We start from the raw sequence: 113,603 nt of genomic DNA on the forward strand, positions 1-113,603 counted from the left end.
GGCTGGCTGGAAGACGTGGACTTTTCCAATCGCGTCGGGCGCCAGGGCCGGGTCGTGCGGACCAATGCTTTCATGGGCGTGCACCAGGGCGTGAAGCTAGGGCGGGGACCGGGGCGGCAGTTCGGCTATTCGCAGATCGCCAATCCTTTGCACCTGCGCGCCAAGCGATCGATCCGTGCGGATCACGCCTATTGGCTCATGACGCGGAACATCCTCATGAACCACGCGCGACTGCTGTGGCCGGAACCGTGGATCGATCGCAAAGGACGGGCCTATGGCAACTGGCTGGCGCTGTGGCATGGTCTGCGCGGCCGCCTCGCGCCGGAACGGGTGCTGGACCTCTGATCCTGCCGGGCGCGGCTGCGCTACATAGAATGGTTTGAACGGGGACTGCATGGACATCCAAGGCTCGATGGGCGCGCGCATGGCGTCGGGAACGATCATGCTCATCGTTTCTCGCCTGTCCGCGCGCTGCTTCGACCTGGCGATGCTGATTCTCTTCGCCCGGCTGCTGCTGCCGCGCGATTTCGGCACCGTGGCGATCGCACTGACGATCGTGCAGATCGTGGAGGCCGTGCTCGATCTGCCGGTCGCGCAGGTTATCGTCCGCAGCAGCGATCCGAGCCGCGACCTGATCGACACGGCGTTCACGATTAGCCTTTTGCGCGGTCTTGCGCTGATGTTCGTGTTGGCCGCGCTCGCCTGGCCGATCGCGCTGCTCTATGGCGAACCCTCGCTGGTGCCGATCGTGTGCGCGCTGGGCCTTGCACCGGCGATGCGGGGGATGATGAGCCCGGGGCTGGCGCTCTACGCCCGGTCCATCGATTTCCGGCGCGACATGCTGGTGGAAATGGTGGGCAAAGTCGCCAGCCTCATCGCCGGATCGATTGCGGCGTTTCTGCTGCGCGACTATCGGGCGATCGTGGTCAGCACCGTGATGACTCCGCTCGCGATGATGGTGACGTCCTTTCTCGTCGCGCCGCATCGGGTGCGGTTGACGCTGCGGCACGGCAAGCAATTCTACGGCTTTCTCGGCTGGTTCACTGCCTCGCAAGTGGTATCGGCGCTGAACTGGCGATCAAGCCGTCTGGTGCTCGGCATGTTCGTGCCGAGCAACGTGCTGGGATCGTTCACGCTGGCCGGCGATCTGGCGGCGGTGCCCGAGCAGGCCCTGATCCAGACGATGGTTCGGCCGCTGGTAGCGGCGTTTTCGCGCGTGCAGGACGACGCCAAGCGCCTCCGCGCGCTGTATTGCAACAGCGTGGCGACGACGCTGGCCGTCAGCCTGCCGGTAATGTTGGCCGTCGCCGTTTTCGCCGATCCGCTCGTCCTGCTGCTGCTGGGCTCGAAATGGCATGCCACGCCGCCGATCGTCAGTTGGCTGGCACTGGCCGCGTGCCTCGCCGCGACGACCGCGACCTATATTCCGCTTTGCGTGGCCTTGGGACGCGCGAATCAGCTTTTCCGGCTGAACCTGATCCAGATGCTGGTGCTGCTGCCAGCCTTGCTGCTGGCGACGCCGCCCTGGGGCGTCGCTGGCGCGATCGCTGCCCAGTTCCTTACCTTCGGCGTGGGAGCGGTGGTGGTCGTGTTTCGGGTGCGCGCGGTGATCGGTGCCAGCATCGTTCAACAGGCGCGCGGAACCGTGCGCGTGGTGGCCGGCGCAATCGTCTATGCGCTGTTCCTGCTGCTGGCCAAGCGCGCTCTGCACGGCGTGTCGCCCGCGATGCTGCTGGCAGTCCTGCCGGCCGTGGGAGCGGCAGCGCTCGGCCTGTTCTGGGCAACGACCTTCGCGGTGTGGGCCGTAATGGGCCGGCCGGATGGGCTGGAACGCTTCGTGCTGCGCCAGACGACGCTGATTCTGGAGCGCCTGCGCGGCCGATGGGTCCGCGCGCGCGCCTGAAGCGTATCAAGGTCAGCTGGCCGGAAGGCGGCCGCGCCGCTCGCTGCCGCCCGCGGGCGCAACTCGCGGCCGCTGGGGTACTGCCGCCGCCGCGCCGCGCCGGGCCCAGAGCTGTAGCGGCAGCGCGGTAAGCATCGCGAAGGTCAGGGCAAGTGCCGGGCCGAAATCGGGCGTGGTGCCTGCGAGGATGATCGGCACGGCGAGCGTGATCATCGCCCGCTTGGCCCCGCGGGCCATCAGCCATTCGGGCGAGCCGTCCACGGGGAACGTCGCCAGCAGCCGCGAAAGAATGAAGCCGAGCAGCAGCAATCCGCCAATGATGCCGGTGCTGGAGACGACCGATACCGCCCAGTTGGACGCGCGCGTTCCGCCGAGGCCGACGCCGAAGCCGTAGCTATGGGCGAGCGCTTCGAGGCTGGTCGCGCTCCAGCTGGAGCGCTCTTCGAAGGAGCCGCTCTGCGTCTTCTTGAGTACCATCTCGTCAAAGATCGCGAACACCTCGTCGGTCAGCGGCGCGCCGGCGATGAACACCAGCGCGAGGAGGGAGGCTGCGCCGGCGGCGATCCAGGCTTCGAACAGCAATCCCCCCCGCCGCCTTGCAAAGCCCGTGCTGGTGAGACGGCCGACATAATCCGCCGCGGCAATGCCCAGGGCGGCGATTAGCCCGACGATCGCCGAGGAGGAGGTGGAGAGGCACGCGAAGACGAACAGACCCGCGAGGATGCCGGTCTGCACGGGGGCGGTCCAGGCCGGCAGCAGGGTTGCAGGACGGACGAAATAGATCAGGCCGAGAAAGCTGACCGTCGTAGCGCCGAACACCGACGCTTCGGCACCGAAGCCGACAACGCGGCGGGTGCCCGCGGCCACGGAGTCGGCCAGATAGGTATAGTCTGCCGTCCGCACCACCTCGAGCGCTGAAGTATTCGCCAGCGCCATGTCGATCATGCCGGAAAATACCGCCATCGCCCCGCCGATCAGCAGCCCTTCCGCCACATGGCGCCGCCCGGCCTCGGTGAGCAGGATGCAGTGGAAAGCAAGCACGAGCATGAAGGATGCGAGCAGATAGATGGATTGCGACAGGTGCGCCGATTCATAGGCAAGCGGCACGACGACGGGCTGGTTCATGCCCAGCACCGGAATGCCCGGGAAAAGGCTGGGCGCCAGCGCGGTGACCACCAGGGCGACAACCATGAACGTCGTCAGCAGCGCCATCTGATTGGGGTTGAACAGCGCATCCCACAACATGCTCGATCGCGGCACGGCCAAAATCGCTTTCACAACGATCAGCGGGATGATCATCGACGTGCAGAGAAGCGACAGCGAGGCCGTCAGCTCTGCCGGGACGACGGCGAAGGAGGAAAAGGACAGGGAAATGAAGAAGAACCAGATGCAGTAGCGCATCGGGAGGAAGGCGATGACGGCGTAAATTGCCCAGAAAACCGCAATGGCGATCATGTAAAACCGTTCCCCCGACGCGATGTCGGCCCGTTCCCGCCCAGGGCCCACACCATCCCGATACGTTAAACGCAAGTAACGACACGCGCCCATAAGGTGCCTGTCTTGCGTACGAAGATCAGCTGCCGGCGGCAAGGGCCGGCAGCGATCCTTCGGCAATCGTCAGGGTCCGGCCGCCGATCCACGCCTGGCCGGTATCCGCCTCGAATTCGACCCGAACGCGCCCGTCGCGGCCGATCGCCGTCCCCTGAGCAGCGACATAGCCGTGGGTGACGCGGCCGGTTTCGAACAGCCATTGCGCCACCGCGGCGTTGAAGCTGCCGGTAATGGGGTCTTCCACGATCCCGCCGAACGCATCGCTGAACAGCGTACGGATTTCCCAATCCACGGCGCCGCCCTGCGGATGCGGGCCGACCAGCCCGATCTCGATGCGCTCGGCATGGTATCGCACCGGGTCCACCGCGAGCACAGCTTCGGCAGAATCGAGCAGCACCGCGATCCAGCCCGGGCCGTTATCCGCCCAGACGCAATCGACGATCGCCGCTGGATCCAGCCGCAACAGCGCCGCGACCTCGGCCCGCGTCTCGGCCGCCACGGGCCCGGTGCGCAGCCGCGGCGGCGCCGCGAAGGCAAGCAACTCGCCCGTGCGACGGATCGGCACTTCGCCTAGGCCGCATTGCTGGACGATGGTGTCGCCACCGGCAGGAACGCCGCCCGCCGCCAACCAGGCGTGGCAGGCGCCAAGCGTGGGGTGGCCGGCAAAGGGCAGTTCGCGATCCAGCGTGAAGATGCGCACGCGATAATCGGCGCCCGGCACGGTCGGTGGCAACAGGAACGCCGTTTCGCTGAGGTTGAACCAGCGGGTGATCGCCTGCATCGCCATTGTATCGAGCGCCTCGCCCCCAAACACGACGGCCAAGGGATTGCCGGTGAACGGCCCATTGTGAAAGACGTCGACCATCGCAAACCCGTGATCCATGCGGAATCTCCCCTGCCGCCAATGCGGCCGCGGAGCGGTCTTAGCGATTCTGTCGCGCGCTGAAAACGACGGGCACCATTGTCGAAATAAGCGCCGACGACATATTTTGATTAACCTGTATCATGTTAATTTCCAACGTATTTTACAGGTTATCCGTGGAACGCGCTGCTTGGTGCGTGGGTTGTCTAAGGCGGCATTAACAGGGAAGCTGTCCTTGACCACTCATGCATCCGTCCACCATCGCAGCAGTTTTTCACTGATCTGCTTTTCGCACCTCCGCTGGAACTTCGTTTTTCAGCGCCCCCAGCATCTGATGACGCGTCTCGCACGCAACATGGACGTGTTGTTCTGGGAAGAGCCCGTTGAGGACGAGGGGCCTACGCCGTGGCTGGAACTGCGCGATGACGCGTCCGGCGTGACGGTGGCGGTACCGCATCTTCCAATGACGATGCATGCCGAGGATCGGGTCGCTGCGCTGCGGGTACTGCTCGACGATCACGTCGCCGGCCAGGAAGGCCGGTTGCTGCGCTGGTACTATACGCCGATGATGCTGCCCTTTTCGCGGCATCTGGATAAGGCCTGCACCGTCTATGACTGCATGGACGAGTTGAAGAACTTCCGCTTCGCCCCGCCCGAACTGATGCCGCTGGAGCAGGAGCTGTTCGGGCTGGCTGACCTTGTCTTCACCGGCGGGTACAGCCTCTACGAAGCGAAGCGGGAAAGCCACGCATCGGTGCACGCGTTCCCGTCGAGCGTAGACACGGCGCATTTCGCGCAGGGTCGGGCGTTGATGCAGGATGCGCCCGATCAGGCCGGGCTGCCACGCCCCCGGCTGGGCTTCTATGGCGTGATCGACGAGCGGATGGATCTGGAGTTGATCGCCGCGATCGCCGATGCGCGGCCGGACTGGACGATCGTCATGGTCGGCCCGGTGGTGAAGATCGACTTGGCCGAACTGCCGCAGCGGGCAAACGTCGCCTGGCTGGGATCGAAGAGCTATGCCGAGTTGCCGGCCTATGCGGGTGGCTGGGACATTGCGCTGATGCCGTTCGCGATCAATGAGGCGACGCGCTTCATCAGCCCGACCAAAACGCCGGAATATCTGGCGGCCGGCTTGCCCGTGGTCTCCACGCCGATCGTCGACGTCATCCGCCATTACGGCGACGTCGCCGGCGTATATGTTGCGGACGGCGCGGCGGCTTTCCTCGATGCCTGCGAGCAGGCGCTCGCCCTTCGCGGTAGCGGGGATGTCTGGCGCGTCGAGGCGGATGCGCTGCTGGCAGAGCAGAGCTGGGACCAAGTTGCGGCGCGGATGCTGAGGCTGATCCTGCAGGTCGCCGAGCCCGACCAGCCGCTCCTCAAGCCCGTTCGCAGCGAGCATTACGACTATCTGGTGGTAGGCGCCGGTTTCGCTGGATCGGTGATGGCCGAGCGGCTCGCCGCCGATGCTGGCAAGCGCGTGCTGGTGATCGACAAGCGGCCGCACATCGCTGGCAACGCCTTTGATCATCAGGATCAGGCCGGCATCCTGATCCACCAATATGGTCCGCATATCTTCCATACCAACAGCGCCGACATCTTCGACTATCTCTCGCGGTTCACCGCGTGGCGGCCTTATGAGCATCGCGTGCTGGCGGAAGTGCGCGGGCAGCTGGTGCCGATCCCGATCAACCGGACGACGTTGAACAAGCTGTTTGGCCTGTCACTCGAAACCGAGGAGGAAGCGGCGGAGTTCCTTGCCGCGCGCGCCGAGCCGGTGACCGTGATCCGCAGTTCGGAGGACGTGGTGATCTCGGCTGTTGGCCGCGAGCTCTACGAGACCTTTTTCCGCGGCTATACGCGCAAGCAATGGGGGATCGACCCGTCCGAACTCGACAAGAGCGTCACGGCGCGGGTGCCCACCCGAACGAATACCGACGATCGCTACTTCACGGATCGCTTCCAGGCGATGCCGCGCGACGGCTTCACGGCGATGTTCGCGAAGATGCTCGATCATCCGAATATCGATCTCGAACTCGGCGTGACGTTCGAGGAAGCCAAGCGTCGGTTCAACTTCGACCAGATCGTCTATACCGGGCCAATCGACGAATATTTCGACTTCCGCTTCGGCAAGCTGCCCTATCGGTCGCTGCGCTTCGAGCATGTCCATGAGGACCGCGAATGGGCGCAGCCGGTAGCGGTGGTGAATTATCCCGACGAGGCGGTGCCCTATACCCGGGTGACCGAGTATAAACACCTGACCGGACAGCAGGCGCCGAACACCAGCCTGACCTACGAATATCCGAGCGCGGAAGGGGACCCCTATTACCCCATTCCCCGCCCGGAAAATCAGGCGCTGTTCAAGCAATATGAGGCGCTGGCCGAGGCGACCAAGGGCGTGTTGTTCGTCGGCCGGCTCGCGACCTATCGCTACTACAACATGGACCAGGTCGTCGGGCAGGCGCTCGCCACTTATCGCCGCCACATTGCGGAGGAGCGTGAGGTGGAGACGGTGAACGCAGCCGCGCTGGCGGAGTAGGTGGCCCGCCACCCCCTCCCGCAACCGGGAGGGGGCGCAGGCTAGGCAGCTTTCGCTTCGCCTTCCGGCGCAGCGGGAACATCCTTGCCGGCCTCGACTTCGATCAGCGGCCAGTGCGGCGTCTTGTCGTCGAGCGCGCGGAGCAAGCGGAGGAATTCGACCTCGGTATCGTCATACGGGACGCCGCCGACGTCAAAGATGTCATGGAACCACTTGTCCTTGAGCCCTGCGAGATTCGGGTTTTCCCACGCCGCCCAAGGCAGGTGCGTCTGCGTCTTGCCGCGTACCAAGCCCCAGCAGAAGGCGCCGACATGCTTTTCGCGCGCGACCGGCAGGATCGCCTCGAATGTGCTACCCGCCGGGCGCGCCATGAATTCGGTGCACCAGATCGGCCGGTTGAACACGCTGAGCCACTCAATGCGCTGGGCGAAATCCTCGGCCGTGCCGTAATTGTGGAACGAGATCACGTCCGACAGGCCGGTCTGGGCCTGCTGCAGCGGCGTGAGCAGATCGGGCGACGACCAGTCGCCGAGCCAGATTCCGCTGGTGAGCGGCTGCACGGGACGCATGCTGCGTGCCCAGCCGAAGGCGTCGACCAGCACCGGCAGGACCAGATCCGCCTTCGCGTTCAACTCGCCCGCGTCGCAAAGCGACACTTCCGGGCCGTTGTCCGGCTCGTTCCAGATGTCCCAGGCGAGAACTCGGCGATCGGTGCGGAACCGGCCGACGACACCCTTGATGTAGGATTCGAGCCGCGGATGCTGGCTGGGATCGCGCAGCGCGGGGATGCCGGGCGACTGCACCCAGCCCGAGTTGTGCACGCCGGGCTTCGGTGCAGGCTGTGGCCCCAGCACGGGATCGGGATGCCAGCACGAGTCGAACAGCACCAGCATCACCCGAATGCCAAACGAATCCGCAACTGCCAGCATGGTATCGATGCGATCCAGAAAGCCTTCGGGATCCTCGGCCCAGAGCAGATCGTGGAGATAGACGCGCACCGCATTCATGCCGACGTCCGCCGCCAGGGCCATCTCCGTGCGAATGGCTTCGATATCGAACGTATCGGCTTGCCACATTTCGAGTTGGTTGATCGCATTCGAAGGCGTGAAGTTGCAGCCCATCACCCAGGGCTGGCGTACGAACCATGCCTTGGCTTCGATTTCCGTCCAGCGCGCCACCATCGTTCCAAACTCCGCAACCGGCTTTGCCGGGATCTGCCTGTAACCTTCGCTAACCATGTTGTTTTTATAGGCGCAGAAGTGAATTGCGGATGTACCCGCTACGCGCTTCGCCGGAGGTTTTTTGCGTCCTTTTGCGACGAGCGGAGCGGCCTTGCTGATCCAGGTTTATCTTTCGGCCGGGTTCGGGCCGGACCTCAACGTTCGTGCAGCCATTGAGGACGTCCATGCCACCACTCGAATTATGGGGCGGTGCCGAGTGCACCGTGAATCGCGTCGGCGATCGATATCGCGATCAGTCGATTGAAACCGGGCATCATGATAGGCCCGGCGATATCGATCGCATCGCGGCGCTTGGTGTGCGCGCCCTGCGCTTTCCGGTGCTGTGGGAGCGGGTGTGCCCGGAAGATCCCGCCCAATGCGACTGGACGTGGAGCGACGAGCGGCTTGCGCGGCTGCGCGAACTGGATGTGCGGCCGATCGCCGGGTTGGTGCATCACGGTAGCGGGCCGCGGCGCACGAACCTGCTCGATCCCGATTTCGGCAGGAAGCTGGGCGACTATGCCGCGCGCGTGGCCGAACGCTATCCCTGGATCGCGGACTGGACGCCCGTGAACGAGCCGCTGACCACGGCGCGGTTCGCCGCGCTATATGGCCATTGGTATCCGCATGCGCGTGATGAAGGCAGCTTTTGGCGAGCATTGGTGCATCAGGTCGAAGGCGTGCTGCACGCGATGGCCGCCGTGCGGGCGGTGCGCCCCGATGCCCGGCTGATACAGACCGACGATCTCGGCAAGACCTATGGCACGCCGAGGACTCAGGGGCAGGTCGCCTTTGACAATCACCGCCGCTGGATGGGCTGGGATCTGCTCTGCGGTCGCGTGGTGCCGGGCCACGCGATGTGGGACCGGCTTGCCGAATTCGGGCTGCAGGGGAAGCTGGAAGCGATCGCGGCGGCGCCGTGTCCGCCCGATCTGATCGGGATCAACCATTATCTGACCAGCGACCGCTTCCTGGACGAGCATGTCGCCGCCTATCCGCCTGAAATGCGCGGGGGCAATGGCAGCGTCGTCTATGTCGACACCGAGGCGGTGCGAGTGCTTAATCCCGCACCTGACGGACTAGCCACGGCACTGGCCGAAGCATGGGAACGCTTTCGCATCCCGATCGCGATCACCGAAGTGCATAATGGCTGCACGCGCGAGGAGCAGATGCGCTGGATGCGCGATGCCTGGGACGATGCCGAGGCGGCGCGGGCGGTGGGCATCGACGTGTGCGCGGTGACGGCCTGGTCGCTGTTCGGCGCTTCGGGCTGGAACACGCTGCTCACCGGTCCCGGCGTGTATGAGCCGGGCGTGTTTGACCTGCGCGGCGGCGATGGCCCTCGGCCCACCGCGATGGTGCCGCTGTTACAGGCGCTGGCAACGGGTGAGCGCGCGACGGCGCCGGCGCTGACGGGCGAGGGCTGGTGGCGGCGCGACCTGCGCGTCACCCATCGCAGCCATCCGCACCCGGTACCGGCGGAGCGGGCACGGCGCATGACGGAGGAAGCCCGCCCGCTGCTGATCGCCGGCGCCACCGGCACGCTGGGCCAGGCGCTGGCGCGGGTTTGCGCCTTGCGAGGCCTTGCCCACATCCTCACCGATCGCGCGATGCTGGACCTGCACGATGGCGAGTCCATCGCGCGGGCGCTCCAGCGCCATCGGCCCTGGGCGGTGATCAACGCCGCCGGCTGGGTGCGCGTGGATGAGGCGGAGGACGCGGAAGCTGCCTGCTTCGCCGCGAACTGCGTCGGCGCGGCCGAACTCGCCATTGCCTGCGCCGAGCGCGGCATCGCGACGGTGAGCTTCTCCAGCGACCTTGTGTTCGACGGCATGCTGGAACGCCCCTATACGGAGCGCGATCCCTGCACGCCGCTGGGCGCCTATGGCCGCAGCAAGGCGGCGATGGAGGCGGCGATCGGCGCGCTGACAGGGCAGCATCTGATCGTGCGGACGGCCGCGTTCTTCTCGCCGTGGGACCAGCACAACTTCGCCGTCCATGCGGTGGAGGCGCTGGCGGCGGGGCGGCGCTTTGCGGCGGCGTCGGATCAGATCGTCTCGCCGACATATGTGCCGCAGCTGTGCCACGCCGTGCTCGACGAACTGATCGACGGAACGGGCGGAGTGCTCCACCTGGCCAACCAGAGCGCGGTCAGCTGGGCGGATTTTGCCGCTGCGGTAGCGGAGGTCTGCGGACTACCGACCGGTCTGATCGACGCCGTACCTGGCCGCGCGCTGGGCTGGAAAGCAGCGCGACCGCGTTACGTCCCGCTCGCCAGCCCTCGCATGCCAACCTTCGCAGCCGCGCTACAAGCTTTTGCAAACGCACCCGAAGTGCGGGAACGGATCGCGCGGGCAGACCGGCAGGCGGCGGCGCTGCAATCGGCCTGAGTGTCCACCTCCGGTACAGTCCCTCTTGCGCTGGGCTGTCGGAGCGCCGATGTTGTGGCGGGCAATAAACAACCACGAGATCATCCCACATGCATCCGCTTTCCGGTCAGATGACCATCGATCCCGTTACCGGCGCACTCGTTCCCATCGTTATCGAACAGTCGAGCCGCGGCGAGCGCAGCTTCGACATTTATTCGCGCCTGCTGCGGGAGCGGATCGTGTTCGTGACCGGCCAGGTTGAAGACCATATGGCCTCGCTGATCACCGCCCAGCTGCTGTTCCTCGAATCGGAAAATCCGAAGAAGGACATCTGGATGTACATCAACTCGCCGGGCGGCGTCGTCACGGCGGGTATGGCGATCCACGACACGATGCAGTATATCCGTCCGCGCGTCGGCACGGTGTGCATCGGCCAGGCGGCGTCGATGGGGTCGTTCCTGCTGGCGTCGGGCGAGCCGGGCCTGCGCGTGGCGCTGACCAACGCCCGCATCATGCTGCACCAGCCTTCGGGGGGTGCGCAGGGCATGGCGTCGGACATCGAGATCCAGGCGAAGGAAATTCTCCGGATCCGCGCGCGTATGAACGCGCTGTATTCGAAGTATACCGGCCAGCCGATCGAGAAGATCGAAACGACGATGGATCGCGACTCGTTCTTCGAAGCCGAGGAGGCCAAGGCCTTCGGGATCGTGGACGAGGTGTACGAGAAGCGGCCGGTGCCGACCGAGGATGCGGCAGCGGGTAATTAAGACTATTAGACTATCCTCGGCCGCCTGACGGTTCCCGGTGCATGGAACGTCGGGCGGGCGGGGCGATTATGGATTGCCGGAACTTCGCCTGCGTGTAGGATGGCAGGCGAGCGTAGCGCGCCCGAGGCGCGAAGGATGGATTGAATGACCAAGCTCAGCGGCGGTGACTCGAAGAGCACGCTCTATTGCTCCTTCTGCGGCAAGAGCCAGCACGAGGTGCGCAAGCTCATCGCCGGCCCGACCGTGTTCATCTGCGATGAGTGCGTCGAGCTGTGCAACGACATCATCCGCGAGGAAACCAAGTCCTCGCTGGTGTCGAAGAAGGACGGGGGCGTCCCCACGCCGCAGGAAATCTGCGACGTGCTCGACGATTACGTCATCGGCCAGAAGAAGGCGAAGCGCGTCCTCTCGGTCGCGGTGCACAACCACTACAAGCGGCTGAACCACGGCGCCAAGGGTGCCGATGTCGAGCTCGCCAAGTCGAACATTCTGCTCGTCGGCCCCACCGGCTGCGGCAAGACGCTGCTGGCGCAGACGCTGGCGCGCATCCTCGACGTACCGTTCACCATGGCCGATGCCACCACGCTCACCGAGGCCGGCTATGTCGGCGAGGACGTGGAGAACATCATCCTCAAGCTGTTGCAGGCTTCCGACTACAATGTTGAGCGGGCGCAGCGCGGCATCGTGTACATCGACGAGATCGACAAGATCAGCCGCAAGGCCGAGAACCCGTCGATCACCCGCGACGTGTCGGGTGAAGGCGTGCAGCAGGCGCTGCTCAAGCTGATGGAAGGCACGACCGCGAGCGTTCCGCCGCAGGGCGGCCGCAAGCACCCGCAGCAGGAATTCCTGCAGGTGGACACGACCAACATCCTGTTCATCTGCGGCGGTGCCTTCTCGGGCCTCGAGAAAATCATCGGTGATCGCCTGCAGGGCAAGTCCATCGGCTTCGGCGCGCATGTCGCAGCCCCCGACGAGCGCCGCACCGGCGAACTGCTTCGCCAGACCGAGCCGGAGGATCTGCTCAAGTTCGGCCTGATCCCCGAGTTCGTCGGCCGTCTGCCGGTGATCGCGACGCTGGAAGACCTCGACGTCGAGGCGCTGATCAAGATCCTGACCGAGCCGAAGAACGCCCTGGTCAAGCAGTATCAGAAGCTGTTCGACATGGAGGCGGTCAAGCTCGGCTTCACCGACGACGCGCTCACCGCCGTCTCGAAGAAGGCGATCGAGCGCAAGACCGGCGCACGCGGCCTCCGCTCGATCCTCGAAGGCATCCTGCTCGACACGATGTTCGACCTGCCCAGCATGGACGGCGTCGACGAAGTTGTGGTCGACAAGGACGTGATCGAGGGTCGCAAGGAACCGGTGCGGATCTATGCCAAGAAGGAGAAGGCCGGCAGCGCCGCCTGAACCTGTCCGATCGACGGTAAAATCGGAGACGCGGTAGCAATTGCTGCCGCGTCTCTTTTTTGTCGATTGATCGGCGATGGCCGCCGGCAGTTCAGTTTGCGGGGGTGGCGGCGGGCGTTTCTGCCGGGGCAGGCGCATCAAGCGGTTCCGGCCATCGCAGCCCGTGCAGCAGATCGGCGAAGGCCCGGCTGAAATCGCTATCGCGCGCCCAGCTGGCGCGGGCGGCAACAAGCCAGGCATTGCCCGCCGGGCAGAACAGGTAGCTTTCCGACGTCAGCGGCTGTTCTTTACCATCGAGCTGGCCGGTAAGCGCAAAGCGTGCATGATAACCGACGTCGGCGGTGCGGCCGGAGGGTGAGGGCCAGCGGCCGCTCTGCGTGATCTGCACGTCGCCATAAGACTGGACCACGCTTTTTTCCATTTCCTGGAAACTGGCGGCGCAGCTCCGCTCGGGCGTGGCTGGGTATAGGTACAGCGTCACGAACGCTATCTGGCCGCCCTGGCGTACCGCATATCCGGCGCTGACATCGTTTCCGGCATCGTCATATTCGTGGATGCGCGTCCGCATTGCGGTACCCAAACGATCGGGGAATACCAGCCCGGTCGGGCCGTGCGTCCAGGGACCCTCGATTTGCAAATCGCGCTGGGCCGATGCAGGGCAGGCGATGCAGGCCAGTCCGGCGCCCGCTGCTGCCAACCAGAGTTGCTTCATGCCTCTGCCTCGTTCGCTTCGCCGTGCATCCTTGTGCGCAGGGTCGCAGAGCCGTGGTGCGAATGCAATGTCGAGCAGGCCCGCCGCGGTCAAAACAGCTTGGGAATGAAGCGCTTCACCCGCGCAGCATAGCGTTCATAGCCATGACCAAAGCGCTCTCGCAGCAGCCGCTCCTCGGCGCTGACGCGCAGCCAGGTGCCGTAGCAGAAGAAGGGAAAGCCGACCAGAAACCCGCGCCAATGGCCGAAAGCGATGGCAAAAGCGAGTAAGGCTGCGAATAGGCCGGCATAGATGGGATGCCGGATCGTGGCGAACGGCCCCCAGGTGACCAGATCATGGTCCCCCCGGGTGCGGGCAGCGAAGCTCCAGTTGTTCTGCAACGCGAACGCGGCGGTCGCGAACAGGCCGATGCAGAAGCCCATCAGGATCGCCACCGCTACCGCCTGGCCCAGCGACGCCGCCGAACCGGCCTGGAGCGTCGGCTTGACCGGACCCAGAGCGACCAGCACGAAACCGATGGCTTGCAACAGCATTCCGCGCCTGGATGGCACATGCGCCGAGGCAGCGGCGCGCGATCCGCCGGCCCGATGCACCCGCCATTGGACGAAGGCGACGGCACCCACAAACAGCAGGAGACCGACCAACAGCGCCGCCAGCCCTGGCGTCCCCACCGGTACCGGGCCGACGATGCCGGTTAACGCTGACTCGCCCATTGTTGATATGCCTCCACGGAATCCGAGCGCCGAAGCACATGTGCGTTGGGGTCGAGAATGATATGCGCGCCGGCCGGAACGGTGAGCGTTTCCGCACCGCCCGCCATCGTCGCGCGGCGGGGTTGGCCGTCTACCGTGAAGTCGACGGGCATCGGGAAGAGCCGGTCCTGCGGCGTCTTCCAGCGCAGCCGCAGCTGATCGCCGCTGCGTTCTACCTGCAGGTCCGGCAGGGCCGCCTGATAGAGGTATGCATCAAAGAACCAGCCCAGATCGCGTCCAGTCACCTGCTGGACGATGGTGATGAACTCCGCTGTCGTCGCGAAGCGCGGCTTGAAGTTTCCGGGTCGTGGATCGGGTCTGCCATAGACGAGCCGACGCGTGGCTTCGAAAAACTGTGCATCACCGATCAGGTAGCGCAGCGTATGCAGTACCCAAGCACCCTTGTAGTAGATATCTTGCCCTGGGCCGCCCTTGGCTTCTTCGTAGACGTCTTCCTCGGTGCGGATCTTGCCGGACACGATCGGCGCCTTATTGCGAATGGCGAGACGGAACTGGTCCATCATTACGGCATAGCGAGCATCGCCTTCGCGCCACTGGGCGTATAGGGGCTGCATGTATTGGGTAAAGCCTTCGTGAAGCCAAAAGTCATCCCAGTTGGCAACCGTCATCTGGTTGCCGAACCATTCATGGCCCAGTTCGTGCTGGAAAATCTCGTCGAAACCCGAGGGTGTCTTGCGATAGTTGTTGCCATAGGCGTTGATCGTCTGGTGTTCCATGCCGAGGTGCGGCGTCTCGACCACGCCCAGCTTTTCGTCGGTCCAGGGATAGGGGCCGATCATCTGTTCGTAGAAATCCACCGTCGGCGCGAACTCGGCGAACAGCGCCTTGGCCTTCGCTTCCCGGCTTGGCAGGTACCAGTAGATGAGCGGGAAGCTGTTGCCGAAGCGGCTGCGATAGTCCGTCCGCAGCTCCTGATAGGGCCCGATGTTGAGGGCGATGTCGTACGGGTTGGGGCTGCGGGCGCGCCAGTGCCAGGTGGTGCGGCCGTCCGCCAGCGTGTCTACACGGAGGAGCTTGCCGTTCGACGGCGCCTTCAGGCCCGCTGGCACGGTTATGTGCAGATCGACCAGATCCGGTTCGCCGCGGGGGAAATCGAGGCACGGCCAGAAAAGATCGCAGCCATAGCCCTGCGCCGTCGTCGCCACCCAGGGCTGTTTGTCGCCCGGCGTGGTCGACCAGACCAGCCCGTCGTCCCACGGCGCGCGCACGGCGACATGCGGGGTACCGCCATAAGCGATCGCGGCGGTGACGATATCCCCTGCTTTGACCGGGCGGGGAAGGGCGATGCGCAGACGACCGTCTGGGTTGCTCCAGCGATCCCGCTTCAGCACGGTGCCGTCGATGCGGATCGAACTGACCGGCAGATTGCGGTCCAGATCGATCAGCAGTTGGGTGAGCGGCGCGCTGGTCCGCAACTTGAGCGTCGCAGTGCCGAGAATGCTGTGGCTGGCCGGCTGCACCTCGATCGCAAGATCGACATGGTCGAGATGCAGCGCGGCGCGATCGGCTGCGATCGGGCCGCCCGATTCTTGCGTTATCGCGGTGATCGGCGGGTTGCCACGGGTCTGTCCCTGCGCAGGCAGCAGCGGGGCGGCAAGGCCGGCGGCCAAAAGGCTCCAGATCAACGCGTTCCGCACCTCAGGCTCCGTTCCTTGGCAAATTTTTGGAAGAATGCGACCAGGCGATGCTTACGATGACAAGATGTTGCGGCGCAACGCGAATGTTTCGCTGCCGTGCCGGGGAAGGGCGTTCGGAAGCGTGTTGCGCCCGGTTTCCGTCGCGCACGATTGATGCGGCGGCGCTTCGTCCCATATAAAGAGGAACAAGGAGCCCCGATGGGGCGGACCCGGAGTTTTCATGAAGCAGTCTTACCCCGTCCTGCCGCTTCGCGACATCGTCGTTTTCCCGCACATGATCGTGCCGCTGTTCGTCGGCCGCGATAAGTCGGTGGCGGCGCTGGAAGCGGCGATGGCCGACGACAAGGAGATCTTCCTCGTCGCGCAGCTCGATCCCGCTGAGGATGATCCCGGCCGCGAGGATCTCTATGACACCGGCGTTTCGGCCGAAGTGCTGCAACTGCTGAAACTGCCCGACGGCACGGTGCGCGTGCTGGTCGCCGGCAAGCAGCGCGGCAGCCTGTCCTCGATCGAGGAAGCCAACGGCTATCTCACCGCGCATGTCGCGCCGGTGGCCGAGGATGACACGACGTTGGAGGCGGCGAGCGCCGAGCTGAAGGCGCTGATGCGCTCGGTCGTCGAGCAGTTCGAGAATTATGCCAAGCTCAACCGCAAGCTGCCGGCCGAAACCGCAGTGCAGTTGGGCGAGCTGGACGATCCCTCGCGTCTGGCCGATGCCGTAGCCGCCAACATCGCCGTGAAGGTCGCCGACAAGCAGTCGCTGCTGGTGGAGAACGATCCCCAGAAGCGCCTGGAAATGGTGTTCGCCTTTATGGAGGGCGAGCTGGGTGTGCTGCAGGTGGAGAAGAAGATCCGCAGCCGCGTGAAGCGGCAGATGGAGAAGACCCAGCGCGAATATTACCTCAACGAACAGCTCAAGGCGATCCAGCGCGAGCTGGGTAACGAGGGCGAGGACGGCGAGGGCGATGAAGTCGCCGAGCTGACGCAGAAGATCGCCACGCTCAAGCTTTCGAAGGAGGCCCGCGCCAAGGCGCAGGGCGAACTGAAGAAGCTCAAGACGATGGCGCCGATGTCAGCTGAGGCGACCGTGGTGCGCAACTATCTCGACGTGCTGCTGGGCCTTCCCTGGGGCAAGAAGTCCAAGCTGAAAAAGGACATCGCCGAGGCGCAGGGCGTGCTCGACCAGGATCACTATGCCCTGGAGAAGGTGAAGGACCGGATTGTCGAATATCTCGCGGTCCAGGCACGCACCAACAAGCTGAAGGGGCCGATCCTGTGCCTCGTCGGCCCGCCGGGCGTGGGCAAGACCAGCCTGGGCAAGTCGATTGCCAAGGCGACCGGCCGCGAGTTCATCCGCCAGTCGCTGGGCGGCGTTCGCGACGAGGCCGAGATCCGCGGCCACCGTCGTACGTACATCGGCTCGCTGCCGGGCAAGGTTGTGTCGAACCTGAAAAAGGCCGGCACCTCGAACCCGCTGTTCCTGCTCGACGAAATCGACAAGCTGGGCCAGGATTTCCGCGGCGATCCCGCCTCGGCGCTCCTTGAGGTGCTGGATCCGGAGCAGAACAGCAAGTTCAACGACCATTATCTGGAGATCGACATCGATCTTTCGGACGTGATGTTCGTGTGCACGGCCAACTCGCTCAACCTGCCCCAGCCGCTGCTCGACCGCATGGAGATCATCCGGCTCGAGGGCTACACCGAGGACGAGAAGGTCGAGATCGCCGAGCGGCACCTGATCGCCAAGCAGATCGACGCGCACGGCCTGAAGGACGGGGAGTTCGTCCTTACCAACGCGGGCCTGCGCGACCTGATCCGCTACTACACCCGCGAGGCCGGCGTGCGCACGCTGGAGCGCGAGATCGCCAAGCTCGCCCGCAAGAGCCTGCGCAAGATCCTCGAGGGCAAGGAGACCCAGGTCACCATCACGCCCGAAAATCTCGCGGACTATGCCGGCGTTCGGAAATACCGCTTCGGCGTGGGCGAGGAGGAGCACCAGATCGGTGCGGTCACCGGCCTTGCCTGGACCGAAGTGGGCGGCGAGCTGCTGACCATCGAGAGCGTCACCGTGCCTGGCAAGGGCGCGATCAAGACGACCGGCAAGCTGGGCGACGTGATGAAGGAATCGGTGGAAGCCGCGTTCAGCTTTGTCCGCGCGCGCAGCCCGAGCTACGGCATCAAGCCGAGCCTGTTCGCGCGGAAGGACATCCACGTCCACCTGCCCGAAGGCGCGGTGCCGAAGGACGGTCCGTCGGCGGGCATCGGCCTGGTCACTTCGATCGTCTCGACGCTCACCGGTGTATCGGTGCGCAAGGACGTGGCGATGACCGGCGAAGTGACTCTGCGTGGCCGTGTGCTGCCGATCGGTGGCCTGAAGGAAAAGCTGCTCGCGGCGCTGCGCGGCGGCATCAAGATGGTGCTGATCCCGACCGAGAACGAGAAGGACCTGGCGGAGATTCCCGCGAACATTCGTGAGGGTCTGGAGATCGTGCCGGTTGCGCATGTCGACGAAGTGCTACGGTTGGCGCTGACCGAACCGCTCACCGCAATCGACTGGTCGGACGCGGACGAACTCGCTACGCAGCCGCCCGCAGGCGTACCCGCGATCGGAGACGCACTGCATCATTGACAAAACGCAACATTTCTGACGCAATTCCGTCCGAAAGGTTTTGACTCCGGCGGCTGCGCTGTGCTGACTCGCAAGCTGGCGCAGCCGCCGCGACTCATTGCATCATTCATCGTTTTCAACGCGATATTACGCACAGAATCAGGGGGTTTGCACCAGCATGAACAAGCAAGAGCTGATCGGTCAGGTCGCCGATGTTTCGGGACTGGCCAAGGGCGATGCCGTTAAAGCTGTCGAAGCGGTTTTCGATGTGATCGCCGGCGCGCTCAAGAAGGGTGACGAAGTCCGCCTTGTTGGGTTCGGCACGTTTTCGGTCAGCAAGCGCAAGGCTTCCACGGGTCGCAACCCGCGCACGGGCGAGGAAATGACGATCAAGGCGTCCAACCAGCCGAAGTTCAAGCCTGGCAAGGTTCTGAAGGATTCGGTGAACTGAACAGCCGGCGGCAAAATTCATCCTCGCCATCCGACGGGGCTGGACAGCGCCGCATCTGGGCTCTAAAGGCCCGCTTCCCGTTTCGGCCATCGGGTTTCTACCCCGGCCAATGGGCGCGTAGCTCAGTGGTAGAGCACTGTGTTCACACCGCAGGGGTCGCTGGTTCAATCCCAGCCGCGCCCACCATATAGAGAGCCCGCCGGCAGCGATGCCGGCGGGCTTTTTCCTATTGGACCGCCGTCCGCGCGCGAAGCGCGACGAGCGGAAACGATGTCATAAATCTGTTATTGGCACGTCACTCAAACGTCTTTCGAACCGCATATCAGCGTCATCCGAGCCCGCTAGGGGCTCGCTCGGGCGCAAAAGGGGCATTGAACATCACCGCCGCGCGCCCGCTCTGAAACGATTCCACGGGAGATATTGCGCGATGGCGAGCTTCAAGCGCTACGGCCTCATGTTCATGACGACAGCCGCCACTGCGGCCCTCTCCGCCTGCAACGGCGCGGACAACGTAGCGTCGCCGGGCGCGGGCAGTGTCGTCATCGTCACCCCGACCCCCACGCCGACGCCGACGCCCACCCCGACGCCGACTGCCAACATCACGGCAGCCCAGTTCGCGGCGCAGACCACCGTCAACGGCATCACCATCACGTCGGATGAGCAGCTCACGCTGGTGAACGGCGGCAGCAACAATAATGTCAATGGCACCAGCGCCAACATCAGCGGCCTGTTCCCGGCGACGGCGACTTCGCTGACCACGGCGACCGATCCCTCGTCGCTGGGCAGCTTCTTCACCAGCACCAACTATGTCGGTGCGCTGAATGGCCCGACCGACACCGCGTTCCAGCAGTGGACCTGCAACTCGACCAGCGGGAACTTCGGTGGCACCGGCGCAGCCTGCACCGCCGTTCCCGCCATCGGCACCGGCGGTTCGACCGCAGCCTGCCCGGCCGGCACGACCGATGACGGCCTGGTCGCCACGTTCCGCGCGTGCCGCCTGCCGACCACGATCACGACCGATCTGTCGCTGCCGAAGATTGCCGGCGTCTTCTATCGCCTGCGCGGCCAGACGGAAGTCGGCACGGATCTGGGTGCAACGGGCGCGGCGGGCGTGACGCTCACCATCGCCGCCGGCGTGGTGATCGCCGCGGATTCGAGCGAGGCGACCAACGACCTGCTGCTCGTCAACCGCGGTTCGAAGATCCAGGCAGTGGGTACGCGCGACGCGCCGATCGTCTTCACCTCGCAGCAGAACCTGACCAGCAACGGCGTGAGCGATGCCACCCAGGGCCAGTGGGGCGGCATCATCCTGCTCGGCCGTGCGCGCACCGCAGTTTGCGCCACCGGCACCGGCGGCAGCAACCCCACGCCGTGCCAGCAGGCGATCGAAGGCGTGACCGGGCGCTTCTATGGCGGCACGAACGATGCCGACAATAGTGGCCAGATGTCCTATGTGCAGATCCGCTTTTCCGGCATCGCCATCTCCGACGGCAACGAACTGCAGGGCCTGACGCTGGGCGGCGTGGGTTCGGCCACCGTGCTCGATCATATCCAGAGCCACAACTCGGCCGACGATGGCATCGAGATCTTCGGCGGCGCATCGAACATCAAGTATATCGCGGTGACCGGCGCGGACGATGACGGCTTCGACGTCGACAATGGCTGGCGCGGGTTCATGCAGTTCATGATCGCTTCGCAGAAGGTTTCGGGCGCGACGGCGGACTCGTTCTCGACCGAGATCGACTCCAACAACGCCGAAGATCTGCTGCCGCGCACCTGGGGCCGCTACGCCAACTTCACCTTCCTCCAGACGGCGAATGCGCCGGCGGCGATCCGCCTGCGCGGTGGTGCGGACATGACCTTCATCAACGGCATCGTGAAGACGGTGTCGGGCGTCGCCTGCGTCAACCATGTCGCCGGCGAGACGAGCGCGACCGATCGTTCGACCATCCGTGCGAAGAACGACGCGCTGCAGGATCAGGGTCCGCCGGTGTTCACCTCGGTCTTCTTCGCCTGCAACGGCCGCTAAGGCCGCAGATCGAAGCGAACCCTTGCCGGGGTGGTGGCAGCCACCACCCCGGCATGCACTTACTTCTGACTGGATGACACGGCCATGCAGCGACGCCACGCCTATGCCACGCTTCTTCTTCTGACGTCCCAGCTCGTGCCCGCGGCCGCGCTTGCCCAGAGCACCGGCACGCCGGCGCCCGCACCGAGCACCGTCAGCCCTGCAACCACGGATGCGCCCCAGGCGCAGGACGCGCAGCAGGAGGTGGAGGTTTCCGCACCTGGGTTCGACTCCTCGGTCCCGCAGGATATCGTCGTTACCGGCCGTTTCATCCCCAACGTTGTCCGCTCGACGCCGCAGATCGTGTCGGTGCTGTCGACCGAAGATATCGCGCGTACCGGCGAAGGCGATATCGCCGGCGCGCTGAGCCGCGTGACCGGCCTCAGCGTCGTGGGCGGCGGCTTCGTCTATGTCCGCGGCCTGGGCGATCGTTATTCCTCGTCGCTGCTGAACGGTTCGCCGCTGCCCAGCCCGGAGCCGCTGCGCCGTTCGGTGCCGCTCGACATCTTCCCCACCACGATCGTCGGTTCGGCGCTGGTCCAGAAGACCTATTCGGTCAATTATCCGGGCGAGTTCGGCGGCGGTGTCATCAATCTCACCACCACGGCGATCCCGAAAAAGGATTTCCTGCATTTCGGCGGATCGCTTGCGGCCGACGACATGACCACCAGCGAACTGGGCTACACCTATTTCGGCGGCAAGACCGACTGGCTGGGCTTCGACGACGGTACCCGCCGGGTCCCCGACTTCATCCGCAACGCGACCACCGGATCGGGTATCATCCCTGCCGAACAGGTGCTGCAGCTTTCGAATGCTTCGACCACGCTGCTGCAGAGCAATGCCCAGCTCCCGGCCAACTGGTCGGCGGAGATCAGCGGCGGTGGTGCGCTCGACATCGGTTCCGATCAGATCGGCTTGGTTGCCTCGGTGGGGTACAGCAACACCTGGCGCACGCGCCTCATCACCCAGCAGGACAGCGTCAACACCAACGGCGACCTGCGCAACGATTTCCGCACGCTGCTGACCGATAACCGGATCGTCGGCAACGCGCTGCTCGGCCTTGGCTATTCGTTCGGCGAGAACACCGTGCGGCTCACCAACGTCTATATCCGCGACGTGCTGAAGCAGGCCCGCGGTTCGGCGGCCGAAGTGTACAACAACGCCAGCGGCCTGCGCTTCCAGCAGAACACCAACTGGTTCCAGCGCGAGCTGTTCGAAACGCAGCTGGTCGGCGAGTTCCGCCCGTTCACCGGCGTGAAGCTCGACGTTCGCGGCGCCTATGCCAACTCCAAGCGCAACGCGCCCTATGAGCGCCAGTTCGACTATCTCTGCTCGAACCGCACCACCACCGGCCAGCCGATCACCTATGACGGCGGCAACGGTGCGACCGGCTTCCAGTGCGACGGCGCCTATCAGGTGACGCAGCGCTTCACGCCGTTCGCGTCGATCATCTTCTCCGACCTGAACGAAAACCTGTGGACCGGCCAGGCGGACCTTTCCTATGCGTTGCCCGACGCGATCCCGCTCACGCTTTCCAGCGGCTATTATTTCTCGGACACGCAGCGCTTTTCGCAGCGGCTTCAGTTCAACTATCAGACGAGCGTCGGCGGCGGCACCGCGCCGGGCTATCCGTACAACCTGCTGCGGCCGGACTATCTGCTGAGCCCGGATGTGGTGAACAACGCCTGCCCGCAGGTCGGCACGGGTGCGTGCACCATCCAGTTGCAGTTCAGCACGCCGCTGGGCGCCTATGCCTATGATGCGGGTCTGCGCATCCATGCCGGCTATCTGCAGGCCGAAACCGATGCGATCGAAGGCGTGCGTGCGGTTGCCGGCGTTCGCTACGAAACGGCGAAGGAGTTCGTCACGCCCGTCAACACGACGACCACGCGACTCGACAACGACTATTGGCTGCCGGCGCTGACGCTGACCTGGAACTTCGCCCCGGACATGCAGCTGCGCGGCAGCTACTCCAAAACCATCTCGCGCCCGCAGTTCCGCGAGCTGGCGCCGCAGCAGTTCCGCGATCCGGAATCGGATCGCCTGTTCTTCGGCAATCCGTTGCTGCAGGATTCGAAGCTCGACAATTTCGAGGCGCGTTACGAATGGTTCTTCGCGCGCGAACAGCGGTTCACGGCGGCCGGCTTCTACAAGCGGATCCTGAACCCGATCGAGCAGGTGGGCTTCTACACCGGTTCGGACGATCGCCTGCAGACCGGCTTCACCAATCTGCCCAAGGCGACGCTGTATGGCGGCGAAGTCGAAGTGCAGAAGTATATCCCGCTGCGCGGGCTGAACAGCGCCTTCTTCGCAACGCGCCGCATCACCGCGATCGCGAACTACACCTACACCCATTCGGAGATCACGGCCGACGACGGCTGCGTGCCGAACGTGCTCAATCAGACGATCGGCACGTGCGCCGCCGGGTTCGGCCCGGCTTCGCTGCAGTTCCGCGATGGCGCGCCGCTGACCGGCCAGTCCGACCACCTGGTCAATCTGCAGCTCAGCCTGGAGGACACGACGCGGCTTTCGCAGCTGACCTTCCTGTTCAACTATGCCAGCGACCGCGTGACCAACCGTGGTCCGTCGAACCTGTCGGGTACGGGCTTCCAGCCCGACGTGGTGGAGCGACCCGGCATCCAGTTCGACATCGTCGCCCGTCAGGGGTTCGAGATCGGCGGCGCGGCGTTCGAACTGAAGCTGGAGGGCCGGAACCTTACGCGGACGCGGTTCAACGAGCGTCAGACGTTCGAGAACGGCAACGTCGTCTACACCAACCGCTATATCCGCGGACGGGTGGTCAGCGTGGGCCTTAGCACCACCTTCTGATCGCGGCGCGATGCACCACGCAAAACACCCCGGAAGTGGAGACTTCCGGGGTGTTTTCGTATCTGCCGCCGATCAGCCCCAGGGGCGTTGGCGGAACCACTGGGTGATGACGTATTTGGTGCCGGCACGCACCTTCATCGCGTGGTGGATGGTCGCCGGATTCACCGTGCCGTCGGGCCGCAGATTGTTCCAGGCGAGCAGCTTGCCGGTTTCGGGCTGGACGGTCTTGTCGATCGCCTTGAACCGCGTAGCGCCGCCGGCCTCCACTTCGTTCAGATACAGCATTACCGTCCAGGTGCGCTGGCCCGCGATGCTGCAATATTGATCAAAGTCTGCGGTGTTCGGCTCGAAATAATCGGTGTGCGCCTTGAACTCCTGCCCGATTTCGTAGCGCTGACCCTGCATCGGCTCGCCATGATCCGGGTGCAGTCCGGTGAGAGCGACGATGCGCTGCTTCAGCGTGGAGACCAGCGGATCCTCCGCCGGCAGATCGCAGGTTTCGCTGGTACGGAAAGCATAGTCGCTGCCGGCATTGGCCAGCGTCGAGGGGCGACGATCGCGGTCGATCCGATCGATCAGCTGTCGGCAATGGTCAGCTTCCAGAAAGTTGCGCAGCACAAACAACGTCAATTTTGGGCTGGGAACGCGCTGAATGCCAGGGTGGCGCTGCAGGCGCTCGACGATGGGCTCGGAAGGGTGGCCGCTGCCCAGAGTAGCGGGGAGGGGGACGTCTGACTGCATGCCGCGCTTCTGCCAAATCCGACCCGGCGGTGCCAGCGTGCCGCGGAACTGTCACAAAAAAGACGCGCCACGGAAATGGCGCTTTCCTAGCGCGGTCCGGCGGCGGGGCAGGGGACGGTGCAGGTGACGATCGAGATGGACAAGGCACGCGCGGGCGGCGCGGGGCGGCCGCATACCGAGGATCAGGCTGTCGCGCGGCTGCTGGAGCAACTGCTCGACGAGGCGATGCGGCTCGATGCCTCGCATCTGCATTGCGACCCCGGCGAGGAACACGCGGAACTGGCGTTTCGTACCGGCGGGCTGCTGCATCCCTATCGCCAGCTTTCCACCGAACAGGCCCGCCTGCTGGTCGAGCGGGTGACGCAGGAGGCGGACATGGGCGCTCCAGGACAGTCGCCGACCCAGGGGGGTCTGCCCTGGCGAGGGCAGGCCTTGGAAGTGTCGCTGCTGCCGGTGCTGCATGGCCATCGCATGGTGCTGCGGCGGCCGCCGATGCAATCCGGCCATCGCGGGCTGGAGGCGCTGGGGATCGGCAGCGCGCTGGCGCAGGAGGTGCGGACCGCACTTGCCGATTCTGGCCTGATCCTGGTCGCTTCGCCTGCGAACAACGGCCGCGGTGCCACGCTCCATATGCTGGCCAGCATCGCCGCTAGCCGGACCCGGCCGCTGCTTGCCATCGCTCCCAATCCCGTGCCGCCGTCCGCCGGCGTAACCGTGATCGATTCGCGATGCGCCGCCGTCGCCGACTCGATCATCGCGGCGATTGTCCAGGACATCGATGTGCTGATGATCGATTCGATCGAGGATCGCGCCGTGGCAGCGGCGGCGATGGCGGCCGCGCAGGCGGGGCGTCTGGTGATCGCCGGCATCGAAGCGCCGAGCGCGGTGGCCGCCATCCAGCAGATGCGCAACTGGCGGATCGACGCGTTCCAGCTCGCCTCAACGATGAGCATGGTGCTGGCGCAGCGACTCGTGCAGCGGCTGTGCGGCACGTGCCGCGAGCCGGTCCAGGCCAGCGGTTCGGTATCGGCGCTGCTGGGGTTCGATCCCGGCGCGATCGTCTATGCCCCCGCGGGCTGCGGCGCTTGTAGCGGCACCGGGTTTTCGGGGCAGACGGCGGTATTCGAGGGAATTCGCGGCGACGCGACGATTCGGCGGCTGGTGAACGATGGTGGAGACGCGGCTATCCTGGCGCGCCATGCCTTCATCCAGATGCCCAATCTAGGGTCGGCTGCCCGCACCCTGGCAAGAACGGGCGTGACGACGCCGGAGGAAGCGGTTAGGATTTCGCGCGGATAAGGCGTGTAATGATCTTGCGCTCGGGCGCGGACCCGGCTAAGCGCGCACTCCTTCACGGCGACCATAGCTCAATCGGTTAGAGCGCTGGTTTGTGGTACCAGAGGTTGCGGGTTCAATTCCCGTTGGTCGCCCCATTTTCTCACAGCGCGGATCCATCCATGATCACCGACTGGGGCTTTCCCGATTTCGACGACCACGAGGGCGTTCACCTCTTCTCGGATCGGGCGTCGGGCCTTAGCGCCATCGTCGCGGTGCACTCGACGGCGCTGGGCGCGGCAGCCGGCGGCGTGCGTTTCTGGCATTATGCCGATCACCGCGCCGCGATTACCGACGCGCTGCGCCTCTCGCGCGGCATGAGCTACAAGAACGCGATGGCCGATCTGCCGATGGGTGGCGGCAAAGGCGTGATCCTTGCCGACAAGCCGGGTGCCGAAGTCACCCAGGCGCAGCTCGAGGCATTTGGCCGCGCGGTCGAATCGCTGAACGGCCGTTATGTGACCGCCGAGGATGTCGGCATGTCCGAAGCTCGCATGAAGGTCGTCGCGACGCAGACGCGCCATGTCTCGGGCCTGCCGGTGGCGGCGGGCAGCGCCGGTGGCGATCCGGGCCCAGTGACGGCGCGCGGCGTGTATCTCGGCGTCAAGGCGGCGGCGAAGCGCGGGCTGGGCGTCGATTCGATGGCTGGCGTTCGGGTTGCGATCCAGGGCGTCGGTTCGGTCGGCGGCGGGCTTGCGCGGCTGCTGGCAGCGGATGGGGCCAAGCTGACGCTGGCGGACGTGCATGCCGATCGTGCCAAGGCGCTGGCCGCCGAACTGGGCGCGGACGCGATCGACGCCGATGCGATCCTGACTCAGGATGCCGATATCCTCAGCCCCTGCGCTTTGGGTGCGATCCTGACCGAACAGTCGATCGAGGCGCTGAAGGTGCGTGTTGTCGCGGGCGGCGCGAACAATCAGCTCGCCACGCGCGAGGATGGCCACCGCCTGCACGCGCGCGGGATCGTGTATGCGCCGGATTATGTGATCAACGCCGGCGGCATCATCAACGTCGCGCTCGAATATCTGGGGCAGGGCGACCGCTCCGAGGTCGACGCGCGGGTTGAAAAGATCCCCGTGCGCCTGGACCAGGTTTGGGACGAAAGCGCCGCGACCGGTGACCCCGCCAGCGAAGTGGCCGACCGCATCGCCCAGCGCCTGATCGGGCGCTGATCCAAGGACCCTCCCCTGGCTGGGGAGGGTCTTTTGCCATTACAGCCAGCCCGCCGTCTGCGCCGCGAGCCACAGGCCGATCACGACGAATAGTGCGGCGGCAATCCGGTGCACGGTTGTCAGCGGTACGCGCTCGATTACCGCCTTGCCGAGGAACACCGCCGGCACGTTGGCAAGCATCATTCCCAGAGTCGTACCCGCCGTTACCGGCAGCACCGCGTGGAAGCGGGCGCCCAGCGCCACCGTGGCGATCTGGGTCTTGTCGCCCATTTCTACCAGGAAGAAGGCGATGGCGGTGGTAACGAACGCGCCGAAACGGGCGGGCTTCGGCGCATCGTCCTCGTCCAGTTTGTCCGGGACCAGCGTCCACAGACCCATCGCCACGAACGACGCGGCAATGGCGTAGCGGAACCAGATGCTGTCGAGCAGCCCGGCGACCTCCGCTCCGACCAGCGCCGCGAGGAAATGATTGGCGATGGTCGCCGCGAAGATGCCGCAGATGATCGGCACTGGCCGCTTGAACCGAGTCGCCAGCAGGATGGCGAGCAGCTGGGTCTTGTCGCCGATTTCCGCGAGCGCCACCACAACGGTAGAGGTGAGCAGGGCTTCCAAGAACGTCTCCAGGGCCGGGCGGAACGCGAATCCAACGACATCGAATCTCCCCGCCCGGCATGAGCGGAGATACGACGCCATTGGTCTCGCCTGAGCCGCGATCGGCTCCGCCTGCGCCATGGCCTCTCGACCAAGTATGTTGACGCGGGCGCACGGCGCTATGCGCCGGTGGCTACTCCCCAGATGACGGGGGCCGGGTAGCGAAGCCTGCGCGAGTTTGCAACCCTATGCGCGCGGTGCGTACACTGCGTGTAATCCCTGCTTGGAATCGGGTGAGAAATCCGGCTAATCCACGCGCGTGCCGATGCTTCACGCCCTCGCCAATCCGGCGCGCTTCCTCAAGATCGCCCGGCCGCTGACGCCGGCTCTGTTCTGGATCGGGCTGGCGCTGACGCTGTTCGGCGCATGGGCCGGGCTGACGCAGACACCGGCCGACTATCTGCAGAAGGACAGCGTCCGCATCCTCTACATCCATGTGCCCACCGCGTGGCTGGGCATGGGCGGTTGGAGCGGCCTGGCCCTGGCGTGCCTCAGCTATCTGATCTGGCGGCATCCGCTGGCGATCGTGGCGGCACGGGCAATGGCCCCGGTGGGCGCCGTTTTTGCCGCCTTGTGCCTGGCGACCGGATCGATCTGGGGTCGACCCACCTGGGGAACCTGGTGGGAATGGGACGGGCGGCTGACCAGCATGCTGCTGCTGTTCTTCATCTATATCGCCTGGATCGCGCTGGCACGTGCCGATGCCGAGCGGAGCGGCGACGGCCGCATTCCGGCGCTTTTCGGCGTGGCAGGTACGGTGCTGCTGCCGATCATTCGCTATTCGGTGATCTGGTGGAACACGTTGCACCAGGGGGAAAGCATCGGCCTGACCCGCAGCACCATCGATTCCTCGATGCTGTGGCCGCTCTGGTTCACGCTTTCGGGCTTCTCGCTGCTGTTCGGCGCGATGGTGCTGATGCGCATGCGGGCGCTGCTGGCGCGGCAGAAGCTGGAAGCGCGGTTGCGGAGGATGACGGCGCAATGAATCACTGGTGGTTCGTGACGGCGGCCTATGCGCTTGTCGGTTTAGGTACGGGCGGCCTCGCGCTGGCGAGTTGGCTGGCGATGCGCCGCGCCGAGGCGATGGCCGATGCAGTGGGGCGCCGCCGGTGAGGGCCAAGCATCAGCGACTGACACTGGGCCTGCTCGCCGTCGCGGCGATCGTCGGGGCGGCGCTGCTCGCGCTTTCGGCGCTCAAGGATCAAGCCGCGTTCTTCTATGCGCCCGGCGACGTGGCGGGCAAGCCGCTGCCGCTGGGCAAGGCGGTGCGGCTGGGCGGCATGGTCCAGACAGGATCGCTCGTGCGGGCGGCGGACGGCATCTCGATCCGCTTCGCCGTGACCGACGGCAAGGCGGTGGTGCCGGTGCGCTTCCGCGGCGTGACGCCGGACCTGTTCCGCGAAGGGTCGGGCGTCGTCGCCGAAGGGCGATTCCAGCCCGACGGCAGCTTTGCCGCAGACAATCTGCTCGCCAAGCACGACGAACGCTACATGCCGCCGCAGATGGCGGGAAAGATGCACAAGAGCGAGTCGCTGGAACCATGATCGCCGAAGCCGGACTCGGCGCGTTGTGGCTCGCCACCGCCTTTGCCGTTGCGCAGCTGATGCTGGGCACGGGCGCGGCGCGGGCGCGCGATGACGGGGCGATGCTTGCCGGCGTGCGCGCAATGGCGCTTGCTCAGGCGCTGTTCGCCTCCGCCGCATTTCTGATCCTGATCTGGCTGTTCGTGCGGTCCGACATGTCGGTGCTGCTGGTCGCGCAGAACAGCCATTCGCAGAAGCCGATGCTGTACAAGGTCGCCGGCGCCTGGGGGAACCACGAAGGTTCGATGCTGCTGTGGGTGACCGTGCTTGCAGTGGCCGGCGCGGGCGTGGCGCTGGCCGAGCGGCGGCTGGCGGCAGGCACGCTGGCGGCGACCTTGGCGGCGCAGGCGGGGATCGCGATCGGCTTCTATGCCTTTCTGGCCTTCGCCTCGAACCCCTTTGCGCGGCTGAGCCCGGCGCCCACGGACGGGCAGGGGCTCAACCCGCTGCTCCAGGATCCCGGCCTCGCCTTTCATCCCCCCACGCTGTACCTCGGCTATGTCGGTCTGTCGGTCGCGTTCAGCTTTGCCGTGGCAGCGCTGGTGATGCGCGACGTGGGGCCCGCGTTCGCGAAGGCGATGCGGCCCTGGGTGCTCGGCGCCTGGATCTTCCTGACGATCGGCATCACCGCAGGCAGCTACTGGGCCTATTACGAGCTCGGCTGGGGTGGCTGGTGGTTCTGGGATCCGGTGGAGAATGCCTCGCTGATGCCTTGGCTGGCGGCGACGGCGCTGCTCCATTCGGTCAACGTGCTGGCAACGCGTGACGGGTTGCGGGCCTGGACGCTGATGCTGGCGGTGGTTGCTTTCTCGATGTCCATGGTCGGCACCTTCCTGGTGCGATCGGGCATTCTGGTCAGCGTCCATGCCTTCGCCGTCGATCCCACGCGCGGGAGTTTCCTTCTGGCGCTGCTCGGCATTTACATCGGGGGTGCGCTGGCGCTGTTCGGCCTGCGGGTGGGTACCGTGACGCAAGGGGCCACCTTCCAACTGGTCAGCCGCGAGGCGGCGCTGGTGTTCAACAACCTGTTGCTCAGCGTCATCCTGGGCGTCGTGCTGATCGGTACGCTCTATCCGCTCGCCGCGCAGGCGATGGGCGTGCAGCTTTCGATCGGCGCGCCCTTCTTCGAGAAGGCGGCGGTGCCGATCGCGCTGTTGCTGATCGTCGGCACCGCGGCGGGGCCGCTGCTGCGCTGGCGACGCGATACGGCGCAGGCGCTGCTGTCACGGCTGACCGTGCCCGTGGCGGTGGCGGGCGTCGCGTTCGCCCTGTTTTTCGCGCTTGCCGGCGGCGGATCGCTGATCGCCGTGCTGGCGCTGGCGCTGGCCTTCGGGCTCGCAGCGGCCAGCATCGCGCCATTGTGGAAGCGCAAGCTACGCCGCACGCCGCTGCCGATCTGGGGCATGGTGATCGCGCATCTCGGCATTGCGATGAGCGTGGCAGGCATGGCGGCGGACACGCTGTTCAAGCAGGAGCGACTCGCCGCCGTGGCAGTGGGCGACAACCTGACCGTCGGCCCGTTTCGGGTGACGCTGGTCGAGGTGCGGCCTGCGATCGGCACCAACTGGTCGGCGATGGAGGCGCGGCTGCAGCTGCAGCGCGGCGCCGGCAAGCCGTTCGAGCTTGTGCCGCAGCAGCGTTTCTTCGCCAGCCCGCCCACCAATACGAGCGAGGCGGCGATCGCTACCTTGTGGGATGGGCAGATCTATACTGTATTGGGCGCGGCCGATGGTACCGGACGATGGCAGTTGCGGCTGTGGTGGAAGCCGTTCGTCACCTGGATCTGGGGTGGCGGCGGGCTGATTGCGTTGGGCGGGCTGATTGCTCTGATCGGACGGCTCCGCGGCAGGATGCGCGCCGCGCGCGAGGAAGCATGGGCATGAAGAAGCTGCTGATCTGGTTGCCGCTGGCGCTGTTCGCGATCGTGTTCGCGCTGGTCGTGAACGGGCTGATCGAGCCGAGCGACCATCTGGTACGATCGGCGATGGTGGGCAAGCCGGTGCCGGCGCTCCGCCTGCCGCCGATTTTGCCGAACAAGGACGGCATCGACACCGCTCGTCAGGCGGGCGGCAAGCCGCGCCTGCTCAATGTGTTCGCCAGCTGGTGCATCCCATGCGTGGCCGAGGCGCCGCAGCTGATGAAGTTGAAGCAGGCGGGCGTGCCGATCGACGCGATCGCCGTGCGCGATACGACTGCCGACGTGCAGGCCTTCCTGGCGCGCAACGGCGATCCCTATGCCCGGATCGGCGACGATCGGGCGATGCGCGCGCAGCTGTCGCTCGGCTCCTCGGGCGTACCCGAGACCTTCGTTATCGACTCGCGCGGCGTGATCGTCGATCAGCATATCGGCGACGTGCGCGCCGAGGACGTGGCAAAGCTGCTGGCGGCGCTGGAGAAGGCGAAGTGAAGCGCGCGGCGCTCGCCCTGCTGCTGATCGCAGGTGCGGCGCATGCCGATTCCAGCCTGCCGCCGTCGCAACTGGCCTACACGCAGCTGGCCGATCCGGCCCAGGAGGCAAAGGCCAAGGCGCTGATGGAGACGCTGCGCTGCCTGGTCTGTCAGGGGCAGTCGATCGCCGACAGCGATGCGGAGATGGCGGGCGAGATGCGGGCGCTGGTCCGCCAGCGCATCGCCGCGGGGGAACGGCCGACGCAGGTCCGCGCCTGGCTGATCGATCGCTACGGCGACTATGTGAGCTACGATCCGCCGCTCAGCTGGGTGACGGCGCCGCTCTGGATCGCACCGCTGGCGCTCCTCGGGATCGGCCTGTTGATCGCGCGCCGCCTGTTCCGGCGGACTGCCGCATGACCGGGTGGCTGGTTTTCGGCGGATTCGCGCTGCTCGGCGGGGCGCTATTGCTATTCATTCGCTTCCCACGGAGACTTTGGACGCTGCCGGCGATGGCGGTGATGCTGGCCGCCGCCGGATATGCGTGGCAGGGACGGCCGGGCCTTGCCGGGCAGCCGGCCCAGGGCGCGACGAACGCACGGCCGCTCGACCAAGACGTGATCGCCGTGCGCGAGGCGATGTTCGGTCGGTTCAATTTCGATTTTAGCTACTTCATGGCGGCCGACGGCATGATCCGCGCCGGTGCACCGCGTCATGCGGCAGCGGTGATGCTCGGCGCCGTGCGCAAGGCGCCGAACGATGTCGGCCTCTGGTCTTGGCTAGGGGTGGCGCTGGCCGAACAGGATGGCGATCAGCTTTCGCCGGCGGCACGCTTCGCATTCGACAAGGCGGCGAAACTCGGCCCGAGCCACCCCGGTCCGCCCTTTTTCCTGGGCATTGCCCTGGCACGAAGCGGTGACATCAGCGCCGCCCGCAACGCCTGGGGCGAAGCGCTGCAGCGCGTGCCCAAAGACGCCAGCTACCGCGACGACATGGTGAAGGCGATGCTCACGCTCGATCCCAGCCTTGCCGAGGCTGCAGCGACCGCCGCATCGGCGGAGAATGCAGGGCGCGCCCGCTAACCAACTAGTATCCGTCTATATTAAGATCGGTGCCGCCTGCGTGCGTGCGCCGCTCGTCTCCGCGGATACAGGGTCCCGACAATGCACATCGCCACTGGCAAGGCCGCCGATTTCCTAAAGAACGGCCTTAATGAAGCCGACCACGCCGCCTATGCCAAGGCTGAGGACATGTTGTGGATCATGCTGGAGGACCTTCTGAAGCCGGATGACCGGCCGGAAATCTGGTCGGCGTTCCCGCAGTTCCTGGCAGCGTTGCCGATGTTTTCCCGCGTCGTGCGCAACAGCCATGCCAAAGCGGCGAGCGGAACCGTACAAATCGCCATGCCCGTGGCGATCGCGTTGGAGACTGTGTTGGCGATGTGCGATGCGCATGAGGGCCAGCTTGATCAGGCGCTGGCCCGACTGACTCACCTGGCCACCGTGCAGAATAACTCAGTACTGGCCCAGGGCGCGCTGTTCCACGTTCACGGCATGGCCGATCCGGAGAACCCAAAGTATCAGCTGGAAGGCCGGTTCTGCACCAAGCCCTTCCTAGAACTGCACGTGCTCGAACGGAGTACCCATCAGTGCTGTGCAAGCTGGCTCGACAAGTCCGCCGGCGACCTGAGCGGCGCCGAGTGGCAAGACGTGTGGAATTCGCAGGCAGCGCAGGCGGTTCGCGCCAGCATCCATGACGGCAGCTACCGCCACTGTAACAAGATGGCTTGTCCCGCGATTCAAGCCGGCACGCTGCCGACCAAGGAAGAGGTAGCGAGCCGTTGGCCGGGCCTCGCCAGCCTGATCGCTGAGCAGGAAACCGTGATGGCGGCGGGGCCGGAAGACGTGAACCTCGCCTATGACCTGACGTGCAACCTATCGTGCCCCAGCTGCCGCACGAGCAAGATCGCCGCCGACGAGGCGACTCGGCAGCGCTATGACGCGATGCAGGAGCGGGCGATCCTGCCGATGCTGCGCGATGCCAAGACCGTGTTCATCACGGGATCTGGCGACCCCTTCGCCAGCAAGAATTTCCGCCGGCTGATGGAGCGGCTGACGCCAGACGAATATCCGGACCTGCGGTTTCGGATCATGACGAATGCCATGCTGTTCACCCCCCGCGAATGGGAGCGGTTCCCCGCGCTGCATCGCCGGGTTTTCGCGCTTCAGATCAGCATCGACGGCGCTTCGAAGGAAACGCACGAACTGCTTCGCCGCGGGGCGCGCTGGGAAGTGATGCAGCAGAACCTCCGCTTTGCCGGCGATCTCTTGGCGCAGGGCCTGATCGAACGGCTTTCGCTCAGCTTCACGGTGCAAACGGAGAACTTCCACGAAATGGGCGAGGGCGTGGCGCTCGCCGACTCGCTGAACGCCACCAGCATCTATTTCGGCAAGGTCACCAACTGGGGCACCTTCTCGCCGCAGCAATATGCGGCCAAGGCGGTGTTCCTGCCCGATCATCCCCAGCACCAGGCGTTCCTTGCCGCCATGGCCGATCCGCGGCTGCGTTCGCCGCGCGTGCAGTTGGGCAATCTTGTGGAGTATCTTCCAGACAGCCAGGCCAAGGCGGCCTGAAGCCGGAACGCCTCGCCCGCGTGAACCGGGCGAGGCGCGGAACGTCGTTAGGCCACCCAGGCTTCGAACGGCAGGTCGAGCGCTTCCGCCACGGCTTGGTGGCGGATCTTGCCCGCCGAAACATTCAGGCCGTTGGCGAGGTGTCGGTCCGCTCGCATCGCAGCTTCGGCGCCGCGATTGGCCAGCTTCAGCACGAACGGCAGCGTTGCGTTGTTGAGTGCGAAGGCCGAGGTACGCGCGACCGCGCCCGGCATGTTCGCCACGCAATAATGGATCACGCCGTCGACTTCGAAGACGGGGTCGTCATGCGTCGTCGGGCGGCTCGTCTCGAAACATCCGCCCTGATCGATCGCGATGTCCACCAGCACCGATCCGCGCATCATCGTCTTCAGCATGTCGCGGGTGACAAGCTTCGGTGCCGCCGCGCCCGGCACGAGCACCGCGCCGATCACCACCTGCGCTGTCTTCACCGCCTCGGCGATCGCCGCCTTGCTGGCATAGGCGGTCTTGATCTGGCTGCCGAAATGCATGTCCAGCTCGGCAAGGCGCTCGTTGCTGATGTCGTAGATCGTCACGTCGGCACGCTGGCCCGTCGCCATCTGCGCGGCGTTGATGCCCGAGACGCCGCCGCCAAGGATCGCGACCTTGCAGGGCGCCACGCCCGGCACGCCGCCGAGCAGTTCGCCGCGACCGCCCTGTTCCTTCTCGAGATAGTGCGAGGCGACCTGGACCGACATGCGTCCGGCGACTTCGCTCATGGGCTTCAGCAGGGGGAGGGCGCCCGAGTTCGACGTCACCGTCTCGTAGGCGATGCAGGTCGCGCCGGACTTGATGAGCCCTTCCGCCTGTGGCTTGTCGGCAGCAAGGTGGAGATAGGTGAAGAGCAGGTGGCGCGGCTCGAGCAGGGCGATTTCCTGCTGCTGCGGCTCCTTCACCTTCACGATCATGTCGGATTGCGCGAAAACGGTCGCTGCGTCGGGGGCTATTTGCGCGCCGACGGCGGTGTAGGCCGAGTCGTCGAAATCGATGCCCATACCGGCGCGGGTCTCCACCAGCACCTGATGGCCGGCGTGCACTAACTCTGCGACCGAGGCTGGCGTCAGGCCGACGCGATATTCGTGGTTCTTGATTTCCTTGGGAACGCCGATGCGCATGGGAACTCTCCTAAGTCCTGATGCCTCCATGCTAGCGCGGAAGGCCGGCACGAATCCCTGCAAAGATCGGCCTGTGATATGGGCTTTGGTGCATGGATCTTGTGTGGAGGCGGAGAAAACACGAGGTTCATGCGTGATGGACCGAATCGACACAGCAATTCTCAAGTCGCTTGCCGCCGATGCGCGTGCACCCGTCAGCCAGGTGGCAGCCGCAGTGGGGCTGTCGCAGTCTGCCTGTACTCGCAGGATCCAGGCGCTGGAGGCGAATGGCCTGATCCGAGGTTATGGCGCACGCCTCGGCCATCGCACGCTCGGCTTCCGAGTGACGGCGCTGGTGGATATCACGCTGGGAACCCAGGTGGAGGAGGATCTCGCCCAGTTCGAAGCGGCGGTGGGGCGAATCGACGGTGTGGTTGAATGCGCGCTCGTCTCCGGCGGACAGGATTACCGGCTAAAGATCCTGTGCCGGGATCTGGACGATTATGAGCGGCTGCACCGCGAAAAGCTGGGCCGCCTGCCCGGAGTCGTGACGATCAACAGCAGTTTCGTGCTCCGCGAGGTGCCGACGCGGGGCGAAGCCGATGCTTTGTTCGCCGATTCATGACGAAGTTGTGCCCGTTTTGGAACGCACATGCCGGTCGCGCGTCTCGTGGCCCTTACACCGTTGTTGATAGGGCATGTTGCACATGCTAACGGCCCGCATCCTGATGATGACGAGAACACAGGTCTCTATGGCCAGCTCGGTTCGCCTCCTTCAGCGTTTGCCACGGCGGTGACCCCCGCCGTGACTGGAGACGCTGCCGCGCTCCCCCCCGATTCGGAACCGCACGAAGGGCATGGCCACGGCCAGGACCCGACGTGGAAGCTCGCCATCGGTGCCATCGGCATCGTCTTCGGCGATATCGGTACCAGCCCGCTCTACGCGTTCCGCGAGACTTTCGCGAACGAGCATCACGAACTGCCGCTTGATACGCCCCACGTGCTGGGCGCGATCAGCCTGATGTTCTGGTCGATGATGGCGGTGGTGACGCTGAAATACGTCACCATCATCATGCGGGCCGACAACAAGGGCGAAGGCGGCAGCCTGGCGCTGCTGGCGCTGATTTCCGGGCGTGGTGGGCAACGGCGCTGGACGCAAGGCATCGTGTTGCTAGGCGTGTTCGCCACGGCGTTGTTCTACGGCGACTCCATGATCACGCCGGCGGTGTCCGTGCTGTCCGCAGTCGAAGGGCTGGCCGTGGCCGCGCCCGCCTTCCATCGGTTGGTGGTGCCGATCGCAGTCGTGATCCTGGTGCTGCTGTTCTCCATCCAGCGGACCGGAACCGCGCGGGTCGGCACGTTCTTCGGCCCGGTGATGATGCTCTATTTCCTCGTCATCGCCACGCTGGGCGTGATCAGCATGGTGCAGACGCCGTACATCCTGCAGGCATTCTCGCCGCACCATGCGGTGCAGTTCTTCACGCTCGATCCGCTGCGCGGATTCCTCGCGCTGGGTTCGATCGTGCTGGCGGTGACGGGCGCCGAGGCGCTCTACGCCGATATGGGCCATTTCGGCCGCAAGCCGATTCGCGTTTCGTGGCTGTGGTTCGTGCTGCCAGCGCTGATGATGAACTATATGGGGCAGGGGGCATTGCTGATCCGCGATGCGGAGGCGTTGCGTAGCCCCTTCTACCTGCTCGCACCCGAAGCCCTGCGGCTGCCGCTGGTGGGGCTGGCCACCGCCGCGGCGATCATCGCGTCGCAGGCGGTGATCTCCGGCGCCTTCTCGGTCACGCAGCAGGCGATCCAGCTTGGCTTCGTGCCGCGTTTGCGGATCGATCATACCAGCGCGGCCACGGCGGGGCAGATCTATATCCCGATCATCAATTGGGCGCTGATGGTGATGGTGATCCTGCTGGTTCTCACCTTCCAGACCTCGTCCAACCTGACGGCGGCCTATGGCATTGCGGTCACCGGGGCGATGCTGATCGACAACTGCCTGCTGGCGGTGGTGCTGTTCAACCTGTGGCACTGGAAGAAGCGCTACGCGGTCCCGCTGCTGCTGCTGTTCTTCACCGTCGACCTCGCCTATTTCGCGGCGAACCTCACCAAGGTGCCCGATGGCGGGTGGTTCCCGCTGATGGTGGGCTTCCTCATCTTCACGCTGCTCACCACTTGGGCGAAGGGGCGCAAGCTGATGATCGCACGGCTGCGCGAGAGCGCGATGCCGATCCAGATCTTTATCGAATCGGCTGCCAATGCCGCCACGCGCGTGCGCGGCACCGCGGTGTTCATGACCTCGACGCCCGACGGCGTGCCGCATGCGCTGCTCCACAACCTGAAGCACAACAAGGTGCTGCACGACCGCGTAATCCTGCTGACCGTGAAGATCAGCGACGTCCCCTATGTGCCGGAAGAGAAGCGCATGGTGGTGGAGGATCTCGGCAAGGGCTTCCACCGCATGATCCTCTATTACGGGTTCATGCAGGAAGCGGACGTGCCGACGGCGCTGAAATCCGCCAGCGCGTGCGGGGCCGAGTTCAAGATGATGGAAACGAGCTTCTTCCTAGCCCGTCAGACGCTGCTGCCTTCCTCGCGGCCGGGCATGATGATCTGGCGCGAAAAGCTGTTCGCCTGGATGCTGCGCAACGCCGAAAGCGCGATGGAGTTTTTCCGCCTGCCCACCAACCGCGTGGTCGAGCTGGGAAGCCAGGTCGAAATTTGAGCGGGGCGCCGGCCCCGCTGATCGTCACCGCGCTGTTCGGCAAGGCGGACCAGGCGTGGTTCGATTCGCTTCGCCGCACCCATTTCCCGCCCGAGCGGAACCAGCTCGACGCGCACCTGACGCTGTTTCATAATCTTCCGCCGTCAGTGGCGGAAGAGTTGAAGCATCGGCTGGCGCAGGAGACACGCGGGGTGCGGGCACCCCGCGCGACGGTCGGCGGGCTGATGTCGCTGGGCCGCGGCGTGGCCTACCGAATCGATTCGCCCGACCTAGTGGTGATTCGGGAAGGGCTTGTGCAGGCCTTTGCGGGCCTGTTGACGCTGCAGGATGCCGGGCGATGGCGCCCCCATGTGACCGTGCAGAACAAGGTCACGCCGGTACTCGCCAAGGCTCTGATGGCCGCGCTGTCGCGCGATTTCCAGCCGCGAAGCGTGGAAATCACGGGCCTAGCGAGCTGGTGGTATCGTGGCGGCCCGTGGGAATTGCATTCGCGTAACATGTACGCTTGACCGCTCGAAAAGCTGGACCTATGTGGCCCCCTCGCCCGAACGGGTCGCCTTGGTAGGGCGGAGTAGCTCAGTTGGTTAGAGCACGGGAATCATAATCCTGGGGTCGGGGGTTCAAGTCCCTCCTCCGCTACCATCCACACTAAAATACAAAAGCGTACCGAGGGGCATCTATGCAGGCCCGTATCGGCGCGTTAAGCATATTCCCGGAAGAGTCACCGGTTCCGAACACGTTATAAGAAGAACCGGAGAGAGGTCGTCTGAAACGGAGCGCCGTGAATGCGTGCATTGTATGAGTTGCCGCCCGAGCAGGTTGAGGGGCGTGGTGTTGATCCTGCGGCGTCGGGAAGCTTGCTGATCATGGCGGTAGGCACAATCGTGTTCTGGTCGGGTGTGGTGCTGCTGGTCCTTCGCTGACCCGCGAAGTTTCCCTTGATGGTGTAGCAGCTTTCTTGTTCCGGCACGGCGTTGCGCGACATTCCCGCGACGCCATGTTGCTTCCGACGGTACCCTTTCCCTAGAAGCGGCACCGAAAGATTCGACGGAAAGCATTCATGACCGCTACCCATTCCACTCGCATGTTGATCCTCGGCTCCGGCCCTGCCGGCCTTTCGGCGGCTATTTACGGCGCTCGCGCGGGCCTGGCCCCGATCGTGGTGCAGGGCATCCAGCCCGGCGGCCAACTGACCACGACCACCGATGTCGAGAATTATCCCGGCTTTCGCGAAGTGATCCAGGGCCCCTGGCTGATGCAGGAGATGCAGGCGCAAGCGGAGCATGTCGGCGCGCAGATGATGTGGGACACGATCGTCGAGGTCGATGTGAGCCAGCGGCCGTTCCGAATGGTGGGCGACAGCGGCACGGTCTATCTGGGCGACACGCTGGTGATCGCCACCGGCGCGCAGGCCCGGTGGCTGGGCCTAGACTCGGAAGAACTCTTGAAGGGCAAGGGCGTCAGCGCCTGCGCGACATGCGACGGCTTTTTCTTCCGCGGCAAGAAGGTGGCGGTGATCGGCGGCGGCAATACCGCGGTCGAGGAAGCGCTGTATCTGACCAACCACAGCCATGACGTGACGCTGATCCACCGCCGCGACAGCCTCCGCGCCGAAAAGATCCTGCAGGAGCGCCTGCACGCGAACGAGCGCATCAACGTGCTGTGGAACAAGCAGGTCGTGCGGTTCATCGGCGGTGGGCAGCCGGAAGGTCTCGTCGCGATCGAACTGAAGGACACGGTGACGGGCGCGCTGTCGACCATCGACGTGGACGGCGGCTTCGTTGCGATCGGGCACCATCCGGCCACCGAACTGTTCCGCGGCCACATCACGCTCGACGCTGATGGCTATATCGAAGTCGAAAAGGGGACGACCCGCACCAACGTGCCGGGCGTATTCGCCTGCGGCGACGTGATGGATAAGCATTATCGTCAGGCGATCACCGCGGCCGGCACAGGCTGCATGGCGGCGCTGGATGCCGAACGATTCCTGGCCGAAGCGGATTTCGAGACGATCGCCCAAGCCGCCGAATAGGACTATTCGGCGAGCGCTTCGAGGATACGCTCGTACAGCCAGGCTTTGTCGGCACTGCCGGCAAAGCTGTGGCTATCGGTATTAAACTGTTTGCGTCGGACGCGCGTGCTCAACGCGGCGAAGGCGGGGCGGTGCAGCAGATCGGCGAAGAGCGCGCCGACCGGATCGCGTGTCGCCAGCAGTAGAGTGATCGGTATCTTCGCGTCGGTTAGCGCTTCTGCGAGCCGAGCGACCAGCGTGGACTCGCTATCGGCCCGCCGCCCGCTGATCCTGCCGATCACTTGCCGCATCCAGCCGCGAGAATCCCCCTGATCCGCCGTCTCCGGCGCCGCTGCGTCGATCCCGCTTTTCGTGACCGGATTCGCCAGCAGCAACGAATCGATCCGGGCCTGAGCGTGGAATAGCGCCAGCGCGGTCGCTCCATCGCCGTTGCCGAAGGCGACGACGCGGGCGAGCGATGCTTCCTGCCGAAAAATCTTGGTAGCCGCGGCGATATCTTCGCCGCTGTTTTCAAAGCCCTGGTTGATGCCGCTCGAATCGCCCACGCCGCGCCGATCGAATCGAAATACCGGGAAGCCGGCCGCGGCGATGCGGTGGGCGAGCAGCGCCATGCTGCGATGTGGCCCCGCGCGCACCTCGTTCCCGCCTGAAACGATGAGCAGCCCCGCCTGACCGGAGGCAGCATCCAGCGCTCCCACCAGCATCTCTCCCAAGCAGGGAAACGCGACTAGGCTTCGCACGCTTGCACCCAGGCCGCGATATCGGCCGCCAGCAACTCCGCGAGGGTCAAATCGTTTGTTGGCTCCGGCAGCCGCCATAGCGGCCTGCCCGGCACGCTGTGATCGGACGGCCGCATGTCCGTATCCAGCCGGACCGTGCGAGCGGGCTCGAGATGGCATTCCGGCAGCTCCTCCAGGAAGCTTTCCGGCAGGCGATGGCCGCCATAGCCCGGCATACCGTCGATGCGGTGCATCCGGTGCAGTGCGCGAAGGAGTTCCGGCCCGGTCTGGGGCGCGAAATGCCAGCGGCGACGGATCATCACGGTCCCGTCGAGCAAGGCGCCGCTGCGCACCGCCAGCGAGTAAGCGCGCTTGCCGGCCGTGCGCGCCGCGGCGGCAAAACCAGCACGCAGATCGGAGATCGCGATGCGATCGGTGGGGATCAGGCTGTCGCCCGTGCCCGGCAGTTCGGGAAGGACGCCGGCGATGCCCCGATCGGCAAGTGCCCGCAAAATGGCAACCACGAACGCGCGGGTGCGGTTCGCTTCTTCAAATAGCGGCAGCGCCGCCACGACGACCGGACCGCTGCCGGGCCCGAAGCGCAGCATCGCTTCGCGGCCACCAGCCCAGTCATAGGGTTCGATCACCCCAACGCCTTTTGGGAGGCGAAGTGGGTGAGGGCGCCAAAACTTTCGAGAATTTCACCGTCAACTTCGTCGTCCTCGATCAGGATGCCCAGGCGATCCTCCATCTCGGTGAGCACTCCGGCGACGGCAAGCGAATCGAGTTCGGGCAGCGCGCCGAACAGCGGCGTCTCCGCATCGAACGCGGCGACGCGATCCTCGCTCAGACCCAACACGTCGCGCAGCACGCCGCGCACGGTATTTTCGACTTCGGGCATGCCTTCAGGCCGCAATGGGGATCCCCTGCAAGATTTTTGCGCTTCCGTAAGGCTTGGCGGCGGCGCTGCCAAGACTATGGGTGGCGGCATGATCGCGCTGGACCCTGCCCCCCATCTTATAGACGCACTGCCACTGCGCGGCGCGCCGGACGCCATTGCGCTGGCAGACAAGGCCGGCACGATGCGCTTCGACGCGCTGGAAACGGCAGTGGGAACAATCGCTCACGGCATCGCCGCGCGGGGCTGGGCGACGGGCGAGCGGGTGGCCAGCTGGCTGCCCAAAAGCCGAGCGGCCTGCCTGTTGCCGCTCGCCGTGCCGCGCGCCGGGCTGGTGCATGTGCCGATCAACCCGATGCTGAAGCGCGCGCAGGTGGCACATATCCTGGCGGACAGCGGCGCCCGGCTGCTCGTCACCCAAGCCGCGCGGCTGGCGGCGCTGGAGCCCGGAGACGTGCCCACCGGCTGCACGGTGATAACCGAGGAGGAACTGGCGGGAAGCGACGCCATGCCGCCTTCCTCCGGCGATCCGGATGCGCTGGCGGCCATCCTCTACACCTCCGGATCGACGGGCCGGCCCAAGGGCGTGATGCTGTCGCACGCCAATCTGTGGCTCGGCGCGATCAGCGTCGCGCACTATCTGAAGATCGCGCCGGACGACCGGGTGCTGGGCGTCCTGCCGCTCAGCTTCGATTACGGCCAGAACCAGCTGTTCTCCAGCTGGGCGGCTGGCGCATCGGTGGTGCCGCTCGACTATCTGACCGCGCGCGATGTCGTGAAGGCCGTGGAGCGGTTCGCCATCACCACGCTCGCCGGGGTGCCCCCGCTATGGGTGCAGCTGCTGGAAGCCGAGTGGCCCGCGGACACCGCGGCGCGGCTGCGGCGGCTGACCAATTCCGGCGGGGCGCTGACACCCGCGCTGGTGCGGGCGCTGCGGAGCAGGTTCCCGGCCGCCGAGCTGTTCGCGATGTATGGGCTGACCGAGGCGTTTCGATCGACCTATCTCGACCCCGCCCTGATCGATGCGCACCCGGATTCGATCGGTCGCGCCATTCCGTTCGCCGAAATCCTGGTCGTGGATGCCGAGGGGCGCAAGGCGCGGCAAGGCGAACTGGTCCATGCCGGACCGCTGGTGGCGAAGGGCTATTGGCAGGATCCGGAGCGCACCGAGCGCCGGTTCCGGCTGGCCCCCGAGCATTCGACCTATGGCGGCATGGCCGTCTGGTCCGGCGACACCGTGGCCGAGGATGCGGACGGGCTGCTGCGCTTCGTCGGGCGTGACGACGAGATGATCAAATCCTCGGGCAATCGCATCAGCCCCACCGAGATCGAGGAAGCCGTGCTCGCCGGCGGCGAGACGCAGGAGGCCGTTGCCTTCGGCGTCCCCGATCCGCGCCTGGGGCAGGCGATCCTGGTCGTCGCGCGGGGCGACGGCAGCACCGAGGCGGCGCTACGCCAACGTCTGCGACGCGAATTGCCGAGCTTTCAGCAACCGGCACACTATGTTTGGCGCGAGAGCCTGCCGCGCAACGCCAATGGCAAGCTGGATCGCGCGGGATTGAAGGCGGAGGTGCTATGAACGCGAAGCCGATCGGCCCGATCCCCGCGGCCTATGCGCGCCAGTCGACCCTGACGATCGCGGGTCGCGACGCCGCCGCATGGGCGGCGCCCGATACGCCGCTGTATCTGTACGACGGCGCCGCCATCGCGGCGCGGATCGCCCGTTTCCGCGCGGCGATGCCGCCGCAGCTGGCGCTCCATTATGCGATCAAGGCCAACCCCTTCCCCCCGCTGATCGCCGCGATGGCGCCGCTGGTGGACGGCATCGACGTCGCCTCGGCCGGCGAAATGGCGCGTGCACTGGCGGCAAAGCCGGCGGACACGATCAGCTTTGCCGGGCCGGGCAAGCGCGACGCCGAACTGGCGGAGGCGATCGTGGCGGGCGTGACGCTGAACCTGGAATCGGAAAGCGAAGGCGAACGCGCGCTGGCGATCGGCGACGGGCTGGGCATCGCACCCCGCCTGGCGGTGCGGGTGAACCCCGATTTCGAGCTGCGCGGATCGGGGATGAAGATGGGCGGCAGGGCCTCGCCGTTCGGCGTGGACGCGGCGCGCGTGCCGTCGCTGGTGCGGCGGATTCGCGCGGCGGGCGCGGACTGGCGGGGTTTCCACATCTATGCCGGCTCGCAGGCGCTTTCCGCCGATGCGGTGATCGAGATGCAGGCGGCAACGGTCGCGCTCGCCGCGCGGCTGGCGGACGAAGCCGGCGCGGTGCCGCCCCTGGTCAATCTCGGCGGCGGGTTCGGCATCCCCTATTTCCCGGGCGACGTTCCACTCGACGTGGAGGCAGTGGGTGCCGCGTTGGCGCCGGTATTGCAGGGGTTGGATACGCAATTCGCCATTGAACTGGGGCGCTGGCTGGTGGGCGAGGCCGGCATCTATCTGGCGCGGGTGATCGATCGCAAACAGAGCCAGGGCGAGACCTTCCTGGTCGTCGACGGTGGATTGCACCATCACCTCGCGGCCACGGGCAATTTCGGAACGGTCGTCCGCCGCAACTATCCGGTGGCAGTTGCGCATCGAATGCAGGACGCCGCGGAAGAAGTGGTCAGCATCGTCGGCCCGCTATGCACTCCGCTTGATCGGCTCGCGGATCGCGTGGCCCTGCCGCGTGCCGAGGTCGGCGATCTGATCGCGATCTTCGCGTCGGGAGCGTATGGCGCGACGGCAAGCCCGCAGGCTTTTCTGGGCCACCCGCCCGTTCGCGAAGTGCTGGCGGGCATCTGAGCGGAGGCGGGCGCGATGCAGGACGACTATTACGGGTTGCGCGCACGCCCCTTTCAGCCCGCACCCGATCCGCGCTTCTGGTTCGAGACGGTAGCCCATGGCACGGCGATGACCTGTCTGCGCCATGCGCTTGGCCGGGGGCAGGGGGACGTTGTCGTCACCGGCGCGGCCGGCGTCGGCAAGACGATCCTGCTGCGTCGCCTGGCGGGCGACATCGATGGACAAGATCATCGCCTGCTCCAGATCACCTCCAAGGATTTGCGGGCGGAGGACCTGATACGGCTGGTGGGGCAGGTGGTGGGGCAGGCGCTCGGCGTGGATCTTCAGGGCATCTCGCAGGCCGCTGCGCTGTCCGCGATCGATCATCATGCGCGAGCCGCGATGGCCGGCGGCGGCCGCATCCTGCTGCTGGTGGATGACGCCCAATTGCTGTCCGAGGATTGCTGGCATGTGCTGCGGCACCTTTCCACGCTGGAAGCCGGTGCGCTTTTCCGGCTGTTCCTGTTCGGCGAGCCGCACCTGCTACGCTTGGTGGAGGATGCGGAAAGCGCGCGGCGGCGCGATGGCGTGATTGCCACGGCACATCTCGGCGCGATCGAGATCGAGGAGGTCGCCCCCTATCTGCGCCATCGCCTGCACTGTGCCGGCGGACACGGCCGTCCGCGCTTCACCAGCGAGGCGTGCGCAGCCTTGCACCGCTGGTCCGGCGGCGTTGCGCGACGGCTGAACCTGGTGGCGGATCGGCTGCTGCTGCACGGGGCGAGCGTGCGTATCGATACCTTTGGCGCGCCCGACGTGGCGGCCGCGATCGCGGACATCGAAGTCGACGGCGCGGGCGAGGCGCTTGATTTCGTTCCCGAGGCACTGCCGCCCGCCGATACGAGCCCGACCGGCGGCGGCATGGACATGGCGCTGCTGGCGGAACGGGTGGCCGAACTGGAAGCAAGGCTTCGCGGCCAGCAGGATGCGCTGCGGCAGGTGCTGGCGGTGCTGGTGGAATGGGTGGAGCAGGACGAGGAGCGCCGCAGCATCAGCCTGCAGGCGTTGCGCGACGCCCTGCGCTGACGGCAGATTTCCGCGTCTCTCGCCGCGCCCCGGTGCCGTCGGGGCGCAGTGGCGGCGCTGTGGGGTGGCGCATCGCGGAAACGCTTGGTAGCGGCCGTCGCAATGTCGATGGGGAAGATTCAGGGTTTGCTGCGCCGGGCGTGCGTGCATCTTCGTGCGACGGGCGCGATCCTCTGATGTCCGGCATCGTGGGGATGTTCTATCCGGGCATGGCCAAACCGATCGATCCGGCGCGGATCGTGGCGATGCGCGAGGCGATCGCCCATCGTGGCCGAGACGGATCGGGCGTTTGGTGTGTCGCCGGCGTCGGGCTGGGCCACCGGCGGCTGGCGACCATCGATGTGGCCGGTGGTGTGCAGCCCATGGCGCTGCCCGATCAACGGCTGGCGGTGGTGCTGGACGGCGCGATCTACAACTTCCGGGCGGTGCGCGCCGAACTGGAAGCGCGGGGCGCATGCTTCACCAGCGAAAGCGATGTCGAGGTGCTGCTCCACGGCTGGCGCGTTTGGGGACCGGAGATGCTGCCGCGGCTGAACGGTGCGTTCGCGTTCGCGCTGTACGACGCCGATCGGCAAAGCCTGTTCCTGGCGCGCGATCGCCTGGGGGAAAAGCCGCTCCACATCGCCGAACTCGCCGATGGCGCGATCGCCTTCGCTTCCGAACTGAAGGGCCTGCTTGCCCACCCGATGCTGCGTCGCGCTGCCGATATCGGAGCGGTGGAGGCCTATATCGGGCTCGGATATGTGCCGGACGCGCACTGCCTGGTCGCAGGGGTCGAGAAGCTGGCGGCCGGGCACTTCCTGCTGGTGCAGCGCGGCCGCCCGGTGCCGCCGCCGGTGCGCTGGTGGGACATCGACTTTTCCCGCCGCGCCCCCGGCCGCACGCGCGACCTGAAGGCCGAGCTGCTCGAGCGGCTGCGCGGCGCGGTGCGGCTTCGCATGGCATCGGAGGTGCCGAGCGGTGCGCTGCTGACCGGCAGCATCGAGAGCGCCGGCCTGGTCGCGCTGATGGCCGATGCCAGCAAGGCGGCGGTGCAGAGCTGCACGATCGAGGAAGGCGTGGACGGGGAATCGCGGGCGCAAGCGATTGCGAGACGGTTCGCCACCCGTCATCGCAGCAACTCGGCCGAACTCGACCCCGCGCAGATGCTCGAGGTGCTGGCGAGCGCCTTTGACGAGCCGCTCGCGGATGCTTCGGCGCCGGCTGCCTATGCGCTGTCCGCGCTGGCCCGCGAGAGCATGACGGTTGCGCTGTCGGGCGAAGGCGCGGCGGCCGTGCTGGCGGGGCAGTGTCGCGCCCGCGACTTTGCCCGGCAGGATCGCGTGCGCGGCCTGTTGCCGGCCGATTTGCGGGCGCGGCTGTTCGGCGCCGTCGCGCAGATCTATCCCGATGGCGACGCGCCCCCCCAGCCGCTCCGGCTTCGGCCTATGCTGGAGGCATTGGCGATGGATGGCGCGGACGCCTATGCCCGGATGACGATGGTGACGCGAGCCGACCTGCGTACGCGCCTGTTCAGCGATGCGGCGCGCCAGGCGCTGGAGGGGGAGCGTGCCGAAGCGCTCTACGCTAGGGCGCTGCGGGCGGCGCCGGCGCGCAGCGCGCTCGATCGCGCGCGATATGCCGACATCAAGCTTTGGCTGCCGGGCAGCCGGCTGGCCCAGCTCGATCGCACGAGCATGGCCGCGGGCCTGGAGGCGCGGGCTCCGCTTCTCGACCACACGCTGGTGGAATTCGTCGCCACCCTGCCGGAAGCGCTGCGCAGCCGCGGCCAGGGGCGCTGGCTGCTGCGCAGGGCGCTAGACCCCTGGCTGCCGCGCGCCGTGCTACGCCGGCCGAGCAGCGCGGGGGTTGCGCCGCTCGACGCGTGGCTTCGCACGGCATTGGCGGGGGCGGCGGGAGATATCGCGCGCTCGTCCCTTCTTATGCAGACGGGCTGGTTCGACCTGCGCATGATGTCACAACTCGCCGACGATCATCGCGCGGGACGAGCGAACCACGGCGCCCTGCTGTGGCAGCTGCTGTTGCTGGAGCGCGCGATGACGCGACTGTTCGCCTGAGCTCGGCGCCAAATCCGCCACACAGATCGCCGTATTCGATCAGGGGCGAAACAAAAAATGTTGCGGCGCTGGCCCCTCCCATGCGTTAGGCGGGCGCACGACAATCCTTCCCAACCCCCAAACAGGAGGAAGACATGGCCTTCGAACTCCCCGAACTTCCCTATGCCAAGGATGCTCTCGCGCCGCACATGTCGGCCGAGACCTTCGATTTCCACCACGGCAAGCACCACAAGGCGTATGTCGACAATTGCAACAAGCTGGTTGCCGACATTCCCGAGCTGGCCGGCGCGAAGCTGACGGACGTGATCGCCTATGCCAAGGACAAGGGCAACAAGGGCCTGTTCAACAACAGCTCGCAGATCTGGAACCACAGCTTCTTCTGGCAGTGCCTGACGCCGAACTATGCGGCGCCGACCGGCAAGCTCGCGGAGATGATCACCCGCGACTTCGGCAGCCACGAGGCCCTGCTCGAGAAGCTGAAGGCGGAATCGGTCGGCCACTTCGCCAGCGGCTGGGGCTGGCTGGTGCTCGACGGCGACACGCTGAAGGTCACCTCGTTCCATGACGGCGACTCGCCCGTGGCGCACGGCGTGAAGCCGCTGTTCACGATCGACGTGTGGGAACACGCCTATTATATCGACTATCGCAACGCGCGTCCGTCGTTCGTCGACACCATCCTGACCAAGCTGGTGAACTGGGACTTCGTCGCCCAGAATCTCGACGGCGAAGGTGCGAGCCGCGCCGACCAGCAGGGCTGAGGCCTTCGCGCCAGAAAGAAGGGGCGTCGGACGGGCTGTCCGGCGCCCCTTTTTCGTGTCAGCCCTCCGGCGGGAGCGGGGCGTCCTCGGGCTTTTCGAGCTGCAGGCCGTGGCGGAGCAGCATAGGGATGTTGGCGATCGCGAAGACGAGCGTGAGCGGGATCACGACCCAGGTCTTGAACGTCACCCATTTGTCCCAGTCGAGCGTGTGGCGCATGCCTTCGTTGAGGACCGCCATCGCTACGAAGAAGATCGTCCAGTTGATCGTCAACAGGCGCCAGCCCTTGGCGCTGAGGCCGGGATAGGCGGCCTCCAGCATCGTCTGGAGCAGCGGCTTGTTGGTGACGAGGCCATAGCCCAGAATCACCGCGAACATGGCATACACGATCGTCGGCTTGATCTGGATGAAGGTCCGGTCGTGATAATAGAGCGTCAGCCCGCCGAACACGAGCACCAGCACGCCGGTGATCCACAGCATCGGCGAGACATGCCGGGTCTTCAGCCAGGAAACGGCGATTGCCACCGCCATCGCGACCATGAACGCCATCGTCGCCGTGAGAATGCGTTCGATCTGCATGCCCGGTGCGAGGCTGTTGACGAGGAAGAAGACGATCAGCGGACCATAGTCCAGCGTCATCCGCAGGCCGGCGGAGGCCTGGGGGCGGGGGGCGGATTCAACCATGGGCCAATGCCTCCACGCCGGCGATGATGCGCGCGACTTCCTGTGCGTCGAACGGGCGGAGATCGTCCACCTTCTCGCCAACGCCGATCGCGTGGATGGGCAGGCCGTATTTCTCGGCCGCGGCCACCAGCACGCCGCCGCGCGCGGTGCCGTCCAGCTTGGTCATGACCAGGCCGGTGACGCCCGCCACTTCCTTGAACACCTCGATCTGGTTGAGCGCGTTCTGGCCGGTGGTCGCGTCGAGCACCAGCACCACGTCGTGCGGGGCGGCGGGATTGAGGCGGCCGAGCACACGGCGGACCTTGGCCAGCTCGTCCATTAGTTCGCGCTTGTTCTGCAGGCGGCCGGCGGTGTCGACGATCAGCACGTCGGTGCCGATCTCGGTCGCCCGCTTCACCGCTTCGAAGACGATGCCGGCGGCATCGCCGCCCTCGGCGCCCGAGACGATCGGCACGCCGATCCGCTCGGCCCAAGTGCGCAGCTGGCCGATCGCGGCGGCGCGGAAGGTATCGCCGGCCGCCAGCATCACGCTGTAATCCTGCTCGAGCAGCTGGTTGGCGAGCTTGGCGATCGTCGTCGTCTTGCCCGACCCGTTTACCCCGATCACAAGAATCACCTGCGGGCGCGGGAACGCCTCGATCTCGAGCGGCTTGGCCACCGGCTCCAGCACCTTCGCCACCTCCTCGGCGACGATCAGCCGAATGCCGAGTTCTTCCATGTTGCGTTCGAACTGCCCTTCGGCGAGCCGCGCGCGCACCTTGGCTGCGGTGGCGGGGCCGAGGTCCGAGGCGATCAGTGCCTCCTCGATCTCGTCCAGCGTGGCCTCGTCCAGCCGGGCGAGCGACAGGCCGGCGAGGTTGCCGAGCAGCCGATCCGACGTCTTGCGAAAGCCGCCGAGCAGCTTTTCATGCCAGCTGGGCCCGCTCATGCGGCCAGCTTTCCGTCTTCGACGCGTGCAATCGTCACGTTCACCGTTTCTCCAGTCTGCCGAGGGGCGGCAAGCCGCACCTCGGCGAAATTCTCTGCATGGCCGCGGTCGCCCGGGCGCTCGACCAGCACCTGCTGGCGGCTGCCGACCAGCCCCTGCAGCCAGTGTGCCCGCTGCTCGGCCGCCGCTGCGCGCAGCCGGGCGGCACGATCGCGGATCGCGGCGGGCGCCACCTGCGGCATGCGCGCGGCCGGCGTGCCAGCGCGCGGGCTATAGGGGAAGATATGGGCATGCACCACGCCGCAATCGGCGATCAGGGCCAGCGTGTTGGCGAACATCGTCTCATCTTCGGTCGGAAAGCCGGCGATCAGATCGGCACCGATCGCAATTTCGGGGCGGGCAGCGCGCAGGCGATCCGCCAGATCCACCGATTGCGCGCGGCTGTGGCGGCGCTTCATCCGCTTGAGGATCATGTCGTCGCCGGCCTGGAGCGACAGATGGACGTGCGGCATCACGCGCGGCTCCTGGGTGAGCAGCGCGAACAGCCGGTCGTCGACTTCGATCCCGTCGAGCGAGGAGAGCCGCAGCCGCTGGAGCCCGGGCACATGGCGCAGGATGCGCTCCACCAGCGAGCCGAGCGCCGGACTGCCCGGCAGATCATGGCCATAGCTGGTGAGATCGACGCCGGTCAGCACCACCTCGCGATGCGCCTCGGCAAGCATCGCGATCCGATCGATCACCGCCCCGGCGGGCACCGAGCGGCTGTTGCCGCGCCCAAAGGGGATGGCGCAGAAGGTGCAGCGATGGTCGCAGCCATTCTGCACTTCCACAAAGGCACGGGCATGGGTGGAGAAGCTGGCGGCCAGATGCGGCGCGGTTTCGCGGACGGCCAGGATATCCTGCACCTGCACCTTCGCCTCCGAGGCCCAGGCCTCCGGCAGCAGCTTCTCGGCATTGCCGATCACCCGGTCCACCTCGGGCATCGCGGCAAAGGCGGCAGGGTCGATCTGCGCCGCGCAGCCGGTGACGACCAGCTCTGCCTCCGGCCGTTCGCGCCGCGCCCGGCGGATCGCCTGGCGCGTCTGTTTCACCGCTTCGTTGGTCACGGCGCAGCTGTTCACCACGATCGCGTCACGCCCCGTCAGCAGCGCACGGATCGACTCACCTTCGGCTAGGTTCAACCGGCAACCCATGTTAAGGATGAGAGGCGAGGAGACGGACATTGGCCAGCGATCTAAGAGCGCCGACCCGAGAAGTCCACGAGAAGGCCCGCGAGGTGCTTGCCTTCTGGTTCGATGCGCTGATGCCCGAACAATGGTTTTCCGCCTCGGCGAGCGTAGATCAGGAGATTGCCGACCTGTTCGGTGCCGATCGCGACGCCGTGCTTGCCACCGATGCCGAAGGCTGGGACGAGGCGCCCGATACGCTGCTCGCCGCAATCATCCTGCTCGACCAGTTTTCGCGGAATATCCACCGCGGCAAGGCGGAAGCATTTGCCGGCGATGCGCTTGCCAGACGGCTGGCCTGTCACGCGCTGGAACGCGGCTGGGATACCGGAATGACGGACGAGCAGCGCCAGTTCCTGTATCTGCCGTTCGAACATGCGGAGGACGCCGAGTTCCAGGCGCTGAGCCTGCGCTGTTTCGAGGCACTCGGGCTGGAGGAACCGCTGGCCTATGCGCGCGATCACGCCGACGTGTTTCGGCGCTTCGGCCGCTTCCCCGGCCGAAATGCGGCGCTCTGCCGCATTTCGACGCCCGAGGAACTCGAGTATCTCAGCCAGCCCGGCGCTGGCTGGTAGGCGGCTCGCCCGGCAGCGGCGGACCGGGCTGCTGGATCAGCCGCCGCTCCGCGAGCATCCGGCGCGCGCCAGCGATCGAAAGCGGACGGCCGAAATGCCAGCCCTGCGCCTTGGCGCAGCCCAGTGCCAGCAGCCGCGCCGCGATCGCCGGATCTTCGACACCTTCGGCAGTGATCGGCAGGTTCAGGCTTTCGCCCATGCGCACGATGGCGTTGACGATCACCGCCGAGTCGGCATCGCGATTGAGCAGCTGGACGAAGCTGCGATCGATCTTGATCCGATCGAAGGGCAGGGCACGCAGATGCGCGAGTGAGGAATAGCCCGTGCCGAAATCGTCGAGGGCGATCCGGATTCCCTGGTTCTTCAGGCTACCCAGAATGGATTGGGTGAGCGGCAGATTATCGAACAGCGCGCCTTCGGTGATCTCCACTTCCAGACGGCTGGCCGGGAAGCCGGTCTCGGTCAGCACCTTGATGATCTTCTGCGCCAGCCATGCGTCGCGCAGCTGAACGGGGGAGATGTTCACCGACAGCGACAGGCCGGGATCCCAGTCGCGTGCCGCGCGAAAAGCCTGGGCCATGATCGAGAGCGACAGATCGGCGATCAGGCCTCTTTCTTCGGCGATCCCGATGAAGACATCCGGGCCGATCATGCCCTGCACCGGGTGTTGCCAGCGGGCGAGCACTTCGAATCCCTCGAGCCGTCCGCTCGACAGATCCACCTGCTGCTCGAAATAGGGAACGACCTCTTCGCGCGCGATCGCCATCGGCAAGGCGCTCTCCAGCTGCTGGCGGAGCCAGAGCGCCTCCTGGGTCGCCCGGTCGAACCAGGCGAGCCGGTTGCCGTTCGTCTTGCTGGCGACGGCCATGGCCGCTTCCGCCGATTGCAGCAGCACTTCCATTGTCGCGCATTCGAGGTTCGAGCGGGCGCCGCCGAGCGTACAGCGAATCTGCACCTCGTGCCCATCGATCTCGAACGGCTGGGCCAGGCTGAGCATCAGCCGTTCCGCGACCCGATCGACGGCCGTGCGCGCATCGGGATCGAACAGGAAGCCACAGGCGAATCGATCGCCGGCGATCTGCGCGGTGAGCGCGAGGGGCGGCATGGTCGCGGCGATTTCCCCTGCCACGGCCCGCAGCAGCGCGTCGCCGGCGCCACGATCCCGCTCGATGGCGAGCACGAGCACCGCCATCGATTTCTCCAGCCGCTGCGCACGCAGCAGCATCGTCGCACCCTGATCGAGGAAGCTCTGCCGATCAAGGATGGCGGCCGGGCGGCGGAGGCGGGGCGCCGCACGCGCCAGCCCCTTCGCCGAGCGCCCGTCGAGGCCGAGCGACGCATCCCGCCGCCGCCGCCATCCGATCACCAGCAGCGCGATGTTCAGCAACAATGCGACGATCAACCCCGGCTCCGGAGCGGCGGCGTCATCGGCGAGATAGCGCATGACGCTGGTAGCGATCAGGCCGCCAAGCGTCAGGAACAGCAGGCTGGTGACCATGCCGATCACCGGGAAGGCGAACGTCGCCCCTTGCCGCCATCTGTGCAGCCGGTCCTTCCTCCCGCGCCTCATTTTTCGGATACCCCTTACCGGACGAACGGGCAGCTTCGCATGGCGAGCGTGTAGATCGGGTTAAACCCGTAGAGGTTGCGTTTTACCTGCGTCGCCGCTAAGGGCATCAGACCGTTCCTCCGGGAACGCAAGACATTGCCACCCCGAGGGGTGACGCCGGCCGACGAGGTTTCGTCCGCCGGCGTGTTTTGCGTTTGGTGGGACAGAGGCTGAATTTGGAGTGATCTGGGCATCATGTTCGAAAGTTTGAGCGATCGGCTGGGCGGCGTCTTCGAACGTCTGCGCGGGCGTGGCGCGCTCAGCGAGGCCGATGTCCGGACCGCGATGCGCGAAGTGCGCGTGGCGCTCCTGGAAGCGGACGTCGCGCTGCCGGTAGCCCGCGAATTCGTCGACAAGGTAACCGAAGAGGCCGTGGGCCAGCAGGTGCTGCGCTCGGTTACGCCGGGTCAGCAGGTCGTCAAGATCGTCCACGACGCCCTGGTCGACATGCTGGGCGCCGATACCGCCGAACTGGCGATCGACGTTACCCCGCCCGCCGTCATCATGCTCGTCGGTCTGCAGGGTTCGGGCAAGACCACCACCACCGCCAAATTGTCCAAGCTGCTGAAGAAGCAGGGCAAGAAGGTGATGATGGCGTCGCTGGACGTGAACCGTCCGGCCGCGCAGGAACAGTTGGCCGTGCTCGGCACGCAGACCGAGGTGGCGACGCTGCCGATCGTCGCGGGGCAGCAGCCGGTCGATATTGCCCGCCGTGCGCTCCAGTCGGCGAAGCTCCAGGGCTTCGACGTGCTGATGCTCGACACCGCTGGCCGTCTTCACGTCGACCAGGCGCTGATGGATGAGATGAAGGCGGTGGCCGACATCTCGCGCCCCCAGGAAATCCTGCTCGTCGTCGACTCGCTGACCGGTCAGGACGCGGTGAACGTCGCCAGCAACTTCTCGGCGCAGGTGCCGCTGACCGGCGTGATCCTGACCCGCATGGACGGCGATGCGCGCGGCGGTGCCGCACTGTCGATGCGCGCCGTCACCGGCCAGCCGATCAAGTTCGCCGGCATGGGCGAGAAGCTCGACGCGATCGAGCCCTTCCATCCGAAGCGCGTCGCCGGCCGCATCCTGGGCATGGGCGACGTCGTCAGCCTGGTCGAAAAGGCCGCCGCGGCGATCGATCAGGAAGATGCCGAGCGCATGGCGAACCGGCTCGCCAAGGGCCAGTTCGACATGAACGACCTGCGCGCGCAGCTGGCGCAGATGCGCAAGATGGGCGGCATCGGCGCGCTGGCGGGGATGATCCCTGGCATGAAGAAGGCGCAGGCCGCGGTCGACCAGGTCGGCGGCGATAAGGTGCTGCTGCGCATGGACGCGATCATCAGTTCGATGACGCCGAAGGAGCGCGCCAAGCCCGAACTGCTCAACGCCAAGCGCAAGATCCGCATCGCCAAGGGCAGCGGCCTGACCGTGCAGGACGTGAACAAGCTCATCAAGATGCATCAGGAAATGCAGACCGCGATGAAGCGCCTGAAGAAAATGGGCGGCATCAAGGGCATGATGGGCATGCTCGCCAAGGGCGGTCCCGGTGGCGGCATGGGCGGCATCGGCAACGCCCTTGGCGGCGCCGACATGGGCGAGATGATGGACAAGGTGGGCGCTGGCCTGCCTGGTCTCCCGGGCGGCGCCAAGTTGCCGCCGGGCTTCGAGAATTTGCTGAAGAAGAAGTAATTTAGTTCAACCGGTTTCAATCGTATCTCAAGAAGGAAGTGAAGTAGAATGGCTCTCTCCATGCGTCTGTCGCGCGGCGGCTCCAAGAAGCGCCCGTACTACCGGATCGTCGTTGCTGACGCCCGCGCGCCCCGCGACGGCAAGTTCATCGAGAAGATCGGCACCTACAACCCGCTGCTCGCCAAGGATTCGCCCGAGCGCGTGAAGCTGGACGGCGATCGCGCCAAGTACTGGCTGGGCGTCGGCGCGCAGCCGACCGATCGCGTGCTGCGCTTCCTCGATGTCGCCGGCATCAAGGAGCGTCCGGCTCGCAACAACCCGAAGAAGGCCGAGCCGGGCGAGAAGGCCAAGGAGCGCGCCGAGGAGCGTGCGGAGAAGGCCAAGGCCGCTGCGGAAGCCGCTGCCGCACCGGCCGAAGAGGCTGCCGAGGCTTGAGGCTGAACCTCCCTCCCGTCACGCACGGGAGGGATGCCTTGTGCGTCGCTGTTCCCGATCATGGCAGAATCTTCCGCTCCCTCGAACCGCGGCGATCGCCCGGTGACGCTTGCCGCCGTGATCGGCGCGCACGGCATCGCCGGCGAGGTGCGCCTGAAGGTGTTCGCCGAGGATCTGGCGGCGCATAAAAGCTTCAACGGCGGCACGCTGACGCTCAAGTCGGTGCGCGGCGGGCCGAACGGCACGATCGCCCGCTTCGCCGAAGTGGCCGACCGCAACGCCGCCGAGGCACTGCGCGGCACCGAACTGACGGTGCCGCGCGCCGCCCTCCCGCCGCTGGGCGAGGGGGAATATTATCATGTCGACCTGCTCGACCTGCCCGTGATGGACGAGGAAGGTGGCGCGATCGGCCGTGTCGTGGCGATCGACGATTATGGCGCGGGCGACGTGATCGAAATCGAGCGCCCCGACGGCAAGCGCTTCATGGTGCCGATGCGGCCCGAGGCGGTGCCGCACTGGGATGCCGACAAGCTCGTCGTGGCGAGCGCGTTCGTCGAGCAGTAAGCCGAATTTCCTGCTATAGGCGCGCCATGGTGATCGTCGCCTGGTGGTTTGTGCTATCTGTGGCTGCGGTCCTGGCCTGGATCGCAGCGGCTGGCTTGCGGTTCGCGCATACCGGCAGGCTGGTCGCTACTATCGTTTTTCCGGCGATGCTGGCGGGGGCGGGTGCCTGGCGCACCTTTTTCCCATCCGGAGCCGCTATCCATGCGCCCGGCTGGAATGTTGTGTTCGTCCTGCTGAGCTTGTCGGCGGGGCTCGCAGGCGGCGTTTCCGTACTGCCGATCTGGTTCCTGGCCGAGGAAAAGTTCGGCTGGCGCGCTCGGTAGGGCTGCAGCTACCTCCGGAACCGGCCGGGGCGCGCACAATCCGTCGCTGCAGCCTTTAGCGCCAAAGCGGCGCCTCGGCGTTGAGCATGTTGCGGATTGTCGTTGCGGCGACGCCGGCTTCGCCCATGGCGTGGCTGATCTGGTCCAGTCCCTTGGCGACGTCGCCCGCTGCGAACAGGCCAGCGAGCGAGGTGCGCTGGTGATCGTCGACTTCTAGGCAGCCGCTCGGATCGGCACGGGCGCCGGCCTGTACCGCCAGTTCCGAACGGATGTGCGAGCCTAGCGCCGGGTAGAGGCTGTCGAACGCGAAACGCCCGCCGGCGGCGGAGAGGGTCAGTTCCTCCCCCTCGATCGCCCAATCGCGTGCGGGGCCATCGATACGCTCGATCCCGGCGGCGTCGAGTTCTGCCTGCTGGGCCGGCGGCAGATCATGAGCATCGGGGGCGATCAGCGTCACGTCTCTGGTGAAGCTGCGCACGAACAGCGCCTCGCGCGCGGCGTGCTCGCCGGTACCGTAGACCGCCACGCGCTTGTCCGTGACTTCGTAGCCGTCGCAGACCGGGCAGTAGCGGATCCGCCCCTGCGCCAGGGCCGCGTCGTGCAGCCCATCGGGCATCGGCGGGCGATGATTGACGACGCCGGTGGCCAGCAGCACCGATCGCGCGCGCACCTCGCGTTCGCCGATCTGTGCCGCGAAGCCGCCGTCCACCGTGCGCAACGCGGTGACTTTCGCTGCCTCGCGCACCGTGCCGTATTTCTCCGCCTGTGCGCGCATCGCAGCGAGCAGGTCCAGGCCCGAAACACCCTCCGGATAGCCGGCATGGTTATGCGTGCAGGGGATCAGCGCGGCACGGCTCGATCCGCAGTCGAACAGGCGGATCTTCAGATGGTAGCGGCTGAGATAGATGGCGGCGGTGAGCCCCGCCGGGCCGCCGCCGATGATGATGCAATCGTCCATCGCGCGCCAGCGCGTGGGGAGGGGACAGGTTCCCGATTCGGGTGCTATCGCCGCACCAATGGCCGTTCCGACATACCTGCTCGACACCTGTGTCTGCATCCGCTTGCTGCGTGGGGGCGGCGCGCCGGTCGCCCGGCGGCTCGCCGCGGCAGCGCCGGGGGCGATCGCGATGTCGGCCATCAGCCATGCCGAACTGGTCGATGGCGCTGCGCGCGGCAGGGTGGGGGCGCTGGCTGCGCTGGACGTCCTGCTGGACCAGGTGCCGGTGATCGCCTTCGACGAGGCGGCCGCGCGCGCCTTTCCAACGGCGCGCGCGGCGCGGGGGCGGCTGGATCGGCTGATCGCCGCTCATGCACTGGCGCTCGATGCGACGCTGGTCACCCATAACGGCCGCGATTTCCGCGCGGTGCCTGGGCTGCGGATCGAAGACTGGTTCTGAGCGGATTGTGTTTCGCGGGGCGTGTATATACAGCACGTATATACGGAGGCGACGCGTGGGCGAGGAATATCGCGCCAAGATTTTCAAGTCGGGCAATTCGCTGGCGCTGCGCCTGCCCAAGGCGCTGGGCCTGAAGGAAGGCGCCGAGGTGGTGCTGCGCGAGGAACGCCGTGGCTTCTCGGTGGAACCGGTGGACGGCGAGGAGAAGATCGGCGCCGACTGGATTGGCGCGCTTCCCTGGTTGAAGCCGATACCGGATGAAGACCGGGAAATTGAGGATCGGGAACTAGACTGGGGCTTGCGCAAGCTGCGCCGCGATGGCTGATGCGCATTTTCTGCTCGACAGCAACATCTGCATCTACCTGCTCCAGGGCTCGGTGGCGCCGTTAAATGCGCGTGTCCGAACCCAGGGGCGGGGCAGTCTTGCGGTTTCGGCGATCAGCTATGCCGAAATCCGGCTCGGCATCCGCGCGCCCGAGGCGGAGCGGGCGCTCCAGGGCTTCTTGCGCGATGTGTTGCTACTGCCTTTCGACGCCGCCGCTGCCGAAGCCTATGCCGGGCTGCCGTTCCGCCGCGCACGGCTGGATCGGCTGATCGCGGCGCAGGCGCTGGCAGGCGGGCTGACGCTGATTACCAACAACGAACGGGATTTCGCCGACATCCCCGACCTCAGAATCGAGAACTGGACGCTGTGACCTTCGCTGCTACCGTCGTGACGCTATACCCGGAGATGTTCCCCGGGCCGCTGGGCATCTCGCTTGCCGGACGCGGCCTGCGCAAGGGGCTTTGGTCGCTGGAGATGGTCCAGATTCGCGACTTCGCCACCGACAAGCATCGCTCGGTCGACGATACGCCGGCCGGAGGCGGGGCGGGGATGGTGCTGCGCGCGGATGTCGTGGCTTCTGCGATCGACAGCGTCGCGCGCGAAGGCCGGCCGCTGCTCGCAATGACGCCGCGTGGGCGCCCGTTGACCCAGGATCGCGTGCGGGCGCTTGCGGCAGGCCCCGGCGCCATCGTGCTGTGCGGTCGATTCGAGGGCTTTGACGAGCGCATCTTCGACGCCCGCGACGTCGAACAGGTTTCGATCGGCGACTACATTCTCTCCGGCGGCGAGATGGCGGCGCTGACGCTGCTCGATGCTTGCATTCGGCTCGTTCCCGGCGTAATGGGCGCGACTTCCAGCGGCATGGACGAGAGCTTCGAAACGGGGCTGCTCGAATATCCGCAATATACCCGACCTGTCGAATGGGAAGGGCGCACGATCCCCGAAGTGCTGCGATCGGGGGATCATGCGAGGATCGAAGCCTGGCGTCGCGCCATGGCGGAGACCGATACACGGCTAAGGAGGCCGGACCTTTGGGAGCGTCATGAGGGCGCTCGGGTTCAGTCTCCCTCTGGCGCGCGGCGAAAACATGGGACTGACTGAGATGAACCTCATCCAGACGCTCGAAGCCGAGCAGATTGCCAAGTTCAACGAAGCCAAGAAGATTCCGGAATTCCGCCCGGGCGACACCGTCCGCATCGGTGTGAAGGTCGTCGAAGGCGATCGTACCCGCGTGCAGAATTTCGAAGGCGTGTGCATCGCGCGCGCCAACAAGGGCATGGGTTCGAACTTCACCGTCCGCAAGATCTCGTTCGGTGAAGGCGTGGAGCGCGTATTCCCGCTTTATTCGCCGAACATCGATTCGATCGAGGTCGTGCGTCGCGGTGTCGTGCGTCGTGCGAAGCTCTACTATCTGCGTGGTCGCACCGGTAAGTCGGCGCGTATCGCCGAGCGCCGCGATCCGCGCGCAGGTGCGCAGGCTGCCGAATAACGGCGGCTTGCCAGACGCTTACGAAAGGGCGTGCGGAGCGATCCGCGCGCCCTTTTTCATATGTGGAGAAGGGCAGGCAATGGGAGCGGCGCGGGCCGGCCAAAGGCAACCCGGCGTCATCAATGGTCGTTCGACTGCCAGCCCGATCAGGCGGCGACGCGGTCCGATGTCTGGAGGAGCGCGCGCCCACGCGCCGTGAGGGCAGCGTCACGCAACTCGGGCCCACGAATCCCGATCACGAGCGCTTCATAGGCAAGCAAGCCGCGATCGCAGAGCGTCTGCACCGCGCTGATGAACATATTCTGCTGATCGACAGAGGTGCCAAGGCCAAGATCGCTCGGGTGCAGCGTCGCGCTGCCGGGCCATACGTTGAGCAGGGTACGCCCGATGGCAGCCACGCACACCGAATCGACCGTTTTCAGCGCTTCGATTCCGTCCCGGCTTTTTGCCATCATGCTCTCTCCCCACCCCCAACCGCACGTAGATGCAATGATCCATGCCGAACGGGGCAGTGTTTTGCCCCATCCACCCGTCGACCACTGCTGCAGGGGACGGAGCCGTGCTTCGCAAAGCAGCAAGCGTCTCGATACTCCTGCGTCCCGCTGTCTGAGCCGGCATGTGCGACTCTTTACAACTGAACCTCGGAGCTACTTACCGGACTAGGCAAATTCTGCCTAGTCCGGTTCATATCCGTAATGAATTTATCGGTTGATAACTTAGACGACGCGTCTCGGAATGGAACAGGCTGCATCCGCACAGTCCGATGCGTCCTTCGGCCCCTGAATCCGCTGAGGCATCGCCGCTGGTGACCCTTCGTGCTGCTCCGATGGGTACAAATCCGTACTCGCCGGACCTCTCTGGTTTCGCCAGAAGTGCTTCATTGCTTCCAGGGATTAGCGTGATGTCAGGTCCGTTCGCGAATTACATGTCTGCACAGCCACGGGGCGGCGATCACCGGGATCCCCGTGCCGTTTCGGTCGGGCGTATCGCGAAGACCGCAGTTGCGTTGCTGCGCGGCGATGTGGGCATCGTCCAGTTCGGCTCGGTCGCAGCGCTGGCGGCGTCAGACGCGATCGATACGGGAGTGGCCGCACACCAGCTGGCGAACCCCGTGGTTGCGCTGGAGCAGGGTTATCTCGGGCAGGTTTCGGTGCCGCTGTGGCAGCACGGCCGCCGGATCGGCACGCTGGCCGTTCTGAGCCGCCGGCCGCGGACCTTCTCGAATGCGGAAATTGCGCTGCTGCGCGAGCTTTCCGAGGCAATTCAGGTGTCGGGCGGGCGCGCGGCCATCCTGGTGCACTGAGCGGCGGCCGAAGCCGCGACCTTAATGGGTGGCGGTCACGCGCGCGGCAAGCGCGGCACGACCGCGCGCGGTGAGCGCCGCATCGACGACGACCGGGCCGTCGGCATTGATGACGAGCGCTTCGTACGACAGGAAGCCCGCGTCGCTCAGCGACTGGACGATCGCCAGAAACTCCAGGGTTGCCCCTTGATCACCCGGTAGCCCGATGCTTTCGGGTGTCAGCACCACGAGCGCCGGCCACTTGTCTTGCAGCAGCCGAGTTGCGGACTCGACAGGCGCATCCTTGCGCGTACCCAACAGGCCGTCCGAAGACATGCGGCCAAACTCCCTATCGACCAGGTGCGCCCCGTTACGCCGATCAGGCTTTTGCCAAACCTAAATAAGGTTTGTTAACGAATGGTTAACGCGGCTATTCCTGCTTGTCTATGAGCAATAGATAGTAGCCGCGAACAAAGTTCAACGGTTTACGACTTGTAACCGTCGGCGGAATTCAAATATGAAAAACGATTGTTGTCCATGCGCATTATCCAGGATGCACGTGCAACTGTACGTAAGTGTCGAAACATGCAAATGGCTAAATTAACAGGCATTTATCCCGCCATTTAACCATGATTCGCCGCCGGCCTGCGCTCGGCCCCTTTACCTGCCCGCTGCTGGCGATAAACCCTTGCCCTTTCGGCAGTGTGGCCGGACGACGGAGTGGTGGATGATCAGGTGGGTGGTGGTAGGGTTGATGTTGGGGATGAACGTGACGGAGGGGAAGGCGCAGGAGGCGGCGTCGATTCCGCTCGCGCGAGTGTTCGCCAGCCCGGCGATCGACGGCCCGGCGCCGCGTGCCGTGAAGCTGTCCCCCGACGGCAAATACCTAACCCTGCTGCGTAACCGCGACACCGATCGCGAGCGCTTCGACCTGTGGGCGATGGACACCGCCACCGGCCAGTGGCGGATGCTCGTCGATTCCAAGTCGCTCGGCTCGGGTGCCGAATTGTCCGAGGCCGAGAAGATGCAGCGCGAGCGCGCGCGGATCGGCGGCACCAAAGGCATTATCAGCTATGACTGGTCGCCCGACGGCAAGACAATCCTCGTCCCCCTCGACGGCGAACTGTTCCGCGCCCGGCTGACCGGCGACGTGGAGAAGCTGCCTGCCGCCGCCGGCCCGAAGCTGAACCCGGGCCTCAGCCCGGCCGGCAAATACGCCAGCTACCTGCAGGATCAGAATCTGGTGGTGATGGACCTGGCCACCGGCAAGGCCGTCCGCATCACCCCGGACGGCGCCGGTACGGTCCATTGGGGCGAAGCCGAGTTCGTGGCGCAGGAGGAAATGGCGCGCAGCGACGGCTATTGGTGGTCCCCCGACGACGCCTATCTGGCCGTCGAGCGCTTCGACGAAGCGCCGGTGGGCATCGTCACTCGGGCCGCGATCGGCGCCGAAGGCACCAGCATCGTCCAGCAGCGTTATCCCAAGGCGGGCACGGCCAACGCGCTAGTCGAACTCTATGTGCTCGATCCGGCCGGCCAGAAGCGCGTGAAGGTGGACCTGGGCAGCGATCCCGACATCTATCTCGCCCGCGTCGACTGGGCACCGGACGGCAAGACGCTGTTCGTCCAGCGGGAGAATCGCGCGCAGACGCAGCTCGATCTGCTCGCCATCGACCCCAAGACCGGTGCATCGCGCGTGCTGTTCAGCGAGAAGGCAGCGCCGAAGAGCTGGGTCAACCTGTCCTATGCTTTCAAGCCGCTCGACGACGGTAGCCTGATCTGGTGGTCCGAGCGCGACGGCCATGGGCATCTGTATCGCTGGCAGGAAGGCCGCTTCACCCAGCTCACCAAGGGCCCGTGGGAAGTTGCCGCCGACGGCATCAGCGTCGATCAGAAGCGCGGCCGGATCTATTTCCAGGGCAACAAGGACGATCCGCTGGAGCGGCACCTCTATCGGGTCGACTATCGCAAGCCCGGCACCATCACGCGGCTTACCGAGCGCGGCTGGTGGAACACCGCCAGCATGGACGCGAGCGGCACCCGCGCGATCGTCAGCCGGTCCAATCCGAACCAGCCGCGCCAAGTGTACCTCGCCGACGCGGAGGGCAAGCGGATCGCCTGGGTGCAGGAAAATGCGGTGAGCGATCCCAAGCACCCCTATCATCCCTATCTGGCCGCGCATCGCACACGCAGCTTCGGAACCATCAAGGGCCCGGACGGAACCGACCTGCATTGGGAGATGATCACGCCCAAGCTGGAGCCGGGCAAACGCTATCCGGTGTTCTTCCAGCATTATGGCGGCCCGCATGCGCAGACGGTGAGCCGCGCCTGGGGCGGGACGCTGCAGCAATATCTGGTGCAGCACGGCTATATCTGGTTCCAGATCGACAATCGTGGGTCGGCCAATCGCGGCGTCGCGTTTGAAAGCGCGATCTGGCAGGCGATGGGATCGGTGGAGGTGCAGGACCAGCTGGCCGGCGCCGCCTATCTCAAGACGCTGGCATTCGTCGATCCGAAGCGGATCGCCACTTATGGCTGGTCCTATGGCGGCTATATGACGCTGAAGATGCTGCAGGCGGCGCCCGGCACCTTCGCGGCCGGTATTTCCGGCGCGCCGGTGACCAAATGGGAATTGTACGACACCCATTATACCGAGCGCTATATGGGCGATCCGCGAAAGGTGCCCCAGGCCTATGCGATGTCGGGCACGATCGCCGATGCCGCGAAGATCGCCGATCCGCTGTTGATGATCCACGGCATGTCCGACGACAATGTCGTGCTGGAAAACGGCACCGCCATGTATGCTGCGCTGCAGGCCAAGGACGTGCCGTTCGAAATGATGCTCTATCCCGGCCAGACCCATAAGGTTGGCGGACCCGGGATCAGCGAGCATCTGTGGCACACGATCCTGGGCTTTCTGGATCGGAAGATGGGTCAGCAATAACCCGCCTGCTGGCAGTCAAGCGGGCCGCATCGGTATCAGAGATGCGGCCCGTCGCTTGTTGTTCCAAGAACAATTGGTCTCGGTTACGTAATATTGCTAGGGCCAGTTCGCCGACGGTGTTTCAACCCCTCTCTATAATGCTTGGGATTGCGTGCCTTGACGTGCGCGCGTTGCAATCGGGAGTGGTTGGGCCATGCGGGTTTTCGTAGACTTGAAAATCCAGTTCAAAATCATGTTGATGCTGTCCGTTCTTGCAATCGCCACGATCGGCATGGGCTGGTACGGGTCGCGCGTTTCGAACACGATCGACACGCAGTATTCGCAACTGGTCGACGTGACGATGCCGGATACGGCGAAGCTGGTGCGGGTGAACCGCCTGGTCAACACCATGATGTATGCCTCCTACCGCACGCTGGCCTATGACGGGCGATCCGCCAAAGCAAAGCAGGCTGCGAAAGAGGAGGCTGACGCCTATAAGCAGGCGATCGACTATCTCGGCGAAGTCATGGCGACGGAAAAGGCGAGCATCTCGGAACTGACGCCGATCAAGGCCATGTTGGAAGGCATCCACGACCGCCTCCTGCCGGGGATCGAAGCGGGCCTTCAGAACGACAACGAGCGGGCCAAGGTGATACTGGCTGAAGCCGACGCGATGGGCCTCGAGTTCACGAAGAAGCTGCGCGACTATAACGATCGTCGCACCGCCGGCGCCACCAAGCTTTCGAACAGCCTGAGCGCTACGGCGGCTTCTTCCGGGTGGACGCAGATCATTATTGCGCTGATCGCGGTGGCAGTGAGCATGGGCGGCGCGATCTTCGTCGCTCGCACCCAGATCAGCGGTCCGCTGGAGCGACTGCAATCGGCGATGCGCGCGCTGGCCAGCGGCAACAACGGCGTCGACGTGCCCGGCACCGAGCGCGGCGACGAAGTGGGGGGCATGGCCAAGTCCGTCCTGGTGTTCAAGGACGCGGCGATCGCCCAGGCTGCCGCCAACGAAGCGAAGCTCGCCGGCGAGGCCGCGCAGAAGCTCGTCGTCGAAACGCTGGAAAGCCATCTCGCCAAGCTGGCCGACGGCGACCTGACCGCGACGATCGATTCGCGCTTCAGCGCGGAATATGAAGGGCTGAAGCTGAACTTCAACGCCGCCATCAACGGCCTGCGCGATCTGATCGCGGCGGTGATGGACAGCGCCGAGACGATCTCGACCGGATCGGCTGAAATCGCCCAGGCGAGCGAAGACTTGGCCCGGCGCACCGAAGGCGCCGCGGCGAGCCTGGAAGAAACCTCCGCCGCTGTCAGCCAGATGGATCAGCGGATCAAGGCGACCGCCGCCGCCTCCACCAAGACGGTGGAACGCGCGACCGGTGCGATCGGCGTGGTCGATTCGGGCCGCAGCGTCGCCGACGAGGCGATGCAGGCGATGACTCGCGTTTCCGAAAGCGCCAAAGGCATCGACAATGTGATCGAGGGCCTCGACAAGATCGCGTTCCAGACGCGGGTTCTGGCGATGAACGCCGCCGTCGAGGCGGGCCGTGCCGGCGAAGCTGGCCGCGGCTTCGCAGTGGTCGCCGATCTCGTCTCCGCCCTGGCGATGCGCGCCGAGGAAGAGGCCGGCCGCGCCCGCGACCAGCTGACCGCAACGCAGACCGACATCAACGCCGCCGTCGACATGGTGCGCCGGGTGGATAGCGCACTGGGCGCGATCGTCGGCGACGTGAACGAAGTGCATTCGCTGCTGGAAACGATGGCGACGGACAACCAAGTCCAGGCATCGGCGGTGACGCAGGTGGCGACGGCGGTGAACAGCATCGATCAGACGACGCAGCAGAATGCGGCGATGGTGGAGCAGACCTCGGCCGCCGCCCGCAACCTGAGCAGCGAAGTCGCGGCCTTGAGCGAGCAGGCGCTGAAGTTCAACACCGGCGATCGTGGCGGCCGCAAGCCCGCAAGGTCGCGCGTGCATGCCATGCCGGTCCGTTCGACACCGGCGCATTCGGCCAGCGTTTCCACCGTGCGCCAGACCGGTGCCGAAGTGGAGGAATGGGCAAGCTTCTGATCGGCGGGCGTACGCCAGGCACGCTGGAGTAACAGGGAGGGGAGGGCAGTCGTCTCGGGCGATTGCGCTCCCCTTTTCGTTTCCATCGGTTCAGTACGGCAAGGGCCGGGGCAGCGAGCCTCGGCCCTTGCCATATCGGCCCGCTTCGAGCCACGCGCTGACCTGTATCAAATTTCATAAAAGGGGCTCGCGGAGCAGCATTGTTTCTGCTACCGGCCGTCCGATGCTTCGAAAACGCGCCTTTCTTACGCGAATTACACCGCGCCCGTAACGGGCGCGATAGCTGCGCTTGGGCAGCGAAGCAGCGGAATGCGCGTGCATTCCACCTTTCTCTCACACTAATGGCACCCTGCGCCGCGTTCGTCGGCGGTTGGAAGGAAGAGGTATATTCATGGGCTACCGTGTCGTCGTCGCAGGCGCCACCGGCAATGTCGGTCGCGAAATGCTGAACATCCTGGCCGAGCGGGAATTCCCGATCGACGAACTCGCCGTGCTGGCGTCGTCGCGCTCGACCGGCGACATGGTCGATTTCGGCGAGACCGGGAAACAGTACAAGGTCCAGAATATCGAGCATTTCGATCCGACCGGCTGGGACATGGCGCTGTTCGCCATCGGATCGGAAGGTAGCGCCGTCTACGCGCCGAAGTTCGCCGCCGCGGGCTGCACGGTGATCGACAATGCCTCGTTGTACCGTATGGACCCGGACGTGCCGCTGATCGTGCCGGAAGTGAACCCGGAGGCCATCGACGGCTACAAGGCGCGCAACATCATCGCCAATCCGAACTGCTCGACCGCACAGATGGTGGTCGCGCTGAAGCCGCTGCACGACAAGGCGACGATCAAGCGCGTGGTGGTCGCGACTTATCAGTCGGTTTCCGGCGCGGGCAAGGCGGGCATGGACGAGCTGTTCAACCAGAGCCGCGCGATCTTCGTCGGCGACCAGGTGGAAGCCGCCAAGTTCACCAAGCAGATCGCGTTCAACGTGATCCCGCATATCGACAGCTTCCTGGACGACGGTTCGACCAAGGAAGAGTGGAAGATGGTCGCCGAGACCAAGAAGATCCTGGATCCGAAGATCAAGGTGACGGCCACCTGCGTGCGCGTGCCCGTGTTCGTCGGCCATTCCGAGGCGATCAACCTGGAATTCGAAGACGAGATCTCGGCCGAGGAAGCGCAGAACATCCTGCGCGAGGCGCCGGGCATCATGCTGGTCGATAAGCGTGAAAATGGCGGCTACGTCACCCCGATCGAGTGCGTGGGCGAATATGCCACCTATGTAAGCCGGGTGCGCGAGGATCCCACCGTGGACAGCGGCCTTTCGCTGTGGTGCGTCTCCGACAATCTGCGCAAGGGCGCGGCGCTGAACGCGGTGCAGATCGCCGAGCTGCTCGGCCGGCGCCATTTGAAAAAGGCCTGAATGCACAAACGGGGCGCCGCGCGGATCCGCGACGCCCCGTTGCCTGTTGCGCCGGCGGGCGCGTTCAGAAGCTGGCCCAGTCGTCCGCGCTGGCCAGCGCTTCCGCCGGGAGCGCCCGGGTACGGGCCACCGGAGCGCCCGTGGTGCGTGCGGCCGGCAGGGCCGGGCGCTTGATCGGCCCGGCGCCGGCGCCGGTGCGGAAGGTGCCGGCATGGGCATCGAGCCGGGCGACCTGATCGGTGAGCTGGCGGGCGGCGGCGGAGGTTTCTTCCACCATCGCCGCATTCTGCTGCGTCGCGCGGTCCATGTCGCCGATCGCCGAGCTGATCTCGCGGATCGCGGCGGATTGCGCCTGGTTGTCGGCCGCCATGCCGCCGAGCAGCACATGCACTTCGTCCACCGTGTCGACGATATTGGCGAGCGCCTGATCGACGCGCTCCACCGCGCCGCGGGCAACCTCCACTTCCGATTGGGTGACGGTGAGCTGATCGCGGGCCCGCTTGGCTTCCTCCTCGGCGCGCATCGCCAGGGCGGAGACGAGATCGGCGACCACGGCGAAACCGCGGCCCGCTTCGCCGGCGCGACCAGCCTCGACTGCGGCGTTCATGGCCAGGACGCGCGTCTGGAAGGCGATCTTGTCGAGGCCTTCGATCACGCTGTCGATGCCCTTGGCGCTGTCGGACACGCGGCTCATCGCCTGCACCGCCTCGTCGGCGACCGAACGGCCGGAGCCGACGACGCCGATCGCCTGGTCGGCGCGCTCGACGGTGCGGCTGGCGGCGGCCGCGGTGGCGTCGATCCGCTGGTTCATCTGGGTGATTGCGGCGGCGGTCTGCTCCAGGCTCGCGGCATTGGCCTCGGTGCGGCGGGCGAGATCCTCGGACGCGCTGGCGATTTCGTGCGAGCCGGTGCGGATCGATCCGGTGCTTTCGACGACCGATCCGATCAGCTCGCGCAGGCTTTCGACGGCCGAGCGGAAATGGGTGGCGAGCTTGGCATAATCGGTGGGGAAGTCGGAGCCGACGTCTGCGGTGAGGTCGCCGCCGGCGATGCGGGACAGCGCATCGCCCAACGCCGTCATCGCCTTGTCGCGCGCGGCTTCGGCGTCGCGGTCGCGGCCTTCGCTTTCGCGACGGGCCATTTCGATGGTGCGGAAATGCTGAAGCGCCTGACCGATGGCACCGATCTCGTCAGTGGCGGCGTGGGCCGGGATCTGCGCGTCGACCTTGCCCGAGGCGAGCGCGCGCATCGCACTCGTCATCTGCGCAAGCGGCGCGAACATGCGGCGGCCGGCCAGCCAGGCGCCGCCCGCGACCAGCAGGGTGATCAGGGCGGCCGAAAGCGCCATCGTCCAGCGCGCGCTGCCGATCTGGCCCATCACGTCGCTTTCGGGAATGCCGACATACAGGATGCCGATCGTCTTGCCCGAAGCGTCCTTGATGGGATCATAGCCGGTGAAGAAGGCCTTGCCGAGGATATTGGCCGAGCCGCGATAGGGCTGACCCTTTTCCAGCACGGTTTCGTAGGCAGCGTTGCGGTCCAGCCGGGTGCCGACGGCGCGGCTGCCATCGGGCTTGGTGACGTTGGTGGCGACGCGGACATCGCCGCGGAAGATAGTGGCGGTGCCGCCGACCAGGCGCTTCACTTCGTCGACCGGCGCGTCGGCGTCGTTGAGCTTGTGGCTGCCCACATAGAGGTCGTCGCCTTCCAGCCGGAATTCGGTGCCGTAGCGATGGAGCACGCTCCAGGCGACGCGCATGTTCACTTCCTGCCGCTCGGCCGCGGTGCGCGCGGCCTGGCCGGTCAGCGCATGATCCGCCACGAAGAAGGACGCTATCGCGAGAAAGAGCATGCCCCCGACGGCGAGAAATGTGGTCTTAGAGGCGAGTGGAAGGTTGTTGAGGCGCTGCAGCATGTTGATCCCGTCACAATGACCGCGCGGCGACTCCTGCGCCTTCAATGCGGTGATCTCCGACTTCATTATAGTGGGTCAGCCAGGGGCGGCGTGCGTTGGGACGAGGATTTCGAGAGGAGGCGGAAGGATGCGCGAGGAAGTTGCCGGCGGATGCCAATGCGGACGGGTCCGCTATCGGGTGTGGATCGACGATGACGACGCCTATCTTTGCCATTGCCGCATGTGCCAGCGCGCAACCGGCGGCGTTTCGATCGCGTTCAAGGGCGTCGCCAAGGCCGATGTCACCTGGGAAAACGAGCCCGATCGCTATCGCTCGTCGCCGATCGCCGAGCGGGGCTTCTGCCGGACATGCGGGACGCCGCTGACTTTCGAATTCCTCGGCGGCGAGACTATGGACCTGACGATCGGCAGCTTCGACGCGCCGGGACGTTTCCAGCCGCGCCACAACTACGCGGTGGAGAGCATGCACGAACAGTGGCTCGACACGACCGCGCTGCCCCGATACCGCACCGAAGACAACCCGAACGTCGTCAAACGATGGATGGACAGCATTGGCCGATTACCCGACTGAAACGCACCGCTTCACCAGCTTCGACGGCGTCGAGCTCGCCTGGACCGAGATGGGGGAGGGGCGGCCGGTGGTGCTGATCCACGGCTATTTCTCCAATGCGGAGATCAACTGGATCAAATACGGCCACGCCGCCAAGCTCGCCGCGCGCGGCCGGCGCGTCATCATGCCGGACCTGCGCGCGCATGGCGCCAGCGCCAAGCCGCACGACCCCGCTGCCTATCCGCCCGACGTGCTGATGCGCGACGGCTTTGCGCTGATCGCGCATCTGGGCCTGACCGCCTATGATCTGGGCGGCTATTCGCTTGGCGCGCGCACGGTGGTGCGGATGCTGGCCAACGGCGCGACGCCAGACAAGGTGGCGCTTTCCGGCATGGGGCTGGACGGGCTGGTCGCCACCCGCGGGCGGGGAGCGTATTTCCACCGGGTGCTTACCAATCTGGGCAGCTTCACCCGCGGCAGTTCCGAATGGCTGACCGAGGCGTTCCTGAAGACCACCAAGGGCGATCCGGTGGCGCTGCTGCGCATCCTCGACACCTTTGTCGATACGCCGCGTGACGAGATCGCCGCGATCGCGCAGCCTACCGTGGTGATCGCGGGTGCCGAGGATTACGATAACGGTTCCGCGCAGGAAGTGGCGGAACTGTTGCTGTATGGCCACTTTGTTGAGATTCCGGGCAATCACATGAGCGCGGTCACCCGACCGGAGCTGGGCGACGCGCTGGTCGAGTTCCTCGCTGGTTGACGGGAGAGGGGAAGGCGCGGCAGGGTCGCGCCTTTCTTAGACCCGGGGACTTAGCACCATGATCCGTACCGGCCTTTCGCTTGCGGCGCTCGCCGTGATGCTCGCCGCGCCCGCCCAGTCGCAGACCAGCACGACGCCCGCCGCGCCGACCTCTGCCGATGCGGCCGCGTTCCTCGAGCGTGCGCAGCAGGAATATACCGCGTTCAATCTTACGGCCTCGCGCGTCGCCTGGATCAACGCCACCTACATCACCGACGACACCGACGCGCTCGCCGCGGATTACGGCGCCAGGGGCACCGAAATGGCGGTGCGCTTTGCGCTCGACGCAGCGCGGCTGCAGAAGGCGCAGGGGCTCTCGCCCGAGCAGCAGCGCCAGCTGACCATGCTCCGCGCCGCGCTGGTGCTGCCGGCGCCGACCACGCCGGGCGCCGCGCAAGCGCTGAGCGATCTCTCCACCAAGCTCGGTTCTTTCTATGCCAAGGGCAAGGGCACGCGTGGCGGCAAGCCGATCAACGGCAGCGACATCGAAGCCGCGATGGGCGACAGCCGCGATCCCAATGAGCTCAAGGAGATGTGGGTCAGCTGGCACGACAATGTCGGCGCGCCGATGCGCGGCGACTATGCCAAGCTGATCGGCATCGCGAACCAGGGCTCGAAGGAATTGGGCTTTGCCGACACCGGCGCGCTGTGGCGCTCGGGCTATGACATGCCGCCGGCCGAATTCGCCGCGATGACCGACAAGCTGTGGAACGAAGTGAAGCCACTCTATGTCGCGCTCCACACCTATGTCCGCCGCAAGCTCAACGAAAAGTACGGGGACGCGGTGCAGGCCAAGACCGGCCCGATCCGCGCCGATCTGCTCGGCAACATGTGGGCGCAGGAGTGGGGCAACATCTACGACGTGGTCGCGCCGAAGGGCGCCGGCGACCTCGGCTATGACGTGGGCGACCTGCTCAAGGCCAAGAATTACGACTGGAAGAAGATGGTCCAGACCGGCGAGGGCTTCTATTCCTCGCTCGGCTTCGCGGCGCTGCCGGGCACCTTCTGGGAGCGCTCGCTGTTCCTCAAGCCCGCCGATCGCGAAGTGCTGTGCCACGCCTCGGCCTGGGACATCGACGAGAAGGACGATATCCGCATCAAGATGTGCATCAAGGTGAATGCGGACGATTTCGTCACGATTCACCATGAGCTGGGCCACAATTACTATCAGCGCGCTTACCAGGCGCAGCCCGCGCTCTACCGCAACGGCGCCAATGACGGCTTCCATGAGGCGATCGGCGATTTCGTCGCGCTCTCGATCACGCCCGAATATCTGGTCCAGATCGGCCTGCTCGATCGCGCCCAGGTGCCGAGCGCCGACAAGGATATCGGTCTGCTGCTCCGCCAGGCGATGGACAAGGTGGCGTTTCTGCCGTTCGGCCTGCTGGTCGACAAGTATCGCTGGCAGGTGTTCGACGGCACCATCCCCGCCAACCAGTATGAGGCAGGCTGGAACAAACTGCGCCTCCAATATCAGGGCATCGTGCCGCCGGTGGCGCGCGACGAGAGCAAGTTCGACGCGGGCGCCAAATATCACGTGGCGGGCAGCGTGCCGTACACGCGCTACTTCCTGGCGCGGCTGCTCCAGTTCCAGTTCTACAAGGCGGCGTGCGACCAGTCGGGCTGGAAGGGCCCGCTGCATCGCTGCAGCTTCTACGGCAACAAGGAAGTGGGCGCGCGGCTGAACAAGATGCTCGAGATGGGCGCCTCCAAGCCCTGGCCGGATGCGCTGCAGACCTTCACCGGCAGCCGCGAGATCTCGGGCAAGGCGATGGTCGAGTATTTCGCGCCACTCAAGAAGTGGCTGGACGAACAGAACAAGGGCCAGCCGCAGGGATGGTGATGGCGTGGGACTTTCTTCTCCGGTTCGTGCACATGTGCAGCGAAGCGGAGGAGAAGTTCATGCCCACCAGGCGATTTCTACTGGCGTTGGCGCTCGTGTCGGCGGCACCGGCTTTCGCCCGTTCCGACAGCTCTGGCCGCGCGGCAGTTCCGGGAATTGCCGGTACTGCTGGCATCGATGTGAAGCTCGGCCGTGTAACCATGACACTGCGATATCTAGGGGAAGGCAAGACCGAGGCGGAAGCGAAGAAGGCGCTCGCAACCAAGCTGGAGAAGTTGCTGCAGGTACTGAAAGAAGAGGGCATTGATCCCGCGGCGATCAGAGATCTGACGCCCCAAGAATCCGAAAGCTTGTTCGCCAATGTCATCGAGACGATCGAGGCTGAAGATGTTGAAAGCAGTGCGGCCGAGGCAAGCGAGCCGAACTTTGTGTTTTCAAGCATCAAGAAGCTTAGTGTCGCGACCGTCGATCAGGCTAACGCGGTACAGGCGAAGCTAGCGGAGCTGGACGTGAAGACTGACGAGATCACTACCGAGCCGGATGCAGCGTAGACCGACACTTTTTGAAGGCGCTCCCAGCGTCGTCTCTCCTGGAGCCAATAGGATCCGCAGTCTCGCGTGCTGATTATAGCTCCGCGTCCTCATCCGGGATCATGTTCTCGTCGGCGATCTCGGCATTCCATTCGGCCGAGCTGTCGGTGCCGTCGGGCTGATGGGCATGGCCCTGCTCGCGGTCCGGTGCTTCGCGTGTGGGTTCGGGGTTGGGCATGACACTCTCCTGTCGCGAGAGAACGCACCGCCCAGCCCCGATATCCCAGCCGATCAGCGGAACGGCGGTTCGTTGAACGCCCGCAGCTTGCGGCTATGCAGCTTGGCGCCTTCGCGGCGCAGTTCCTCGCAGGCTTCGATTCCGATCTTCAGATGCTCGGCGATGGCGCGCTCGTAGAAGCGGTTCGCCTGGCCCGGCAGCTTGAGTTCGCCGTGCAGCGGCTTGTCCGACACGCAGAGCAGCGTGCCATAGGGCACGCGGAAGCGGTAGCCCTGGGCCGCGAGCGTCGCCGATTCCATGTCGACGCCCACCGCGCGGCTGAGCGAGAAGCGTAGCGCGGTGGTGGAATAGCGCAGTTCCCAGTTGCGATCGTCGGTGGTGACGATCGTGCCCGTGCGCAGCCGCTGCTTGAGTTCGTCTTCCGACTGGCCCGACACGGTCTCCGCCGCGCGGGCGAGCGCCTGCTGCACTTCGGCGATCGCGGGAATCGGGATTTCCGGCGGCAGCACATCGTCCATGATGTGATCGTCGCGCAGATAGGCGTGGGCGAGCACATAGTCGCCGATCCGCTGGCTGGGGCGCAGGCCGCCGCAATGGCCGATCATCAGCCACGCTTCGGGCCGGATCACGGCGAGGTGATCGGTGATCGTCTTCGCGTTGGACGGGCCGACGCCGATATTGACCAGCGTGATGCCGGTACGCCCCGGGGCCATCAGGTGATAGGCGGGCATCTGATGCCGCCGCCATGCGCCGTCGCTGACCAGCCGGTCGGCGTCCGCAGCATCCTCGATCACGATCCCGCCCGCGCCCGACACGCCGGTGAATCGGCTGTCCGGTCCCAGCTGCGCGCAGGCCCAGCGGACGAATTCGTCAACATAGCGGTGATAGTTGGTGAACAGAATGTACTGCTGGAAATGCTCGACCGGCGTGCCGGTATAGTGCTTCAGCCGGGCAAGCGAGAAGTCGGTGCGCAGCGCATCGAACAGCGCGAGCGGCCGCGTTTCGTCCTGGCTGATCCACAGGCCGTCAGCGATCTCGTCGCCGATGTGCGACAGCTCGGTCGCCGGAAAATGGCGGCCGAGCTCGGTTGCCGAGACGTCGTCCAGGCTCAGGATGGTGTTCGGATCGAGCACATAGGGAAAGGGGATTTCCTGGCGCCCGGTGACGGCGTGCACCTCGACGTCATAGTCCTCGATCAGGAAGGTAAGCTGTTCGGTGAGGTAATCGGCGAACATCGCCGGCCGGGTGACGGTGATGCGATAGTCGCCCGCCTCGACCAGACGGCCGAACGAGCGGCGCGGGATCGGCCGGTTCAGGCCACCGCGATAGGTGACGCGCAGCTCGGGATAGGCGAAGCTGCCGTCGGTCCGCGTCTCGGGATCCGGCGTGGTGCCATCGGTGATGTAGCGATTGAGCGCCTGCTGCAGCCGTTCGACCGAGGCGCGATAGAGCCGATCGAGGTCGGCGACGATATCGGAGGCTTGAGTCATCTTCCATCGCTAAGCGCGGAAGATGACTCTGGCAAGTCGGGGCGGGAAACGGCACGGGATTGGCGGCATTATCCTCCATCCGGCGTCACTTGCCACCCCGCCGTCACGGGGATGACGATGGAGGGGAAGCGGCGCCCTCGCTCGCCCGGGATCAGAGCTTGCTCAGCACATACTCCGCCGAGCTGACCTCGAACGCCCCCGGCGCCTCGACGAACAGCTGCTCGACGACACCGTCATTGACGATCATCGCGAAGCGCTGACCGCGCGTGCCGAGGCCGAAGGCCGAGCCGTCCATGGTGAGGTCTAGCGCCTTGGCAAAGGCGCCGTTGCCATCGGCGAGCATCGTCACCTTGTCGGCGACGCCGTTCGCCTCGCCCCACGCCTTCATCACGAAAAAGTCATTGACCGCGGTGCAGGCGATCTCGTCGACGCCCTTGGCCTTGATCTCGTCCGCCTTGTTCACGAATCCCGGCAGGTGCTTGGCCGAGCAGGTGGGCGTGAACGCACCGGGCACCGAGAACAGCGCGACCTTGCGGCCGGCGAAATAGGCAGGGGCTTCGACCTGGTCCGGCCCTTCGGCGGTGACCTTGACGAGCGTGGCGTTCGGAATGCGATCGCCGGTCTGAATCGTCATGCTGTTCTCTCCTTGCGCGAATCTCGCGGCCGGCACCGGATGTGCGGCCGCAGCCTCCTTCGCATGGCGCGAAACAAATTCAAGCTTGGCCCGTAGAACGGGCGAACACTATGTTGGGGATCATGGATTCGGCGCCTTCACTCACCGGGCAGTTCCTGCTCGCCATGCCTGGAATCGGCGATCCGCGCTTCGAACGCGCGGTGATCGCAATGTGCGCGCATGACGGCGAAGGGGCGTTGGGCATCGGCATCGGTGCGACGATTGAGGGGCTGAGCCTGCACGATTTGCTCGAGCAGTTCGAGATCGATCCGGGTGACGCGCCCGATGTGCCCGTGCATTTCGGCGGCCCGGTGGAGCCGCGGCGTGGCTTCGTGCTCCATTCGTCCGACTGGAGTGGTCAGGATACGATCGATGTAGCCGGGCGCTGGCAGCTTTCGGGCACGATCGACGTGTTGCGCGCGATCGCCGAGGGGCGGGGACCAAGCCGCTGGCTGGTCGCGCTCGGCTATGCCGGCTGGGGCGAAGGGCAGCTCGAAGCGGAACTCACCCGGCATGGCTGGTTCAACACGCCGGCTGACACGGCGCTGCTCTACGACACCGACGTGTACGAGCGCTGGGCAGAGGGTTTCGTCGGCGCGGGAATCGATCCGCGGCTGCTCACCGGAAGCTCGGGCACCGCCTGATCGGCATATAAAGATATCTTTATATTAACGTTGCGCGGCTATCCGGAAGCGAGTAGGGCGCACCCATGCGACCGGATGGATTCCCGGTGCGCCTAGACTTTGCTTGAAGTGGAGAAGCAGCCCGTGGCTACCAACGACTATGTCATCAAGGACATCGCGCTCGCCGATTTCGGTCGCGCCGAAATCAATATCGCCGAGACGGAGATGCCCGGCCTGATGGCGCTGCGTGAGGAATTCGGCGCTGCGCAGCCGCTGAAGGGCGCGCGCATCACCGGTTCGCTGCACATGACGATCCAGACCGCGGTGCTGATCGAGACGCTGACCGCGCTCGGCGCGCAGGTCCGCTGGGCGACCTGCAACATCTTCTCGACGCAGGACCACGCCGCCGCCGCCATCGCCGCCACCGGCGTGCCGGTGTTCGCGGTGAAGGGCGAGAGCCTGGCCGAATATTGGGACTATGTCGGCGACATCTTCAACTGGGGCGCCGATGGTGACGGCACCACCGCCAACATCATCCTCGACGATGGCGGCGACGCGACGATGTTCGCGCTGTGGGGCGCCAAGATCGAGGCCGGCGCGACGCTGCCCGAGCCGGAAAACGACGAGGAAGTCGAATTCCAGCGCGCGCTCAAGGCGTTCGTCGCCAAATATCCGGGCTATCTCACCAAGACCGTCCAGAACCTGAAGGGCGTTTCGGAAGAGACCACTACCGGCGTGCACCGCCTGTACGAGATCGCCAAGAAGGGCGAACTGCCGTTCCCGGCGATCAACGTCAACGACAGCGTCACCAAGTCGAAGTTCGACAACCTCTATGGCTGCAAGGAATCGCTGGTCGACGCGATCCGTCGCGCCACCGACGTGATGCTGGCCGGCAAGGTCGCGTGCGTCGCGGGCTTCGGCGATGTGGGCAAGGGCTCGGCCCAGTCGCTCCGCAACGGCGGCGCCCGCGTGATGGTCACCGAAATCGATCCGATCTGCGCGCTGCAGGCGGCGATGGAGGGCTTTGAAGTCGTGACGATGGAAGAGGCGGTGAAGCGCGCCGACATCTTCGTTACCGCGACCGGCAACGCCGACGTGATCACCGCCGATCACATGAAGGCGATGAAGCCGATGTCGATCGTCTGCAACATCGGCCACTTCGACAGCGAGATCCAGATCGCCGCGCTGTCGAACTACAAGTGGACCGAAGTGAAGCCGGGCACCGACCTGGTGGAATTCCCGGACGGCAAGCAGATCATCGTGCTCGCCAAGGGACGCCTGGTGAACCTGGGCTGCGCCACCGGCCACCCCAGCTTCGTGATGTCGGCCAGCTTCACCAACCAGACGCTGGCGCAGATCGAGCTGTGGACCCGCGGCGACCAGTACAAGAACGAAGTCTATGTGCTGCCGAAGCACCTGGACGAGAAGGTTGCGGCGCTGCACCTGGAGAAGCTGGGCGTGCAGCTGTCCAAGCTGAGCGAGAAGCAGGCTTCGTACATCGGCGTGCCGGTCGAAGGCCCGTTCAAGCCCGAGCATTATCGCTACTGATCGATCGCTTCACAGCGGCGCAGAGAGAAGGCCGTCCCGCCCGGGGCGGCCTTTTTCTTTGTATACGAACGAGATGACAGGTGTAGCGCAACTGCAACACTCGGTGAGAAACGGGTGCAGTGTGTCCACGCGCCACCAAAACCGCGGATCCGGTGCAACGCCGGAAACATGTTAGCAACGCCGGCAATAGTCCAGACGTGCCCATAGGGTGCAGCACGGCCAGACGAAATTTACCGTACACAAAGGGGTCTTCGTATGCGTTCCCACGCTCCTGGTCGTTTCCGCGCCTTGCGCTTCACCGCTTCCGCCGCCGTTCTGGCCTTCGCCTATGTTGCCGCGCCGGCGATGGCGCAGACGACCGACGCCCAGCCGGACAGCGCTGCCGCAGCGCAGGAGCCCAGCGAGATCGTTGTAACCGGTTCGCGCATCGCGCGCCCGGAGTTTGACACGGTCCAGCCTACCCAGGTGGTGGGCGCGGCGCAGATCGAATCGCGCGGCTACACCAATGTCGGCCAGGCGCTGCGCGAACTTCCGGCGTTCGGTCCGCCGGGCAACAGTTCGGTCGGCGCGCAGTCTTCGTTCGGCCCCTCGCAAACTTTCGTCGACTTTTTCGGTCTCGGCACCCAGCGCACGCTGGTACTGGTGAACGGTCGGCGCTTCGTTTCGTCCAACACCGCCAGCATCTTTGGTCCGGTCAATCCCGGCACGCAGGTCGATCTGAACAACATCCCGACGACGCTGGTGCAGCGCATCGAGACCGTCGCGGTGGGCGGCGCGCCGATCTATGGATCGGACGCCATCGCGGGTACCGTCAACGTGATCCTGAAGAAGGATTATGAGGGCCTCGAAATCGGCGGCCAGTATGGCATCTCCGCCCGCGGCGACGCGCCCGAGGCGCGGCTGAACGTCCTCGCCGGCAAGAATTTCGCCGAAGGCCGAGGCAACATCGTGCTGTCCGGCGAATATAACCACACCAATGGCCTTGTCGCGAGCGACCGCGAGATCACGGCACGCGGCAACTTCTTCGGAACGCCGCCGGCGTCGGCGAATTCGCAGTTCGCGCGCGTGCTTTATCCGCAGCAGCGCTATTCCGCGTTCACCATCGGTGGCGTGCCCTTCTCCGACGACGATTTTTCGGTGCAGCGCGCCGGCATCCGGAATGCGGCGGGCCAGTATCTCCAGTTCGGTCAGAATGGTACGCTGGTGCCGCTCGACCTGGGCAACGCGCTGCGCCAGGGCTATATCAGCAGCGGCGGCAACGGTTTCGACCTGCCCGCGCAGAGCAACCTGCTGACCAGCTCGGAGCGCTATATCGCCTCCGCGCAGCTCAACTATGCGTTCAGCGACAGCATCCGCTTCTTCGGCGAGGGCTGGTACACGCACACCAAGGGCGTGAATCTGATCGACCAGCCGAACTACAATACCGGTCTGTTCGACGCCGCCGGCACCCCCGACGGCAACCTGATCATCTCGCTGGACAACCCGTATCTGAACGCGGCCGATCGTGCGACGATCGCCGCAAACCTGCCGGCCGGCCAGAACGAATTCTATGTCGGCCGCGCGCTGAGCGATCTCACCACCGGGCGGGCGGAGGCTCGCATCGAGACCTACCGCTTCGTCGGTGGCCTTGCGGGCGACCTGGGCTTCGGCTCGCGTACGTTCAACTGGGAAGCATCGGTCAACTATGGCCGGTCGCAGACCCGCGGCCGCAATTTCGAGCTGGACAACCAGAACTTCGCCAACGCGCTCGACGCGGTGCGCGATGCGAGCGGCAACATCACCTGCCGGCCGGGCGTGGTGAACTCCACCGCAGACACGATCAGCAAGACCTGCGCGCCGCTCAACGTGCTCGGCATCGGCCAAGCCAGCCAGGCAGCACGCGACTATATCTTCGCGATCGCCCGCCCGGTTTCGACCAACAAACAGCTGGTGTTCAACGCCAACATCACCGGCGCCGTGGCCACCCTGTTCGGCAATGACGTGAGCATTTCGGCCGGTTACGAGCATCGCCGGGAAAAGACGGCCTTCGATCCCGGCAGCTTCTATTACGGCCAGGACAATGGCGACGGCACGCGCACGCAATATGGCCGGAGCATCCCGATCGATCCGGTCAGCGGCCGCTTCCACACCAATGAAGGCTTTGGCGAGCTCGTCATTCCGTTCGTCACGTCCCGGAACGGCATCGGCTGGCTGAACACCGTCGAGTTCGACGGTGCCGCCCGCTATGTCGACAACTCGCTGTCGGGCGGCGACTGGGCGTGGACGGCCGGCGGCCGGCTCGGCTTCATCCCGGACTTCACCTTCCGCGGCAACTATACCCGTTCGATCCGTTCGCCCGCGATCACCGAGGCGTTCAACCCGACGTCGCGCGCGTTCGACAGCGGGCGCGATCCATGCGACCTCAACAACTACACCAGCGGCCCGAACCCGGCCGTGCGGGAGGCGAATTGCCGCGCAGCAGGCATCAACCCGACCACCTTTGTCTCCAACTACAGCAACTTCACCGTGCCGGTTACCATTTCGGGCAATCCGGGCCTGCGCAACGAAGTCGCGAACAGCTGGACCGTGGGTGCGATCGTGCAGCCGCGCTTCGCCAAGAGCCTGACGATCGCGGTCGACTGGATCGACATCAAGCTGCGGAACGCGATCGTTTCGCTCGGCGGCGACGATATCCTGAACGCCTGCTATGATTCGTCGAGCTATCCGAACAGCTTCTGCGGCCTCGTCACGCGGGACGCCGGCGGGCAGATCACCGCGATCGAGGAAGGCTATTACAACGCCTCTGCCTATGAGACTGCTGGTCTGACGGTAACCGCTGCCTATCGCCTGCCGCTGTCGCGGATCGGCGTTTCCAGCAGCGGCGTCGCCGGCCTGTCGGTGAATTACTTCTATCGTGACAAGCTGGAACAGCGCGTCGGTCTTGGCGACGTCAACGGACTGGCGGGCGAGATCGGCTATCCGCGCCATTCGGGCACGGCGAACCTGACGTACGAGAGCGACCGGTTCAACGCGCTGGTGCAGGCCCAGTATACCGGCAAGGGCGCGTACGACGTCGACGAGGCGCCGAATGCCCGCAACATCATGGGTGTCGGCGACTGGTGGATGATCAATGCGACGCTGGGCGTCCGCGTGAACCAGCAGTTCGGACTGAAGCTGATCGTCGACAATGTGTTCGACGTGCAGCCGCCCTATCCGGCGCCTGCCGGCAGCGCGACCGCGACGACCAGCTACTTCTCCGGCATTCTGGGCCGCTATGCCCGGATCGCGGCGAACGTTCGGTTCTGAGCGTCGTTCTTCCTCCTATCCTGCAAGGGGGCCCGGCATTGCTGTCGGGCCCCTTTTCGTTCGCCCCTTGGTTCGCCTAAAGAAAGGCGGATGGCTATCGTGCGCGACCCCCGGTGATCGTCCTTTCGCAGAACAGCGCCACCGTCGTGGGGGCGGTGCTGGCGTTGGTGCTGATCGTGGCGCTTTGGGCGCTGTATGCCGGGCTCGCGGCGCGCGCGGCGGCACGGGCCGTATATGAGCAGAACCGGCGGTTGCTGCGGTTCGCCCGCACCTCGCCGGCGGCGCCGATGGTGGTGCGGGCGGATGGGCGCATCGATTTCACCTCGCGACTGAGCGGCTGGCTGGGACTGGAAACCGCGCCGGATTCGCTGGCTCAGCTTTCTCAGGGCGATGCGGGGCTCGCGCCGGAGGACGCGACCGCGCTGGCCGAACATGTCGAGGCCGCCCAGCGTGCCGGCCAGCCGTTTCGCATCTGGCTCCCCGTGCGCGGATCGGAACGGACGCTGCTGGTGCTCGGCGAGCGCGCATCCGAGGAAGTGGAACCGGCCGGCAGCGTGCAGCTGTGGTTCGTCGACGCCACCGACAGCCAGGCCGAGGTCGCCCGCCTGGAACGCGAGGCGGATCGGCTGCGCGCGGCGTTCGACGCGCTGACCGCGCTGATCGAAGCGGCGCCGATGCCGATGTGGTATCGCGGGCCCGATCTTCGGCTGCTGATGGTCAATTCGGCCTATGTGCAGGCAGTGGAGGGGCGCGATGCCGAGGATGTCGTGTCGCGCGGGGTGGAACTGGTGGATGGTGCCGGCCTGGGTGGTCCGCTGGCCAACGCTGCCATCGCCCGCGATTCGCAGCAGCCGCAGACGGCGGCGATGCCGGCGACCATCGGCGGCGCGCGGCGCATGCTGCGGCTGCACGACGTGCCGCTGCCGACCGGCGGGATCGCCGGCTTCGCCGTGGACATCGAGGATCTGGAGCGCGCCCGCGGTGGGCTGAAGCGCTTCGCCGAGGCGCAGCGGGCGATGCTCGACCGGATGTCCGCCGGGGTGGCCCAGTTCGGATCGGACCGCAGCCTGGTCTTCTGCAACCAGCCTTTCCGGCGCATGTTCGCGATGAAGAACGAATGGTTGGCCGATCGGCCCGAATTCGATCGCGTGCTGGAACGGATGCGCGAGGCGCGCAAACTGCCCGACGTGCGGGATTTCCCCGCCTGGAAGAACGAGCGGCGCGAATGGTTCACCACGCCCGAGGCGGTGGAGGAAAGCTGGAGCGTGGGTACCACCCATCTGCGCGTGGTGGCCCAGCCGCTGCCGGAGGGCGGGCTGCTGCTGCTGTTCGAGGACCAGACCCAGCAGCTGGAGCTGCAGCGTGAGCATGGCGAGATGCAGCAGGTGCGCGCCGCGACGCTGGACAGCCTGGCCGAGGCCGTGGCGGTGTTCGGCAAGGGGCGGCTGCAACTGTGGAACCGCAAGTTCCGGCAGATCTGGAATTTCGAGGAAGGCTTCCTCGACGGGCATCCGCAGATTGCGACGCTGGTGAAGGTGGCGGGCACGAAGCTGTCCAACCCGGCACGCGGCGATATCCTGGGCGATCTGATCCGGCTTGCCGCCAAGGACCGGCAGCAGCGCGGATCGAACATCACCTTCGCCAATGGCCGTCATTACGATATCGCCGCGGTGCCGCTGCCCGACGGCAATGCGATGGTGACGATGCTCGACACCACCGATCGCCAGCGGGTGGAGCGCGCGCTGCGCGATCGCAACGAAGCGCTGGAGGCGGCGGACCGTGTGCGCACCGCCTTCGTGGCCAATATGAGCTATGAGCTGCGCACCCCGCTCACGTCGATCAAGGGCTTTGCGGAGATGCTGCACGGGGGCTTTGCCGGGAAGCTGACCGCCGGGGGGCAGGAATATGTGGAAGCGATCCTGATGTCGGTCGATCGGCTGGGCGGGCTGATCGACGACGTGCTGGACCTGACCCAGAATGAGGGCCAGCCGATCGAGCGCGAGATCGTCGACATCGAACTGGCGGCAAGCAGCGCCGCGGAGGGGATCGCCCCGCTCGCCAAGGTGAAGGGGATCGAGCTGGTGGTGGAGGATGCCGGCAGCTGCGGCATCGTCCACGGCGATGCGCGGCGCATTCGCCAGACGGTGGAGCATCTGCTGCGCCATGCCGTGGCCGGGGCGGGCGAGAATGGCCGGGTGCTGCTGCACCTGGACGGCAACCAGCGGGTCGCGCGGATCATCGTGAGCGACGATGGGCCAGGCATGGCGCCCGAAGTGGTGGCGCGCGCATTCGACCGGTTCGCGCAGGTGGGATCGGCGCGGGGCGACGACCGCGCGCTGGGGCTGGGCCTGCCGCTCGCCAAGCAGTTCGTCGAGGCGCATGGCGGCCGCATCGAACTGCTCTCCGAGCCGGGGCAGGGCACGCTGGTGACCGTGGAGTTGCCGCGCGGATGAGCGGCGAGGACACCATCCTGCTCGCGTCGTTGGACGAAGCGCTGGCGCTGGGCGCAGCGCTGGCGGCGCGTGTCGGCCCGGGCGATGTCGTGGCGCTTTCCGGTCCCCTGGGCGCCGGCAAGACGAGCATCGCCCGCGGGCTGCTCGCCGCACTGGGGCTGGAGGGCGAAGCGCCGTCGCCCAGCTTTGCGATCGTGCAGCCCTATGACCCGCCCGAAGTGCGGATGCCGGTGCTGCATGTCGACCTGTACCGCATCGAATACCCCGACGAGGCCGAGGAACTCGGCCTGGAGGATGCGCGGAGCGATTCGCTGCTGCTCGTCGAATGGCCCGAACGGCTGGGGGAGGCGGCGTGGCACGACGCGCTGTGGCTTACCCTGTCCGTGGCGCCGGACGGCGTCCGCGCCTTGACAGCGCGCGTGCCGGCGGCATGGAAGGGTCGATGGCCCCTGACATGAATCCGCCGATCGCGGCGCCCGCGTTCCTTACCGCCGCCGGATGGGACGGGGCGGAGATCCTGCCGCTTGCCGGCGATGCGTCGTTCCGCCGCTATTTCCGCGTGATCGACCATGATCGCAGCGCGATCCTGATGGACGCCCCCCCCCCGCACGAGGATCCGCGGCCGTTCATCGCGGTGGCGCGGTGGCTGGGCGCGCACGGCTTCGCTGCGCCGGCGATCCTGCACGAGGATCTCGGCCAGGGCCTGGTGCTGCTGCAGGATTTCGGAGACTCGCGCCTGCGCGAGACCGTGGATGCCGCGCCGGAGAGCGAGCTACGCCTGTACGGCGCGGCCGTCGATCTGCTGGTGCGGCTGCACGGTGAAGGGCCCGGCGTCGAGCGCCCCTATAGCCTCGCCGAATATCAGCGCGAGGCCGGGCTGTTCGTCGAATGGTATTGCCCGGCGGTGGGGCTGGAGGTCGACGTGCCCGGCTATCGCGACGCCTGGGATCGCGCGCTGGCGCCGGTGCTCGATGGTCATCGCCCCGTCACGGTGCTGCGCGATTACCATGCCGAGAACCTGATGTTGATCGAAGGCGGCGAGAGCTTGGGACTGCTGGACTTCCAGGATGCGCTTGCGGGCCATCCTGCCTACGACCTGGTGTCGCTGCTACAGGATGCGCGGCGCGACGTGGCGCCGGCGCTGGAGGCGGCGATGCTCGATCGCTATCGGCGGATCACCGGCGCGGGCGACGCGTTCGACACCGCCTATCACGTCCTGGGCGCGCAGCGGAACGCGAAGATTGTCGGCATCTTCACGCGCCTGTGGAAGCGTGACGGCAAGCCGCGCTATCCGGCGCTGTGCCCGCGCGTCTGGACTTATCTGGAGCGCGATCTCGCGCACCCGGCGCTGCAGCCGGTGGCGGACTGGTTCGCGGCGAACGTCCCGGCCGAAAAGCGCGGCGATCCGATGGTGGTGGCCGGCGCATGACCACCGCGGCCACCTATTCGCTGCGTCCGCAGCCGGCCGCCGCCGTGCCGAAGACGGCGATGGTGATGGCCGCGGGCCTGGGCAAGCGGATGCGCCCGCTCACCGTCACGCGGCCCAAGCCGCTGATCGACGTCGCCGGCAAGCCGCTGATCGACCATGTGTTCGATCGCCTGCGCAGCGCAGGCGTGGAACGCGCGGTGGTGAACGTGCACTATCTGGCCGATCAGCTGGAGGCGCATCTGCGCGCGCGGGTGACGGGGATGGAGCTGCTGATTTCCGACGAGCGGCGGCAGCTGATGGAGACCGGCGGCGGGTTGGTGCAGGCGCGTGCGATGCTGGGCGACGCGCCGTTCCTGTGCGTCAACAGCGACAATCTATGGATCGACGGCCCGAGCGACGCGATTCGCCTGCTCGCCGCGCAGTGGGACGACGCAGGGATGGACGCGCTGTTGCTGCTGGTGCCGCTGGCGCGGGCGACCTGCCATCGCGGGCAAGGCGATTTCCGCCTCGACGCGTTCGGGCGGATTACCGAGCGGCGCAAGCCGGGCCGGCTCGCGCCCTTTGTCTTCACCGGCGTGCAAATCCTCTCGCCCCGGCTGATCCGCGACTGGCCGGAAGGGCCGTTTTCCACCAACCTGTTCTGGAACCGCGCGCTCGCGGCCGGGCGGCTGTGGGGCGCGGTGCATCAGGGGCTCTGGTTCGATGTCGGCTCTCCCGGCGCGATCCGCGCGACGGAGATGGCGCTGGCCGAACTGTGAGCGTCGCTCGTCGCTTGCGCGCGGGGGCGAAGGACCGCTAGGGTTCGCGCTCCGTTCCCATTTTGCCGAGCCGGATGCCGCACCGCCTGCACCTCTACACGATCCCGCCGCATCGCGCCTTTGCCGATGCGCTGGCGATCGGCCTGATCCGCCGCTTCGGCGCGGACCCGTTGCGGCTGGCGCGCGGCGTGGTGCTGCTGCCTAACAATCGCGCCAAGCGGGCGATGCAGGACGCGTTCGTGCGCGAAAGCGGCGGCGGGCTGCTGCTGCCCCGCCTGGTGGCCATCGGCGATCCGGAACTGGACGAGGCGGTGTTCGAAGGGGTGGAGGATGCCGACCCGGTGCCGCCCGCCGTCGACGCGCTGCAGCGAAGGATGATCCTGGCCCGGTTGATCCAGGGGCAGGACGCCCGGCTCGACGCAGCTGAGGCGGTGCGGCTGGCGGGCGACCTTGCGACTACGCTGGACCAGTTGCTGGTGGAGGAAGTGGCCCCGCACCGGCTGCGCGAACTCGATCTGGGCCCTGAGCTTTCGGCGCATTGGGAGCGCTCGTTGGCGCTGTTCGAGATCGTGCTGTCGCGCTGGCCCGAGGAATTGGCACGGCTTGGCCGCGTCGATCTGGCCGAACGGCGCCGGCAGCTGCTGGATAGGGTACGCCGGCGCTGGATGGCGACGCCGCCGCTCGGTTTCGTCTGCGCCGCGGGCATCACCACCAGCGCGCCGGCGATCGCGCGGCTGCTGCGGGTGGTTGCTGAACTGCCGGGCGGCATGGTCGTACTGCCCGGGCTGGCGACCACGATGGCCGATGCCGAATGGATGTCGCTGGGGCCGCACGCGCCCGATCCCGTCACCGGTCGGCGAAAGCGCAGCCTGGAAACGCATCCGCAGTTCCACCTCAAGCTGTTGCTCGATCGCATGGGCGTGCACCGCGACGAATTCGACCCTTGGCGGGTCGCCAGCGATCTCGACGCACCGCCGGCGCGCAGCAAGGCGATTGCCTCTGCCATGCAGCCGCCCGAGCTGACGCATCATTGGAGCGCGCTTCCGGCCGGCGAGCGGCGCATGGACGGCGTGCGCGTGCTGGAACTGGCGACGCCTGCGGAGGAGGCGCAGGCGATCGCGCTGGCGCTGCGCGAGGCGCTCGAGACGCCGGCACGGACCGCCGCGCTGGTGACGCCTGATCGCGCGCTCGCCCGCCGCGTGGCCGCGCACTGCGCGCGCTGGGGCATCCATGTCGACGATTCGGCGGGCCAGCCGCTGTCGCTTACTCCGCCGGGCACCTTGCTGCTCGCGCTGGCCGATGCGGCGGCGCAGGCCTTCGCCCCGATGCCGCTGCTGACGCTGCTGAAGCATCCGCTGGTCCGGCCCGACGATCGCGCCGCGTGGCTGGACGGCGCGCGCGCGCTCGATCGGGCTCTGCGGGGGCCGCGGCCGGCGCCTGGGCTGGCGGGAGTCGCCGGGCAGCTGGCCGAGCAGGATGGCCGTGAAGGTGCGATCCGCGCGCTGGCGGCGGCCTGGTGGGCGCAGGCCGCGTCCCTGCTGGCGCCGCTGGAAACGGTGTTCGCGGGCGGCGCGCAACCGCTGCCCCGGCTGGTGGCGATGCTGCGCGAGACGGCGCAGGCACTGGGCGGCGATATGCTTTGGAGCCGCGAGGATGGCCGCGCCGCCGCCGCCCTGCTCGACGATCTGGAGCGCGAGGCGGCGCATGGCCCTGCGCTGGCCGATCCGCAAAGCCTTGCGCCACTGCTGCGCACGCTGATGGACGAAGTGGCGGTGCGGCCGCCCCAGGGCGGGCATCCGCGTCTGGCGATCCTTGGGCTGATCGAGGCGCGGCTGCACAGCGCCGACCTGATGATTCTGAGCGGGCTGAACGAAGGCGTTTGGCCGGGCCTGCCGGCGCCAGATCCATGGCTGGCGCCGCGCATCCGGGCCGAACTGGGGCTCCCCGGGCTGGAGCGGCGGATCGGCGTGTCGGCGCATGATCTGGCGATCGGGCTGGGCGCGCGGCAGGTGCTGCTCACCCGCGCCCGACGCGATGCGAGCGCGCCGACGATCGCTTCGCGCTTCTGGCTGCGGCTGGAGGCGCTGTCGGGCGGCATGGAGCGCGCGCACGATCTGGCGGCGTGGGTGGCGGCGATCGACGCGCCTGGCGCCCACCAGCCGGCTGCCCGACCGGAACCGGCGCCACCCGCAGCGGCGCGGCCCAAGGCGATTTCCGTGACCGAGGTCGATCGCCTGAAGGCGGATCCTTATGCCTTCTATGCGCGGCGCATGCTGCGGCTGATGCCGCTGGACCCGGTGGATGCCGATCCCAGCGCAGCGTGGCGCGGCACGGCGGTGCACGACGTGCTGCAGAAATGGTTCGAGGAGGATGATTGCCATCCCGAGCGGCTGCGCGCGCGGGCCGAGGCGATGCTGGCGGACAGCCGAACCCACCCGCTGATCCGGGCGCTGTGGCAACCCCGGCTGATCGAGGCGATCGACTGGATTGCGGGCCAGCTTGCCGAAAACGCCGCGAAGAAGCGGCAGGTACTGGCGGTGGAGCAGGATGGCGCGATCGAGGTCGCGGGCGTGACGTTGCGCGGCAAGTTCGATCGGGTGGACCGGCTGAGCGACGGCAGCCTGGCCATCGTCGATTACAAGACGGGCCAGCCGCCGAGCACGCGCGCGGTGAAGGCCGGGTTCAGCCTGCAGCTGGGCTTGCTGGGCCTGATCGCCGAACGGGGTGGGTTCAAGGGCATCGCGGGCGAGGCGCGGTGCTTCGAATATTGGTCGCTTGCCCGCAACCCGCGCAGCGGCGGCTTTGGGTATGTCGATTCGCCGGTGGATCCGAAGAAGCGCGATCCGATTGCGGTGGAGGACTTCGTCACCATTGCCGCGCGAGAGTTCGGCGAGGCTGCGGGCGAATGGCTGACCGGCGATCGGCCGTTCACCGCGAAGCTGGTGCCCGAATATGCCCCCTATGCCGAATATGACCAGCTGATGCGCAGAGACGAGTGGTATGGCCGGGAGTAAGCGGCCTTGTTCATTCCTCCTCGCAGCGGGCAGCGGGACCGCGTGGCACCGCCGCGTGGTGAAGGGGCCGTGCTGCCGGCTGCGGGGCGGGCTGGGTTTCAGGAACCACCGCTGCGTGCGCGGCCGCCCCTCCGCCATGTGCTGCGCAAATGGTCCTTCTTTCCATGCCGGGAAGCAACCGGGGATGCGCAGATGAGCCGCAGTCCTGCCAAGCTCCATCCGCTGAAGGGCAATCAGAAGCGCGCCAGCGATCCGCGGCGGCACGTCTGGCTGTCTGCCTCTGCCGGCACCGGCAAGACGCAGGTGCTCGCCGCGCGGGTGTGGCGGCTGTTGCTGGCCGGCACCGATCCTTCGGCGATCCTGTGCCTCACCTTCACCAAGGCCGGCGCGGCCGAGATGTCCGAACGGATCACCGGGCGGCTGGCTCATTGGGTGCGGGCGAGCGATGCCGAGTTGGTCGCCGATCTGGAGGCACTGGGCGAGAGCATCACGCCGGAGGGGCGTGCGCGCGCCCGCACGCTGTTCGCCAAGGTGCTGGATGCGCCGGGCGGCGGCATCCGCATCCAGACGATCCACAGCTTCTGCCAGTCGTTGCTTTCCGCCTTCCCGTTGGAAGCCGGCCTAGTGCCAGGTTTCCGGCCGCTGGAGGCGCGCGAGGAAGCGGTGCTGGCGCGCGAGACGCTGGCGGAGATGCTGGTCGAGGCCCGGCGCGAGGGCCGCGAAGGTGTGATCGACGCGATCGGCGCGCTCAGTCTGCGGCTGGGCGAAGGCGGGGCCGAGGGGTTCCTGCAGGAATGCGCGCGCGCCGGCGAGGCGCTGGAGGCGCTGCCCAGCGGCATCCTGCCATGGCTGCGCCGCGCGTTCGATCTACCCGAAGGCGATGTTCGAGAATGGATCGCAACTAGCTGCTGCGATAGTGAATTTGATTTGCGAACGCTACGCAATATCGCATCTAGCAATGCTCAGTGGGGCACGGCGCGCGGGCTCGAACGCGCTGATATCGTCGCGGCCTGGCTGGGGCGGGAGCCGGCCGAGCGCGCGGCGACATTGGACCAGTTGCACCTTGTCTGGGCCACTGCCAAGGGCGAGCCGCGCAGCTTCGCCAAGGGGCAGGCGCCGCAGGATCCGGATTATGCGGAGGCAGCGATGCGGCTGCACGGGCGCTGCTCCGAACTGCTCGTGATGGCGGTGCGCGCGGGCTATGTCGACCTGTTGGCGCGCGGGTTGGAGGCGGGGCGGGAATATGCCCGCGCCTATGCGGCGGCAAAGCGGCGGTTGGGCGCCGTGGATTTCGACGATCTGATCGGGCGGACGATCGCGCTGCTGCGCCAGCCGGGAATGGGCGAATGGGTGCGCTATAAACTCGACCAGACCACCGAGCATGTGCTGATCGACGAGGCGCAGGATACCAATCCGCGCCAATGGGCGATCGTTTCCGCCGTAGCCGACGAATTCTTCGCGGGCGAGGGAGCGCGCGGCGATCTGGTCCGCACGCTGTTCACGGTTGGCGATTACAAGCAGGCGATCTTCGGTTTCCAGGGGACCGATCCGATCTTCTTCCAGGCGGCGTTCGAGCGGTTCAAGCGGCTGGCCCAGGTCCACAGCGATTATGAGGTGGAGGCGCGGGAACTGGAGGCGCTGTCGTTGACCCATAGCTTCCGGTCGACCCGGCCGGTGCTCGAATTCGTCGATGCGGCGATCGCGGCGTTGCCGGTGCCAGGCATGGGGGAACTGAGCGATGTCGAGCCGCACGCCAGCGAGGTGCCCGGACCCGGCACCGTGATCTTGTGGCCGCCGGTGATCGAGGGCGGCGGCGAGGCGGACGAAGAGGAATGGATCGGCGATGCCACGCGTGCGCTGGCCGCCCGCATCGCACGCGCGATCAAGGGTTGGATCGGTACGCTGCCGCTGGAGAGCAAGGGGAGGATGCTGGCCCCCGGCGACGTAATGGTGCTGGTAAAGCGGCGCGGCGAGCTGGCGTCGTTGATCGTTGCGCGGCTCTATGCCGAAGGCGTGCCGGTGGCGGGCGTCGACCGGCTGCGGCTGAACGCGCCGCTGGCGGTGCAGGATCTGCTGGCCGCGATCCGTTTCGCGCTGCAGCCGGAGGATGATTTGTCGCTGGCGGCGCTGCTGGTCTCGCCGCTCATCGGCTGGAGCCAGGACGAACTGATGGCGGCGGCGGTGCGCGACCGCGGCGGGCTGTGGCGGCACCTGCGCGAAACGCAGCCGGCGGAGCGGCTGGCGCCGCTGTACGAGCTGTTGCGGCGGGCGGATATCGCCACGCCGTATCGTTTCCTGGAGGAGATCGTGTCCGGGCCGATGCAGGGTCGGCGCAAGCTGCTCCTGCGGCTGGGCGAGGAGGCGCGCGATCCGATCGAGGAACTGCTCAACGCCGCGCTGACGTTCGAAACGCGGGCGACGCCGTCGCTGCAGCGCTTTCTCGACTGGTTCGATCGCGGCGACGTGGAGATCGTGCGCGATGCGGCGCAGCCTCAGCCTGCCGTGCGGGTCATGACGGCGCATGGATCGAAGGGGCTGCAGGCGCCGCTGGTGATCCTGGCCGATGCGACCGTGGATCCGACGCGAAGCCCGCGCAGCTTCCTGAAATGGGCGCCGGAAGGCGTGGATGCGGCGTTTCCGATCTTTCGGCCGCGCAGCGCCGAACGCGACGGCCTGCTCGCCGAGGCGCTCGACAAGACCGACGCGCGCGAGCTGCAGGAACATTGGCGGCTGTTCTACGTCGCCGCGACGCGGGCGGAGGAGCAGCTGGTGATCGCCGGTGCACTGGGGCCGCAGGCCAAGGGCGAGCCGCCCAAGGCGAGCTGGTATGCCGCCAGCGCGTCCGCGTTCGATGCGCTGGGCGTCGCGGTGGACGCGGACGGGGTACGGACATTTCGTGGCGTGGTGCCGCAGGCGCCGGTGCGGACGGCTTCGGTGGCCGCACGGGTCGAGGCGGCACCCGCGCCGGCGCTTCCGGCCTGGCTGCACGCGCCGGCGCCCCAGGAATCGCGCCCGCCGCGCCCGCTGGCGCCGTCGTCGCTGGGCGATGACCAGGTTGCCGATCCCCCACCGGGGCCGGCGCTCCGGGCCGCCGCCGAGCGCGGCCGGCTGCTCCACGCGCTGTTCGAGCGGCTGCCCGGCGTGGCGCCGGAAGCGCGGCGGCAGGCTGCCGATCGCTGGCTGGCCGGCGCGGGCGGGCTGGCGGATCCCGACGAAAGAGGCGCGCTGATCGATGCCGCGCTGGCGGTCACCGAAGATCCGCGCTTTGCCGAACTGTTCGGGCCGGAGGCACTGGGAGAGGCGCCGATCGCGGCGGTGGTGGCGGACGGCGTGGTCGTATCCGGCACGGTCGACCGCTTGGTGGTGCTGCCGGATCGGGTGCGCGTGGTCGACTTCAAGACCGGGCGCCGGGCGCCGGCAAGCCTGGAGGCGATTCCGCCCTATCATCTCCGGCAGATGGCCGCCTATGTCGCGGCGCTGCGGGTGATCTTCCCCGGGCGCACCGTGGAGGCGGCGCTGCTCTATTCGGCCGGCCCGCTGCTCTATGCATTGCCCGACGCCCTTCTCTCCGCGCACAAGCCCGGCTACGCGGGGTAGGAGCAAAGCTTGCGGCCAAGCGCTTGAGCAGACGCCCCGGCATCCATAGATTGCCGGTCAACCCGAAATCAGGAGAACGAGATCATGGCAACCCTGGCGACCACCGACGCCAAGTTCGAAACCGACGTGCTGCAGGCCGACAAGCCCGTGCTCGTCGATTTCTGGGCCGAATGGTGCGGGCCGTGCCGCATGATCGCGCCGGCGCTCGAAGAACTTGCCGAAGAGCTTGCCGACAAGGTGCAGATCGTGAAGATCGACATCGACGAGAATCCGGATGCGCCGACCAAATATGGCGTGCGGGGCATCCCGACGATGATCCTGTTCAAGAACGGCCAGCAGGCCGCCACCCAGGTCGGCGCGCTGCCCAAGAGCGCGATCAAGCAGTGGATCGAACGCGAGATCTGATCGCTCCTCCGCCTAGCTCCCCTCGCGCTTGCGGGAGGGGAGCGCCGGCTTCACGCGAACAGCAATTCCGTCGCGCGCTTGCCTAATTCGGGCGACGATGCCGCGACGATCCCCACGCCATCGTCGCCGATCCGGTAGGGGCTGCCGTCCCAACGGCCGACATAGCCGCCCGCTTCTGTGAGAAACAGCACGCCGGGCGCATGATCCCACACCAGCGTACGGCGGAATACCGCAATGTCGTTCTGGCCCAGCACCAGCCGCGGGTAGTTCTCCGCCGCACAGCGGGGCAGGGGGACGAGATCGAACGACGCCGCGAACCGCGCCGTCCGTGACGCATGGTCTTCCTCGGACTGGCCGACCTTCGAGATTGCGGCAAAGGGCCGCGCGGCGCCGCTGGCACGGGCCCGCACCGGCGCTCCGTTCACGAATGCGCCGCCGCCCAGCACTGCATGACACATCCGCTCGGCCACCGGATCATAGAGCCAGCCCGCCTGCGTCATGCCATGTTCGACCAGCGCGATCATGATGCCGAAGGGCGGCTGACCGGCGGCGAAATTGGCGGTGCCGTCGATCGGATCGATGATCCAGGCGCGCGCGGCGGTCGCCTGCTCCATCAGCGCCGGATCGGCCGCGCAGGCTTCCTCGCCGACGATCACGGCGTCGGGGTCGATCGCCGCCAGGCCCTCGGTGAGCCGTGCCTCCGCCTCGCGATCGGCGATGGTTACCAGCTCGCCCGGCGTCTTCTCCAGCACCTCATGCGCCGCGAGATTGCGAAAGCGGGGCATCACCACCGCTTCGGCGACGGTGCGCATCAGCGCGGAGACGGCTTGGTGATGCGGATGCACCGGCTCAGCTCCGATAGTCGGCGTTGATCGAGATATAGCCGTGCGTGAGGTCGCAGGTCCAAACCGTCGCGCGTCCCTCGCCCAGGCCGAGATCGACGCCGATCTCGATCTCCTGGCCCTTGAGATGCGCCGCGACCGGCGCCTCGTCATAGCCTTCGACGGCAAGGCCGTCGCGCGCCACCTGCGTTGTGCCAAACCGGATGGCCAGCTTGTCGCGCTCGGCGGGTTCGCCGGCCTTCCCGACGGCCATGACGACGCGGCCCCAGTTCGCGTCCTCGCCGGCGATCGCGGTCTTCACCAGCGGCGAGTTGGCGATCGACATCGCGACGCGGTGCGCGCTGCGGTCGCTCTCGGCGCCGTCGACGGTGATTTCGATCAGCTTCTGCGCGCCTTCGCCGTCGCGCACGACGAGCAGGGCGAGCTGGCGACACAGATCGGCGAGCGCCGCGCGAAAGGCATCGGCGCCGTCATCCTCGTCGCTGGTGAGGGGCGCGTTGCCGGCCTTGCCCGTGGCGAAGGCGAGGACGGTGTCGCTGGTCGAGGTGTCGCCGTCCACCGTGATGCAGGAGAATGTCGCGCCATTGGCGTCGCTCAGCGCGCGCTGAAGGAACACCGGGTCCACAGCGGCGTCGGTGAAGACATAGCCGAGCATCGTCGCCATGTCCGGCGCGATCATGCCCGATCCCTTGATGATTCCGGCCAGCGTCACCGTACGGCCATCGACAATGGCGGTGGTCACCGCGCCCTTCGCGAAGGTGTCTGTGGTCATGATCGTCGCGGCGGCGTCTTCCCAGCTGCACGGCTCGGCGGCATAGGCGGCGTCAAGCCCGGCCTCGGCCTTGTCGATCGGCAGCGGCACGCCGATCACGCCGGTGGAGGAAACGAACACGTCGGAGGGGTCGCAGCCGAGATGCTGGGCGGTCCGGGCGGCGATCGCCTCCACGGCGGCGCGGCCGCGATTACCGGTGAAGGCGTTGGAATTGCCGGCATTCACCACCAGCGCGCGCGCCTTGCCGAGCACCAGCGCCTTGCGGCACCACTCCACTTCGGGCGAGGGGCATTTGCTGCTGGTCAGCACGCCCGCGACGCTGGTGCCTTCGTCGAAGGTTACGAAGGTGAGGTCGCAGCGATCCCAGTTCTTGTAGCGCGCCCGGGCGACGCGCGGCGTGACGCCGGGAATCGCGGGTACAGCGGGGAAGGGGAGCGCGAGCGGGGAGGTGCTGATGGACATGGAGTGGCCTCCGGTTAATGTGCGGCGCGTGCTTCGTGCATGGGGGGGCAAAGATCAATGCTTTTGGTGGTCGCGGTGCTGGCGGTGCAGGCGGTTGGCGACACGAAGGTCGTAACACCATTGCGCCCGCTGACGCCGCCGCCCACGTGGATAACGGAAGACGATTATCCTCCTGCTGCGGCGCGAGCGGGCGAGCATGGGAAAGTGGTTTTCCGGCTCGAGATCGATTCGAACGGTCGGGCGGCAGGTTGCGGCATCGTGCAGTCCTCGGGATCGGCGACGCTTGATCAACAGACCTGCACTTTGCTGCTCCAGCGGGCTCGATTCTCGCCCGCACTGGATGCGAAAGGGAAGCCCGTCGTGGCACCGTATATCGGTCGCATGACCTGGAAGTTGGATGCGCCGGAGATTGTGCTGAAGTCGGGTTCAGCGCGGATTGATGTGGAACTTTCGGCGAACAACATCATCGCTGGCTGCAAGACGGTCAACGCGGAACTGTTCGGCAGTGATCAGCCGTGCGATCGAGCGAAGGTCGGCACTTCTTCACCGGTTCTATCCCAATTGGGAGCGGGCAAGCATCGCGTGATCGTAACCGAACTCCGGATTTCTCTAGCCGGAACGCCTGCAAGCCTTGTGTACGACGCGGAAGACCAGACGAAGATAGCGCGTTCGACGATTCAATTCGAAGCTGATGAGAATGGTCAGCGGGTAAAGTGCAATGTATTCCACGAGCGGCCCAGCACGTTTTCTACGCCGCCATCGCCGGATATTTGTGCCGCCATCTTTCCGATGACCGGTGCGCGGCTCGGGCCCGATGGCAAGGACGGCCCGGTCTCCGGGGAGATAGTGTTCGCGCTTTCGTGGAAGGAAATTCCCTGATCCGTTCGTTGGCAAATGCGGGAAGGAGGAACGGTACACCGTCTCATTCCGCGCCGACACGCCCGCGACACCCTAGCTTTTGATTAGACGAAGCGTGCATCGATCCCTATGTGTCGTGCGTTGCGGCCCGTCGGTTGCGACAGGATCATCGTGTAATTCAGGGTTTCGCTTGGAACTGCTGCTGCTCCTTACTGCGCTCTTCGCGAGCCTGACCGGCGTGTCAGGCGAGCGTGGGCTGCGCCCGATGCCGGGCGTGGCCGTGGTGCGCGTGGCGGAAGCAGCGCAGGCGGTGGCGGCGCCCTCGCGGCAGTTCGTCGCTGTTGCGGCAGCGCTGCCGGCGCCTGCGCGCGTTGCAGAAATCCCGCTTTTCCATCGCGCCGCTGCCCCGCAGCCTGCGCTTCGCCTCGCCTTCGAGCAGCGGCGCGAATAGCCTTCCGGTCCGCGCGTTCGGGCCCTTCTTCTCTTTCGTCGCCGCGTGTGTGCGCGGTGCACCCGTGATGGCTCCGCCTTGTCCGGCGCCGTCGCGCATCCCATCCAAACAGGTCAGGAATTCGCATGTTCGGCGGTATTGCCAAGTCGCTTTTCGGTTCGTCCAACGATCGCTACGTCAAGTCGCTCAACCCGATCGTCCAGAAGATCGCCAGCTTCGAGCCCGCGTTACAAGCGATGGACGACGACACGCTGGCGGCGCAGACGATTAAGTTCCGCGAGCAGCTCGCCAACGGCGCCAAGCTCGACGATCTGCTGCCGGAAGCCTTCGCCACCGTGCGCGAGGCGGCCCGCCGCGTGATCGGCCAGCGCCATTACGACGTGCAGATGGTTGGCGGTATCGTGCTCCACCGCGGCGAGATTGCCGAGATGCGCACCGGCGAAGGCAAGACCCTCGTCGCGACGCTCGCCACCTATCTCAACGCGCTGCCCGGCGATGGCGTCCATGTCATCACCGTCAACGACTATCTCGCCCGTCGCGATGCCGAGTGGATGGCGCAGGTCTATGGCTTCCTCGGCCTCACCACCGGCGTCATCGTGCCGAACCTGTCCGACCAGCAGCGCCGCGACGCCTATGCGTCGGACATCACCTACGGCACGAACAACGAGTTCGGCTTCGACTATCTGCGCGACAACATGAAATATGATCGCGCGAGCATGGTCCAGCGCCCCTTCAATTTCGCGATCGTGGACGAGGTTGATTCGATCCTGATCGACGAGGCGCGTACCCCGCTGATCATTTCCGGCCCCACCGACGACAAGTCGGAACTGTACATGGGCGTCGACGCAGTGGTGAAGCAACTCGATCCGGGCGATTACGAGAAGGACGAGAAGCAGCGCACCGTCGTGCTGACCGAGGATGGCACCGAAAAGATCGAGCGGATGCTGGAAAATGCCGGCTTGCTGGTGGGCGCCAACCTGTACGACTTCGAAAATACCCAGGTGGTCCACCACCTGAACCAGGCGCTGCGCGCGAACGTGATGTTCAAGCGCGACACCGATTACATCGTCAAGGACGGCAAGGTCGTCATCATCGACGAGTTCACCGGCCGCATGATGGACGGCCGCCGCTGGTCCGACGGCCTGCACCAGGCGGTGGAAGCCAAGGAAGGCGTGAACATCGAGCCGGAGAACCAGACGCTCGCCTCGATCACCTTCCAGAACTATTTCCGCATGTATCCCAAGCTGAGCGGGATGACCGGCACCGCCTCCACCGAAGCGCCCGAATTCTACGACATCTATAAGATGAACGTCGTCACCATCCCGACCAACCTGCCCGTGCAGCGGATCGACGAGGAAGACACCTTCTACAAGACCACCGAGGACAAGTTCGCCGGCATCGCCAAGACGATCAAGGCGCATGCCGAGCGTGGCCAGCCGGTACTGGTGGGCACCGTCTCCATCGAAAAGTCCGAACTGCTCTCCGAATTCCTCCACCGCGAAGGCGTGAAGCACGAGGTGCTCAACGCCCGCTTCCACGAAAGCGAAGCGCATATCGTGGCGCAGGCCGGTCGCCTGGGCATGGTGACCGTGTCGACCAACATGGCTGGCCGCGGCACCGACATTCAGCTGGGCGGCAATGTCGAGTTCCGCGTCGCCGACGAACTGCGCGACATGCCAGAGGGGCCGGAGCGCGATGCCGCGATCGAGCGGATCAAGGCCGAGGTCGCCGAAGAGAAGGAAAAGGTGAAGGCTGCCGGCGGTCTGTTCGTGCTCGGCACCGAGCGCCACGAAAGCCGCCGCATCGACAACCAGCTGCGTGGCCGTTCGGGCCGCCAGGGCGATCCGGGCCTCAGCCGCTTCTATCTCAGCCTGGACGACGATCTGCTGCGTATCTTCGGTTCGAACACGCTGTTCGCCCGGATGATGCGCTCCAGCCTGGAGGATGGCGAGGCGATGCCGCCCTCGCGCTGGCTGAGCAAGGCGATCGAAACCGCGCAGAAGAAGGTCGAGGCGCGCAACTACGACGTGCGCAAGCAGGTCGTCGAGTATGACGACGTGATGAACGACCAGCGCAAGGTGGTCTATGAGCAGCGCGCCGACATCATGGACGCCGATACGGTGGGCCAGGTGGTGGAGGATATGCGCCACGAGACGGTGAACGCGATCGTCGGCGAGGCGTGCCCGCCGAACAGCTATCCCGAGCAGTGGAACATCGAAGGGCTGAAGACGCGCCTGGTCGATTCGCTCAACCTCGATCTGCCGGTCGATCAGTGGGTGAAGGACGAGGAGGCGATTGATCCGGAGATCCTGGAAGAGCGCATCCGCGAAGCCGCCGATGCCGCGATCGCAGAGAAGGCGGCGGACCTCGAGCCGGCGACCTGGACCTCGATCGAAAAGTCGATCCTGCTCCAGAACCTCGATCATCACTGGAAGGAGCATCTCGCGATGCTCGACGCGCTGCGCCAGGTCGTCCACCTTCGCGCCTATGCGCAGAAGACGCCGATCAATGAGTACAAGCACGAGGCGTTTTCGATGTTCCAGCGGATGCTGGAGACGATCCGCGAGGACGTGACCCGTACCATGGCCTTCGCCCAGTTCCGCATGGCGCCGCCGCCGGATCTGCCGGAGCTGCCCGCGTTCCTGACGACGCACATCGATCCGCTGACCGGCGAGGACAACAGCGCCGATTGGGACGGCGGATCGGCCGGTCTGGTGACGACGCGGCTGCCGCAGCTGGGCATTCCCCAGCCGTCGGGCGACGATTTCGGTTCCGATCCCTCGCAGTGGGAAGGCGTCGTCAGCCGCAATTCGCCTTGCCCGTGCGGATCGGGGCGCAAGTACAAGCACTGCCACGGCCAGGTGGCGTAACGCGCTGTCTCCAGCCCCTCTCCTGTGCGGGAGGGGTCAGGGGTGATACGAAAAAGGGCGACGCCGGGGATACCGGCGCCGCCCTTTTTCTGTTCCGTGCCCGTGGCGATCAGCGGGTCTGCGGCATCTGGATCCGCGGGCCCAGCCGTTCCTTCACCGCGCGCGCATCGAACGCGCGAACATTGTCGGTAGGCTTCGGGCCCTTGCCCATCACGATATCGGCGATCGCTTCGTACCGATCCACGGTGCGGACATCGAAGCCCGGGCCGAAGAACGGATCGCCCCAGAACGGATCATAGCCGCGCCAGCCCCAGCGGGGATTGTGGAAGCGCCAATAGGGGCTCCAATATCCTCCCCATCCGCCGCCATAGCCGAATCCGCCCCAGCCCGCGCCGCCGACGCCCGGCGTGGTGTAGGTCTGCGTCTTCTTCTCGGTATCGCGTTCCGCGAGGATGAAATAGTCAAAGCCATTCTGCAGCGTCAGTTCGGCGGAGCGATAGAGCAGATAGCGCTCCACCGTTTCGCGCGAGGTGAGGCTGTTGCCGGAAAAGCTGACGCGGAAGCGATTTTCCTCGATCTGCTCGTCCGAATAGCCATTGCGGATCGACCCGCTCGCCGAGGCGGGCTGGTACGGCGTCGCCGTCATACAGGATGCGAGCGAGAGGCTGCCCGCGACCATCAGGCCGATCGCTGCCAGCCGCCGGCCCTTATTTGATGAAATTGGCATTGTTCCTCCGACACTTAAAAGCGAAACACTCGCCTAAGCCCCTCGAACGCACGGGCCGGCGAAACTCTCCCGCGCGCGATGCGTCGAGACGTGGCACAGATGCGATTGACGGCTGCTGAACGGCGCCTGTCAACCCAGCCTTTCCGGCACCTCCCGCGCATCCTTGTCGATCGAGGCGGCCGAGGCCATCGCTTCCCAGGGGAAGACGAACCAGTCCTTCTGCACGGCGCGGTCGATCGTTTGCGCGCGATACTCGACGCGCTGCGACGAGCGGCAATTGTCGAGCAGCACGGCGAAGCGGACCTGCCCGGCGACCGCGCCTGCCGCCGACAGCGCCGTGCGCAGTTCGGCGATCGTCTTGCCGCTGTCGTTTATATCCTCGACGAACAGCAGCCGTTCGCCATCGCGGGTGCGCCGCGCCAGCACCGCCACCAATTCCTCGCCGAACGGAGCGATCCGAGTCGAATGGTCGACCGAGACGAGCGGCAGGCCGATGCGATGCGAAAGATATACCGCCGGGGTAAGTCCGCCGCGCCCGACGCCGACCAGCAGGGTGGGGGACCAGCCGGCCACCGCCTCGGCGATGGCATGGACGCCGGCGACGAGCTGATCGTGGGTGAAGTGCGTGAAGACGATCTCGCCCATCAGCGCGCCTCCGCTAGCCAGGCGTCGATCGCTGCGCAGTGCGCCGCCACCGCCGCGTCGGGCAGGAACGAGCCGAGAAAACTGTTGCGGGCGAGCGTAGCGAGCTGGCGCCGGTCCAGCCCGCGGCCGCGGGCGACGGCGCGGTAATTTTCGCCGATATAGCCGCCGAAATAGGCGGGATCGTCCGAGTTGACCGTGGCGCGCAGTCCGAGGTCGAGCATCCGGTCGATCGGATGCGCGTCGATGGCGGCGACGTTGCACAGCTTGACGTTGGAAAGTGGGCACACGGTGAGCGTCATGCCGCTGCGCGCCAGCCGGGCGACCAGCGCCGGATCGTCGAGGCTGCGATTGCCATGGTCGAGCCGGTCGACCTGGAGCAGGTCCAGTGCTTCGCGGACATAATCGGCCGGGCCCTCCTCGCCGGCATGGGCGACGCGCTTCAGCCCCTTGTCGGCCGCCGCCGCGAAGACGCGCGCGAACTTGGACGGGGGATGGCCCATTTCCGACGAATCGAGTCCGACGCCCGCGATGCGATGCAGCCAGGGCTCGGCCTGTGCCAGCGTCTTGAACGCATCTTCCTCGTCGAGATGGCGCAGGAAGCAAAGGATCAGCTGCGAGGTGACGCCCAGCCGCGCCTCGGCCTCTGCCATGCCCGCCAGCAGCCCTTCGACTACGGTTCCGAAAGGGATGCCGCGTTGGGTGTGCGTCTGGGGATCGAAGAAGATCTCGGCATGGCGCACGCCGTCGGCGGCGGCGCGCTGGAAATAGGCAAGGGCGAGGTCGTGGAAATCGGCCTCGGTGCGCAGCACGTCGGCACCGGCATAATAGATGTCGAGGAAGTCCTGCAGATTGGAGAATTCATAGGCCGCCCGCACCGCCTCGACGCTGTCGAACGGGATGGCCACGCCGTTGCGGCGCGCGAATTCGAACATCTGCTCGGGCTCCAGGCTGCCTTCGATGTGGAGATGGAGCTCGGCCTTGGGCAGGCCGGCGATGAATGCGTCGAGATCGTCCATCATCCCAGCATCGCAGCCGGCCAGGCGAGTCGCAAGCGCAACGCCGGAACGCTACGATGCGTTGACTGCACCTTACAGAGCAGAGAGCGCGAGATGATCACCGACGCGGAGGCCATTGCCGCCGCGCTTCGCTTCGCTGGCGAGCGGCTGGACATGCAGGGCGAGGTCGACATCGAGACGCGACGGGAACGTGTTGCCGCCGCGGATGTCGTAACCGTGCGCGTACGAGAGCGGCAAACAGGGCCGGACGCGTGGATGGAGATTGACTGGGCGCCGGTGTCGTATTTCGTCGATGCGAACTGCGGAGCCGTTATCGGCGTCGCGACCGAGCGTTCAACCCCGATGCTGCGGCGAAGCGATTGAAACGTGGCGGTATGGACGGGGGGCTGTGTGAGGGACCGGTCGCAACCGGTCCCGACAACAGCAGATGGCTCCCCGAGTAGGATTCGAACCTACGACCATTCGATTAACAGTCGAATGCTCTACCGCTGAGCTATCGGGGACCACTCTGGTCAACCCCTTGGCGGTGCGTCACCGCGTCGGGAGGCGCGCCTATAGCAGCGGGTTTTCGGACTTTGCAAGCGCCTTATGCAATGAATTGCTCCATCGTTATGCGATCGTCCAGCGCGTGTTCCGGATCGAACAGCAGCGTCAGGTCGCGCACCCGATCGATTTCGACGTGGACATGCGCCACTTCGCGGATTTCGCGCTGATCGGCGACGGCGCTCACCGGCCGCTTTTCGGCCTCGAGCACGCGGATATCGATGCGGCTCTTCTCCGGGAGGATCGCACCACGCCAGCGGCGCGGGCGAAACGGGCTGATCGGCGTGAGCGCGACGAGCGCCGATCCGAGCGGCAGGATCGGGCCCTGGGCCGAGAAATTATAGGCAGTGGAGCCGGCCGGGGTCGCGACGAGCAGGCCGTCGCACACCAGCTCGGGAATCACGATTCGGCCGTTGATCGTAACTTCCAGCTTGGCGGTCTGGCGGGTTTCGCGAAGCAGCGATGCTTCGTTGATCGCGGGCAGCACGCAGGTTTCGCCTTCGACCGTGGTCGCCGTCATCGCCAGCGGCGCGACGCGGAAGGGGCGGGCGCGTTCCAGCCGCTGGGTAAGCCCGTCGAGCCGCCAGTCGTTCATCAGAAAGCCGACGGTCCCCAAATTCATGCCGAACACCGGCAGCAGCTGGCGGCGTTCGAGCATTGCGTGCAGCGTCTGCAGCATGAAGCCGTCGCCGCCGAGCGCAACGACTTCCTCGGCCGCGTCGATCGGCACCCAGTCATAGGCTTGGCGCAGCTCTTCCGCCGCCGTCTGCGCGGGCGCGGTGGGCGATGCCAGCAATGCGCGCGGCTTGGCCACGCTCATCCGCCGGTCACGCTCATGTGGCGCCCCACGGCGGGCGCGGCGCCTGCCTCGATGCGGAAATCATGACGCTCGGGCTTGGCGGCAAGCGCCCGATCGATCGCTTCGTCCACTGCCTCTATTCCCCCCTCGCGAATCGCGGCTTTCAGGTCCACCGAGTCCTCATGCCCCAGGCACATGTGCAGCCGTCCATCGGTCGATAGCCGCACGCGGTTGCAGCTTGCACAAAAATTGTTGGTCAGCGGCGAAATCAGGCCGAGCCGGCTGTCGCTGCCGCCCACCCGCCAATAGCGGGCGGGCCCGCCGCTATCGTGCGCGTCGGCGGTGAGCGCGAACTGGGTCTTGAGCCGGGCGAGCACGTCCGGAAGCGGCAGGAAGCGATCGGCGCGATCTTCGTCGATCATGCCAAGCGGCATGGTTTCGATCAGCGACAAATCCATGCCGTTCTCGGCCGCCCAGGCGAGCATGGGCGCGATCTCGTCCTCGTTCAGGCCGCGCAGCGCTACCATGTTGATCTTCACCCGCAGGCCGGCGTCGCGCGCCGCGTCGATTCCCGCGAGCACCTGCGCCACATCGCCATGGCGGGTGATATAGCGGAATACTTCGGGGTTGCGGCTGTCCAGGCTGACGTTCACGCGGCGCACGCCGGCGGCGAACAGCGCTTCGGCATGCTCCTCCAGGCGAGTCGCGTTGGTGGTCAGGGTGAGTTCGCGCAGGCCGTTGCCGATGCGCTGGCCGAGTTGTTCGACCAGCGTCACCATGTTCCGCCGGACCAGCGGCTCGCCTCCGGTAAGCCGGATCTTGGTGACGCCGCGCTCGATGAAGCGCGCAGCGATCTGGCCCAGCTCCTCGAGGCTCAGTACCGCATGACGGGGCAGGAAGTGCATATGCTCCGCCATGCAATAGCGGCAGCGGAGATCGCAGCGATCCGTGACCGAGATGCGCAAATAGCGAATCGTGCGGCCATGGCGATCGACCAGCGAAGGCGGCGTCGCAGGGGCGGGGGCGCTGGCCATTGTCTCGAGGTAAGGCGTTGTACCGCCTCGCACAAGGCTTGGATGGCGGACCGCGTCGCGAGCCGCTATCGGAACAAGCATGGAAGAAGGCTTCACGATCGTCCAGACCCCCGCCGCTGCGGCTGAAACCCCGGTGTTCGTTCTTTCCTTCCGCCAGCGGGACGAGGTGGCGGCGGCTGCCGCCGGCGGTGGCTGGCGGGTGGTGGCGGCGCGGCGCAGCGAAGGACTGGAGACGCGCTTCCTCGCCAGCGGCGCTTCCGTGGTGGTGATCGACGCCCGCGGCGCGATGAGCGAGGGCTTGGAGGCTGCGCGCCTGCTCGGCGCCACCGTCAAAGCCTATGGCGCGGCCATGCTGATCTTGGTCTCGCAAAGCGACACGGTGCACATGGGTCGCTTCTTCGAGGCGGGCGCCACGCATTTCCTGGGCAGCCCGATGTCTTCCGCGGCGATCGCGCACGCCATTCGCTTTGCCGAACGCTATGTCGAGCGTCTGTCCGGATGGGCGGGCCAGGGCGGCAGCGTAGCCGATCCGCTCGGCTGGCATTTCGATCGCGAGCTGGGATCGGTGGAGCTGACGCCGGCGCTGGCGCAGTTGCTCGATCTGCCCGAGGCGCCCGGCATGCGCGCGCTGCTGCGGCGGCTGGACGTGTCCGATCGCCGTCTTGCGCGAGCGGCGCTGCGCCGGCTGCGCGATTCGGGCTCTACGGCCTTCGCGCATGATCTGCCCGGCAAGGGCCGCGTGGTGCAGCATCTGCAATATGATGCGGAAACGGGGCGGGTCGATGCGCTGGTCGAGCCGCTGGGCATGGCGCCGGACGCTGGCGCGGTGGTGCGCGACGTGCTGACCGGCGCCCGCGACGCGCCCAGCGCGCGGCGGTGGATCGATCGTACGCTGGGCAAGGGCGAACGCGTCGGCCTCGTGCTGGTGGGCCTCGCCCGGTTCGATACGATCAACACGGCCTATGGGCGCGGCGCCGGCGACGAATTGCTGCGTGGCGTGTCCCGCCGCGTGGCGGAGGCTGCGCGCGAGACGCTGGGCGCCGATGCGGTGGTTTCGCGGATCGGGGGATCGGACTTCCTCGCCGCTGCCGTCGATCCCGGCACAGCGGCGTTGCGCACCGCCGCGCGGCGCATCGAAGAGGCGCTCGCCCGGCCGTTCGTTGCGGCGGGGGAACTGGTCCATCTCGGCGCGCGAGTGGTGTTGACCGAGAGCGTGGCAGGCGACGGCGCCGCCGCGCTGCTCCGGCGCGCGAGCGAAACGCTGTTGGGCGAGGGCGTCGCGCGCACGGGCAGCGGCCCTTCGATCGAATCGCTGATCGGCGATCTGCGCCGCGCGATGGAGCGCGGCGAGATCGGGGTGCTGTTCCAGCCGCAGCTCGAAGTGGCGACGGGGCAGATCGTCGGGGTGGAGGCGCTGGCGCGCTGGCAGCACCCGCAGCATGGCGAAATCGGCGCGGAAACGCTGTTTGCCGCCGCTGAACGCGCCGGGCTTTCCGGCGTGCTGAGCGAGCATGTGCAGCGTCGCGCGCTCAGCATCGCCGCCAAATGGCCGCGTTCGCTGGAGCATATCCGTCTTTCGATCAACGTCACGGCGGGAGATGTCGGGCGGGTCGGCTTTGGCGAAAGCCTGCTCGGCTGGATCGATTCGGCGGGGTTCCCCCGCGGGCGGCTGACGATCGAGATCACCGAAAGCGGGATCATGGCCGATCTTAGCGACGCCGCGCGTCTGCTATCCAACCTGCGTACGGCGGGATGCCGCGTGGCGATCGACGATTTCGGCACCGGCTATTCCAGCCTGGCCTATCTGAAGGCGCTGCCGCTCGACTATCTGAAGATCGACAAGAAGCTGTCGAGCGAGATTACCGGTTCGGCGCGCGACCGGATCGTGGTGCGCGGGGTGATCGACATGGCGCGATCGCTGGGTCTTTCCGTTGTCGCCGAAGGCGTGGAGACGGAGGCGCAGCTCGACATGCTGGCGAAGGAAGGCTGCCAGTATTTCCAGGGGTTCCTGTGCTCGGGTCCGATCGACGTACCAGCGCTCGCGGCGCTGGTACGCGATTGGTAGGGCGATGGATTACAAGTCCGGCCGGGTCAGCGCGGCGACCGCGGCCGCCGGAAGCTGACGGAAGTCGCCGCCGCGGGCGCCGACATTGGTGCGGAACTGTGCGGCGAGCGTCGCCAGTTCGCCGACTTCGCTGCTCAGATTTTGGGCGGCGGCGGACGTTTCCTCCACCATCGCGGCGTTCTGCTGGGTGGCGCGATCCATGGCGCCGACGGCGTTGGAGATTTCGCTGATCGCGGTGGACTGGGCGGCATTGTCGGTGGCCATGCTGCCCAACAGATCATGGACCTGGCTGACATCGCCCGAAATGTTGGCGAGCGCACCGTCCACCTTCTGCACCGCGTCCACGGCCGTCACGATTTCCGCCTGGGTCATCGTCAGCTGTTCGCGGGCGCGCCCGGCCTCTTCCTCGGCGCGCATCGCCAGGGCCGAGACGAGGTCGGCGACGACGGCGAAGCCACGACCGGCTTCCCCGGCGCGGCCCGCTTCCACTGCGGCGTTCATGGCCAGAACCCGCGTCTGGAACGCGATCTTGTCGAGGCCCTCGATCACGCTGTCCGTGCCCTTGGCTGCTTCCGAAACGCGCCCCATCGCCTGCACGGCCTCGTCGACGATCCCGCGCCCTTCCTTGACGGTGGAGATCGCCTGATCGGCGCGGCCCACCGTGTGCTTCGCCGCTTCGGCGGTGGAGCGGAAGCGCGTTTCCATCTGTGTCACCGCAGCCGTGGTTTCCTCCAGCGAGGCGGCATTGCCCTGGGTGCGGCGGGACAGGTCCTCCGACGCCTGCGAGATTTCGCTGATGCCGGAGCGGATGCGTTGGGTGCCCTCGCTGACCGAGCCGATGATGTCGCGGATGCGCGTCAGCGTGCGATTATAGCTGCTCTCGAGCGCGGCGAAGCTCTTGGGAAGTCCGCTCAACTCGTTGGTCAGATCGCCTTCTGCAAGCGCGTTGAGCGCGTTCTCGAACGAGGCGATCGCCGCATCGCGCTCCGCCTGGGCTTCCTCGAAATAGATCGACAGCGACACTTCCATGTCGAGCAGCGCGGCCTTCACCAGCGCGATCGTCGCCTGTTCGGAGCTGGGGCCGCGGAACAGTCGCATCAGGCGCTTGAGCGGGCTGTTGAGCCGGTGAACGCCGGTGATGAGGTGGTGGAGAACGATGGCATAGCTGCCGACATACCAGCGCGGCTCCAGGCCGATTTGCGCATGGGTAGAGCCGATACGGCGGGCACTGGCATAATATTCGTGGTTGAATTCGGCGGCGGCGATGCGGGCCCAGTGCTTCTGCTGGGCGCTCTTCGCCTTGTCCATATGGGCGCGATCGCGGAAGAACTTCGCGGTTTCCGGTGTGCGGCCGGCGCGCGCATAGAAGTGGTCGAGCGCGCTGCCCAAGGTGGCTTCCACCCAGGGCTGCGTCGCGCGAAGCGTTTCGCACTGCTTCTCGTCCAGTTCCATGAAGCTGAGCCGCGACATCATCTGTTCAGCCACTGGTCTAATCCCCTTAGTACGACTGCTGCGCCCCCGGTTGCCGAGGCTCGGCTGACCGGTTTTCTACATCATAGTATGTCCGGAGGGACACGTGAGGGGCTTAAGTATAATTCCGGTGTTTCGCGTATGTGAGTCAGATACATCTTCGCATATATGAATATTATCCGATGAGGCTGCTATCATCGAAAGTATGGAGCCCGCTGCGCGATCAGGAAGTTGTTTTTAGTCGTTGGTATTGTCTGTCTCAGACGTACAGGGAATTAAGAAATATGTTGGTTTTAATCGCTCTCTTGAAGATCTTGTCAGCAGCGGATCTGCCTGCGATCGATGCGGCGATGGCCGAGAGCGTGGCGGGCTGGAATGCCGGCGATGTCCAGCGTTTCATGCAGATCTATTCCGACGATGCCGACACCAGCTTCGTCCAGGGCGAAGGGCTGGTCCGCGGCAAGGCGGCGATGACCGCCCGCTATCGCGCCAAATACGACTTTGCCGATCCCGCCAAGCGCGGCTCGCTGACGATCGAGCGGCTGGACTATCGTCCGCTCGGGCCCGGCTATGCCCTTTATATCGGGCGCTACACGCTGCGCTACCCGGACGGGCACAGCGCTTCCGGACCCACCAGCCTGGTGCTGCACCAGGAGGCCGGCGGGTGGAAAATCATCGCCGATCACAGCAGCTGAGGCGGGTCAGCCGGCCGCCCTCGCCAGCCCGCGCGAAAGCTGCAGCGCACCGTGCAGCCGCGCGGCCGGATTGGCCCAGGCGCGGTTGATCACCAGCTTCATGTCCGGCCGCAGCCGCGCCGTCTCGCCCAGCTTTTCGACATAGGCGATCAGCCCCGCCGGATTGGGGAAGCGGTCATTGTGGAAGGTGACCAGCGCGCCCTTCGGCCCCAGGTCCAGCTTGGCGATGCACGCCTGTTTGGCGTTGAGCTTGGTCTCGATCAGGCGCAGCAGGTTTTCGGTCGGCTCGGGCAGCTTGCCGAAACGGTCGATCAGCTCGGCGGCGAAGCTTTCGATGCCGTTGCTGTCCTCCACGTCGTTCAGGCGGCGATACAGCCCCATGCGCAGGTCGAGATCGGGGACATAGTCCTCCGGGATGAGGATCGGCGCGTCGACGGTGATCTGCGGCGAGAGATCCTTGGGCCGGCTCTCGTCGCGCAGGCCCCCGGCCTTGGCGTCGAGGATCGCCTCTTCCAGCATCGACTGATAGAGTTCGTAGCCCACTTCCTTGATGTGGCCCGACTGCTCGTCGCCGAGCAGGTTGCCGGCGCCGCGAATGTCGAGGTCGTGGCTGGCGAGCTGGAAGCCCGCGCCCAGGCTTTCCAGGTCGGAAAGCACCTTCAGCCGCTTCTCCGCCGCTTCGGTCATCTGCCGTTCCGGCGGGGTGGTCATATAGGCATAGGCGCGGGTCTTGGCGCGCCCGACGCGGCCGCGCAGCTGGTAGAGCTGCGCCAGGCCGAATTTGTCCGCGCGATTGATGATCAGCGTGTTCGCGCTCGGAATATCCAGCCCGCTTTCGACGATCGTGGTCGAGACCAGCACTTCGAACTTCTTGTCGTAGAAGGCGGACATCCGCTCCTCGACTTCGGTGGGCGACATCTGGCCGTGAGCCACGACATAGCGGACCTCGGGCACGTCGTTGCGCAGGAACTCCTCGATCTCCGGCAGGTCGGCGATGCGGGGGGTAACGAAATAGCTCTGGCCGCCGCGATAATGTTCGCGGAGCAGCGCCTCGCGCAGCACCACCGGATCCCAGGGCATCACATAGGTGCGCACCGCCAGGCGATCGACCGGCGGCGTCTGGATCACCGACAGTTCGCGCAGTCCGCTCATCGCCATCTGCAGCGTGCGCGGGATCGGCGTGGCCGTGAGGGTGAGGACGTGGACGTCGGTCTTCAGCGCCTTCAGCCGTTCCTTGTGGGTGACGCCGAAGCGCTGTTCCTCGTCGACGATGACGAGGCCGAGACGCTTGAAGTCGATGGTCTTGGCCAGCACGGCATGGGTACCGACCACCACGTCGATCGTGCCGGCCGCAAGGCCTTCCTTCACCTTCTTCGTCTCGGCGGCGGTGACAAGGCGGGAAAGGCGGCCGATCTCGATCGGGAATCCTTCGAATCGCGCCTTGAAATTGTTGTAATGCTGCCGGGCAAGCAGCGTCGTCGGGCACACCACCGCCACCTGCATGCCCGCCATCGCCGCGACGAAGGCGGCGCGCAGCGCGACCTCGGTCTTGCCGAAGCCGACATCGCCGACGACGAGCCGGTCCATCGGCCGTCCGGCGGCGAGGTCCGCCAGCACGTCGCCGATCGCGCGATCCTGGTCGTCGGTTTCCTCATAGGGGAAGCGATCGACGAACGCCGGATAGCCGCCATGATCGGGCTCGGCGACATCGGCGCCGCGGGTGGCGCGCAGCGCGGCGGTGGCGATCAGCTCGCCCGCTATCTCGCGAATCCGCTCCTTCATCCGCGCCTTGCGGCGCTGCCAGGCTTCGCCGCCCAGCTTGTCGAGGCTCGCACCTTCCTCGCCCGAGCCGTAGCGGCTCAGCACTTCGAGATTCTCGACCGGAACGTACAGCTTGTCGCCGCCGGCATATTCCAGCGCGACGCAGTCGTGCGGTGCCTTTTGCACCGGGATCTGGGTCAGCCCCTCGTAGCGGCCGATCCCGTGATCGAGGTGAACGACCAGGTCTCCGGGCGAGAGCGTCGCCAGTTCCTGCAGGAAGGCGTCGGTGTTTTTGCGCCGCTTCGATCGGCGGACCAGCCGGTCGCCGAGCATGTCCTGTTCGGTAAGTACCGCGACGTCGGGCGCGGTGAAGCCGTGGTCGAGCGGCAGGACGATCAGCGCCACCTGCAGCCCGCTGCCGTTCGGGTTGGCGACGCCAAGCGCCGGTTGCCAGCCATCCACCGGCACGGCGCCGGTAAGGCCGTGATCCTCCAGCAGCCCCTTCAGGCGCTCGCGCGCGCCGTTCGAATAGCTGGCGAGCACCGGCTTGCGGCCCTGCTTGCGCAGCCCCTTGAGGTGCGCGACCACCGCTTCATACACGTTGCTTCCAGCGGCGCGTTCCGGCGCGAAATCGCGGGGGCCGTCGACGCCGAATTCCACGACCCGGTCGGATTCGGGTTCGTGGAAGGGCGTCGCGAGGTGGATCGGGCACGCGTCGACCTGGGCCTGCCACTCCTTTGCAAGCAGATACAGATCGCCGGCCTTCAGCGGGCGATAGCTGCCCGGGTCGGCAGACTGCGCCCGGATGCGGTTTTCCTGGTAATCCTTGATGGCTTCGAAACGCTGCTCGGCGGCGGCCGGCGCTCCGCTGTCGCGGACGATAACGGCATTGTCGGGCAGGTGATCGAACAGCGTTTCCAGCCGTTCCTCGAACAGCGGCAGCCAATGCTCCATCCCTGCCAGCCGCCGGCCCTCGCTGATCGCCTGGTACAGCGGATCGCCGGTGGCGGTGGCTCCGAAGCGATCGCGATATCCGGAACGGAAGCGCTTCACGCTTTCTTCGTCCAGCAACGCTTCGCTGGCGGGAAGCAGGGTGAACCCTTCGACACGTCCGGTGGTGCGCTGGTCCTGCGAATCGAAGGTGCGAACGCTTTCGATCTCGTCGCCGAAGAAATCGAGTCGCAGCGCTTGCTCGGCGCCGCTGGGGAACAGATCGACCAGGCCGCCGCGCACCGCGAACTCGCCATGATCGTTGACCGTCTCCACCCGGACATAGCCGTTCGCCTGCAGCAGCGCGGTAAGGCGGTCGAGTCCGATCCGCTCACCCGGCGCCAGCCGCGCGACCAGCTGGCGGATCCGGAACGGCGTCAGCGTCCGCTGGGTGGCGGCGTTGACCGTGGTGACGAGCAGGCGAGGGGCCTCGCTCTTGCCCTGCAGCGCGTAGAGCGTCGCCAGCCGCTCCGCCATCACCCGCAGGGTGGGGCTGGCGCGATCATAGGGCAAACAATCCCATGCCGGGTAGGTCAGCACCTCCAGCTCCGGCGCGAAATACCCCGCCGTGCCGGCCACCGCCCGCATCGCCGCTTCGTCGGCGGCAATGAACACGGCGATCCGGCCGGCGCGGGCAAGATCGGCCAGCATCCAGGGCAGGAACCCGCCCGGCACGCCGGCGAGCGTGAGCGGATGCTTGGCGGAAAGGATCGTCTTCAGATCAGGCATGGGGTCTCGTGTCGGTGTGCGGTGCGGCCATCCTCACCCTTTCCACCGCCTTAGGAGCGGGCCCTATACTCCCTCTCTCCTTGGCAGCGGGGAGGGAGGCGCGCAGCGCCGGAAGGGCGAGGGTGAATGGCCAGATCAGTGCTTACTCGGAAATAGGCACGTAGTTCAGCGTCTTGAGTGCGCTCAGGATCGTGCCGCGGTAGCGCTCGGGTGCCTCGGCGGTTCCCATCGCCCACGCCATGATGTCGACATCCTGTTCCTCGAGCAGCGTTTCGAACAGGGCGATCTCATCGTCGTTCCAGCGCTCGCCGTGCTGGTCGAAAAAACCGCCGATCAGCAGATCGGCTTCCTTCGTGCCGCGATGCCAGCTGCGAAAGCGCAGGCGCTTGAGGCGGGTCTCTCGGTCCATGGGCGCTCCAACGGCAAGGGGCCGACATCGCCGGGAGAGCGGTCGGCCAGGGGTTCCGTCGCATCAGATAGGTGCGGCGGTGGCGATTGGCCAGCGCGGATATGGCCGTCCCATTGGGCAGGTTGTTAACGTTGATGTGGTCTAACCCCCAACATCACGCCTGTATGGGGACGAGTCGAATCATGAGTGAATTTCTGAACAACCGCCCGCGTTTCGTGATGCTGAAGTCGATTAACGGCGAGCCCATGCTAGTCAACGTTTCCTCCGTCCGCACCGTCTCCACGATCAACATGGCGGGTGCTGATTTCGGTGTCATTTCGTTCGGCAAGGAACATGAAGTCGTCATCGGCTCGTCTGTGCCGGAAGTGGTGCAGGCGATCGAAGCGGCGCTTGCGAACAATAGCTCCATCTTCACCGCCGCCTGAGCGGGTTTGTCAGTCGCATCGCCCCGCGATAGGGCGGGGGGATGCGACCCGAGCTTCTCAATCCCCTGTTCGCCGAGGTCACGGCGCTGAAAGGCATCGGCCCGGCGCTTGCCAAGCCGATGGAGCGGCTTGGGCTGGCGCGGGGGGTGGATGTCGCATTCCATCTGCCGACCGGGTTCGTCGATCGCCTGCCGCGCGCCGAACTGGACATGGCCGATTCGGGCAAGGTGATCGCCATCACGCTCACGCCCGTACAGTATCGCTTCGGCGGCGGCGCCCGTTCGCCGGCCAGGGTGCAGGCGGTGGACGCCAGCGGAAACCATGTCTCCCTTGTCTATTTCGGCGGCAGTTCCGGCTGGGCGAAGAAGCAGCTGCCGCTGAACGAACCCCGCTGGGTTTCGGGCAAGCTGGAGCATTATGGGCAGGAACTGCAGATGGTCCATCCGGACCATGTGCTGCCGCTCGACCAGGTGGACGGCGTCGGCGGGCGCGAGGCGATCTATCCGTGTTCGGAAGGCATCACCTCGAAGCGAATCGCCGCGCTCGCGGCCCAGGCGATCGAGCGGGCACCGGACCTGCCCGAATGGATCGAACCCAGCCTGAAGGCGCAGAAGGGCTGGCCGGACTGGCGAGACGCTCTGGCGCGGATCCATGCCGATCCCGCAGACGCCAAGGCGCGCGAGCGGCTGGCTTATGACGAAGTGTTCGCCAATCAGTTGGCGCTGCTGCTGGTGCGTGGCGAGGCGCGAGCGAAGCGGGGGCGGGCGCTGACCGGCGACGGGCGGCTGCGCGATGCGCTGAAGCTGCCCTATGCCCCCACCGGCGCGCAGGCGCGCACGATCCGCGAGATCGAAGGCGATATGGCGCAGTCGCAGCCGATGTTGCGGCTGCTGCAAGGCGATGTCGGGTCCGGCAAGACGCTCGTGGCGACGATGGCGCTGCTGATCGCGGCCGAGGCCGGGGCACAGGGCGCGCTGTTGGCGCCGACCGAAATTCTCGCACGACAGCATTTCGAGACGCTCAGCCGCACGTTGGGCGGGCTGGGAATCAACGTCGCGATCCTCACCGGCCGCGATAAGGGCCGCGTGCGGGAGGCGACGCTGATGGGGCTGGCGGCCGGCGAGATCGACATCCTGATCGGCACCCATGCGATCTTTCAGGAAGGCGTCACCTATCGCGACCTGGGGCTGGTGGTGGTGGACGAACAGCACCGCTTCGGCGTGGCGCAACGCATGATGCTGCAGGCCAAGGCCGGGCGGCCGCCGCATCTGCTGGTGATGACCGCCACGCCGATCCCCCGCACGCTCACGCTGGCGCAATATGGCGAGATGGATGTGAGCCGGCTCGACGAGATGCCGCCCGGCCGCCAGCCGATCGAGACCAGCGTGATCTCGGAGGAGCGACTGGGCGAGGTCGTCGGTGGGCTCGGTCGGCATCTGGCGGGTGGCGGGCAGGCCTATTGGGTCTGCCCGCTGGTGGAGGAGAGCGAGAAGAGCGATCTTGCCGCCGCCGAAGCGCGCGCGACCGAGCTGCAGGCCCATTTCGGCGACAAGGTCGGGCTGATCCACGGACGCATGAAGGG

The 113,603-nt window shown here is 66.2% G+C and carries 99 protein-coding genes, 4 tRNA genes and 1 riboswitch (2 of these 104 cut by a window edge); of the genes, 69 read left to right on the forward strand and 34 right to left on the reverse strand.

The window, feature by feature from the left end; all coding sequences use genetic code 11:
• A protein-coding gene (locus B215_RS0102485; RefSeq protein WP_019368051.1) for a glycosyltransferase family 2 protein crosses the window boundary here: on the forward strand, positions 1-345 show its final stretch. 528 nt of this gene lie to the left of the window's left edge; 345 of the gene's 873 nt are visible here — the last part of the coding sequence; the start codon falls outside the window, past its left edge; the stop codon is at positions 343-345.
• 49 nt (positions 346-394) lie between these two features.
• Entirely contained in the window at positions 395-1,903 is a 1,509-nt protein-coding gene (locus tag B215_RS19475; RefSeq protein WP_019368052.1) for an oligosaccharide flippase family protein, read from the forward strand.
• A 12-nt stretch (positions 1,904-1,915) separates the two neighbouring features.
• Here the strand turns inward: B215_RS19475 and B215_RS0102495 are convergent, their stop codons facing one another.
• Together B215_RS0102495 and B215_RS0102500 are read right to left on the reverse strand one after the other, a co-directional pair.
• The gene (locus tag B215_RS0102495; RefSeq protein ID WP_019368053.1) at positions 1,916-3,358 is read right to left on the reverse strand and encodes a hypothetical protein; all 1,443 of its coding nucleotides are present in this window, start codon (positions 3,356-3,358) and stop codon (positions 1,916-1,918) included.
• Between the two features lie 118 nt (positions 3,359-3,476).
• The gene (locus tag B215_RS0102500) at positions 3,477-4,337 is read right to left on the reverse strand and encodes a PhzF family phenazine biosynthesis protein (RefSeq protein ID WP_019368054.1); all 861 of its coding nucleotides are present in this window, start codon (positions 4,335-4,337) and stop codon (positions 3,477-3,479) included.
• Positions 4,338-4,650: 313 nt separating this feature from the next.
• Here B215_RS0102500 and glf point away from each other — a divergent pair, with 313 nt between their 5' ends.
• A complete protein-coding gene (gene glf / locus B215_RS0102505; RefSeq protein ID WP_019368055.1) occupies positions 4,651-6,855 on the forward strand; it encodes a UDP-galactopyranose mutase in 2,205 nt (734 codons plus the stop codon).
• Between the two features lie 41 nt (positions 6,856-6,896).
• On the opposite strand, the gene B215_RS0102510 is transcribed toward glf, so the two are convergent.
• The gene (locus B215_RS0102510; RefSeq protein ID WP_019368056.1) at positions 6,897-8,036 is read right to left on the reverse strand and encodes a cellulase family glycosylhydrolase; all 1,140 of its coding nucleotides are present in this window, start codon (positions 8,034-8,036) and stop codon (positions 6,897-6,899) included.
• Positions 8,037-8,260: 224 nt separating this feature from the next.
• On the opposite strand from B215_RS0102510, the gene B215_RS0102515 reads away from it, so the two are divergent.
• The 3 genes from B215_RS0102515 (at position 8,261) to clpX (ending at position 12,621) form a co-directional block, all read left to right on the forward strand.
• Positions 8,261-10,465 carry a family 1 glycosylhydrolase gene (locus tag B215_RS0102515; RefSeq protein ID WP_019368057.1) on the forward strand — a complete coding sequence of 735 codons (2,205 nt, stop codon included), beginning with the start codon at positions 8,261-8,263 and terminating at the stop codon, positions 10,463-10,465.
• A gap of 110 nt (positions 10,466-10,575) precedes the next feature.
• Positions 10,576-11,211, forward strand: coding sequence for an ATP-dependent Clp protease proteolytic subunit (locus tag B215_RS0102520; RefSeq protein ID WP_019368058.1), 636 nt, complete (start codon positions 10,576-10,578; stop codon positions 11,209-11,211).
• Between the two features lie 144 nt (positions 11,212-11,355).
• On the forward strand, positions 11,356-12,621 hold the full coding sequence (gene clpX, locus B215_RS0102525) for an ATP-dependent Clp protease ATP-binding subunit ClpX (protein WP_019368059.1): 1,266 nt from the start codon (positions 11,356-11,358) through the stop codon (positions 12,619-12,621).
• Between the two features lie 91 nt (positions 12,622-12,712).
• Here the strand turns inward: clpX and B215_RS0102530 are convergent, their stop codons facing one another.
• From B215_RS0102530 to B215_RS22100, 3 genes are all read right to left on the reverse strand, one after another.
• Entirely contained in the window at positions 12,713-13,333 is a 621-nt protein-coding gene (locus tag B215_RS0102530; protein WP_019368060.1) for a hypothetical protein, read from the reverse strand.
• 89 nt (positions 13,334-13,422) lie between these two features.
• Entirely contained in the window at positions 13,423-14,046 is a 624-nt protein-coding gene (locus B215_RS0102535; protein WP_019368061.1) for a methyltransferase family protein, read from the reverse strand.
• The gene (locus tag B215_RS22100; RefSeq protein WP_443209687.1) at positions 14,028-14,885 is read right to left on the reverse strand and encodes a M1 family aminopeptidase; all 858 of its coding nucleotides are present in this window, start codon (positions 14,883-14,885) and stop codon (positions 14,028-14,030) included. The genes B215_RS0102535 and B215_RS22100 overlap by 19 nt, the downstream gene beginning before the upstream one ends.
• A 1,078-nt stretch (positions 14,886-15,963) precedes the next feature.
• Here B215_RS22100 and lon point away from each other — a divergent pair.
• The 5 genes from lon (at position 15,964) to B215_RS0102565 (ending at position 23,699) form a co-directional block, all read left to right on the forward strand.
• Positions 15,964-18,372, forward strand: coding sequence for an endopeptidase La (gene lon, locus B215_RS0102545; protein ID WP_019368063.1), 2,409 nt, complete (start codon positions 15,964-15,966; stop codon positions 18,370-18,372).
• A 97-nt stretch (positions 18,373-18,469) separates the two neighbouring features.
• Positions 18,470-18,802, forward strand: a complete 333-nt coding sequence (locus tag B215_RS0102550; protein WP_269083834.1) for an HU family DNA-binding protein — start codon at positions 18,470-18,472, stop codon at positions 18,800-18,802.
• A 111-nt stretch (positions 18,803-18,913) separates the two neighbouring features.
• Positions 18,914-18,988 (forward strand) — tRNA-Val (locus B215_RS0102555).
• 241 nt (positions 18,989-19,229) lie between these two features.
• On the forward strand, positions 19,230-20,831 hold the full coding sequence (locus B215_RS0102560) for a hypothetical protein (protein WP_019368065.1): 1,602 nt from the start codon (positions 19,230-19,232) through the stop codon (positions 20,829-20,831).
• A gap of 84 nt (positions 20,832-20,915) precedes the next feature.
• Positions 20,916-23,699 (forward strand): TonB-dependent receptor domain-containing protein, encoded by a 2,784-nt coding sequence (locus tag B215_RS0102565; RefSeq protein ID WP_019368066.1) that lies wholly within the window; start codon positions 20,916-20,918, stop codon positions 23,697-23,699.
• 72 nt (positions 23,700-23,771) lie between these two features.
• Here the strand turns inward: B215_RS0102565 and B215_RS0102570 are convergent, their stop codons facing one another.
• On the reverse strand, positions 23,772-24,440 hold the full coding sequence (locus tag B215_RS0102570; protein ID WP_037512872.1) for a prolyl hydroxylase family protein: 669 nt from the start codon (positions 24,438-24,440) through the stop codon (positions 23,772-23,774).
• A 117-nt stretch (positions 24,441-24,557) separates the two neighbouring features.
• On the opposite strand from B215_RS0102570, the gene B215_RS0102575 reads away from it, so the two are divergent.
• The 3 genes from B215_RS0102575 to B215_RS0102585 all read left to right on the forward strand — a co-directional run bounded on the left by B215_RS0102575 (position 24,558) and on the right by B215_RS0102585 (position 26,947).
• A complete protein-coding gene (locus B215_RS0102575; RefSeq protein WP_019368068.1) occupies positions 24,558-25,739 on the forward strand; it encodes an ATPase, T2SS/T4P/T4SS family in 1,182 nt (393 codons plus the stop codon).
• A 57-nt stretch (positions 25,740-25,796) separates the two neighbouring features.
• A tRNA-His gene (locus B215_RS0102580) sits at positions 25,797-25,873 on the forward strand.
• Between the two features lie 24 nt (positions 25,874-25,897).
• A complete protein-coding gene (locus B215_RS0102585) occupies positions 25,898-26,947 on the forward strand; it encodes a Glu/Leu/Phe/Val family dehydrogenase (RefSeq protein WP_019368069.1) in 1,050 nt (349 codons plus the stop codon).
• A gap of 39 nt (positions 26,948-26,986) precedes the next feature.
• Here B215_RS0102585 and B215_RS0102590 read toward each other — a convergent pair whose 3' ends face one another.
• Positions 26,987-27,559: a TMEM165/GDT1 family protein gene (locus B215_RS0102590; RefSeq protein WP_019368070.1), complete on the reverse strand. Its 573-nt coding sequence runs from the start codon at positions 27,557-27,559 to the stop codon at positions 26,987-26,989.
• A gap of 10 nt (positions 27,560-27,569) precedes the next feature.
• Positions 27,570-27,753, reverse strand: a riboswitch (yybP-ykoY riboswitch).
• Between the two features lie 110 nt (positions 27,754-27,863).
• Here B215_RS0102590 and ccmC point away from each other — a divergent pair.
• The 8 genes from ccmC (at position 27,864) to B215_RS0102630 (ending at position 34,202) form a co-directional block, all read left to right on the forward strand.
• Positions 27,864-28,583, forward strand: coding sequence for a heme ABC transporter permease CcmC (gene ccmC, locus B215_RS0102595; RefSeq protein WP_019368071.1), 720 nt, complete (start codon positions 27,864-27,866; stop codon positions 28,581-28,583).
• Positions 28,580-28,711 carry a hypothetical protein gene (locus B215_RS21955; protein WP_019368072.1) on the forward strand — a complete coding sequence of 44 codons (132 nt, stop codon included), beginning with the start codon at positions 28,580-28,582 and terminating at the stop codon, positions 28,709-28,711. The genes ccmC and B215_RS21955 overlap by 4 nt, the downstream gene beginning before the upstream one ends.
• The gene (gene ccmE, locus B215_RS0102605; RefSeq protein WP_019368073.1) at positions 28,708-29,142 is read left to right on the forward strand and encodes a cytochrome c maturation protein CcmE; all 435 of its coding nucleotides are present in this window, start codon (positions 28,708-28,710) and stop codon (positions 29,140-29,142) included. Before B215_RS21955 ends, ccmE begins: the two co-directional genes overlap by 4 nt.
• Positions 29,139-31,064 carry a heme lyase CcmF/NrfE family subunit gene (locus B215_RS0102610; protein ID WP_019368074.1) on the forward strand — a complete coding sequence of 642 codons (1,926 nt, stop codon included), beginning with the start codon at positions 29,139-29,141 and terminating at the stop codon, positions 31,062-31,064. The genes ccmE and B215_RS0102610 overlap by 4 nt, the downstream gene beginning before the upstream one ends.
• On the forward strand, positions 31,061-31,588 hold the full coding sequence (locus tag B215_RS0102615; protein ID WP_026008867.1) for a redoxin family protein: 528 nt from the start codon (positions 31,061-31,063) through the stop codon (positions 31,586-31,588). The genes B215_RS0102610 and B215_RS0102615 overlap by 4 nt, the downstream gene beginning before the upstream one ends.
• Positions 31,585-31,989, forward strand: coding sequence for a cytochrome c-type biogenesis protein (locus B215_RS0102620; RefSeq protein ID WP_019368076.1), 405 nt, complete (start codon positions 31,585-31,587; stop codon positions 31,987-31,989). The genes B215_RS0102615 and B215_RS0102620 overlap by 4 nt, the downstream gene beginning before the upstream one ends.
• Positions 31,986-32,651 carry a tetratricopeptide repeat protein gene (locus B215_RS0102625; protein ID WP_019368077.1) on the forward strand — a complete coding sequence of 222 codons (666 nt, stop codon included), beginning with the start codon at positions 31,986-31,988 and terminating at the stop codon, positions 32,649-32,651. Before B215_RS0102620 ends, B215_RS0102625 begins: the two co-directional genes overlap by 4 nt.
• Before the next feature lie 81 nt (positions 32,652-32,732).
• Positions 32,733-34,202: a radical SAM protein gene (locus tag B215_RS0102630; protein ID WP_019368078.1), complete on the forward strand. Its 1,470-nt coding sequence runs from the start codon at positions 32,733-32,735 to the stop codon at positions 34,200-34,202.
• Between the two features lie 47 nt (positions 34,203-34,249).
• On the opposite strand, the gene ald is transcribed toward B215_RS0102630, so the two are convergent.
• Entirely contained in the window at positions 34,250-35,356 is a 1,107-nt protein-coding gene (gene ald, locus B215_RS0102635) for an alanine dehydrogenase (RefSeq protein ID WP_019368079.1), read from the reverse strand.
• Between the two features lie 136 nt (positions 35,357-35,492).
• Between ald and B215_RS0102640 the strand changes: the two genes are divergently transcribed.
• From B215_RS0102640 to trxB, 6 genes are all read left to right on the forward strand, one after another.
• Entirely contained in the window at positions 35,493-35,960 is a 468-nt protein-coding gene (locus B215_RS0102640) for an Lrp/AsnC family transcriptional regulator (protein WP_019368080.1), read from the forward strand.
• 168 nt (positions 35,961-36,128) lie between these two features.
• Positions 36,129-38,060 carry a potassium transporter Kup gene (locus tag B215_RS0102645; protein ID WP_037512874.1) on the forward strand — a complete coding sequence of 644 codons (1,932 nt, stop codon included), beginning with the start codon at positions 36,129-36,131 and terminating at the stop codon, positions 38,058-38,060.
• On the forward strand, positions 38,057-38,569 hold the full coding sequence (locus B215_RS0102650; RefSeq protein WP_019368082.1) for a 2'-5' RNA ligase family protein: 513 nt from the start codon (positions 38,057-38,059) through the stop codon (positions 38,567-38,569). Before B215_RS0102645 ends, B215_RS0102650 begins: the two co-directional genes overlap by 4 nt.
• A 56-nt stretch (positions 38,570-38,625) precedes the next feature.
• A tRNA-Met gene (locus tag B215_RS0102655) sits at positions 38,626-38,702 on the forward strand.
• 143 nt (positions 38,703-38,845) lie between these two features.
• Entirely contained in the window at positions 38,846-38,983 is a 138-nt protein-coding gene (locus B215_RS21165; RefSeq protein ID WP_156804351.1) for a hypothetical protein, read from the forward strand.
• Positions 38,984-39,120: 137 nt separating this feature from the next.
• A complete protein-coding gene (gene trxB, locus B215_RS0102660) occupies positions 39,121-40,092 on the forward strand; it encodes a thioredoxin-disulfide reductase (RefSeq protein ID WP_082664405.1) in 972 nt (323 codons plus the stop codon).
• Positions 40,093-40,094: 2 nt separating this feature from the next.
• On the opposite strand, the gene B215_RS0102665 is transcribed toward trxB, so the two are convergent.
• Genes B215_RS0102665 through B215_RS0102675 form a run of 3 tightly spaced genes read right to left on the reverse strand, consistent with a single transcriptional unit; the run spans position 40,095 to position 41,712 of the window.
• Positions 40,095-40,796 carry a serine aminopeptidase domain-containing protein gene (locus B215_RS0102665; protein ID WP_019368084.1) on the reverse strand — a complete coding sequence of 234 codons (702 nt, stop codon included), beginning with the start codon at positions 40,794-40,796 and terminating at the stop codon, positions 40,095-40,097.
• A gap of 23 nt (positions 40,797-40,819) precedes the next feature.
• The gene (locus tag B215_RS0102670) at positions 40,820-41,458 is read right to left on the reverse strand and encodes a hypothetical protein (protein ID WP_019368085.1); all 639 of its coding nucleotides are present in this window, start codon (positions 41,456-41,458) and stop codon (positions 40,820-40,822) included.
• The gene (locus tag B215_RS0102675; RefSeq protein WP_019368086.1) at positions 41,455-41,712 is read right to left on the reverse strand and encodes an acyl carrier protein; all 258 of its coding nucleotides are present in this window, start codon (positions 41,710-41,712) and stop codon (positions 41,455-41,457) included. Before B215_RS0102675 ends, B215_RS0102670 begins: the two co-directional genes overlap by 4 nt.
• Positions 41,713-41,800: 88 nt before the next feature.
• Between B215_RS0102675 and B215_RS0102680 the strand changes: the two genes are divergently transcribed.
• The 5 genes from B215_RS0102680 (at position 41,801) to B215_RS0102700 (ending at position 48,376) form a co-directional block, all read left to right on the forward strand.
• Entirely contained in the window at positions 41,801-43,288 is a 1,488-nt protein-coding gene (locus tag B215_RS0102680) for an acyl-CoA ligase (AMP-forming), exosortase A system-associated (protein ID WP_026008870.1), read from the forward strand.
• Positions 43,285-44,496: a pyridoxal-dependent decarboxylase, exosortase A system-associated gene (locus B215_RS0102685; protein ID WP_019368088.1), complete on the forward strand. Its 1,212-nt coding sequence runs from the start codon at positions 43,285-43,287 to the stop codon at positions 44,494-44,496. The genes B215_RS0102680 and B215_RS0102685 overlap by 4 nt, the downstream gene beginning before the upstream one ends.
• Before the next feature lie 15 nt (positions 44,497-44,511).
• The gene (locus tag B215_RS19480) at positions 44,512-45,561 is read left to right on the forward strand and encodes an ExeA family protein (RefSeq protein WP_019368089.1); all 1,050 of its coding nucleotides are present in this window, start codon (positions 44,512-44,514) and stop codon (positions 45,559-45,561) included.
• 176 nt (positions 45,562-45,737) lie between these two features.
• A complete protein-coding gene (asnB, locus tag B215_RS0102695) occupies positions 45,738-47,618 on the forward strand; it encodes an asparagine synthase (glutamine-hydrolyzing) (RefSeq protein ID WP_019368090.1) in 1,881 nt (626 codons plus the stop codon).
• Between the two features lie 134 nt (positions 47,619-47,752).
• Entirely contained in the window at positions 47,753-48,376 is a 624-nt protein-coding gene (locus B215_RS0102700) for a superoxide dismutase (RefSeq protein ID WP_019368091.1), read from the forward strand.
• 58 nt (positions 48,377-48,434) lie between these two features.
• On the opposite strand, the gene B215_RS0102705 is transcribed toward B215_RS0102700, so the two are convergent.
• Genes B215_RS0102705 through mtaB form a run of 3 tightly spaced genes read right to left on the reverse strand, consistent with a single transcriptional unit; the run spans position 48,435 to position 51,209 of the window.
• Positions 48,435-49,058 (reverse strand): septation protein A, encoded by a 624-nt coding sequence (locus B215_RS0102705; RefSeq protein WP_026008871.1) that lies wholly within the window; start codon positions 49,056-49,058, stop codon positions 48,435-48,437.
• The gene (ftsY, locus tag B215_RS0102710; protein WP_019368093.1) at positions 49,051-49,986 is read right to left on the reverse strand and encodes a signal recognition particle-docking protein FtsY; all 936 of its coding nucleotides are present in this window, start codon (positions 49,984-49,986) and stop codon (positions 49,051-49,053) included. The genes B215_RS0102705 and ftsY overlap by 8 nt, the downstream gene beginning before the upstream one ends.
• Positions 49,983-51,209 carry a tRNA (N(6)-L-threonylcarbamoyladenosine(37)-C(2))-methylthiotransferase MtaB gene (gene mtaB / locus B215_RS0102715; protein ID WP_026008872.1) on the reverse strand — a complete coding sequence of 409 codons (1,227 nt, stop codon included), beginning with the start codon at positions 51,207-51,209 and terminating at the stop codon, positions 49,983-49,985. The genes ftsY and mtaB overlap by 4 nt, the downstream gene beginning before the upstream one ends.
• Between mtaB and B215_RS0102720 the strand changes: the two genes are divergently transcribed.
• Positions 51,209-51,787 carry a DUF924 family protein gene (locus B215_RS0102720; protein WP_019368095.1) on the forward strand — a complete coding sequence of 193 codons (579 nt, stop codon included), beginning with the start codon at positions 51,209-51,211 and terminating at the stop codon, positions 51,785-51,787. The genes mtaB and B215_RS0102720 overlap by 1 nt on opposite strands.
• On the opposite strand, the gene B215_RS0102725 is transcribed toward B215_RS0102720, so the two are convergent.
• On the reverse strand, positions 51,762-53,357 hold the full coding sequence (locus B215_RS0102725; protein ID WP_152997745.1) for a putative bifunctional diguanylate cyclase/phosphodiesterase: 1,596 nt from the start codon (positions 53,355-53,357) through the stop codon (positions 51,762-51,764). The genes B215_RS0102720 and B215_RS0102725 overlap by 26 nt on opposite strands.
• A gap of 234 nt (positions 53,358-53,591) precedes the next feature.
• Here B215_RS0102725 and ffh point away from each other — a divergent pair, with 234 nt between their 5' ends.
• The 4 genes from ffh to B215_RS0102745 are packed head-to-tail and all read left to right on the forward strand — an operon-like array spanning position 53,592 to position 56,395.
• A complete protein-coding gene (ffh, locus tag B215_RS0102730; RefSeq protein ID WP_019368098.1) occupies positions 53,592-55,073 on the forward strand; it encodes a signal recognition particle protein in 1,482 nt (493 codons plus the stop codon).
• Between the two features lie 48 nt (positions 55,074-55,121).
• Positions 55,122-55,508, forward strand: a complete 387-nt coding sequence (rpsP, locus tag B215_RS0102735) for a 30S ribosomal protein S16 (protein ID WP_026008873.1) — start codon at positions 55,122-55,124, stop codon at positions 55,506-55,508.
• A 60-nt stretch (positions 55,509-55,568) separates the two neighbouring features.
• On the forward strand, positions 55,569-56,072 hold the full coding sequence (gene rimM / locus B215_RS0102740; RefSeq protein WP_026008874.1) for a ribosome maturation factor RimM: 504 nt from the start codon (positions 55,569-55,571) through the stop codon (positions 56,070-56,072).
• A gap of 26 nt (positions 56,073-56,098) precedes the next feature.
• A complete protein-coding gene (locus B215_RS0102745) occupies positions 56,099-56,395 on the forward strand; it encodes a hypothetical protein (RefSeq protein WP_019368101.1) in 297 nt (98 codons plus the stop codon).
• Positions 56,396-56,450: 55 nt separating this feature from the next.
• On the opposite strand, the gene B215_RS0102750 is transcribed toward B215_RS0102745, so the two are convergent.
• A complete protein-coding gene (locus B215_RS0102750; protein ID WP_019368102.1) occupies positions 56,451-57,353 on the reverse strand; it encodes an NAD(P)/FAD-dependent oxidoreductase in 903 nt (300 codons plus the stop codon).
• A 58-nt stretch (positions 57,354-57,411) separates the two neighbouring features.
• Here B215_RS0102750 and B215_RS0102755 point away from each other — a divergent pair, with 58 nt between their 5' ends.
• Genes B215_RS0102755 through rplS form a run of 5 tightly spaced genes read left to right on the forward strand, consistent with a single transcriptional unit; the run spans position 57,412 to position 59,606 of the window.
• Complete coding sequence (locus tag B215_RS0102755) at positions 57,412-57,792, forward strand: type II toxin-antitoxin system VapC family toxin (RefSeq protein WP_019368103.1); 381 nt, start codon at positions 57,412-57,414, stop codon at positions 57,790-57,792.
• Positions 57,793-57,847: 55 nt separating this feature from the next.
• Positions 57,848-58,117, forward strand: a complete 270-nt coding sequence (locus B215_RS0102760; protein WP_019368104.1) for an AbrB/MazE/SpoVT family DNA-binding domain-containing protein — start codon at positions 57,848-57,850, stop codon at positions 58,115-58,117.
• The gene (locus B215_RS0102765; RefSeq protein ID WP_019368105.1) at positions 58,110-58,487 is read left to right on the forward strand and encodes a type II toxin-antitoxin system VapC family toxin; all 378 of its coding nucleotides are present in this window, start codon (positions 58,110-58,112) and stop codon (positions 58,485-58,487) included. The genes B215_RS0102760 and B215_RS0102765 overlap by 8 nt, the downstream gene beginning before the upstream one ends.
• On the forward strand, positions 58,484-59,218 hold the full coding sequence (gene trmD / locus B215_RS0102770; protein ID WP_019368106.1) for a tRNA (guanosine(37)-N1)-methyltransferase TrmD: 735 nt from the start codon (positions 58,484-58,486) through the stop codon (positions 59,216-59,218). Before B215_RS0102765 ends, trmD begins: the two co-directional genes overlap by 4 nt.
• A 1-nt stretch (position 59,219) precedes the next feature.
• Positions 59,220-59,606, forward strand: a complete 387-nt coding sequence (gene rplS, locus B215_RS0102775) for a 50S ribosomal protein L19 (protein ID WP_019368107.1) — start codon at positions 59,220-59,222, stop codon at positions 59,604-59,606.
• 146 nt (positions 59,607-59,752) lie between these two features.
• Here the strand turns inward: rplS and B215_RS0102780 are convergent, their stop codons facing one another.
• Positions 59,753-60,061 carry a hypothetical protein gene (locus B215_RS0102780; protein WP_019368108.1) on the reverse strand — a complete coding sequence of 103 codons (309 nt, stop codon included), beginning with the start codon at positions 60,059-60,061 and terminating at the stop codon, positions 59,753-59,755.
• Positions 60,062-60,531: 470 nt separating this feature from the next.
• On the opposite strand from B215_RS0102780, the gene B215_RS0102790 reads away from it, so the two are divergent.
• Entirely contained in the window at positions 60,532-60,909 is a 378-nt protein-coding gene (locus B215_RS0102790) for a GAF domain-containing protein (protein WP_152997928.1), read from the forward strand.
• Between the two features lie 21 nt (positions 60,910-60,930).
• Here the strand turns inward: B215_RS0102790 and B215_RS0102795 are convergent, their stop codons facing one another.
• Positions 60,931-61,224 (reverse strand): hypothetical protein, encoded by a 294-nt coding sequence (locus B215_RS0102795; protein WP_019368110.1) that lies wholly within the window; start codon positions 61,222-61,224, stop codon positions 60,931-60,933.
• Positions 61,225-61,615: 391 nt separating this feature from the next.
• On the opposite strand from B215_RS0102795, the gene B215_RS0102800 reads away from it, so the two are divergent.
• From B215_RS0102800 to B215_RS0102810, 3 genes are all read left to right on the forward strand, one after another.
• Entirely contained in the window at positions 61,616-63,832 is a 2,217-nt protein-coding gene (locus tag B215_RS0102800) for a S9 family peptidase (RefSeq protein ID WP_026008875.1), read from the forward strand.
• Positions 63,833-64,070: 238 nt separating this feature from the next.
• Complete coding sequence (locus B215_RS0102805) at positions 64,071-65,888, forward strand: methyl-accepting chemotaxis protein (RefSeq protein WP_237718452.1); 1,818 nt, start codon at positions 64,071-64,073, stop codon at positions 65,886-65,888.
• A 391-nt stretch (positions 65,889-66,279) separates the two neighbouring features.
• Entirely contained in the window at positions 66,280-67,305 is a 1,026-nt protein-coding gene (locus B215_RS0102810) for an aspartate-semialdehyde dehydrogenase (protein ID WP_019368113.1), read from the forward strand.
• Positions 67,306-67,369: 64 nt separating this feature from the next.
• Here the strand turns inward: B215_RS0102810 and B215_RS0102815 are convergent, their stop codons facing one another.
• Entirely contained in the window at positions 67,370-69,286 is a 1,917-nt protein-coding gene (locus tag B215_RS0102815) for a methyl-accepting chemotaxis protein (RefSeq protein ID WP_019368114.1), read from the reverse strand.
• A gap of 61 nt (positions 69,287-69,347) precedes the next feature.
• Between B215_RS0102815 and B215_RS0102820 the strand changes: the two genes are divergently transcribed.
• From B215_RS0102820 to B215_RS0102835, 4 genes are read left to right on the forward strand one after another with little or no spacing between them, the layout of a single operon-like run.
• Positions 69,348-69,791: a GFA family protein gene (locus tag B215_RS0102820; RefSeq protein WP_019368115.1), complete on the forward strand. Its 444-nt coding sequence runs from the start codon at positions 69,348-69,350 to the stop codon at positions 69,789-69,791.
• Complete coding sequence (locus tag B215_RS0102825) at positions 69,772-70,533, forward strand: alpha/beta fold hydrolase (protein ID WP_019368116.1); 762 nt, start codon at positions 69,772-69,774, stop codon at positions 70,531-70,533. Before B215_RS0102820 ends, B215_RS0102825 begins: the two co-directional genes overlap by 20 nt.
• A gap of 58 nt (positions 70,534-70,591) precedes the next feature.
• Positions 70,592-72,415, forward strand: coding sequence for a M2 family metallopeptidase (locus tag B215_RS0102830; protein ID WP_019368117.1), 1,824 nt, complete (start codon positions 70,592-70,594; stop codon positions 72,413-72,415).
• Entirely contained in the window at positions 72,415-72,966 is a 552-nt protein-coding gene (locus B215_RS0102835; protein ID WP_019368118.1) for an SIMPL domain-containing protein, read from the forward strand. The genes B215_RS0102830 and B215_RS0102835 overlap by 1 nt, the downstream gene beginning before the upstream one ends.
• A gap of 73 nt (positions 72,967-73,039) precedes the next feature.
• On the opposite strand, the gene B215_RS21170 is transcribed toward B215_RS0102835, so the two are convergent.
• The 3 genes from B215_RS21170 to B215_RS0102850 all read right to left on the reverse strand — a co-directional run bounded on the left by B215_RS21170 (position 73,040) and on the right by B215_RS0102850 (position 75,307).
• Positions 73,040-73,183 carry a hypothetical protein gene (locus B215_RS21170; protein WP_019368119.1) on the reverse strand — a complete coding sequence of 48 codons (144 nt, stop codon included), beginning with the start codon at positions 73,181-73,183 and terminating at the stop codon, positions 73,040-73,042.
• Between the two features lie 53 nt (positions 73,184-73,236).
• The gene (locus tag B215_RS0102845) at positions 73,237-74,673 is read right to left on the reverse strand and encodes an AMP nucleosidase (protein WP_019368120.1); all 1,437 of its coding nucleotides are present in this window, start codon (positions 74,671-74,673) and stop codon (positions 73,237-73,239) included.
• A 151-nt stretch (positions 74,674-74,824) separates the two neighbouring features.
• Positions 74,825-75,307: a peroxiredoxin gene (locus B215_RS0102850; protein ID WP_019368121.1), complete on the reverse strand. Its 483-nt coding sequence runs from the start codon at positions 75,305-75,307 to the stop codon at positions 74,825-74,827.
• A 122-nt stretch (positions 75,308-75,429) separates the two neighbouring features.
• On the opposite strand from B215_RS0102850, the gene B215_RS0102855 reads away from it, so the two are divergent.
• The 10 genes from B215_RS0102855 (at position 75,430) to trxA (ending at position 92,458) form a co-directional block, all read left to right on the forward strand.
• Positions 75,430-75,990 carry a YqgE/AlgH family protein gene (locus B215_RS0102855; RefSeq protein ID WP_026008877.1) on the forward strand — a complete coding sequence of 187 codons (561 nt, stop codon included), beginning with the start codon at positions 75,430-75,432 and terminating at the stop codon, positions 75,988-75,990.
• A 108-nt stretch (positions 75,991-76,098) separates the two neighbouring features.
• Positions 76,099-77,517, forward strand: coding sequence for an adenosylhomocysteinase (gene ahcY, locus B215_RS0102860; RefSeq protein WP_019368123.1), 1,419 nt, complete (start codon positions 76,099-76,101; stop codon positions 77,515-77,517).
• 255 nt (positions 77,518-77,772) lie between these two features.
• Complete coding sequence (locus tag B215_RS0102865) at positions 77,773-80,802, forward strand: TonB-dependent receptor domain-containing protein (RefSeq protein WP_026008878.1); 3,030 nt, start codon at positions 77,773-77,775, stop codon at positions 80,800-80,802.
• A gap of 113 nt (positions 80,803-80,915) precedes the next feature.
• Positions 80,916-83,255 carry a PAS domain-containing sensor histidine kinase gene (locus B215_RS0102870; RefSeq protein ID WP_019368125.1) on the forward strand — a complete coding sequence of 780 codons (2,340 nt, stop codon included), beginning with the start codon at positions 80,916-80,918 and terminating at the stop codon, positions 83,253-83,255.
• On the forward strand, positions 83,252-83,713 hold the full coding sequence (gene tsaE / locus B215_RS0102875; protein WP_019368126.1) for a tRNA (adenosine(37)-N6)-threonylcarbamoyltransferase complex ATPase subunit type 1 TsaE: 462 nt from the start codon (positions 83,252-83,254) through the stop codon (positions 83,711-83,713). The genes B215_RS0102870 and tsaE overlap by 4 nt, the downstream gene beginning before the upstream one ends.
• A complete protein-coding gene (locus B215_RS0102880) occupies positions 83,710-84,684 on the forward strand; it encodes an aminoglycoside phosphotransferase family protein (protein WP_019368127.1) in 975 nt (324 codons plus the stop codon). The genes tsaE and B215_RS0102880 overlap by 4 nt, the downstream gene beginning before the upstream one ends.
• Positions 84,681-85,442 (forward strand): nucleotidyltransferase family protein, encoded by a 762-nt coding sequence (locus tag B215_RS0102885; protein WP_019368128.1) that lies wholly within the window; start codon positions 84,681-84,683, stop codon positions 85,440-85,442. The genes B215_RS0102880 and B215_RS0102885 overlap by 4 nt, the downstream gene beginning before the upstream one ends.
• A gap of 74 nt (positions 85,443-85,516) precedes the next feature.
• Positions 85,517-88,456, forward strand: coding sequence for a double-strand break repair protein AddB (addB, locus tag B215_RS0102890; RefSeq protein ID WP_019368129.1), 2,940 nt, complete (start codon positions 85,517-85,519; stop codon positions 88,454-88,456).
• 192 nt (positions 88,457-88,648) lie between these two features.
• Positions 88,649-92,053 (forward strand): double-strand break repair helicase AddA, encoded by a 3,405-nt coding sequence (gene addA / locus B215_RS0102895; RefSeq protein ID WP_019368130.1) that lies wholly within the window; start codon positions 88,649-88,651, stop codon positions 92,051-92,053.
• A 45-nt stretch (positions 92,054-92,098) separates the two neighbouring features.
• On the forward strand, positions 92,099-92,458 hold the full coding sequence (gene trxA, locus B215_RS0102900; RefSeq protein ID WP_330218706.1) for a thioredoxin: 360 nt from the start codon (positions 92,099-92,101) through the stop codon (positions 92,456-92,458).
• Between the two features lie 50 nt (positions 92,459-92,508).
• Here trxA and B215_RS0102905 read toward each other — a convergent pair whose 3' ends face one another.
• Together B215_RS0102905 and argJ are read right to left on the reverse strand one after the other, a co-directional pair.
• Entirely contained in the window at positions 92,509-93,270 is a 762-nt protein-coding gene (locus B215_RS0102905; RefSeq protein ID WP_019368132.1) for an inositol monophosphatase family protein, read from the reverse strand.
• Positions 93,271-93,307: 37 nt separating this feature from the next.
• Entirely contained in the window at positions 93,308-94,534 is a 1,227-nt protein-coding gene (gene argJ, locus B215_RS0102910; RefSeq protein ID WP_019368133.1) for a bifunctional glutamate N-acetyltransferase/amino-acid acetyltransferase ArgJ, read from the reverse strand.
• 57 nt (positions 94,535-94,591) lie between these two features.
• Between argJ and B215_RS20535 the strand changes: the two genes are divergently transcribed.
• The 3 genes from B215_RS20535 (at position 94,592) to secA (ending at position 98,713) form a co-directional block, all read left to right on the forward strand.
• Entirely contained in the window at positions 94,592-95,413 is an 822-nt protein-coding gene (locus tag B215_RS20535; RefSeq protein ID WP_019368134.1) for an energy transducer TonB, read from the forward strand.
• A 169-nt stretch (positions 95,414-95,582) separates the two neighbouring features.
• Positions 95,583-95,843, forward strand: a complete 261-nt coding sequence (locus B215_RS0102920) for a hypothetical protein (RefSeq protein ID WP_019368135.1) — start codon at positions 95,583-95,585, stop codon at positions 95,841-95,843.
• Positions 95,844-95,968: 125 nt separating this feature from the next.
• The gene (secA, locus tag B215_RS0102925) at positions 95,969-98,713 is read left to right on the forward strand and encodes a preprotein translocase subunit SecA (RefSeq protein ID WP_019368136.1); all 2,745 of its coding nucleotides are present in this window, start codon (positions 95,969-95,971) and stop codon (positions 98,711-98,713) included.
• A 109-nt stretch (positions 98,714-98,822) separates the two neighbouring features.
• Here the strand turns inward: secA and B215_RS0102930 are convergent, their stop codons facing one another.
• The 3 genes from B215_RS0102930 to B215_RS0102940 all read right to left on the reverse strand — a co-directional run bounded on the left by B215_RS0102930 (position 98,823) and on the right by B215_RS0102940 (position 101,101).
• Positions 98,823-99,440, reverse strand: coding sequence for a CC0125/CC1285 family lipoprotein (locus tag B215_RS0102930; RefSeq protein WP_019368137.1), 618 nt, complete (start codon positions 99,438-99,440; stop codon positions 98,823-98,825).
• 129 nt (positions 99,441-99,569) lie between these two features.
• Positions 99,570-100,085 carry a phosphoribosyltransferase gene (locus tag B215_RS0102935; protein ID WP_019368138.1) on the reverse strand — a complete coding sequence of 172 codons (516 nt, stop codon included), beginning with the start codon at positions 100,083-100,085 and terminating at the stop codon, positions 99,570-99,572.
• A complete protein-coding gene (locus B215_RS0102940; protein WP_026008881.1) occupies positions 100,085-101,101 on the reverse strand; it encodes an adenosine deaminase in 1,017 nt (338 codons plus the stop codon). The genes B215_RS0102935 and B215_RS0102940 overlap by 1 nt, the downstream gene beginning before the upstream one ends.
• 93 nt (positions 101,102-101,194) lie before the next feature.
• On the opposite strand from B215_RS0102940, the gene B215_RS19495 reads away from it, so the two are divergent.
• The gene (locus tag B215_RS19495) at positions 101,195-101,464 is read left to right on the forward strand and encodes a hypothetical protein (RefSeq protein ID WP_019368140.1); all 270 of its coding nucleotides are present in this window, start codon (positions 101,195-101,197) and stop codon (positions 101,462-101,464) included.
• Between the two features lie 65 nt (positions 101,465-101,529).
• Here the strand turns inward: B215_RS19495 and B215_RS0102950 are convergent.
• The 3 genes from B215_RS0102950 to moaA all read right to left on the reverse strand — a co-directional run bounded on the left by B215_RS0102950 (position 101,530) and on the right by moaA (position 103,477).
• Positions 101,530-101,604, reverse strand: a tRNA-Asn gene (locus B215_RS0102950).
• 83 nt (positions 101,605-101,687) lie between these two features.
• Positions 101,688-102,464, reverse strand: a complete 777-nt coding sequence (locus tag B215_RS0102955) for an NAD kinase (RefSeq protein ID WP_019368141.1) — start codon at positions 102,462-102,464, stop codon at positions 101,688-101,690.
• Entirely contained in the window at positions 102,461-103,477 is a 1,017-nt protein-coding gene (gene moaA / locus B215_RS0102960; RefSeq protein ID WP_019368142.1) for a GTP 3',8-cyclase MoaA, read from the reverse strand. The genes B215_RS0102955 and moaA overlap by 4 nt, the downstream gene beginning before the upstream one ends.
• 79 nt (positions 103,478-103,556) lie before the next feature.
• Between moaA and B215_RS0102965 the strand changes: the two genes are divergently transcribed.
• On the forward strand, positions 103,557-105,542 hold the full coding sequence (locus B215_RS0102965) for a putative bifunctional diguanylate cyclase/phosphodiesterase (RefSeq protein ID WP_019368143.1): 1,986 nt from the start codon (positions 103,557-103,559) through the stop codon (positions 105,540-105,542).
• A 9-nt stretch (positions 105,543-105,551) separates the two neighbouring features.
• Here the strand turns inward: B215_RS0102965 and B215_RS0102970 are convergent, their stop codons facing one another.
• Positions 105,552-107,015 (reverse strand): globin-coupled sensor protein, encoded by a 1,464-nt coding sequence (locus B215_RS0102970; protein ID WP_019368144.1) that lies wholly within the window; start codon positions 107,013-107,015, stop codon positions 105,552-105,554.
• Between the two features lie 302 nt (positions 107,016-107,317).
• Here B215_RS0102970 and B215_RS0102975 point away from each other — a divergent pair, with 302 nt between their 5' ends.
• Positions 107,318-107,707, forward strand: a complete 390-nt coding sequence (locus tag B215_RS0102975; RefSeq protein ID WP_019368145.1) for an SgcJ/EcaC family oxidoreductase — start codon at positions 107,318-107,320, stop codon at positions 107,705-107,707.
• Positions 107,708-107,713: 6 nt separating this feature from the next.
• Here the strand turns inward: B215_RS0102975 and mfd are convergent, their stop codons facing one another.
• Positions 107,714-111,187: a transcription-repair coupling factor gene (gene mfd, locus B215_RS0102980; protein WP_019368146.1), complete on the reverse strand. Its 3,474-nt coding sequence runs from the start codon at positions 111,185-111,187 to the stop codon at positions 107,714-107,716.
• A gap of 142 nt (positions 111,188-111,329) precedes the next feature.
• Complete coding sequence (locus B215_RS0102985; protein WP_019368147.1) at positions 111,330-111,596, reverse strand: FAD assembly factor SdhE; 267 nt, start codon at positions 111,594-111,596, stop codon at positions 111,330-111,332.
• Positions 111,597-111,778: 182 nt separating this feature from the next.
• Between B215_RS0102985 and B215_RS0102990 the strand changes: the two genes are divergently transcribed.
• Positions 111,779-112,021, forward strand: a complete 243-nt coding sequence (locus B215_RS0102990; protein ID WP_019368148.1) for a hypothetical protein — start codon at positions 111,779-111,781, stop codon at positions 112,019-112,021.
• A 41-nt stretch (positions 112,022-112,062) separates the two neighbouring features.
• Positions 112,063-113,603: the 5' portion of an ATP-dependent DNA helicase RecG gene (recG, locus tag B215_RS0102995; protein ID WP_019368149.1), read on the forward strand. Its footprint extends 523 nt past the window's final position; 1,541 of the gene's 2,064 nt are visible here — the first part of the coding sequence; it begins with the start codon at positions 112,063-112,065; its stop codon lies off the right edge, out of view.

This window comes from Sphingomonas sp. ATCC 31555 (assembly GCF_000282895.1).
GTDB lineage: Bacteria > Pseudomonadota > Alphaproteobacteria > Sphingomonadales > Sphingomonadaceae > Sphingomonas.

Excerpts from the sequence above, each read along its gene's own strand:
- B215_RS19475 (WP_019368052.1), top strand. The coding sequence starts at position 395 with ATGGACATCCAAGGCTCGATGGGCGCGCGCATGGCGTCGGGAACGATC.
- B215_RS0102495 (WP_019368053.1), bottom strand. The coding sequence starts at position 3,358 with ATGATCGCCATTGCGGTTTTCTGGGCAATTTACGCCGTCATCGCCTTC.
- B215_RS0102500 (WP_019368054.1), bottom strand. The coding sequence starts at position 4,337 with ATGGATCACGGGTTTGCGATGGTCGACGTCTTTCACAATGGGCCGTTC.
- glf (WP_019368055.1), top strand. The coding sequence starts at position 4,651 with ATGACGCGTCTCGCACGCAACATGGACGTGTTGTTCTGGGAAGAGCCC.
- B215_RS0102510 (WP_019368056.1), bottom strand. The coding sequence starts at position 8,036 with ATGGTGGCGCGCTGGACGGAAATCGAAGCCAAGGCATGGTTCGTACGC.
- B215_RS0102515 (WP_019368057.1), top strand. The coding sequence starts at position 8,261 with ATGCCACCACTCGAATTATGGGGCGGTGCCGAGTGCACCGTGAATCGC.
- B215_RS0102520 (WP_019368058.1), top strand. The coding sequence starts at position 10,576 with ATGACCATCGATCCCGTTACCGGCGCACTCGTTCCCATCGTTATCGAA.
- clpX (WP_019368059.1), top strand. The coding sequence starts at position 11,356 with ATGACCAAGCTCAGCGGCGGTGACTCGAAGAGCACGCTCTATTGCTCC.
- B215_RS0102530 (WP_019368060.1), bottom strand. The coding sequence starts at position 13,333 with ATGAAGCAACTCTGGTTGGCAGCAGCGGGCGCCGGACTGGCCTGCATC.
- B215_RS0102535 (WP_019368061.1), bottom strand. The coding sequence starts at position 14,046 with ATGGGCGAGTCAGCGTTAACCGGCATCGTCGGCCCGGTACCGGTGGGG.
- B215_RS22100 (WP_443209687.1), bottom strand. The coding sequence starts at position 14,885 with ATGATCGGCCCCTATCCCTGGACCGACGAAAAGCTGGGCGTGGTCGAG.
- lon (WP_019368063.1), top strand. The coding sequence starts at position 15,964 with ATGAAGCAGTCTTACCCCGTCCTGCCGCTTCGCGACATCGTCGTTTTC.
- B215_RS0102560 (WP_019368065.1), top strand. The coding sequence starts at position 19,230 with ATGGCGAGCTTCAAGCGCTACGGCCTCATGTTCATGACGACAGCCGCC.
- B215_RS0102565 (WP_019368066.1), top strand. The coding sequence starts at position 20,916 with ATGCAGCGACGCCACGCCTATGCCACGCTTCTTCTTCTGACGTCCCAG.
- B215_RS0102570 (WP_037512872.1), bottom strand. The coding sequence starts at position 24,440 with ATGCAGTCAGACGTCCCCCTCCCCGCTACTCTGGGCAGCGGCCACCCT.
- B215_RS0102585 (WP_019368069.1), top strand. The coding sequence starts at position 25,898 with ATGATCACCGACTGGGGCTTTCCCGATTTCGACGACCACGAGGGCGTT.
- ccmC (WP_019368071.1), top strand. The coding sequence starts at position 27,864 with ATGCTTCACGCCCTCGCCAATCCGGCGCGCTTCCTCAAGATCGCCCGG.
- B215_RS21955 (WP_019368072.1), top strand. The coding sequence starts at position 28,580 with ATGAATCACTGGTGGTTCGTGACGGCGGCCTATGCGCTTGTCGGTTTA.
- B215_RS0102610 (WP_019368074.1), top strand. The coding sequence starts at position 29,139 with ATGATCGCCGAAGCCGGACTCGGCGCGTTGTGGCTCGCCACCGCCTTT.
- B215_RS0102615 (WP_026008867.1), top strand. The coding sequence starts at position 31,061 with ATGAAGAAGCTGCTGATCTGGTTGCCGCTGGCGCTGTTCGCGATCGTG.
- B215_RS0102625 (WP_019368077.1), top strand. The coding sequence starts at position 31,986 with ATGACCGGGTGGCTGGTTTTCGGCGGATTCGCGCTGCTCGGCGGGGCG.
- B215_RS0102630 (WP_019368078.1), top strand. The coding sequence starts at position 32,733 with ATGCACATCGCCACTGGCAAGGCCGCCGATTTCCTAAAGAACGGCCTT.
- ald (WP_019368079.1), bottom strand. The coding sequence starts at position 35,356 with ATGCGCATCGGCGTTCCCAAGGAAATCAAGAACCACGAATATCGCGTC.
- B215_RS0102640 (WP_019368080.1), top strand. The coding sequence starts at position 35,493 with ATGGACCGAATCGACACAGCAATTCTCAAGTCGCTTGCCGCCGATGCG.
- B215_RS21165 (WP_156804351.1), top strand. The coding sequence starts at position 38,846 with ATGCGTGCATTGTATGAGTTGCCGCCCGAGCAGGTTGAGGGGCGTGGT.
- trxB (WP_082664405.1), top strand. The coding sequence starts at position 39,121 with ATGACCGCTACCCATTCCACTCGCATGTTGATCCTCGGCTCCGGCCCT.
- B215_RS0102665 (WP_019368084.1), bottom strand. The coding sequence starts at position 40,796 with ATGCTGGTGGGAGCGCTGGATGCTGCCTCCGGTCAGGCGGGGCTGCTC.
- B215_RS0102675 (WP_019368086.1), bottom strand. The coding sequence starts at position 41,712 with ATGCCCGAAGTCGAAAATACCGTGCGCGGCGTGCTGCGCGACGTGTTG.
- B215_RS0102680 (WP_026008870.1), top strand. The coding sequence starts at position 41,801 with ATGATCGCGCTGGACCCTGCCCCCCATCTTATAGACGCACTGCCACTG.
- B215_RS0102685 (WP_019368088.1), top strand. The coding sequence starts at position 43,285 with ATGAACGCGAAGCCGATCGGCCCGATCCCCGCGGCCTATGCGCGCCAG.
- B215_RS19480 (WP_019368089.1), top strand. The coding sequence starts at position 44,512 with ATGCAGGACGACTATTACGGGTTGCGCGCACGCCCCTTTCAGCCCGCA.
- asnB (WP_019368090.1), top strand. The coding sequence starts at position 45,738 with ATGTCCGGCATCGTGGGGATGTTCTATCCGGGCATGGCCAAACCGATC.
- B215_RS0102700 (WP_019368091.1), top strand. The coding sequence starts at position 47,753 with ATGGCCTTCGAACTCCCCGAACTTCCCTATGCCAAGGATGCTCTCGCG.
- B215_RS0102705 (WP_026008871.1), bottom strand. The coding sequence starts at position 49,058 with ATGGTTGAATCCGCCCCCCGCCCCCAGGCCTCCGCCGGCCTGCGGATG.
- ftsY (WP_019368093.1), bottom strand. The coding sequence starts at position 49,986 with ATGAGCGGGCCCAGCTGGCATGAAAAGCTGCTCGGCGGCTTTCGCAAG.
- mtaB (WP_026008872.1), bottom strand. The coding sequence starts at position 51,209 with ATGTCCGTCTCCTCGCCTCTCATCCTTAACATGGGTTGCCGGTTGAAC.
- B215_RS0102725 (WP_152997745.1), bottom strand. The coding sequence starts at position 53,357 with ATGAGGCGCGGGAGGAAGGACCGGCTGCACAGATGGCGGCAAGGGGCG.
- ffh (WP_019368098.1), top strand. The coding sequence starts at position 53,592 with ATGTTCGAAAGTTTGAGCGATCGGCTGGGCGGCGTCTTCGAACGTCTG.
- rpsP (WP_026008873.1), top strand. The coding sequence starts at position 55,122 with ATGGCTCTCTCCATGCGTCTGTCGCGCGGCGGCTCCAAGAAGCGCCCG.
- rimM (WP_026008874.1), top strand. The coding sequence starts at position 55,569 with ATGGCAGAATCTTCCGCTCCCTCGAACCGCGGCGATCGCCCGGTGACG.
- B215_RS0102745 (WP_019368101.1), top strand. The coding sequence starts at position 56,099 with ATGGTGATCGTCGCCTGGTGGTTTGTGCTATCTGTGGCTGCGGTCCTG.
- B215_RS0102750 (WP_019368102.1), bottom strand. The coding sequence starts at position 57,353 with ATGGACGATTGCATCATCATCGGCGGCGGCCCGGCGGGGCTCACCGCC.
- B215_RS0102755 (WP_019368103.1), top strand. The coding sequence starts at position 57,412 with ATGGCCGTTCCGACATACCTGCTCGACACCTGTGTCTGCATCCGCTTG.
- B215_RS0102765 (WP_019368105.1), top strand. The coding sequence starts at position 58,110 with ATGGCTGATGCGCATTTTCTGCTCGACAGCAACATCTGCATCTACCTG.
- rplS (WP_019368107.1), top strand. The coding sequence starts at position 59,220 with ATGAACCTCATCCAGACGCTCGAAGCCGAGCAGATTGCCAAGTTCAAC.
- B215_RS0102780 (WP_019368108.1), bottom strand. The coding sequence starts at position 60,061 with ATGATGGCAAAAAGCCGGGACGGAATCGAAGCGCTGAAAACGGTCGAT.
- B215_RS0102790 (WP_152997928.1), top strand. The coding sequence starts at position 60,532 with ATGTCTGCACAGCCACGGGGCGGCGATCACCGGGATCCCCGTGCCGTT.
- B215_RS0102795 (WP_019368110.1), bottom strand. The coding sequence starts at position 61,224 with ATGTCTTCGGACGGCCTGTTGGGTACGCGCAAGGATGCGCCTGTCGAG.
- B215_RS0102800 (WP_026008875.1), top strand. The coding sequence starts at position 61,616 with ATGATCAGGTGGGTGGTGGTAGGGTTGATGTTGGGGATGAACGTGACG.
- B215_RS0102805 (WP_237718452.1), top strand. The coding sequence starts at position 64,071 with ATGCTGTCCGTTCTTGCAATCGCCACGATCGGCATGGGCTGGTACGGG.
- B215_RS0102810 (WP_019368113.1), top strand. The coding sequence starts at position 66,280 with ATGGGCTACCGTGTCGTCGTCGCAGGCGCCACCGGCAATGTCGGTCGC.
- B215_RS0102815 (WP_019368114.1), bottom strand. The coding sequence starts at position 69,286 with ATGAAGTCGGAGATCACCGCATTGAAGGCGCAGGAGTCGCCGCGCGGT.
- B215_RS0102820 (WP_019368115.1), top strand. The coding sequence starts at position 69,348 with ATGCGCGAGGAAGTTGCCGGCGGATGCCAATGCGGACGGGTCCGCTAT.
- B215_RS0102830 (WP_019368117.1), top strand. The coding sequence starts at position 70,592 with ATGATCCGTACCGGCCTTTCGCTTGCGGCGCTCGCCGTGATGCTCGCC.
- B215_RS0102835 (WP_019368118.1), top strand. The coding sequence starts at position 72,415 with ATGGCGTGGGACTTTCTTCTCCGGTTCGTGCACATGTGCAGCGAAGCG.
- B215_RS21170 (WP_019368119.1), bottom strand. The coding sequence starts at position 73,183 with ATGCCCAACCCCGAACCCACACGCGAAGCACCGGACCGCGAGCAGGGC.
- B215_RS0102845 (WP_019368120.1), bottom strand. The coding sequence starts at position 74,673 with ATGACTCAAGCCTCCGATATCGTCGCCGACCTCGATCGGCTCTATCGC.
- B215_RS0102850 (WP_019368121.1), bottom strand. The coding sequence starts at position 75,307 with ATGACGATTCAGACCGGCGATCGCATTCCGAACGCCACGCTCGTCAAG.
- B215_RS0102855 (WP_026008877.1), top strand. The coding sequence starts at position 75,430 with ATGGATTCGGCGCCTTCACTCACCGGGCAGTTCCTGCTCGCCATGCCT.
- B215_RS0102865 (WP_026008878.1), top strand. The coding sequence starts at position 77,773 with ATGCGTTCCCACGCTCCTGGTCGTTTCCGCGCCTTGCGCTTCACCGCT.
- tsaE (WP_019368126.1), top strand. The coding sequence starts at position 83,252 with ATGAGCGGCGAGGACACCATCCTGCTCGCGTCGTTGGACGAAGCGCTG.
- B215_RS0102880 (WP_019368127.1), top strand. The coding sequence starts at position 83,710 with ATGAATCCGCCGATCGCGGCGCCCGCGTTCCTTACCGCCGCCGGATGG.
- B215_RS0102885 (WP_019368128.1), top strand. The coding sequence starts at position 84,681 with ATGACCACCGCGGCCACCTATTCGCTGCGTCCGCAGCCGGCCGCCGCC.
- addB (WP_019368129.1), top strand. The coding sequence starts at position 85,517 with ATGCCGCACCGCCTGCACCTCTACACGATCCCGCCGCATCGCGCCTTT.
- addA (WP_019368130.1), top strand. The coding sequence starts at position 88,649 with ATGAGCCGCAGTCCTGCCAAGCTCCATCCGCTGAAGGGCAATCAGAAG.
- B215_RS0102905 (WP_019368132.1), bottom strand. The coding sequence starts at position 93,270 with ATGCGCACCGTCGCCGAAGCGGTGGTGATGCCCCGCTTTCGCAATCTC.
- argJ (WP_019368133.1), bottom strand. The coding sequence starts at position 94,534 with ATGTCCATCAGCACCTCCCCGCTCGCGCTCCCCTTCCCCGCTGTACCC.
- B215_RS20535 (WP_019368134.1), top strand. The coding sequence starts at position 94,592 with ATGCTTTTGGTGGTCGCGGTGCTGGCGGTGCAGGCGGTTGGCGACACG.
- secA (WP_019368136.1), top strand. The coding sequence starts at position 95,969 with ATGTTCGGCGGTATTGCCAAGTCGCTTTTCGGTTCGTCCAACGATCGC.
- B215_RS0102930 (WP_019368137.1), bottom strand. The coding sequence starts at position 99,440 with ATGCCAATTTCATCAAATAAGGGCCGGCGGCTGGCAGCGATCGGCCTG.
- B215_RS0102935 (WP_019368138.1), bottom strand. The coding sequence starts at position 100,085 with ATGGGCGAGATCGTCTTCACGCACTTCACCCACGATCAGCTCGTCGCC.
- B215_RS0102940 (WP_026008881.1), bottom strand. The coding sequence starts at position 101,101 with ATGGACGATCTCGACGCATTCATCGCCGGCCTGCCCAAGGCCGAGCTC.
- B215_RS19495 (WP_019368140.1), top strand. The coding sequence starts at position 101,195 with ATGATCACCGACGCGGAGGCCATTGCCGCCGCGCTTCGCTTCGCTGGC.
- B215_RS0102955 (WP_019368141.1), bottom strand. The coding sequence starts at position 102,464 with ATGAGCGTGGCCAAGCCGCGCGCATTGCTGGCATCGCCCACCGCGCCC.
- moaA (WP_019368142.1), bottom strand. The coding sequence starts at position 103,477 with ATGGCCAGCGCCCCCGCCCCTGCGACGCCGCCTTCGCTGGTCGATCGC.
- B215_RS0102965 (WP_019368143.1), top strand. The coding sequence starts at position 103,557 with ATGGAAGAAGGCTTCACGATCGTCCAGACCCCCGCCGCTGCGGCTGAA.
- B215_RS0102970 (WP_019368144.1), bottom strand. The coding sequence starts at position 107,015 with ATGATGTCGCGGCTCAGCTTCATGGAACTGGACGAGAAGCAGTGCGAA.
- mfd (WP_019368146.1), bottom strand. The coding sequence starts at position 111,187 with ATGCCTGATCTGAAGACGATCCTTTCCGCCAAGCATCCGCTCACGCTC.
- B215_RS0102985 (WP_019368147.1), bottom strand. The coding sequence starts at position 111,596 with ATGGACCGAGAGACCCGCCTCAAGCGCCTGCGCTTTCGCAGCTGGCAT.
- B215_RS0102990 (WP_019368148.1), top strand. The coding sequence starts at position 111,779 with ATGAGTGAATTTCTGAACAACCGCCCGCGTTTCGTGATGCTGAAGTCG.